A 90,214-nucleotide genomic window follows, 5' to 3' on the forward strand; every position below is an offset into this window, starting at 1 on the left:
TGGGCTTTTTGAGAGCAGGATCACCGACAGATAGGCTGTATGTTGTCCCTGCTTCTAAGTAAGCACAAGCATATCGTTTTATAGCGAACCCCTTAATCTCTGTTATCTGTAAGGGTGGATTATCCGCATTGCTTATTACAATAGCAGCGTTGTAATTAGGAAAGCTATTTAGTATTAGTGTTTTCTCTTGGTTCGATGTTAACGTAAAGTGCTTACTTACATTTTTAATACTATCTATTAGTGTAGCATTTCTGTGATACTCCATTTTCGTATCGATAGAAAAGATAAGTTTACTCAATATCAAAGGCGTACGTTGCTGAGGAAAAGTAATGACTGTGTTGCGGTTCTTCTGATCCGTTGTCGCTTTAAATTTTCCTAAGCTCACTTCTTCGAACTGCCCATATACCTGAGTGCTGATAACAGTATTTACTTTAAGTATATCAAGTGTTTCTTTGTTATCATTATATAGTTCTATTTCATAGTATTTATAGTTGCCTAAAGCGAATTGTATAAACAGTGTAGCCTGAGTTCTGTCTTTTGCATCATAGTAGTTCACCGGCGATTTAGGCTTGATGTTAAACCAAGTTTTATTATCGTGACTAGCACGTACTATAGCAGAGATATTAAGTTCTGTACGATTAACAGTAACATACAGATCTTTAATATTCTGTAAGGTGTTGTTTTCTATTTTAAAGCGATTTAATCCTTTTTCTTTAGTAATGCTTTGTATCGGGTAGTCTATTAGCTTAGTTTCCTCTGTAGTAGGCGTAATTGCTCTAATAAAGAAAGGTGTCTCTGTCTTCGTCCCCGAGGTATTATAAATACGCATATCAGCATAGTCATTCTGTGTTCCGCTAATAAGAGGTTGGGCTAAAGCTATGTTATAATACCCACTCTCAGTTACAGGAGCTAGCTCAGCAGACCAAATGGTGTGTTGTGCCTTAGCAAGCCAAGTATTAGCTACTAATAAACTTAGAGTGAGTATATAATATCTTAAAATGGTGTTCATATATGTATTCTATTGGTAATCTAAAGTGTTATTGATTATCTGTTGACTCTTTATCCTTTACAAGTCTTTTTATGCGTTCAAGCAAGAAAGATACGATTAGTAAAATTAGTCCTAGCAATACAAATGACGCTATACGTCCTCCTTGTGACATATCCCAAACATCGTAAGCATAGAACTTAAGTATAATGACACTAAAACTGATTAGTGAAAGTTTGCGATAATAAGCTTTATTCTGTACAATACCTAAAATCATAATACCCATAGATAGTAGCCCCCATAGTATCGGATACCCTATCGTGTGTACGTTAGATAGTATGTGACTGTAAGTGCTAGACGTACCGAATGCCCAGACAACTGCGTTGTCTAATTGTACTGAACACAGTAGAACAATTGTATAGAAGAGTACTGTATGTACTGTATTCTTCGTAGAGTCATCACCTATATTCGCTTTACTACACCATAATGAGTAATAAAGGTAGGCTAGCCCTATCATTGGCAATATATGGATACCAAAAGTACTAGTGATATAATTCTCATTTACGTAGATAGAGTTTCTAAGTGTGTAGACCTGTATTAAATACAGTAGCGTTAGAACTCCTGTTATAATTAGCTTAGGATAGTATTGTTTATCTATTTGCTTATTGCGGTGAATGTATGCTATACTTGCTACATAAATAATCATATAGGTCAGCAAGATGAAGTTTCTCACATCCATCACTGGGTATTGTACAGTTCTTTGTAATTCTACACGGACAGTGAACTGATAGAATAGTTCTATAAAAGGAACTAAGAATGCTAGTATATAAATACCATAAAAAAACACTCTTTCTACTGTTCTGGTGTCTATAAATGAGATGAATTTAATACCGTGTGTATCGTATTCATCAATGTTAGTTTTTCGTAATATTTGGTATGCAGCTATAGTAGCAGCTAGTAAACTCAATCCTGTTATAGTAAATGAGTTTAATATTATTTTTAGAGGTTTAAATGACAGATTAGAATCAGGAGCTAGATAAGTCATATAGCCACCTAGCTGTGTTAGGTCTATTATATACGATATAACAGCTAATATAGCGATAATCATATAGCCTAATCTGAATATATTTACTTTCGTTTTTGTCCAGATCCATAGTAGTACCACTATCTCTACAGCCCATACTACGGTGATGTATATACCATCTAGTTGAAGAGGTATTGCTAGTGATACAAGTCCTACTGTTATAGCAAGTAAAGTATAGTTGATAGACTTATCGACTTGTTTTGTTTTTAATCTTACCAATATAGCTAATGCAATACCGTTTAGTAAGGCTAAGAATATAGTAGCCACTCCTAGATAGTTTGCTCCATCGTGGTTAGCGAATATTCTAAAGTAGTAATATAGCGTAACAGTGTTAATCGTGAAGAGGTAGAATAACTGCATAGAGTCTATCTCATCTTCTTTTGTACGGATATAACGTACAAGGATTAACAGCATAAATTGGATGAATAGTAAAGTGGCGAAGATTGACTCTCCTACGATATATTCAGGTTTATGTGAAGTGGTTAACCAAGTCAACATATAGAGAGTCGTTAGTACAAAACTAAACTTGTCTACCACATACCAATTGTTTCTAATAGCAACGACTAGAATTCCTGTATTTAATAGTAATACATAGGTGAATAGAACGATGTAATTACCTTGACCTGTACTGACCATTAATGGGGCTAACATCCCTCCGATGAAAGCAAAGATAGCAAGCTCTTGTCTATTGTAATTAATGGATAACAATATAGCAAAGAGGGTAATAACAATCAAGATAATAAAGGCAGTAAGTTGACTAAATATCTCATACTCTCTAAAGGCTAGCGTTATGGTAATATAGAATATCGCAAAACCTCCACCTACTAGTACAGAAGAGAAAGCGTGGTATTTCTCTTTCATTTTATGTGCCACACCAATGATACCGGCGCCTATAACCATTCCTAGAGACACACGACCGATCTCGTTAATCCACTCTTGATCGATAGCGTACTTCACGAAGAACCCTATCCCTAGCACTAAGGTGATAATACCAATGGCATTTAGCCAATTGACATTCTTTAGTTTCTCTATAAAATCATCAGGATTAGGTGTGCTCGCTATTACCTCTACACGCGGTTTATTTTGTGGTATAGGAGGTGGTGTAGTTAATATAGGTTCTTCAGCAGGTTTATTGATAGCATCTATAGGAAGTTCCTCTTTAGGCGTATCAATTGTCTCTACAGCTTCAGTTAAGCTTTCTTCATTAGATACATTAATTGCGTCTACAGCCTCAACTATAGTTTCTTCTTTCGGAGCATCAATAATATCTACAACTTCAATAGCAAGCTCATCATTAGATACATTAACAGTTTCTACAACATTAGTTATAGTTTCCTCTTTCGGTGCGTCAATGGCATCAACAGTTTCAGAAACAAGCTCTTCATTAGGAACATTTATAGCCTCTACAACATCAGTTATAGTTTCTTCTTTCGGCGCGTCAATGGCATCTACAGTTTCAGTTACAAGCTCTTCATTAGGAGCATTAATAGCCTCTACAGCTTCAGTTATATCTTCCTCTTTCGCTGTGTCAATAGTATCTACAGTTTCAGTTACAAGCTCTTCATTAGGAGCATTAATAGCCTCTACAGCTTCAGTTTCTTCTTCTTTAGGTGTATTAATAGTTGGAGTTTTAAAAGAAATCGGAGTCAATAGCCTTGGCGCAAGAGAAGAAGTGTTGTCTTGTATCTTTATTGATTCGTCTTTTTGCTCAGGTATATCTATTATAGGAGAAGAGTCAACCTCATATTCAGACTTAACCATAGGAGTTGGCAGAGGATGGGCATCTTCTGTTACTTCGACTATAGGAGCTTGAGTAGGAATATACTCAACAGCTCTTTTATTAGCTATCTTCTCGATATTTGTGTTTACAGAATCAAGTGTTCGACTTATTTTACTGAACTGTTCAACCATTTTCATAGTTGCCTGCGTCAAGTCATTTAAAGTGTTATTCTGTGCTTTTTTTTTCTCTAAGAACTCAGTGACTTTGTTGTTTATAATGATCACTAGTATCACTAAGCCTAATAAAAGCATAAAAGATAAAACCTCCATATAATATAGTTTAACTCATCACAGTAATAACGAAACAGGCTTTTATAAATCAGTCTGTATTAAATCGTTGTTATTACTTTAGTAATGATGAAATGTTAAGTAAATTTAACTATAATAGTATTAAGTTGTTAATATAGGAAGTTATTTATTTGCTTTTCATAGTGTTTAATGCCAAGGAATGTTGAATGAGATTAGGCTTTTTAATAGTATATGAAAGATCTCTAACCAAGTAAATAACGATTGTATGCTACTAATTATTCTAATAACATTAAGATATTGTAAGGAGAACAAGTGGCGTAAATTTGGCGTATAAAAAAAGGTGCGTGATAAACTATCACGCACCTTTATATATGTTTTAGGTATTTACTTAATTTAGAAAAGTAAACGCTTTATCAGCCCAAGCACCAATAAGTGGTAGTGGCTTTTGTTTTGCACTTGCAGCATTAATAACACCAATTAACCAAAATACAAAAAGCACTAAATAAAGGAAACTTAATATCCCTGCTAAAGTTGGAACTATTCTAGAAACTATGTTTATAATAATTCCTAAACTGAATGTAAGGACTAGTAATCCGAATGATTGTTTTAAGTGGTATTTTAATAAATCATCTGCTTTTTCTTTTCCAACAAAGAATGAAACTAACCATCCGATTAGTGTGAAGTAAGATACAATAGATAAAGTTTTGTTATCCATAATCAATTTTTTAAATTAAACTTTCTTTTTATAATACAAAGGTTAATAAAATTATAATAAGAACTACTATGTTTTTCAATAAAATATTAATAATGTGAACTATATTGTTTGTTATTTGGTTTGAAATAGCTGTTTTCGGGGAGTTTTAGGTGTTATTTGTTAATACTGCGAAATCATTATTTTGTTAGTTTTTTGATAAAACACATTCTAATCTAGTCTTTGATTCTAGTAAGATGTCTGTTTTCTAACAATAAAACTAATAGTATGAATGACAGTATTTTAATTTAAAAACATGAGACTTGTCAGTTAATTATTAAATCGAAGTATTATCTTTGCACCGAAATTCTTCCATTTAGGGTTTCAAATACATAATAATCTACACTTAAAAGTTTATAGCATGCAACTGTATAACACATTAAGCGCAGAAGAGAGAGCAGATCTTATCGAGCAAGCGGGAGAGAACCGTTTGACTTTGTCTTTCTATGCGTACGCCAAAATAGAAAACCCACAACAATTTAGAGACGAGTTATTCCTAGCATGGGATGCATTAGACGCTTTAGGACGTACTTATGTAGCGCATGAAGGTATTAATGCTCAGATGTCTGTACCTGCATCACAGTTTGACGCATTTAGAGATACGCTAGAGCAATATGACTTTATGAAGGGTATCCGTCTGAATGTTGCCGTTGAGCAAGATGATTTGTCTTTCTTAAAACTAACAGTTAAAGTTAGAAATAAGATTGTAGCAGATGGTCTGAATGACAATACATTCGATGTTACAAATAAGGGAATTCACTTAAAGGCAAAAGAATTTAATTCATTATTAGAAGATCCAAACACTGTAGTAGTTGATTTCCGTAATCACTATGAGAGTGAAGTAGGACATTTCGTTGGAGCTATCACACCTGATGTGGATACTTTCAGAGAATCACTACCTATCATTAAAGACCAACTAGAAGACATTAAGGAAGAAAAGAACTTACTGATGTACTGTACAGGTGGTATCCGCTGCGAGAAGGCATCTGCTTACTTTAGACATCATGGGTTTAAGAATGTGTACCAACTAGAAGGAGGTATCATTGAATACACACGTCAAGTAAAAGCAGAGGGACTAGAAAGTAAATTCATCGGAAAGAACTTCGTGTTTGACCACCGTTTAGGAGAGCGCATCACAGATGATATTATCTCTAACTGTCACCAATGTGGTAAGCCATGTGATACACATGTGAACTGTGCGAATGAAGCTTGTCACCTATTGTTTATTCAATGTGATGAGTGTGCTGAGAAAATGCACGGATGCTGCTCAGACCCATGTTTAGATATTATCCAATTGCCAGAAGATGAACAAAAGCGCTTGCGTCAAGGTGTTCAGAAGGGTAATCTTATCTTTAAGAAAGGTCGTTCAGAGAATCTTGAGTTCCAAAAGGAGCGTAATGTATTCGAAGAGATTAAAGCGGTTAAGGTTAGCGCAGTAACACAGATTCGCAAGAAACAAGTGGAACGCAAAGTACTTATCGGTTCAGCACAACACTACTTTACTAAAGCTAGTGTGGTACAGTTTATTGTAGACAAGGAGTTGAATATAGGAGATAAAATCGCTATCGTAGGGCCTACGACAGGAGATGAACGTCTAACTATAGAGAAGATGATGGTGAATGGTGTGGAAGTTAGCACAGCTAATAATGGAGATAAAATGACTATGGAAGTAGGATTCCGTATTCGTAAGAACGACCAATTGTTTAAATTAACAGAATAGATAAAGAATATGACAGTTTCAGGAAGAGTAGAGCTTATGGCTCCTGCAGGTAACTTCGAGTCTTTACAGGCAGCATTAGATAACGGTGCAGACTCAGTATATTTCGGAGTAGACCAATTAAATATGCGTGCACGTTCAACAGTGAACTTCTCTATAGATGATTTAGAGGAGATCGCTAGACGATGTAAAGAGAAGAATGTACGTACCTATTTGACGTTAAACACTATCGTTTATGACCACGATTTATCAGTGGTAAAGACTTTGTTAAACAAAGCAAAAGAGGCAGGGCTTACAGCAGTTATTGCATCTGATCAGGCAGTTATTGCTTCAGCAAGAGCTATTGGATTAGAAGTGCATATCTCTACTCAACTTAATGTGACAAACATTGAAACTGTTAAGTTTTATAGCTTATTCGCTGATACGATCGTGCTTTCTCGTGAGCTAAGCTTACGCCAAGTGAAAATGATCACTGAAGGTATCGAACGCGAACAAGTAAAAGGACCATCAGGTAACCTTGTCGAAATAGAAATATTCGGTCATGGTGCATTGTGTATGGCTGTATCAGGTAAATGTTATCTAAGTCTACATTCTCATAACTCTTCTGCTAATAGAGGAGCATGTAAGCAAAACTGCCGTAAGAAATATACAGTTATCGATCAAGAAACAGGTTTTGAGATAGAGATAGATAACGAGTATATGATGTCTCCTAAAGATTTATGTACATTAGACTTCTTAGATCAAGTGATCGAGGCAGGTACTAAAGTATTAAAGATCGAGGGTAGAGGTAGAGCTCCTGAGTATGTAGCTACTGTGATTCGTACTTACCGTGAGGCTATAGATGCTGTAGCTGATGGAACATACTCTCAAGAGAAAGTAACTGAGTGGATGAAAGCACTAGAGACGGTATATAATCGCGGTTTTTGGAGTGGATATTACTTAGGACAGAAGCTTGGTGAGTGGAGTGATAATCCAGGAAGTAATGCTACCCAAAAGAAAGTATATGTAGGTAAAGCTGCCCATTATTTCCAAAAAGCGTCTATCGGAGAGTTTAAGATTGAAGCATATGATATTAAGGAAGGGGATAGAATTCTTATCACCGGACCTAGTACAGGTGCACAAGAACTTGTGATAGATGAGTTATTTGTAAATGAGCAAAAAGTAGAGAAGGCGACTAAGGGAGATGATTGTACAATCAAATTGCCTTTTAGAATACGCCTATCTGACAAACTATATAAAATAGTGGAAGCATAATGGTTATAGTTACTTTACAGCGAGATAAGTGTATCGGGTGTAATTATTGTGTTGAGGTAGCCCCTCAGCAGTTCCAAATGTCTAAGAAGGATGGAAAGACAGTTTTATTAAAATCTGTCAATAACAAGGGGTTTCATACGCTGAAATCATCTGATTATACTATCTTAGACAGCTGTGAACAGGCAGAGAAAGTGTGTCCTGTACACATCATCACTGTAAAAGATGTATAATATGAGAAAGATATATTATTTAAGTACTTGTAGCACATGTAAGCGTATTCTTGGTGAAATGCCAGAACTCGATACATTTGAATTACAAGAGATCAAGAAGAATCCAGTAACCAATGCTCAGTTGGAAGAGATGTACGCGGTAGTAGGTAGTTATGAAAAACTGTTTAATAAACGTGCTCAACTCTATAAAAGCGAAGGGCTAAAGGATAAGAATCTTCAAGAAGAGGACTACAGAAAGCTTATTTTAGAGCAGTACACTTTTCTTAATCGCCCTGTGATGATTATTGATGATAACATCTATGTAGGGAATAGCAAGAAAGTAGTAGAAGCTGCGATGGAACAAGTAAAGAATAAATAAATAGAGAAGAGTCAGCATACCGCTGACTCTTTTTTTGTTTCAGTTTGACATTAGTTATTGTCATTAATAGCTGATACTGACGTTTCAGAAGGCTTTTTTACCGTTTAGAGTAAGTTTATGTGAGTAGTGGGATTAAAATAACGACTTTTGGTATTCTAAAGCGACGTTTTATGAGAGAGGTAGTTTTATATATTTCGTGTAGTTTAGATGGATACATTGCTAAGCCGGGAGATGATTTGAGTTTCTTAGATGCAGTGCAGATAGAAGGAGAGGATTATGGGTATACCGCATTTACTGATAGTATAGATACTGTATTAATAGGTAAGCGTACGTATGATTGGGTAGTTAGTCAAGGACAGGGATTTCACCATGCGGATAAGGAAACGTATGTGATGACAAGGCAAAACTTACCAAGTGAGGGAAATGTAACATTCTATAATGGTGATTTAAAAGAATTAGTAGTTAATCTTAAAGCCAAGGAAGGGAAAGATATATTCTGTGATGGGGGCGCGCAGTTAGCGAATAGATTACTAAAGGATAAATTGATAGATAAGATTATTTTGTCTGTGATACCAGTGGTGTTAGGAGCAGGAACACGATTATTTAATGAGGGTATTCCTGAACAAAGATTAGTGTTATTAGATTCTAATGCTTTCAAATCAGGATTAGTACAACTTACGTATAAAGTAGAAAAGTAATAAAACAGGCTAATATAGATACTTGTTTTTAGCATATAATTGAACCAATACTTCGCCGGTTCTATAAAAGTAAACTAGTGACTTTAGGTAGCCTTAAAGTTTTAAGTTTTGTGTAAGTAAACTTCGTTGACTTTTACGAGTCAATTAATTAGGTTTTTATTTAATGTTTTGAGCTAAGACACCTAGTGTCTTAGCTTTTATTTTTACAGGTAATTATTTGTTAATTAGTTATTTATGTATTTTTTGTAATTATTTTCAAAACAAAGTGTGACCAAATGTGAACTTTGTTGTCTTAATATTGAAAACGAAAGGGAAGAATTGCTATCATACCTTTGTAAAAAGAAAAGAAAGAAAAGTTTTAAGTACTTGGGGGTTAAATTAAAACATAAGATTTAAGGTTAGGTTGTTTTAGTAAGGAATTTAATTCACATAGTTTCGGCGCAATATGCTAAACTATTGCTGACTTTGTAGATTGTGGTGGTCTAAATAAGGACTTAGAAGGCGTAGTTCATAGTTATGGTTGTTTTGGTTATCTCCTATTTAGGCGACGAAACGAATTATAGTAGGAGTATAAAGATACAAAAGAGAGCTTACGGGCTCTCTTTGTTTTTTAGGACTATTAGACTTTTTGTATCTTAATTTACAGCAAAATTTAAGGGTGTAGTAAAAAGGATGGAATTTAATATGTATCTTTGTAAAGTATTGAATGTTAGTGTTCAGTAATTTTTTTAGGCCAATCTTCGAGGCTAATAGTTAAAAATAATCAGATCAAACGTTAATAGGGAGAAATAGGCATTTTTATGCAGTTTTGGTTCGAGTGAGTCCATAGTGAGTCCATAATGAGTCCATAGTGACTCCATTAAAACGAGCTTTTTAATGGAGTCATTATGCACACACGATGGTATCAATGTACTTTCATATAAAGCCAGATAGTAACTTCATAGATAGGGAAGGGTAATAAAATAAGGTGGTTTATTTTTCTTGAGATAAGTAATACAATCTATAGTCCTTATAAGAGTTAAGGGCTTTGATTTATAATGAGATAGGAATGATAATCGAACTGCAAAAGGTACGGTTTTATTGTGTGGCTTCTTATCTTTCTGAAATAATAGCATTAGATATGTGCTTTAATAGTTGGATGTAGAGTATTTTGGATACAATATCCATTCAGTTTGTCACCCTGAGGAACGAAGGGTCTCACTAGTAATTCTAACAAACACTATATTTAATATAATGTGACCCTTCCTGCCGTCAGGGTGACAATAGCATCGGATAAATATGGCGATTTTATTACAAGAGAATAGTTTCTAAATATGGATTTATAGTTTTTATTAAGGCTATCTTTTTATCTTTTTTCCACCCTTTTAGTTCCTTTTCACGTGTGATAGCGTTATTTATATAGATTGACTGTTCATAATATACTAATTCTATAACATTGTATTTTGCAGTAAAACACGAAGTGTTTGTTTTGTTTATATGCTCGTATACTCTTCTTTGTAAGTCATTTGTTACCCCTATATAGAACGTTGTTCTATATTTATTTGTTAAAATATAGGTATAATAAAAACCCCTGTTATCAGTGTATAAATTCATATTGAATTAGTGTTTGTGTTGTTTGATTCCATATCTAGGTTTTTTACTAAGATAATATTTTTCCCCTATGGATGTTAACCTGTATTAGGTATTCTTTGATTACTTAAGTTTTTTGCCAAGTATTCTTTGATTCCTTACATTCTCTTTTGATGTAGGGCTAACTCTAGCTTTAATAAATTTGTGAAAGATTATAAATATACCCTATTGTAGTCAGTATTTTGTGCTATTTATAAGCTAGTTAGTAATGATTTTCATACCTTTGTAGCTATTATTTTTTTAATATATGATACAATCGATGACAGGATTTGGTAAAGCAAGTTTGCAATTACCAACAAAGAAAATCACAGTAGAAGTAAAATCGCTTAATAGTAAAAGCTTAGATCTAAATGTCAGACTACCATCGACGTATAGAGAGAAAGAGTTACCACTTCGTAACCTTATAGCATCTGAATTAGAGCGTGGTAAAGTTGACTTCTCATTATACAGTGAGATTACAGCTGAGGAGACTTCTAATAAGATCAACGGGCCTATCGTGATGGCATATATTAATCAGATGAAAGATATCATCGCTGATGCTGATACGACAGAACTTATGAAGATGGCTGTGCGTATGCCAGATGCTTTAAAAGTAGAACGTGCTGAACTAGACGAGAACGAATGGAAAGAGATCGAAAAAGTTATCACTGAGGCGATCGCTAATATGAAAGAATTCCGTGCAAGTGAAGGAGCTTCGCTAGAGAAAGACTTTAGACTGCGTATAGGTAATATCCGCAAGTATATGGATGAGGTATCTGAGTTAGATAAAGAACGTATCGTAACTGTAAAAGAGAGATTACGCGCTAATCTAGTGGAACTTCAACTTAATATCGATGAGAATAGATATGAGCAAGAGGTTATCTACTACCTAGAGAAGATGGATATCACAGAGGAAAAAGTACGTCTAAGTAAACACCTTGATTACTTTATTGAAACAATAGAGGGAACTGAAGCGAATGGTCGTAAACTTGGGTTTATCGGTCAGGAGATGGGTCGTGAGATCAATACTATGGGATCTAAATCTAACCACGCTGAGATGCAGAAGATAGTGGTGAAGATGAAAGATGAATTAGAGAAAATTAAAGAGCAGGTACTTAACGTGCTTTAGTAGATATATACAACACGACAGAATATTATTATGCAAAGAGGTAAATTAATCGTCTTTTCTGCGCCATCAGGTTCAGGTAAGACTACGATAGTAAGACATTTATTAGAACAAGAAGATTTGAACTTAGCGTTTTCTATCTCTTGTACATCTCGTGAGCCTAGAGGTGAAGAGGTTAATGGTCAAGACTACTATTTTATTTCTCTTGACGAGTTTAAACAAAACATTAAAGGAGAGAAGTTCTTAGAGTGGGAAGAGGTATATAGAGATAACTTCTATGGTACACTTAGCAGCGAAGTAGAACGTCTATGGGCAGAAGGTAAGAATGTTATATTCGATATCGATGTAGCAGGAGGTCTTCGTATTAAGCGCAAGTTCCCTGAGGAGACTTTAGCTGTATTCGTAAAACCACCTAGTATAGATGAGCTGAAGATTCGTCTAAAGAAACGCTCAACTGAGAGTGAAGATAAGATCAATATGCGTATTGCTAAGGCTTCTGTAGAGTTAGCTACAGCTCCGCAGTTTGATTTGATTATTAAGAATTATGACTTAGATACGGCTAAGAATGAAGCTGTAGAACTAGTGAAGAATTTTATAAAATAAAAGAATAAAGTAATGAAGGTTGGATTGTATTTTGGGACGTTTAATCCGATACACATTGGACATTTAGTGATTGCGAACCATATGGTGCAGTATACTGATCTCGATGAGGTATGGATGGTGGTGACGCCTCATAGTCCACTTAAAAAGAAGAAGGGACTGTTAGAAGATTTCCATAGAATACATATGGTGAACTTAGCAACAGCTGATTATGATTATATCAAACCTTCTGATATAGAGTTTAACTTGCCACAACCGAATTATACTGTCAATACGATGGCGCTCTTGCACGAGCGTTATCCTAAGTATGAGTTTTCGTTATTAATGGGGCAAGATAACTTAGATAGTCTACCTAAATGGAAGAACTTTGATGTCTTATTAGAGCGTTATGCTATCTATGTTTATCCACGAGTATTCGAGGATAGACAGGAAGAGAATCCTCTGCTGAAGCATCCTAATATTCACCTAGTAGAGAATGCTCCTATTATGGAGATTTCAGCTACTTTTATTAGAGATTCGATTAAAGAAGGTAAGAATATTATGCCTTTATTAGATAAAGAGGTTTGGAAGTATATCGACCACAACCTGTTTTATAAGAAATAATTAATACACTAAAAGGAATGCGTTAGCATTCCTTTTTTTAATTTTAGGGTATCATTAAAAGAAAGATGTTATGTTGAATTTCGAATTATATAATCCAACTCGTTTATTATATGGGAAGGGACAAATAGCAGAGATAGCTAATCTTATAGATAAAAAGAGTAAGGTACTTATCGTATACGGAGGTGGTAGTATCAAGATTAATGGAGTGTATGATCAAGTTGTTAAGGCTCTAGAAGGTTTTGAAGTAGTAGAGTTCGCAGGTGTGGAGCCTAATCCTAGATATGAGACTTTAATAAAAGCAGTGGAACTAATCAAGCGTGAGCAGGTTGACTTTATCCTAGGTGTAGGTGGTGGTAGTGTGATTGATGGGGTGAAGTTTATCTCTGCTGCGGTACATTATCAAGGAGATGCAATAGATATTATAAAGAAAAAACTACATGTCAATTGGAAAGCGATGCCGTATGGAGCTATTCTTACTCTGCCTGCTACAGGTAGTGAGATGAACTGTGGAGCTGTGGTGACTATTGATGCTACTAAGGAGAAGTTATCATTCTCAGGAGAAGTACTGTATCCTGTCTTTTCAGTATGTGATCCAACTGTCATAGCCTCTCTTCCTGAGAAGCAAATAGCGAATGGATTAACTGATGCATTTATCCATGTATTAGAACAGTATATTACTTATCCTCAAAATGCTCCGGTACAAGATAGATTTGCTGAGGGGATACTTCAGACACTTATAGAGGTGGCTCCTACAGTCTTAAAAGATCCTACTGATTATGATGCTGCGATGAACTATATGTGGTGCTGTACTATGGCTCTAAATGGGTTAATATCTAAGGGAGTAGTAGAGGATTGGGTGACTCATGCGATAGGACATGAATTAACTGCTCTGTATGGTATAGATCACGGTAGAACATTAGCGATTATTGGGCCTAACTTATATAGAGTGATGTTCGATACGAAGAAAGCGAAGTTAGCGCAGTTCGGTAAGCGTGTATTTAATCTTAGTGGGAGTGAGGATGAGGTAGCGAAGCAGGCAATAGAAGAAATGGTGAAGTTCTTCCACTCACTAGGTATCCATACTAAATTAAGTGATTATACTGATGAGGGAGAGAAAGCAGAAGAATGGATTGTTAACCGTTTTGAAGAAAGAGGATGGATAGCGATGGGAGAACAGAAGAATATCACGCTTGATAGAGTGAGAGAGATAGTGAGAATGAGTTTATAGATAAATAGCACGCTGTCTTTCAGATTAGTGTGTTTTTTTTAAACCCGGAATACGCGATAGACCTATTAACGAGAATGAATTATACAAAACAGCTCTGAATTTATGAAAAAAGCATACTATAGTATGGTTTTAGAAGAAATGAAAGAGATGTAAAGTAGAATTTATTCGTAGTATAGGTCGAATGCGGATTCTGGGTTAAACTTTTTTTTGAAGGAAGTGAATTGGCAGTCTACGTTATATATTGTTAATTTCATCCAAAAGTGTTGATTAAGATTGGAATAAATTGAGTTGTTGTTAATTAGGCTAAAATGTAGATAAGTAAATAAAAGTGTTTTTTAATGACTGCTTTCTGATTGATAGTTAGATATATTTCTCTTTTTATTGAAGATATTACACAATATTTAATCATAAGCTATTATGTATGTAATTGTTTGCAATGTGTTTTTTACTTACTTTTGACCAACTAATAAACTTAGTGTATGAATGAATATCCGAAAATAGCAGTTATAGGTGGTGGGAGTTGGGCTACTGCCATAGTAAAAATGTTGAGTGAGAACCTATCTGAGATAGCATGGTACATGCGCAATGATTCTGCATTAGAAGAGATTAAAGTAAACTTTCACAATCCAAACTATCTTAGTTCTGTGGAGTTCGACGTGGATCAACTAAGACTTACTAATGATATTAATAAGGCTATATCGTATGCAGACTATGTAATCTTCGCTATTCCATCAGCATTTTTATGCCAAGAGATGAGTAGATTACACGTGAGCCTAGAAGGAAAAGTTATCATTTCTGCAATAAAGGGAATTATACCTGAGACAAGTCTTATCGTTGGTGAGCATTTTCATCAGACTTATAATGTACCTTATGAGAATATTGCAGTTTTAACGGGGCCTTGTCACGCTGAGGAAGTTGCATTAGAACGCCTTTCTTATTTGACGATAGCTTGCCAAACAGAAGAATATGCAAAGACAATAGCAAACTGTGTTACAAGTCATTATATCAGAGCGAAAACTACTGATGATATTATTGGAACTGAGTATGCTGCTGTGTTAAAGAATATCTATGCTGTAGCCTGTGGTATTGCACATGGATTAGGGTACGGAGATAACTTCCAAGCATTGCTTATGAGTAATGCTATACGTGAGATGAAGAAGTTCATCAAAAAAGTGCATCGTATGAAGCGTAATATTAATAACTCTGCTTATTTAGGAGATTTATTAGTGACAGGGTATTCTTTGTTCTCTCGTAACCGTATGTTCGGTAATATGATCGGTAAGGGGTATACTGTAAAGTCTGCACAGATGGAGATGAATATGATCGCAGAGGGGTATTATGCTAGTAAAAGTGCCTACGAGCTAAATAAACAATATGGTGCTAAAACACCTATAATCAACGCTGTATATGATATTTTATACAGTGGTAAAGACCCTAAGAAGGTGTTTAGAAAACTAACGGAAAAATTAGATTAAAAAAATAATTAATTCCCCGTGTTTTGTTTTTAAATAAAATATATCGAATAACCTGTTGTATATCAATAGGTTATTTTTTTATTAAGACTTTTGGCAACATAAAAGATAGTTTGTAATTTGTTGATTTAATGTTAGTTATGAGGGTTTCTCTTGGGGGAGAATATTACTTATAGTTTTGTCGAGTTAAAATAAAAAACATGGATCATTTAATTAATCACCCAGTTTTATTAGGGGTATTTGGAGTAGTAGTTATTATTATGCTACTTTTAGACTTAGGAGTATTTAATAGACACAGTCATACTGTGTCAACCAAAGAGGCTATTGTTTGGACAGTAGTATGGATCGGATTAGCAATGTGTTTTAGTGGAGTGATCTATTATTACATGGACTTCGAGAACTTTGCGCGCTTTCAGTCTGCGTATTGGATAGAAAAGGCGCTATCCGTAGATAATTTATTTGTCTTTATACTTGTCTTTACCTTTTTTAAGGTACCAAAAGAATTGCATCACCGTGTATTATTTTGGGGAATTATAGGAGCTTTAGTTTTTAGAGCGATCTTTATTTTTGCCGGAGTTGAGATCATTAATATGACTTATCTACCAGCAATGGATATCTTCGGAATGACTGTTGAAATCAATGCAGTATTAACTATTTTTGGTTTCTTTCTTTTATATTCAGGTGTTAAGTCTTGGTTTGCTAAAGAAGAACATGATGAGAACGAAGACTTGTCTAAAAACTTCGCTGTGCGTTTAGTACACAAGTTCTTTAAAGTAAGTGATGACTATGATGGAGAGAAGTTCTTCACAGTGAAGAATGGTGTACGTATGGTCACTCCTTTATTCGTTGCTCTTATGGTAATTGAGTTTACAGATGTGATCTTTGCGGTAGATAGTATACCTGCTATCTTTGCTATTGCGCCAGACGACCCATTTATCTTGTATACATCTAATATCTTCGCTATATTAGGATTGAGATCATTATACTTCTTGTTAGCTAACTTTATGGATAAGTTCTCTAAGCTTAAGTATGGTCTAGCTATTATCTTATCGTTTATTGGTACGAAGATGATTATATCTCCATTCTATCACGTTGATTCTATGGTATCATTATCTGTTATCGCAGGAGTATTAGTTCTTTCAGTAGTGGCGTCATTTATGTTTCCACCTAAGAAAGCAGAAGTTAGTAAGTAATTAAGGTTATATTTATATTAAAAGCCCCTCTACATGTCGTAGAGGGGCTTTTTGTATATACTGAGTTCCTGTTTTCTATTCTCTGATATAAAGATTGAGAAAGTATCATAGGTTAATATGTTGTCTGTCTATTCCTCCTCGTGAAAACTGTATATTCTAAACTTGGTGATGTCTATTCTTCCGTTCTCTACTATGATATTTAATGTATTATAGGGTTCAGTAGGAAAGATGAGATTCGTCATTGCTGTTTTTCCTTTGTTTATAAATAGTTCTGCAGAGCACTTGTCTATGTATAGTTTTAATTTGTATTTCTTCTCTATCTGTAGAGGAGCAGTTATTTTATGTTTACAAAACTTTTTAGAAAATGAGTGTTCTCCTGTTGTTGATCTATCAATGACAAGCTTGCCTTTGTTTAAGTTGAACGTATATTGTAAAGATTCTCCTACTGTATTTTGTAAGGAAACACGTATTTTAGATGTATTAAGATCTACGATATCGAAGTCAAGTATAAGCTCATATACGCCTTGATTATCATCTAGCAGATATTCTATATCGACAGCTTTATCTACAAGTTGTGTTGGGAACTCTTCTATTCGCTCTCTCTTTTTCTTTAATTCTCTGATTGGATAGCTTTTTACTATCATATGTTCTCCATTGTTTCCTATATCCAATGTACGTGGTAAGGTCATTGCATTTTTAAATGTTTTCGTGGGAAGGATATTAGCATATTGCCAATTGCTCATCCATGCAATATAGAGGGGCTTATCTTTAGGATTATTATGCCATGTCGTACCAGCGTAACAATCTTTACCATAATCTAGCCATAGTGGATAAGGCAATGTCTCTGCGGTAAAAGTTGTACCATCGAAGTTGCCAATGAAGTATTGTGTAGCGCTACCTTTATTAGGACCACCAGCATTAACACTTACTAGAAGTACCCATCTATGTGTTTTGCCATAAGGAAGTTTAAACAAGTCTGGGCATTCCCATACTCCTTTATGTGACCCTATGCCTGAGCCAAATTCGCTTATTAGCGTCCATTCTTTTAGATCAGTAGAGCTATAGAATGAAATGGTAGGGGATGTAGCTAATGACATAATCCATTTATTCGTTTCGGTATGCCAAAATACTTTAGGGTCTCTAAAGTCTGTCTTATCTTCGTTAATTAAGATAGGGTTATGCTCATAGTTAGTAAAAGTATAACCGTCATCTGTACTATAAGCTAGACACTGAGTCTGCGTATCTGCAGCAGCAGTGTATAAGGCGATAATCGCATTCTCTCCAAACCCTGCACAGTTCTGACTATCGATCACAATACTACCAGAATATATAGCCCCTAGTTCATTAGGCACTAAAGCTAAAGGCTGGGTAGTCCAATCTATTAGATTCTCTGAAGTAGCATGGCCCCAGCTCATATTACCCCACTTCATTCCATATGGATTGTGTTGATAGTATAGATGGTAGATGCCTTTATTATAAAATAAACCAACAGGATCATTGATCCAGCCTTCGGGAGAACTATAGTGGTATGTTGGCCTGTGTAATTCAATATCTGGGTGCTCATAAGACTCAGCTTGCTTTATGAATTCTGCAAATGGCAAAAGTGGTTTACTTGTACTAATCTCTATCTCAATTGAGGTATCTATTAGAGTATGTACATCTATTTTAATATAGTATTTAGGAGGCTTATCTGTTATACGAGCATTGAAAGTAAGGAATAGACTTCCTTGATTATCAAGTATCGTAATAGTGTTTTTGTCTTTCTTATCGTTAATCGGAAATAGTAGATATTTTTCAGTAACGTCTAGTTGGAAACTCTGTGTGTCTTTGGTTTTCTTCATTTTGGACTGATTAACTTTGGATTGTGTAATTTATAGCATATTTACAGTTAAATGTAAGAAAAATAAGCAATTGCTTGACAAATAAGACATAAAAAAAGAGCGTATTTCTATCAGAAATACGCTCCTCTTTAATTTATTTTTTTAGTGATTTAGTTGCACTGGTATTGCCTCTATGGCACATCGCACATGTTACTACATCTATTGATTCTGGCTTAGGGTGATTCTCCCAATTAAAATTCTCAGCATTTATCTTCTGAGTCATCGTGATCATATGCCTAGCGAACTCTTTTTCTTTTTTAGTATCCGCAGCGAAGTCTAGTTTGTCAGTTCCTTCGATTTGCGTATGACAATATCCACACTTCACTCCTAATGCATCATTGTAGCCTCTCATTAATCCTTTAAGGCTATCATTAGAGATATCTTGTGGTAATACTTTTAGATTCTTCCATACAGGATCTCCGGCTTTAGTGTCTGTGATTATAGACGAAGAGTTAAAGGAAAATAAGGTGATAAGTATGCCTAAACAACTTAAAATAGCTAACAGGTTCTTTATTTTCATAATAATCAAGTTTTAAGATTGGTAAAGCAATTTAAGTAAACTAACCTTTGGATTGATTATAAATAGAGATGTTGTTAACGATTGTATTTGAGATTGTTATATTACTTAGCTATGATCCCTTTCTTCGTTGTGAATGGCAATGTCGTTAAGTGTTTATCTCCTAAAGTGTCCGCTAAGAAGGTATAGTTCTTATCATAAAGTTTTCCTCCTTGGAAGAATGTTACCATAAACGTATTACTTAATTTGAATACTGATGGGTCTACTAACTCTACACGCACATTCCCTTTTGGAGGGATAGATTTAAACGCATGTCTAAACTGGCTCGTTCCTCTTATTTCTCCATCTATTTCTCCTATAGCTTGTGATACTACTAAGATAGCTTCCATTTCTTCTTCAGAATTATTAAATAAGTATGCATACCAAGAGTCTGCTAAAAACTCTTCGCTGTATTCTTTGATAATCACTAATTCTATATTCTTTACTACCGGTATCTCTATGTCTTTTTTCATTGTATCTATTTTGTTGCAAAGGTAATTTATTTTGATATAAATAACGAGGGAGGTTTTTAAGTGCTTTTTTGGCATTGTTTTTGGATGTATATAGTTGAAAGTTAACTTCATAGTTTTTTGGTTTTTTAGGTTTAGTAGAGCTGTTCTTATATTCAAGAATGGCTCTTTTTTTTGGATGATAAGCTTGTATTGCTAAGGGCAACTTTAATTTATATTGTTTAATACCTACTATATGAGAGAGTGTGCTGTATGTTATGAAATACCAAAAATTAAGATAGTTCTATGTGGTTGTTTTTTATTTAATTAAAAAAATTAAAAATAATTGTAATTAAGTTGTAACAAAAAGCAGAAATAGATACTAATATGTTAGTATTACAATTTTAGTTATGCATAAGTTATTTGTTTTTTTAGAGAAAAAGAGACTTGCACGTAATGGTGGTGAACAGATGAATACGCTATTAAAGGTGTTTAAGTGGTTGGCTATTGTTTACTTTGGTTTTATCTTTTTGATGCTAGGGATTAGTGGATTCTTTGCTATAGAGAAAGCTGCTTTAGGTATGGGTTCACCGATACAAGTCATTAGTCGTTATTGGATGTACTATATGGTCGCAGAGATGATTATGAGATTTGCATTGCAGAAGCTTCCGACAGCGAGTATTAAGCCATTACTTGTATTGCCTATTCCTAAACTGAAGATAGTTAAGTTCTATATCGGTAGCTCATTTGTCAGTGCTTTTAACTTCGTCCAATTATTATTTATAATACCCTTCGCGATTGTATGTTTTACGCAGGGATATTCTATATTAGGAGTGTTAGCTTGGTCTATAGCAGTGTATTTATGTATCTGTACGATGCACTTCATCAATATTTTGATAGAGTCTTATAAAGTCGTTTTTATAGGAGTGATAGGTGTATTCGGATCATTAGCAGCTATTCAATATTTCGACCTATTTGACAGTACTGCTTATACGCAGTATCTATTATATAGTGTATATGAGTATCCTGTATTAATACTAGCCTATGGAGGTGTTCTAGCGATGGCTATCTGGATGACTATTCACTACTATGTGAATAATATGTATATGGATGATCTGCTTAAGATTAAAGTAGAAGTAGGGACTACTCAAGAGATGAAGTGGTTAGATAGATTCGGTACATATGCTTCATTTTTAAAGAATGATGTGAGATTGATTATGCGTAATAAACGTGCTCGAACTACTGTGTTAATGAGTGTACTATTTATGTTCTATGGGTTCTTAGTACTTAGGCCTGGAGCTTCAGGAGAGTATTCAACTATAATGATGATAATAGTGGCGTTTATGGTATCGGGAGGATTCTTGATGATGTTTGGGCAGTATGTACCTAGTTGGGATTCTTCATATTACCCCCTAATGATGACTCAAAATATTACATATAAGAATTATTTAAAATCCAAATGGTTAATTATCGCTTTAGGTACAGCTATCTCTATGTTAGGGTCTTTGATCTATATTAGTACAAGTTTGGATCTAGTGTATTTAATCATTGCTACAGGGGTGTTCAATATTGGTGTTAATGGATATATCGTATTATTAGGTGGAGCATATCTTAAGAGTCCTGTGGATCTGACAGCGAATAAGAATGTATTCGGAGATAAAAATGCCTTTAATTTAAGAGTAATGTTAATCTCACTACCTAAGATGTTCTTACCTATTATAGTGTATTATATTGGGTATATGCTATATGGGTTTTGGGGAGGTTTTGGAATGTTGGTACTTACAGGTATAGTAGGTATGTTCTTTCAAGATGCTGCATTTAGATACATCGAGAAAATATATAAAAAGGAAAAATATAGCACAATAAATGCTTTTAAATCAAAGTAATATGGTAGTAGTAAATAATTTAGTGAAGTCATATGGCGAACAGACTGTATTAGACATCCCCTCTTTAGAGATTAAGAAAGGACAGAGTATAGGACTGGTAGGTAATAATGGTGCAGGTAAAACTACTTTTTTTAGCTTATTACTTGATTTGATTCAACCTACTAGCGGAAGTATTGCTATTAAAGGAGTGGTAGTAAATGAGAGCGAAGAATGGAAGAAGTGCACAGGTTCTTTCTTTGATGATTCATTTTTGATTGGGTATTTAACACCCGAAGAATACTTTTACTTTGTTGGTGAATTAAGAGGAATGACACGTGTAGAGATTGATGAGTACTTAAAAGTACATGGAAATTTCTTTAATGAAGAGGTTCTAAATCAGCGTAAATACTTACGTGACTTCTCTAAAGGAAATCAAAAGAAAGTGGGAATCATTGCTGCTTTTATGGGTAATCCTGAATTAGTAGTATTAGATGAGCCTTTTGCAAATCTTGACCCTACAACGCAACTTAGATTAAAAGAATTAGTAAAGCAGAAGATGCAGAGTAGAGAAATAGCAATCATTATCTCTAGTCATGACCTTCAGCATACATACGAGGTATCAGATCGTATTATCGCTTTAGAAAAAGGACAAGTAATGAAGGATGTATTGACAGAAGAAATAACATTTGAGGCATTGGAAGAGTTCTTCCAAGTCTAGAAAATATTGTTCATATCAAGACAAATCAATTTTGTCTTGATTGAATAGTGATTAGAATTGATTAGTTATAATGACTCTAGTAAGGCTTGTCTTTACTAGAGTTTTTTGTTTTGATTACTTTGTAGAGTATTGTTTTTTAGTTTTTTTGTTGATGTGATATTGTGTGCTATCATTATGTGGTTTTACCAGTTTTAATTGGCCATGGTGGTACAAAGAAGTTGTAATAGATGTTTTAGTAATGATTAAGATTGAATAGAATAAGATTTAAGAGATATGAAGGATGTGCAGTGATGATCAAAAAACTTTCGGAGCACTGTGAGGTTATTTTTAAAAAAGTAATGTATTTTTACATACTAAAAGTATAAAATAGTAGTTTTTAAGTAAAGCTCATTGTGTTGAATAATAGTATAAAATATATAATCTTTTTAGGGATACTACTGTTAGTAGGTGCTTGTTCTGTAAAGCAGGATAGGTTGATAAATAGGGGGTATCACGCTATGACGACGAGATATAATATCTTATATAATGGTGAATTAGCGTATGATGATGCACTAGTTTCATTAAAAAAGGACTACTTTGATGACTTCTGGGAGATACTGCCTGTGGAGCGTATAGACATAAAGATAGACTCAACGAAAGAGTTTGATAGAGGTAGACCTTTAGATGCTAAAAAAAGTTCTCTACTTGAGAATGTACAGATAGATGGAAATCAAGCTGCAGGGACTGCTGAGCAAGGAGAGGTAGGGTTTAGACGTGCTGAAGATAAAGCTGCTAAGGCTATCCAAAAGCACTCTATGTATATTAAGGGGCGTGAACGTAACTTCCAAATAGATGATGCATACCTTATGCTAGGACAAGCTAGATATTATGATGGTCGATTCGTGCCTGCGCTTGAGGCTTTTAATTATATTTTATATAAATATCCTGATGGAAGTCTTATTGATGATGCGGTTATATGGCGTGAGAAGACTAATGTGCGTCTTACGTATGATGATATAGCGATTAAGAACCTTAAGGTTTTATTACGTGATAAGAAAGCGAGATTAAGTAAACAACAGTTAGCAGATGCTAATGCTACGCTTACACAAGCTTATATCAATATTGAAGAATATCAAGAAGCAATTAATCCATTAAAAGTAGCAATAGAGAATACGCGTGATACAGAAGAACGCGCTAGGTATACCTTTATTTTAGGTCAGCTTTATGGAAGACTTGGTAATAAGGCTGAGGCAGCATCAGCATTCAGTACAGTTATCGAGATGAATAGAAAGAGTCCTCGCTCTTACGTCATTCAATCACATGCACAGGAATTTGGAATTAATCCTGTAAATGCTAAAGATTCATTGGCATTTCTAAAAAAATATAAAAGACTTATCAAGGACCGTGAGAATAGAGCATACTTAGATGTACTTCATCGTCAGGTAGGACTATTCTATGAAGGGAAAGGCAATACAAAAGAAGCGCTTAAGTCTCTTAAACGAGCTGTAAAGTTGAGTAAAGGAGACAAACAACTTAAGGCTCAAAACTATTTGAGTATAGCTGAAATTTATTTTAATGAAGCTGGGTATGCTCAAGCAGGACAATATTATGACAGTGTATTATCTATTATGCCCGCTAAAGCTAAAGATCGTTTTAGGATTACTAAACGACGTGATGCACTGCGTGATGTAGTAGCATTTGAGAAGGTCGCTCATACTAATGATAGTATACTCCGTTTAGTTGCGATGAGTGATGATCAGCGTATCTCATACTTCCAAAAATATGTAGATAATCTTCGAAAGGAAGATTTTAGGAAACTTCAAGCGAATCTAAAAGGTAAAAAAGCAGGTAATCAAGATTACTTTAATATGGCAAACTTCGGTACTGCTATAGAACAAGCTTTCGACATTAATGCTCCTATGGGAGGAGGAAGTTCTACATTCTATTTTTACTCACAACAGGCTTCTTCACAAGGAAAACAAGATTTTAGAAGACGTTGGGGGAATAGACCTTTAGTGGATAATTGGAGATGGGCAAGTGATGTTCAAGAGGCACAGAATAATGTAGTCTTAGAGGCAGCTGTTACAAATACTCAAGGTGGAGGTAATACGAATACACAAGAAACATTTAATGATGCTAGATATGATATAAATGCCTATATCAGTAAGATACCAACTGATGTTAATGAGATAGCGTCTCTGAAGAAAGATAGAGATTTCGCTTATTTCCAATTGGGATCAATGTATGCAGATCGCTTTAAGAAATATGATTTGGCAAATGGACGATTAGAAGCATTACTGACTTTTGATCCTGTAGAACGCTTGGTGTTACCAAGTATGTATAAGTTATATAAAATCTATTTAGAGATCAATATGGCTAAGGCTATGGCGATGAAAGATCGTATCATCAGCCAGTATCCTAATTCGAGATACGCTAAACTATTACAGAATATATCTATGGATAGGATAGATGATCTGTCTCCTGAACAAATCTATGCTCAGGCATATAAGGTATATGCAGCAGGTGGTGATTATAACAATGCTTTAAAAGCGATAGATAATGCGTTAGAACGCTTTGACGACGATGGATATGTAAGTAAGTTAGAGTTGTTAAAGGCACATGTTATTGGGAAGCTTAAGGGAATTGAAGCTTATAAAGAAGCTCTTAATTTCGTAGCGTTAACTTACAGTTCGTCACGTGAAGGAAAAGAGGCAGAACAGATACTTAAGACAACGATTCCTAAGTTAGAGAGTAGAAACTTTACGAATACGGAAAGTAAAAACTGGAAAGTAGTTTTATTAGTTAATAATAAGGAAGGTGTTGACAGTCAAAGTTTAAGTCGTACTTTTATACAGATTTCGACAAATAATAGCAGTAGAGGTATTAAGTATTCTGAAGATGCGTATGTGGATGGAGGTGAATTCTTAGTGTTACACGGATTTAAGTCGAAGGCTGAGGCGGATAGTGTGGCACAAAACATAGGAGGTGGTGCCGTATCTATAAGTGCGGATAATTATACAGTCGTTCAAATTAAGAAAAATTGGGTGGAGTATATAAAGCCAAAAGAATAGAATACAGAGAATACAGTCGAAAAAAAAGATAAAAAATTATGTTTCAAAAAAGTAAAGAAAACGGGTCAATAGATCAGTTAGGTAAGACAAATAGAATTATTGAGGCGACAATAATTAGAGGAGATATTGAGGCGCTATCTGACATACGTTTAGATGGTGAGTTACATGGGAACTTAAAAGTAAAAGGTAAAGTAGTTGTAGGCCCGCAAGCAAAAATCATAGGAAATGTAGAATGTGAGAATGCTGATGTAGAGGGATTTGTGGAAGGAGTACTAAACGTAAAGGACTTACTTCATGTTAAGGAGACTGCTACTATAAAAGGAGACTTGTTAATTGGACGTTTATCTGTAGTGCCTGGAGCGAAAATACAAGTTAAATGTGATATGGTGATTGGAGGAGATTCAACAAGTAGTTCAGATAAAAAGAGTAAATAGAATCAGGTGAGTAAAAATTCTAGACCCAATCGTTGGTTGAGCTTAATTAATATGCCTATACAGATGGGAGTTATTATTTATTTGTTTCACTTATTAGGGACTTGGTTAGATGATAAATACAATTTAGCGGATGGATTAGCAAATAAAATTTGTACGTTACTAGGAGTAGGATTAGCTTTGTACCAAGTTATTAAACAAGTGAATCAATTAAATAAAGATTAATGGATAAAGGAACATTAGGTCTAGGACTAAAGATATTAGGCGTATTAGCTATAGCATTTGCATTACATTTTGCACTTTTTACATTTACTGACTTTGGACAGTCATTTGTAGAATTAGGGTATTCATTAGTAGGTTTTTATGGTTTTGAGCTTCTGTTTACGATAGGTATATTGTTTGCAATGGAAGGAATCAAAACAAGTATGCCTAATAGTTTAGGTTATGTTTTTTTAGGGTTTATAACAGTTCGTTTATTAGCGAGTTATTTGTTTGTAAGAGCTGGATTAGATAGCGAGAAGGTTGACGAGTTATTTAAGTATAATTTTCTATTAGTCGTGATGATTTATTTAGGAGGAGATGCTTTTGTAGCTTATCATGTTTTAAACAAAAAGGAAAATTAAGAGGTGTTTTTAAAACACTTTTTTAGTGCTACTTAGTCTTTTTTTGTATTATCAATATTAACGTGTATGCTAAATAAAAAAGGTTATATCTGTATAAGATAGTCTTGATTAGTAAATAAATACACTATAATGGTTGTAATAATTCAAATTTAAAGGGAGTGTAAGTAAATATAATAAAAAAAAGTTTGATAAGAAACTATGATTGTCTAAGATTTATTGTAGTTTTGCACAAAATTTTAAGAACCATAAATATTCAAGAAGTTAAGGTATGGTGACTCTGAAGAAATCACTGAATTTATTAGCAGCTGTAATTTTTACAGCATCGTCGGTATTTTCGTACGCACAAAGTAATGCTCAAAATCTTGGAGATTCTATCCAGGAGACTGAGCAATCAATTGATGAAACTGTAAATGCCGCTGAAGAGGCAGTGCATGAAGCTGTAGCAGAACATGTAGAAGGTGAGAAATCACAAGCTGAAAAAGTGCAAGAGCATATCACGCACCACTTAGCAGATGATTATTCATTCATCTTTTTCTCTGATGAGGCTACTGGTAAACACTACGGATTTTCATTGCCAGTTATTTTAATAGACAATGGTCTTAAAGTATTTATGTCATCTGAGTTTAACTACGGAGAAAACGTAGTTGAAAAGGACGGACAAAACTACAAGTTATATCACGGTAAGATATACAAAACTGATGCTGCAGGTACTATTGAGTACGATGCAGAGCATCATCCAACAAATGAGAAACCACTAGATTTCTCTATTACTAAGAATGTAGCATCATTATTCTTTACTACATTTTTATTATTCATCATGTTCTTAGGATTAGCTAAGACATACAAAAAGGGACCAAATAACCTTCCAAAAGGTTTTGCTAGAGCTTTAGAGCCTATGGTTCTTTATGTACGTGATGAGATGGCAGTTCCGAATATCGGAAAAGACAAGTACAAAAAGTTTATGCCATACTTATTATCAGTATTCTTTTTGATTTTCTTATTGAATTTATTGGGATTGACTCCACTTGGATTTAACGTTACTGGAAGTATTTCGGTGACTGCTTGTTTAGCAATCTTCACATTTATAATCACACAGTTTTCTGCAAATAAAGATTATTGGAAGCACATGTTCTGGATGCCAGGTGTGCCAGTACCAATGAAAATTATGTTAGCACCTATCGAAGTGTTAGGAGCTATAATCAAACCATTCTCATTAATGGTTCGTTTATTCGCTAACATCATCGCTGGTCACTCAGTAGTATTTGGACTTATCGCTATCATCTTCGTAATGAAAGAAGCTTTAGGAACAGGTGGTGCAATCGGAGTAGGATTTTTATTATCTACGTTCTTAGTTATCTTGGAAATATTGGTAGCGTTCTTACAGGCGTTTATTTTCACAATGTTGTCTTCTCTGTTTATCGGAATGGCAGTTGCTGAGCACGAACATGATGAAGCACATCACTAGGAAATTAAGTATTAGAAAAAAGTAAAATTTGTTTAATTAATATATACAATCATTATGACAATCCCAACTATTATTGGTGCAGGTCTTATCGTAATCGGAGCTGGTTACGGTTTAGGTAAAATTGGTTCTTCTGCAATGGACGCTATTGCTCGTCAACCAGAAGCTGCTGGAAAAATCCAAACTGCAATGATTATTATTGGAGCTTTATTAGAAGGTTTAGCATTCGGTGCTTTAATCTTAGGTAAATAGTCCAAGACAAGTAAAAAGAGTTTATCTGCAACGGTTGGTTGCAGGTAAACTTCTTAATTAAACAACATAGGTATTAAAAAGTATAATTTTATATAATGGATAAATTAATTAACGATTTCAGTTTTGGATTATTTTTCTGGCAGTTTATCATTTTAGTGGTAATTGTATTTATATTAGGAAAATTCGCATGGAAACCAATTGTAAATGCTTTAGAGGCTCGTGAAGAGGGAATCGCTGATGCATTAGCAGCTGCTGAAAATGCTAAAAGAGAAATGGCTAATTTAAAAGCTGATAACGAGAAATTATTAGCAGAAGCTCGTACTGAGCGTGATGCTTTAATTAAAGAAGCTCGTGAGATTAAAGAGAAAATGTTAGCTGATGCTAAAGCTGAAGGTGAAGCTGTAGGTGAGAAAATGATTGCTCAAGCTAAAGCTGCTATCGCAAGTGAAAAAGCTGCTGCTATCGTTGAGTTAAAAACTCAAGTTTCTTCTATTTCTATCGAAATCGCTGAAAAATTATTAAAAGAACAATTAGCTAACACTGAAGCTCAAGCAAAATTGGTTGAGAAGATGTTAGACGAAGTTAAATTAAACTAATAAAAGGATCATTATGATAAGCACTAGAGCAGCTGCAAGATATGCAAAAGCAATGCTAGAAGTTTCTGTTGAAAAAGGAAATGCTGAAGCTATTAATAGCGATATGATCTTGATCTCTGAATCAGTTTCTCAAAGTGAAGACTTAAAAGTATTCTTAACTAATCCTACTATCACTGGTGAGATTAAATTAAGTGCTTTAGTAGAAGTATTCGCTAATGTTGATCAAAGTACAAAAGAGTTGTTTAAAGTGCTTAAAGCAAATAATAGATTCGAAATATTAGGATCTATAGCTTTAAAGTTCCAAGAACAATATGACACTTTGAAAGGTATAGAGAAAGTTGTAGTTACTACAGCTATCCCAATGGATGCCGCTTTAGAGAGCAAAGTTTTATCTAAAGTTCAAAGTTTAGCTCCTGGAAAACAGATTGTTATTTCAAACATAGTAGATGCTTCTATCTTAGGAGGATTTATCTTGAAAATGGGAGATAAACAGTACAATGCTTCAATAGCGAGTCAATTACAAGTTTTAAAAAGAGAATTAACTAATTAAAAAATCACCGCACGAATGTTCGTGTATAAACATAGATAAAAATGGCGGAAATTAAACCAGCTGAAATATCAGCGATTTTAAAGAAACAATTATCTGGATTTAACTCAGAGGCTTCTTTAGAAGAAGTAGGAACGGTACTTGAAGTAGGAGATGGTGTTGCTCGTGTTTACGGGTTGACAAATGCTGAATACGGAGAGCTAGTTGTATTCGAGAATGGACTAGAAGCAATGGTACAAAACCTTGTAGAGGATAACGTAGGTATTGTATTGTTAGGAGCTCCTACTGGTGTTAAAGAGGGGTCTATCGTAAAAAGAACAGGTCGTATCGCATCACTTAAAGTAGGTGAGAAAATGGTAGGACGTGTTGTTAATACATTAGGTCTTCCTATAGATGGTAAAGGTGCTATCGAAGGTGATTTATATGAGATGCCTTTAGAGCGTAAAGCTCCTGGGGTTATCTACCGTCAACCAGTAACTGAACCATTACAAACAGGTATTAAGTCTGTAGATGCAATGATTCCAGTTGGACGTGGACAACGTGAGTTAGTAATCGGTGACCGTCAGACAGGTAAAACAACTGTTTGTATCGATACTATCTTAAATCAAAAAGAATTTTACGATGCTGGGCAACCAGTATATTGTATATATGTAGCTATTGGACAAAAAGCTTCTACTGTAGCAGGTATTGCTAAAACTTTAGAAGATAAAGGTGCAATGGACTATACTATTATCGTTGCTGCTAATGCTTCTGACCCTGCTCCAATGCAAGTTTACTCTGCAATGGCTGGTGCTGCTATCGGAGAGTACTTCCGTGATACAGGACGTCCTGCATTAATTATCTATGATGATTTATCTAAACAAGCGGTAGCTTACCGTGAGATGTCATTAATCTTACGTCGTCCACCAGGTCGTGAAGCTTACCCTGGAGACGTTTTCTATCTTCACTCTAGATTATTAGAGCGTGCTGCTCGTATTATCGGTGATGATGAAATCGCTAAGAATATGAATGACTTACCAGAGTCTATCAGACCATTCGTTAAAGGTGGTGGTTCATTAACTGCTCTTCCTATTATCGAAACTCAAGCTGGTGACGTTTCTGCGTATATCCCAACTAACGTAATTTCGATTACTGATGGACAGATATTCTTAGAATCTGACTTATTTAACTCTGGTGTACGTCCAGCGATCAACGTTGGTATCTCTGTATCTCGTGTTGGTGGTTCTGCTCAGATTAAATCAATGAAGAAAGTAGCTGGTACATTAAAACTTGACCAAGCTCAATACCGTGAGTTAGAAGCTTTCGCTAAGTTTGGTTCTGATTTAGATGCTGCTACAATGAACGTTATCTCTAAAGGACAACGTAACGTAGAGATCTTAAAACAAGCTGTTAACGATCCTTACACTGTAGAAGATCAAGTTGCTATTATCTATGCTGGTTCTAAAAACCTTTTAAGAAATGTACCTGTTAACAAGGTGAAAGAATTCGAAAAAGATTATTTAGACGCTTTAAACTCTCGTCATAGAGATGTATTAAATGCTTTAAAAGCTGGAAAATTCAGTGATGAGCAGACTTCTGTTCTTGAAAAAGTAGCTAAAGAGATTTCTGCAAAATATTAAGAAATAATGTTTGTCTACAAGTACGGTCGCAAGACTACTACTTGTAGGCGAATTTATATATAAATTACAATGGCAAACCTTAAGGAAATACGTAATAGGATTTCATCAATCGGATCGACTATGCAGATTACATCTGCTATGAAGATGGTATCTGCAGCTAAGTTAAAAAAAGCTACTGATACTATTATGGCAATGCGTCCATATTCAGAAAAGTTGACTGAATTGATTCAAAATGTTAGCGCAACTTTAGAAGGTGATAATTCTGGAGTATATTCTCAAACTAGAGAGGTTAAGAATGTTCTTTTAGTTGTAGTCACTTCAAACAGAGGTTTGTGTGGTGGATTTAATGCTAATATCATTAAGCAAATAAATGCACTTAAAGCAACGCAATATAAAGACGTTAACGTTGATTTATTGACTATTGGTAAGAAAGGTCACGATATATTACGTAAGAGTTTTACTGTAATTGAGAATAGAAGTGATTTGTTTGATCATGTAGATTTTGCAAATTGTGCTGTTATTGCAGAGCAGATGATGAATGCTTTTGTTGAAGAGAAGTATGATTCAATTCAGATTGTATACAATCAATTTAAAAATGCTGCGACGCAAGATGTAGTGACTGAACAGTTTTTACCATTGTTACCTGTAGAGACTGGTGAAGTAGCTAGCTCTGATTATATTTATGAGCCATCTAAAGAAGAAATCATTAGTACTTTGATTCCTTTATCTTTAAAAACTCAATTATTAAAAGCTGTGGCTGATTCTGTTGCTTCTGAACATGGTGCTCGTATGACTGCTATGCACAAGGCTACTGATAACGCTCAGGAACTTAGAAACGACTTGACATTGACTTATAATAAAGCACGTCAAGCTGCGATTACAAATGAAATTTTAGAGATTGTTGGTGGTGCGGAAGCATTAAACAACTAGTCTAACAAGATATTTTATAAAGGCCACTCAATCGAGTGGCTTTTTTTTGTCATATATATATCTATTTGGTGACTTTAACCCATAATACGCAATAGACATATAAACGAAAAGTAATTATACATAATAGGTCTGAATTAGCGATTAAAGCATACTATAGTATGGTTTTAGAGCTAATGAAAGAGCTATAAAGTAGAATTGCTTTGTAGTATTTGACTAATGCGGAATGTGGGTTTAATTTTAGTTATGTTGTATTGATCTTATCTGTGGTGAGTGCAGCTTGTATTAAGCTAACGAGGTCATTCAGTAGCATGGTTTAATAAAGGGGTTGATACAGAATATAGAATGATTTGTGGTGTTTTATTAGACGAAACATATTGGTTGTATATTAAAGTTCGTTATGTGTTCTTTTTTTAATGTTTTTAGTGTGTTTTAAGAAATCTAGATGTTTAGTTGATGTTGTTTGTTGGTGGAAATAAAAAAAGCCGCTTAAATTGCTTTAAGCGGCTTCTCTATGAATTGTAATTATTTCATTTCTCTAATTAAGTAAATGTAAACAGGGAAGTGATCACTATAACCAGGTTCTCCATTGCTATTTCTTAGTGGATATCCTTTATATTGACCTGTTGGTTGTACCATAAAAGGTTTTTTATAGATACGTGCTTTCCAGAATCCCCACGCAGAGTAGTCTCCTCTCATGTATGGTTCAGTCACTACCATTTGATCAAATACATCCCAAGCATCACGGTAAGCTAAAGTACCTAAACCATCTTTAGACATTTTTTCCATTGGATTGAATAGTCCTTGAGGCTTTAGATCTTCTTTTTTACCTGCAGTTTGAAGTACTTTTTTCATACTGTTGTTGTAAGGTCCATCATTCATATCTCCCATTGTAATTACCTTAGCATTTGGGTTGATAGTATATAATGAATCGATAATCTTCTTGTTCAGAGCTGCAGCAGCTTCACGAAGTGGGCTACTTTTCTTTTCTCCACCAACTCTAGAAGGCCAGTGATTAACGATGAAATGTACTTCTTCACCATCTAAATTACCGCTAACTAATAATTGATCACGAGTATAGATACGAACACCTTTCTCACCTGTTGTTCTATCTACTTTATTCATATCATAGATATAAAGTGGATGAGCTGTAGAGTTCGTTACTTTGAAGTGTTTCTTTTGGTATAATAAAGCAACGTCAATACCACGTCTATCAGGAGAGTCAAAGTGCGCTATCCCATAATCTCCAGGAGCTAATAGTGGTTGACGTACTAGGTCTTCTAGTACCCCTCTGTTCTCGATTTCGGCAACACCTATAATGGCAGGCATTTTAGTGTTGTCGTCTGTGCCTATTTGTGACATTACCTTAGCTAAGTTGCTAAGTTTCTTATTGTATTTTTTTGATGTCCAAGCTTGCGCTCCTGTTGGAGTCCACTCTTCATCGTAGATCTTAGGATCTCTAATTGTGTCAAACAAGTTTTCACAGTTGTAAAATGCAATTGTCTGAATTTCATACTTTTTCTCTTGTGCTTGTGCCCCTAAACCAAGGAAAACCAAGAGTAAAAAGAGCTTTTGAAGTTTGATGTACATAACTAGGTTAAATTAAAGTAAAGAATTGTCTTATTTCTATGACAAAAATAGCTAATATTATTATAATAACATACCTTTGTGATAGAAATAACCTTAAGGTTTTTTTTAACATAGCACTTTAATCATTTTTAATTTATGAAGAAACTTTTATTTAGTTTGTTCTTTGTGTTGCAGGTAGTTATATCGTATGCACAAGGAGTTCAGGAAATTAAAGGGAAAGTCATAGATGGAAAGACACAAATGCCGATTAACGCGGTAGCTGTTAGAATTCAATCTACGAACATTTCCTCTTTAACAAACAATGAAGGGAACTTTTCTTTAGAGAATGTTAAGGCTGGTAACCATGACGTAGTTATCTCTTATGTGGGATACATTACTAAAAGATTACCAGTAGAGGTTAGTGGTTCAACCATTGATCTTGGTACAATCTCTATAGAAGAAGATTTCGCTTCTATTGAGCAATTAGGGCTTGTCTCACTTACGGAAAACGACCTTAGTGATGATAACTCTAGTAACGACACTTCATCAGGTTTGTTACAAGCTACAAAAGATCCATTCCAAGCTGCTGCAGCGTATAATTGGGGATCTGCATTCTTTAGAATTCGTGGGCTTGATAACGAATATGGTAAGACACTTGTTAATGGTGTAGTAATGAACAAAGTTCATGACGGACGCCCACAATGGGGGAACTGGGGAGGTCTTAATGACGCTACTCGTAACCAAGTCTTAGCTTCTGGTTCTACTGCTTCTGATTTTTCTTTCGGAGGTATTTTAGGAACACAAAACATTTCTACTAGAGCATCTCAAATCAGAAAAGGTGCTAAAGCAGGTTTCTCAGGTTCAAATACGAACTATACTTGGAGACCATATGCTATCTATTCGTCTGGACTTAATAAAGATGGATGGGCGTATGTAGTATCTGCTTCATATAGAGGTGCGAAACAAGGATATTGGGATGGTACTAACTATGATGCACTATCTTTATTCGCTGCAGTTGAGAAAAAATTCAATGACAATCACAGTTTGAACTTTACTGCTATCTATGCTCAAAATAAAAGAGGGAAAAACTCTCCTATTACTGATGAGCAAGCAAATCTTAAAGATTTTAAATATAATTCATATTGGGGATACCAAAATGGAGATAAAAGAAACTCTCGTTATAAAGATGTTTCTGAACCAATCTTCCAGTTAACTCACTACTGGAATATCAACGAAGCAAATACTTTAACGACTACTGCTTCATACCAATTTGGACATATTGCTAACAGTCGTCTAGGTTATATCGATGGTATTAACCCTGATCCGACTTATTATAAAAATATGCCAAGTTTCTTCGAGAATAAGATCGATCCAAAATATTGGTCGATGACTGCTGAAGAGTTTGATAATTTACCAAATAGTGAATTCAAGACAGATACAACAGCTTTATTGGCTCAAGCAAATAATGTAAGAACGGAGTTCCAAAATAATGGACAAATTGATTGGGATAATATCTATACAATCAATGGTGCAAATGGTGGTGCTAGTAAGATTATGATGTATGAGGATAGACAAGATGATAAAACATTGTCATTTAATACTAACTTCAAATCTGTACTTTCTGACCATGTTACTTTAGATGCGGGAATAAACTACAGAAGAGTACATTCTAATTACTATAAAAAAGCGACTGATTTATTAGGAGGATCTTATTATATGGATCTTGATACTTATCAGGATGCAGGTAAGCAAGATAGTGACTTAAATAATCCAAATCGTAAAATCACTAGTGGAGACAAATTTGGATATAACTATTCTATTGATTCAAATGTAATTGATGTATTTACACAATTTAATTTTGACTATGATAAGTTTGATTTTTATGTAGCTCAGAAAATAGGATATACTTCTTATGAAAGAGATGGTAAATATAAAAATGCAGTTTACGCTAATAACTCTTATGGTAAGAGTGGTTTAGTAGACTTTAATAACTTCGGATTTAAAGGGGGAGCTGTTTATCACCTTACAGGACGTCATGCGTTTAGTGTAAATGCTGCTTATTATAACCAAGCACCTACTATTAGAAATACTTTCGCTAACTCTAGAGTAAATAATTTAGTTACTAAAGATTTGACTAATGAAGATGTGTTTAGTGTTGATGGTAGTTATATCGTTAGAACTCCTAAATTAAAAGCAAGAGTTTCTGGATATTTATCAGAGATCAAAAACAGTACACAAGTAAACTTCTACTATGCTGATGGTATTGGTATCGTAGATGATAATGGTAACTTCTTATCTAGTACTGGTGGAGCATTCGTATCTGAAATCTTAACAGGTGTTAATAAACGTAACATCGGAATTGAAATAGGAGCGGAGTATCAATTAACTCAAACAGTAAAAGCTACTGCAGCTGCTACAATAGGGCAATCTATTTATACAAACAATCCTACTTTACGTCTGAATTCAGATAACGTAGCGAAGACATTTGATTATGGTACTGCTTATATTAAGGACTATAGAACAGCTAATGGACCTCAGACCGCTCTATCTTTAGGATTAGAGTATAGAGACCCTGCATACTGGTGGGTAGGAGCAAATATTAACTATATGGACAAAGCATATACTAATATATCAGCTCTTAGAAGAACTGAAAACTTCGTAACTGACCCAGCAACAGGACAACCTTTTGGAAACCTTACAGAAGACAAGTTGAGATCTGTGTTAAAGCAAGAACAATTGCCAGACTTTACTGTATTTAATATTACAGGAGGAAAGTCTTGGAGAATGCCAAATAGAAATATTCTTGGATTCTTTGCTAGTGTGAACAATGTGTTCAATAAACACTATAAAACAGGTGGATTCGAACAAGCTAGAAATGCGAACTATGATCGTGAAGTACTTAATACACAAAGTGGAACTAATACTTTCGCTAACAAGTATTGGTATGCATATGGACGTAATTTCTTTGTAAATGTTTATTACAACTTCTAAAACCTCTTTCAGATGAAAACAATTTTTAAATCATTATTATATTTTTCATTCGCCGGGCTTATCCTTACTGGATGTGCTAAGAATGACGACTTTTCAGTTCCTCCAATTAACTGTGACGAACCGAATATTACTGCAACTCAAACTATAGATGGGTTATATAGCTCTTTAACTGAAAACAGTAAAGAAGTGGTTCTTTTCCCTAAAGACGAGATTATCTCAGGTATCGTAGTTTCTAGTGACCAAGCAGGTAACTTCTATCAACAGTTATACATTGTTGATGAGAATACACAAACTCCAGTAACGTTAAAAGTAGATATTAAAGGTGGATTCGCTCTTTATCCAGTAGGATCTAAAGTGTTTATAAAACTTAAAGATACATACATTCACTATAGTTATGGAATGATTACTATCGGTGGAGGTATCTATACTTCAGGTGGAGGTAATAAGTATGCTGATGTTATCACAGGTTCTAAATTGAGAACTTCTTTATTCAGATCTTGTAATGTTATCACAGGTGATGCGTTTAATAAATACATCAATGTTGTTACATTAGACCAATTTGCTACAGATAAAAAATTAATCGGTAAATTAGTTCGTATTAAAGATGTTCAATTTGAGAGAGATATTGTTGGTAAGACATATTATGATCCAAAAGAGGTTGATGCAGGTGGTCAAACATTGAGAAAAATGGTTGACAAGAAAGGAAATAGCTTACAAGTAAGAACTGGTAAATATGCAAATGGTATAAAAGACCAAATCATTACTGATAAAAGCGGTATGGTTACTGGTATCATGAGTGATTTCCAAGGTACACTTCAATTCGCTCCAAGAACTATGGAGGATATGGCTCTTGATCAAGCTCCTTTTGAAGGAAGTACTGGAAATGAAGGAGAAGACCCTACTATCAAAGTAGAACCAGGTAAGTTCCTTGCTTTCCCAGGATCTGACTTTAATACTTGGGCTGATTTCTTAAAAGTTATTGTAAAGAATACTCCTGGAGATCCAATGGTGACTGAAGGTAAAGGTTTGGGTTGGAATAGCTCTAATGGATTACAAGTAAAAGGTGTTGCTGCTCTTAGTAGCGGAAAAGCTGCTAATGGTGCATTATTTACTGTAGAAAAAATTAAAGCTCCAAAAGATGCTACTAAAATCTCTTTCTTAATGAAGGGAACTGCTGGGAAAAGTATCTCAATTAATGTTTACAAAGCTAATGGTACAAACTATTATGCTTATAACTTAGACAACGTTGGTGCTGTAAGTAAAGTATTACAACCAAATATGAAGGAAACAGTATTTAACAATGTTCCTTCTGGTAATACAACAAATAGTTATACAGGGAAGATTGATACTAAAGGACAATGGGTTAAAGTTGTCTTAGACTTAAAAGATTTAAAAGGCGATTTTAGTACTGCTGGTACAGGAAATTTAATTGCTTTTAGATATGGACATACTGAAAGTTATGATTTAGTTATTGATGAGATCCGTTTTGAAGATGGTACTCCTGTTAAAGATGACGGAGGAACAACAGAACCTGAGGAAAAAGCTGAAGGAGAGGGTGTTGCTGGAGTGGATTTGGGTACGCCGAATGTGCTTGCTGATTTTAATAACTGGGCTAATTTCGTTAAGTCAACTAATACCTTCGGAGTTTTACCTTTGGCAAAAGAAGGTAAAGGACTAGGACAAAATGGTAGTGCTTTAGTTGTTAAGGGAACTCCTAAAGGGAATGATTTCTTGTTTAATATAGAAAATCAAAGCGTATCTACTACAGCAAAGAAGATTGTTTTCTACATAAAAGGTACAGCTAGCAAGTCTTTATCTATAAATGTTTATGATGGTACTACTACTACCAATGCTAAAGGTGAGGTAATTTATAATTCAAAGCCATATAATGTAGCGACTAAAGCTGCAAATGGTGAGAAGGAAGTTGTGTTTTCAAAAGCAGATGCATCAAATTCATATACTGGTACTATTGATACTAAAGGAGGATGGACTAAAATAGTAATAGAGAATCCTGTTATTAATGTTTCAAAAAGTGGAAATGTGTTTGGTATTAAGGTTGGAAAAGACGTTGGTTATGATTTATTAATTGATAAGATTTCTTTCGAATAACCTGATTATTCAATACTATAAAAACTTAAAAAGCTCGGCATTGCCGAGCTTTTTTTATGCTGTTAAGTTAGATTAAATTATAAAAAAAAAACTTTAGTATCTAGTTATTCGCTTGTTCAACATTGTCACAACACTTCTTCAATACTTTTTCAACAAAGAGATCTTTATATAGAGTGATCTTGTGGAACTGTTGAGTAGATGTTGAAGGATCTAAATCTTGGACTTATGTCCGCTAAAATTGGATTGTAGATATACTGCTAGTGGTCTTATTTACTTAAAACATCTTATCGATAATCTCTTGCCCATAGACTAAAGATACTTCTTCTACGAAAGACTGAAAGCTAAAGCTTGCTTCTTCGTTAGCGTTATCTGAGATTGTACGGATAACGATAAATGGAATATCAAATTCATAACACACCTGAGCTACTGCCGCACCTTCCATTTCTACGCATAGTACTTCTGGTAGCTGTGCTTGCAAGTTGTTTTTTTGTTCTGAAGTAGAGAAGAATTGATCTCCACTCGCTATGGTACCAAAGTGAACATTAGGAGTTGTAATATTAAATTTAGCCAATTCATTAGCACTGATTAATTGGTGTAAATTCTCTAACCCAAACATCAGCTCTATGTGGTTAAGTGTCTCTTTAGACCATTGCTCATCTGTATCAAAGTATGTTTTGCCTAATAATGGTATTTCGAATTTCGGTCTTAAAGGAGATGCATCCATATCATATTGTACTAGATTACTAGCGACTACTACATCACCTACTTTCACGTTAGGATGTATTCCTCCAGCTACCCCTATAAAAGCTATACTATCTACTTTAAACTCTAAAATAAGAGTTGCTACTGTTGCAGCTGCAGCTACTTTTCCAATACGCGAATAGACTACCACTACTTTTTGGTTGTTGATGTAACCTTCATAGTAAGTACGGTTACCTATCTTTTGTTCAGTTTTATCTTTAAGTTGTGAGATTATTCCATTTACCTCTTGTGGAATAGCACCTAATATTCCTATCGTTTTATATGATGTCATAATTGAATTGATATTTGATGTTTCAAAATTACGAAATAAAGATTAACCTGTGTTTATCCAATAATTTGGTTACACTATCTATGTTTACATAATTAGAGCAATAAACTTGAGCATTCCTTGCTAATAACAACTTTTCTAAGCAGTATATCTCATAGATAGGGCAATGAATCTGCATTTGATAAGAAGAGAAATGGTATTTCATTTTAGTTATTACGAAAAATAGTATTTAGTGAGAGGGAGGTGTGTTTAGTTCATTTCTTTTTATATCTTGTGAAATACAGTGTAAAATAGATTGAAAAACTCGGAGTAAATCTTGTCAAATTATGATGTAGTATGTGATGCTGGAATGCTGTGTAGTCTATTTTAAATAAGATATTTAGGAAAAATAGGTTGTGAAAATCTTGTGTAATAAAAAATTATTTAAGAGAGATGTAAAAATAGTATCTTTACAGCGAGTAAATAAATGCGATAATTCCCAAATGGGATTCAATATATAAAAATAAATAGATGGCTTGTACAAATTGTTCAACAGATAAAGATAGTAGTGGGCTTCCGAAGGGATGCCAGAATAAAGGGACGTGCGGTACAGATGGCTGTAATAAATTAGCAGTTTTCGATTGGTTGTCAAATATGGTTTATCCTACAGGCACTGAGATATATGATATAGTAGAGGTTCGTTTTAAGAACGGTAGAAAAGATTTTTATCGATACCCAAAAGAGATTAGTATCTCGATGGGAGATATCGTCGCTACGGAGTCTTCTCCAGGACATGATATCGGTATCGTATCATTAGTAGGGGAACTAGTAAAGGTACAGATGAAAAAGAAAAGAGCTGATCCTAATGGAGAAGTTTTAAAGATATACCGCAAAGCAACTCAAAAAGATATAGATATCTGGCAAGAAGCTCGTAATAGAGAAGAGAAAGTTAAAGTTAAAGCTCGTGAAATGGCTATTGCTTTAAAGCTAGAGATGAAGATTTCGGATGTAGAGTTTCAAGGAGATGCTTCTAAAGCTACATTTTACTACACAGCTAGTGAGCGTGTTGACTTTAGACAATTGATTAAAGATTTTGCTCGTGAGTTCAGTATTCGTATTGAGATGAAGCAGGTAGGTTTCCGTCAGGAGGCTGCTAGACTAGGAGGAATTGGATCATGTGGACGTGAATTATGTTGTTCTACATGGTTAACTGACTTTAGAAGTGTGAATACTTCTGCTGCTCGTTACCAACAGCTTTCATTAAATCCGCAAAAGTTAGCTGGACAATGTGGTAAGTTAAAGTGTTGTCTTAACTTTGAATTAGATACTTATTTAGAGGCATTAAAAGACATGCCTGATTCTGATACGAAGTTAATGACTGTAAAAGGATTAGCTATATGTCAGAAGATAGATATCTTCAAAGGACAGATGTGGTTTGCATATATTAATAATTCTGCAAATTGGTATGTACTATCTACAGAGATGGTGAAAGAGATACTAGCGCTAAATAAGAAAGATCAAAAAGGAGAAGACTTAGAGAGCTATATGTTAGAAGTAGAGTCTGATGATATTGATTTTAACAACGCATCTGAACAAGATAGTGTGACTCGATTTGATCAGCCTAAACGCAAGAAAAAGCCTACTCGTAATAAGAAGAAAGAAGGGGGAACGAAGGAGGGACAAGAGTCTCAAGCTCCGATAGCTAAGAGAGAACGACCTATAGGTAACGAAAATAGAAATAGACAAGGCAAACCTGGAGAACGTGATTCTCAGAACAAACAACAGGTGCGTAATCGAACTAAAAATAAACCTGAGGGAGCTAAAGATAATGAAGGTGATAATGTAGCAAGACAGGCGACTACAGGCGATTCTAAGAATGTTCGTAAAGAACATAATGGAGGAGTTAAAGGTGAGAATAAGACACCAAGAGAACCAAGAGAGAATAGGGGGCCTAGAGAACCTAGAGAGAATAAAGGTCCAAGAGAACCTAAAGGAGCTCAACAAGAAAAAACTAAACCTGTAGATGGTGCTACTGAGGGAGGAGATACACCTAAGGCTAAACACCATAAGAATCGCCCAAACAGGAATAAGAATATAAAGAAAGATAATAACAACAATAGTAATAATTCTAATGCAGAGAATAACTAGTTATTTACTTGTATTAAGTGTTTTGGTATTGTCAAGTACATCATGTCAACAAGATAGTAAGATGTTATTTGATCAGTATCAAGAGACTTCAGGTACATGGGATAAGGATGATGTAAAAACATTTGTATACGACGTACAGGATACCGTACAGCGTCATAATTTATTTATGAACTTAAGGGTGAATAAGAACTATCCTTATAGCAATGTATTCGTGATCTTTAAGATACATCAACCGAATTCGGATATTATGATAGATACACTTCAGTTCCAAATGGCTAAGCCAGATGGCACCTTACTAGGTAGTGGATTCTCTGATGTAAAGGAGAGTAAACTTGAGTTAAAAGAAGGCTACGTATTCCCTAAACCAGGTAGCTATAAGTTCTCAGTAGAGCAAGTAGTACGCGAGTTAGGAGAGGTAGATGGAGTTAACTCATTAAAAGGAGTATCAGAAGTGGGATTCCGAATTGAAAAACAGTAACAGAACAAAAGAATTATAAGTATTATTCATTTTATGAATTCAGACAACAAAAACAAAACAGGTAAGAAACAGCCTAAGACAATGAAGAACTATTTAAAAATGTTTTGGATAGGCTTTTTCGGATTTGTAGCGGCAGTTATTTTCTTTTTCTTATGTGCGTCTTGGGGAGTTTTCGGTCAGATGCCTACGTTTGACGAACTAGAGAATCCAGCTAGTAATGTAGCGACAGAGATTATCTCGTCAGATGGAAAGACCATAGGTAAGTTTTATTTAGAGAATCGCGTGCCTATTAAATACGAAGATTTGCCAGAGTATTTAGTTAACGCACTAATTTCTACAGAAGACGAACGCTTTAAGGAACACTCAGGAATTGATGCACGTGGAACATTGCGTGCGATTACATCAGTTGGTAGTAGCGGAGGAGCGAGTACAATCACGCAACAATTAGCAAAACTATTATTTCACGGAGAGGGATCTAGAAGTTTACCTAAGCGTATCACACAGAAAGCAAAAGAATGGGTTATCGCCATTAAATTAGAAAGACAGTACACGAAAGAGGAGATTCTAACGATGTATTTAAATAAAGCTGATTTCGTTAATAACGCAGTTGGTATTCGTTCTGCTACTCGTATTTATATGGGTAAAGAACCTAAAGACCTAACAATAGATGAAGCGGCAATGTTCGTTGGGATGTTACAAAACCCAGCTTATTTTAACCCTGTACGTCGTCCTGAGTTAGTTGAAAAGAGACGTAATGTAGTATTACACCAGATGGCTCGTAATGGATATATTACACAAGAGGAGAGTGAGAGGTTGCAAAAGAAACCTTTAACATTACACTTTACTCCTGAGAGTCACAGAGAGGGTATTGCAACATATTTCCGTGAATACTTACGTGACTATATGCGTCGTTGGGTGAAAGAGAATCCTAAGAAGGATGGATCTACTTATGACATCTATCGCGATGGATTAAAAATATATGTGTCTATAGACTCTCGTATGCAGAAGTATGGAGAAGAGGCTGTAGAAGCTCATATTGCTAACTTGCAGGAAGAGTTCTTTATCGATCAAAAGAATAATAAAATTGCACCGTTCTATAAGATTAATCAAGGAGAGGTTGATAATATTATGATGCGTGCGATGAAGACTTCTGAGAGATGGAGACAGATGAGTGAGCAAGGAAAGTCTGAGAAGGATATTATCAAGTCATTCGATGTGAAGACAGAGATGCGTATCTTTAGTTGGAAAGGTGATAGAGATACTATTATGACACCTAAGGATTCTATACGTTATTATAAGCACTTCTTACAAGCTGGTATGATGGCTATGGAGCCACAAACTGGACATATCAAAGCTTGGGTAGGAGGAATTAATTATAAACACTTCCAATATGATCACGTAGGACAAGGAGCAAGACAAGTAGGATCTACTTTTAAGCCTTTCGTTTACGCGACAGCTATTGAGCAACTACATTATTCGCCTTGTGATTCTATTATTGATTCACCATTTACTATGCCTAAAGGTAGATATGGGATTTCTAAGGACTGGAGCCCACAGAACTCTAATCGTTCTTACAGAGGTATTATGACACTTAAGCAAGCATTGGCAGGATCTGTTAATACGATTACGGCTAAGTTGATGGATAAGGTAGGACCAAAAGCAGTTGTTGATATGTGTAGAGATTTAGGAATATCAGCAGATGTACCACAGAGTCCAGCTATCGCATTAGGAGCTGTAGATATTACAGTAAGTGATATGGTAGCAGCATATAGTACATTCGCTAACCAAGGGGTCTATGTTAAACCGACGTTTATTACTAGAATTGCGGATAAGAATGGTGTTATCTTATATAATGCTGTTCCTGAGACGAAAGATGTTGTGAGTAAAGATGTCGCTTATGCTATCATTAAGTTATTAGAAGGAGTTACAGAGTCAGGATCTGGTGTTAGATTACGTACTACTTGGCAAGGGGCAGGATATAAGCGTGTGACAGGTCACCCTTATAAGTTCACTAACCCTATCGCAGGTAAGACAGGTACGAGTCAGAATAACAGTGATGGATGGTTTATCGGTATGGTACCTAACTTGGCTACAGGTATATGGGTAGGTAATGACGATAGAGCTGCTCACTTTAGAACAATGACTTATGGACAAGGAGCAACATTAGCGCTTCCTATCTGGGGTATCTTTATGAACAAGTGTTATGCTGATAAAGGATTGAATATTTCTAAAGCAGGATTCCCTGTGCCGGAGAATTTATCTATCAGAGTTGATTGTACAAGGATAGTACAGCCTGAGACAGATGATGTCACGGAAGGAGCACTAGATACAGAAGAATTTGATTTTTAAGAATGATATATTAAACGCCTTTTTTTAAAGGCGTTTTTTTTTGTATTTTTAGAAGCGTATTACTAAACCAATAATTATGATCAATAAAAAAGTAGCTGGTGTTAAAGAAGCATTGGCAGATATAAAAGATGGTATGACCATTATGCTAGGAGGGTTCGGCTTATGCGGTATCCCTGAGAATAGCATCGCTGAGTTAGTAGAGAAGAATGTGACTGGGCTTACGTGTATTTCTAATAACGCAGGAGTGGATAACTTCGGGTTAGGGCTATTATTACAAAAGCGTCAAATTAAAAAGATGATATCATCTTATGTAGGAGAGAATGCTGAGTTCGAACGTCAGATGTTATCAGGAGAGCTTGATGTAGAACTGACACCACAAGGTACATTAGCAGAGAAGTGTAGAGCTGCTCAAATGGGAATCCCTGGTTTTTATACACCAGCAGGATATGGTACTGAAGTAGCAGAAGGAAAAGAAGTAAGAGACTTTAAAGGCAAACCGCATATATTAGAATTGGCATTTGAGGCTGATTTCGCCATCGTTAAAGCTTGGAAAGGGGATGAGGCAGGAAACTTGATATTTAAGGGCACAGCGCGTAATTTTAATGCTTGTATGGCTGGTGCAGCTAAGATAACAGTAGCAGAGGTAGAAGAGTTAGTACCTGCAGGAGAGCTTGATCCTAATGAGATTCATGTACCAGGTATCTTTGTTAAGCGTATTTTTCAAGGGAAAAACTACGAAAAAAGAATTGAGCAACGTACTGTTCGCACTAAGAGTTAATTGTTTTTTATAGTTAGCTTATGTGTGGTAGTGAATTGAATATGTCTTAAGCAGGATGTCCTTTACAGGGGAGCTTGTTTATCAATGCAGACTGCGATAGGTTGTAACATGTTGTGAGATAATATGTTAATTAATGGGTGTTTGATATAGTATAGTACTGTTTCTAAGGATGTGATCGTTAATGTGCTTTTTTTAAATGCATATATTTCGTATTTTTAGAAGTATATTATTAAACCAATTGTTATGATCAATAAAAAAGTAGCTGGTGTCAAGGAAGCATTGATAGATTTAAAAGATAATATGACTATTATGCTTGGAGGGTTCGGCTTATGTGGTATCCCTGAGAATAGTATCGCAGAGTTAGTAGAAAAGAATGTGACTGGTCTTACATGTATTTCTAACGATGCAGGATTAGATGACTTTGGGTTAGGGTTGTTATTTCATAAGCATCAGATTAAAAAGATGGTATCATCTTATATAGGTGATAATAAAGCATTTGAACACCAGATGTTATCTGGAGAGCTTGATGTAGAACTGACACCACAAGGTACATTAGCAGAGAAGTGTAGAGCTGCCCAAATGGGAATCCCTGGTTTTTATACACCAGCAGGATATGGTACAGAAGCAGCAGTAGGAAAAGAAGTAAGAGACTTTAATGGTAAGCCACATCTGTTAGAACTAGCATATGAAGCTGATTTTGCCATTGTTAAAGCTTGGAAAGGTGATGAAGCAGGAAACTTGATATTTAGGGGTACAGCGCGTAACTTCAATGCCTGTATGGCTGGTGCGGCTAAGATAACAGTAGCTGAAGTAGAAGAGTTAGTGCCTGCAGGTGAACTTGATCCTAATGAGGTTCATGTGCCTGGTATCTTTGTTAAGCGTATTTTCCAAGGTAAAAATTATGAAAAAAGAATAGAACACCTCACTGTTCGCACTAAGAATTAATCACCTTTTAAAAGTAATTTATGTTAGATAAAGTAGGAATTGCAAAACGTATAGCAAAAGAAGTTAAAGAAGGCTTCTATGTGAACTTAGGTATAGGTATCCCAACATTGGTAGCGAACTATGTACCAGAGGGAATAAATGTAGAGTTTCAGAGTGAGAATGGTATTTTAGGTATGGGACCTTTTCCTTTCGAAGGTGAGGAGGATCCAGATTTAATTAATGCGGGAAAGCAAACGATAACAAGTTTACCAGGAGCATCATTCTTTGATTCAGCAACAAGTTTCGGTATGATACGTGGTAAACATGTCGATTTAACGATCTTAGGAGCTATGGAGGTATCAGAACAAGGTGATATTGCCAACTGGAAAATACCTGGTAAGATGGTAAAAGGTATGGGAGGGGCTATGGATTTAGTAGCTTCGGCAGAGAATATCATCGTAGCGATGATGCATGTAAATAAAGATGGAGAATCTAAGATACTTAAAGAGTGTAATTTACCATTGACAGGAGTAAAGTGTGTTAAAAAGATAGTAACGGAGTTAGCTGTAATGGAAGTTACAGATAAAGGAATTAAACTATTAGAACGAGCTCCAGGAGTCTCTGTAGAAGATATTATTAAAGCAACAGAAGTAACATTAATAATCGAGGGAGATATCCCCGAGATGAATATATAAACCCAGAATCAGCGTTAGACAATTACTACAAAGCAATTCTACTTCATAGCTTTTTCATTAGCTCTACAACTATACTATAGTATGCTTGAATCACTAATTCAGACCTATTTTGTATAATTACTTTTCGTTTATTTGTCTATCGCATATTTTGGGATAAAAAATGCAAAAAAGACTCTTCGGAGTCTTTTTTTATGGGTATCAGTGATGAAATACGTGTATTAGTTAGAATTTAAAGTAATAGTAAACTCAGTGCCCTTGTTTACTTCTGAGATAACAGTGATTGTTCCCTTGTGAAGGTCGATAACTTTCTTTGTTAAAGATAGTCCTATCCCGTTACCTTCTCTGTATTTGCCATTTTCACCTCTAAAGAAGGGTTTATAGATACTTTCTATATCTTCAGGACTCATGCCAAGACCTTGATCTGCTATCTTGATTATAATAGCTTTATTTAAGTTAGATACACTGACCTTTCCATGGTGGTTGTCAGAATATTTACATGCGTTTTCTAACAGATTAATAATCGCTACTTCTAGTAGGTAAGGATTAGCGTATGTTGTGACTAGTTCTTCACTATCTATCTCTTCGTCTATTATAAAGCTAAAAGTGTAACCAGCGTTACTGCGTTGTATCTTTTGGCAGGCATCTAATATAACTTCATCAACACGTGTAGGTTTAAATACTATCTCTGTAGGATCGTAACTCGCCTTTGCAAAGTCTAATAAACTATTAGATAGTCTGACTAACTTTTTGGCATCTGATAGTGCATTCTCAATAGTTTTGATATAACTAGCATTATCTTGTTCTTTGGCCAGCGAAAGTTCTAACTCTGCAATTACTGCTGCTAGGGGAGTTCTAAGTTCATGAGATATATTAGAAACAAACTGTTTCTGTGAATCAAATGATTGTTCTAGTCTATCTAACATTGTGTTGAAGGTATTGCCAAGGCGACTAAGTTCATCTTGATCTCCCTCTCTCGTTATGCGCAAGTCTAAATTAGTTGCAGTGATATTGTTAATCTCTTCGTTCATTAGCTTTAAAGGACGCAAAACACGTTCTGCAAAAAAGCCACCAACAAAATAGATAACGATTAGCGATATAATACTCAAGAATAGAATAGTCAAGAATAGATTATGTAGTTTAGTATAACCATATTGATCTAGTGCGATAGCTGTGATAATATAGTCTTTGTCTCCACTAGTGTAACGAATACCAATGACCTGCCATTCATCTTGAAACAAGTGAACTTTGCCTTTAGAGGCTATTTTATCTATCATTTCTTGTGTCTCCTTGACACTGTCTACTTCTTCAGCATCGTGATAAAGTAGATTGAAATCTAGGTCATAAACAGCGACTTGTACTTCGTTAATTACTTCATTATTATACTTGTAAATCTTGTGAAGAGTAGAAGACTTTATCTCTGTTTCTAGGTATAGTTTTGCTTTGGTGATGGCTTCCTTTTCTAGTTCTTCATAGAATTCTACTTCTCTATTTTTAGAAGAAGACCAATACACTACTACTGCAAATATCAATAAGATGGAAGCAACTAATAGTGTGAACCAAAGGGTAAGTCTTGTTTTAATTCTCATTGCTCTTTAGGATAAAACCCATACCAGATTTGGTGTGAATTACTTTATTAGCAGGGTCTGTCTCTATCTTTTTGCGCAGATAGTTAATGTACACATCTATAAAGTTGGTACCTGTGTCAAAGTGTGTATCCCAAACTTTCTCAGAGATTTCTGTTCTAGATAATACACGTTCAGGGTTCTCCATCATGTATTGGAGTAGGTTAAATTCTTTAGGAGTTAAGTGGATCTCTGTACCACTGCGTCTAAATACTTTCTCATTTAAGTCTAGTTCTAGATCAGCATACTTTAATACAGTGATGTCAGAAGACTTGATATGTTCAAAACGCTTAAGTAATGCACGTATGCGTACATATAGCTCTCTTAACTCAAAAGGTTTGACTAGATAGTCATCAGCTCCAGCATCGAAGCCTTCTACTTTATCATCTGTAGTCCCTAGAGCGGTAAGCATAATAATAGGGATATGAGGAAGTGTTTTTTTAATCTCTTGGCATAGATCTATTCCATTGATCTTAGGAAGTATAACATCAGTGATGATCAAGTCATACTGTTTCTGCAAGGCAAGTTTCTTCCCTAGATAACCATCATAAGCTAAATCTACTTCAAAATTCTGTTCTTCTAAACTGCGTTGGAGTAGCTCTGCAACTCTGACGTCATCTTCGATAACTAATATCTTATCCACTGTGTTAATGATTAAATTATCCTGAGCCAAGATAAGGCTTTTTTAAAAAAGATAGATAGAAGGATAAGGGTAACTCTAAAACAAATTAAACCTCATTAAAAATAGTGATAAAAAAAGTCGCTCAATAACGACAAAATTATTGAGCGACAACAGAAATAATAAAACTTTACTTACTGCCTAGAAAAACTAATTCTGAAACAGCAATTTCGGTAACATAGCGCTGATTACCATCTTTGTCTTCAAAATTACGGTTAACTAACTTACCTTCTACCGCAACCTCTTTCCCTTTATTAACAAACTTTTCAACAATGTCAGCAAGTTTGCCCCATACAGTGATATTATGCCAGTCACAGGACTCTACCTTCTCTCCCTTGTCATTATAATAAACCTCATTAATCGCTAATGAGAATGTGGCTCTTTTCTTGTTGGAGTCATACGTTTTTACTTCAGGATCTTGTCCTACTCTGCCAATTAATTGTACTTTGTTTTTTAACGAACTCATAATTCTAGTTTTTAATAGTTAATAAATTGTTACAGATTAATCTGTCTAGTAAATACAACATCAAAAACAACTCCAACTTTTAACATTTATTTGAATGTTTAACCAATAATTCGATTTAATTTGTTTTCTTTTATTCGTAAATTGCAAACAAAAGAATTATTATGGAAGCTACTATAAATAAAGTAGAATTAAGAAATTTATTAATAGACGATTATTTAGAGCTAAAGAAATCTATGCTCGAATCTTATCAAGAATTGGAAGACCAATATTGGAATAAGGAAGAAATCGAACAACTATTAGAGGTGTTTCCTGAAGGACAACTTGTGGTATTAGTGGATGATGTCGTAGTGGGATCTGCTTTGTCACTTATTATTGACGAAAAACAAGCGATGGGAGCTCATACATATGAACAAATCACAGGATACTCTACCTTTAGTACACATAATCCTGAAGGAAATGTATTATATGGAATAGATGTGTTTATTCACCCTAAATACAGAGGGCTTAGATTAGGAAGAAGGCTGTATGATGCTCGTAAGGAGATGTGTGAACAGCTTAATCTGAAATCAATAGTATTCGCAGGACGTATCCCTAAATATTCTAAATATGCGGATGAGTTAACTCCTAAGCAATATTTAGATAAGGTGAGAATGAAGGAAATTCACGATCCAGTGATGTCTTTTCAGATGGCAAATGATTTCCACATGGTGCGCCTGATGCGTCACTACTTAGAAGGGGATACTAGTTCTAAAGAATATGCAGTATTACTAGAATGGAATAATATCTACTATGAGAAGGATGTACAGTTAATTAATGCAAAGAAAAGTGTAATCAGATTAGGACTTATCCAGTGGCAGATGAGACCGTTAAATGATTTGCAAGAGTTCTTTGACCAGGCTGAGTTCTTTATCAATGCGGTATCGGATTATGAAAGTGACTTTGCAATGTTTCCAGAGTTGTTTATTGCTCCATTAATGGCGGATTACAATCACTTATCTGAGGCTGATGCAATACGTGAGTTAGCGCGATATACTGATTCTATACGTAAGAAGTTTCAAGAGTTTGCTATCTCATATAACATTAATATCATTACAGGAAGTATGCCACATTTAGTAGATGGTACACTTTATAACGTAGGATTCTTATGTAAACGAGATGGTACATATGAGATGTATTCTAAGATACATATTACTCCTAATGAAGTACACTATTGGGGGATGAAAGGAGGGTCTAAGATACAGACATTCGATACGGACTGTGGTAAGATAGGAATTATGATATGCTACGATGTGGAGTTCCCAGAACTATCTAGATTATTAGCAGATCAAGGAATGGATATATTGTTCGTTCCATTCTTAACAGATACTCAGAATGGATATACACGTGTGCGTAACTGTGCAGCTGCTAGAGCTATTGAGAATGAGTGTTATGTTGCTATAGCGGGATGTGTGGGTAACTTACCTAAGGTGAATAACATGGATATACAGTTCGCACAGGCAGCTGTGTTAACACCATCTGACTTCGCTTTCCCTACTAATGGAGTGAAAGCTGAAGCTACCCCTAATACAGAGATGACATTAATCGTAGATGTAGATGTGGACTTACTGAAAGAGTTACATGAACACGGTAGTGTACGTATCAAGAAAGATAGACGTACTGACTTATATCAAACTAGAGCATTAAATCAATAATGCAAAGTATAAAAGCTTATTACTAGTTGAAAATTACTTGGAAACAAGAAGTTAATGGTTCAATCCAATTATAACTGAAGAGAGCACTCCTATTAAAAGGGGTGCTCTTTTTTATTAAAACCCTAAATCAACTTTAAACTATTAAGTAGGTAAAAATATTGAAACAATATATTTACTTTTAACGAATTATTACAGATTGCAAATAATACCATATTCTAATGTTGTCAACTCATATAGTGTAAAATAACTAGGTAGTAAAATAACAATATAATAGATAGAGGTGTAGTATGGCAAGAATATTGTAATGACAATTAAAAAGACTTATATGAAACAATACATTAAAGCCTTATTATTAGTAACACCAGTATTAATGATCTCATGTATCAAAGATGAGGAGCTAGATACTAATGCTGATATACTTGAAGCTTACATTCCTAGTGAATACCTTAAGACAGACCCTATAGTGACGAATACTTCTGTTGAGTTTAGGGTTAAAGCCAATACAGATTTAGAAAAGCAAACACCTTTCTTTATTATATCTCCTAATGCAACTATGGATCCACCTAATGGAACTACTCGTGACTTTACGACTAGCCAACAAGTCACTGTTACAGCACAGGATAAGAGATGGAAGAAGACATATACAGTTAGTTTTACGAGTGACGAATTAAGTACCTTATATACTTTTAATAATGCAGAGTTAGTAGATCGTAATAGATACTATAGGTTTTATGAGGTAGGTTCTAATGGAGATAAGATATACGATTGGGATAGTGGTAATCAGGGGTATGCTACAGTAGCGGGTAGTACTCCTCCGGATGGATATCCTACTTCTATATCTCCTGGACGCAGAGGAGGATTAGCAGTAAAAATGCAGACTGTATATACGTCTAATTTAGGAGCGAATACTGGTAACCCTATAGCGGCAGGTAATATGTTCTTAGGTGTCTTTAAACTTAATATTTTTAATACTTTAAAGTCTACTAAGTTTGGATTGCCTTATACAGGTGATTTACCTACAAGTTTAAGGGGAATGTATAAATATGAAGCGGGAAAAGTAGTAACGGATAGCGATTTTAATGAAGTACCTGGTGCTAAAGATAGTTTTGATATCTATGCGATTCTATTTGAATCTCAAAAGAAGGATAATTTCCAATATGGTGACCATGCTTTTAAAGATCCTCGTAATGTAGCTATTGCTAGAATAGAAGAAAAAGATAGAAAGGAGACTAAACTGTGGACAGAGTTTAACGTGCCATTTAATCTTCTGCCTGGTAAAACGTATGATAAAACAAAGGATTATGTACTCGCTATCGTGATGACCTCTAGTGTAGATGGCGCTGATTTTAAAGGAGCAATTGGAAGTACACTTATCGTGGATGAAATAGAGTTAGTATATGAACAAGAAAATAAGAACTAAGATGAGCAAGTTACATAGATATATCACTTGTTTCGTTATACTGATAGGCGTAAGTGTAGTTGGTCAAGAGAGAGATTCTACAGGATTTAAAGCATTCTTTAAAGAGAATGTGGAATATCAGTTAAGAGGACAGTTTAGCATCGGTGGTGCTACTCCGTTAGGAATGCCAGCACAGATACGTGAGATTAATAGTTATAACCCAACGCTTCAGCTTGGATTAGAATTAAATGTGACGAAGTGGTTAACGAATGACCAAAAATGGGGGATACGAACAGGTCTTCGTATGGAAGGCAGAGGAATGAAAACAGATGCTAGGGTAAAGAATTACTATACCCAAATAGACGGTGGAGAAGGCAAACAGACAAAGGGATACTTCACTGGTAATGTAAAGACTGTAATGAAGAATTCTTATATCACCTTTCCTATCTTAGCGACATTTAATGCAACTGAGAATTGGAATGCTTATGGAGGGATGTATTTCTCAGGGTTGATAGATAAAGATTTTACAGGATATGTGTATGATGGTGTTCTGAGGGAAGGTAATCCTATCGGCACGCCAGTGGAGTTTGAAGGGGATGCTCGAGGAGATTATGATTTCTCTGAAGAGTTAAATAGATTTCAATACGGAATACAAGTAGGAGGGGAGTATAAGTTAAACACACACTTCCGTTTATTTACAGATTTGAATTGGGGATTAAATGGCGTGTTTAGAAAAGACTTCGATGCCATCACATTTAAGATGTATAATATTTATGCTAATATAGGTTTTGGATATACGTTTTAACTAAAAGGGGCAGTAGCAAAAGCTCTGTTTTACTTGTGTTAAAACCAGATTACAAAGTTAAAATAATACTAAACTCTAAAGGTCAATCGTATAGATTGGCCTTTTTTATTTGAACACCATTTGACAAATGCGTAAAGTGTACACAAATTTTAATACAAAACAGTAAAAGAACTAACTTTATAAAATAGAAATAGTAGATAAGCTTGTGGCAATTTGCCTTACTGTTATAATCTTAACGCTTCAGGAGGGAAACCTCTTTCTAGAGTAGAAGTTGTACCTTTGTAGATTACGAATATTTCTTAGTCATTAAGCTAATATTAAATTATGGTTAAATGACTTAAACAAAACATTAAAACATAATACCATAACCTATGAGAATAAAATACTTATTATTCACCCTTATAACCATTATAGGGATTACGTTTTCGTCTTGTATAAAAGATGAGGCTGAAACAATGGAATCAGATATTGCTTCTGCTACAATTCAAGATGCGGATAAATATCTACTAACAATTCCAACCATAACTAACAATAACGTTTTCTTCAGACTTCAACCAGATATCGACGAAAGAGACTTCGCTCCAATGTTCAAACTTTCAAATGGTGCAACAATTTCGCCTGAAAATGGATCAAAACAAAACTTCTCTAAAGGGCCAGTGCAGTACACTATTACATCACAAGATGGTAGATGGAAAAAAATATATAATGTTAGCTTTCTTACTAATACATTTATAACATATTATGATTTTGAAAATGTAAAAACAGTAGTTACTGAAAGTCCAGAAGGAAAATATCATGAATTTTTCGAAAGACTACCAGATGGTTTCGAAAAATACGATTGGACTAGTGGAAATGAAGGTTATAATATGCTAGCTGAAACTCTATTAGAAGAAGGACAAGAATTATCTCCTGCAGTATACCCAACAGCTTCTACAGAAGAAGGATATAAAGGAAAAGGAGTTAAAATGGTAACTAAGGGAACAGGGCCTTTAGGTAATATGATGGGCTCTCCTATAGCAGCAGGGAACTTATATCTTGGAACTTTTCAATTTACATTTCCAGCTATTAAATCAACAAGATTTGGTATTCCTTATAGTACAGGTATTAATATGCCAAAATCTTTAAAAGGACATTATAAATACAAAGCAGGAAAAGACTTTACTGTCACAAGCAAACAAGGTTCAGCTTTAACCAAGGATGCATGGGATGCATATGCTATTATCTTTGAAAAAGGAGATAACCCTAAAAAAGAATTCTTAGCGGGTGATCACAAATTCTTAGATCCTAGAATGGTTGCCATTGCAAGATTAGACAATAAAGACAGAGTTGAAACTGATAGATGGACAAAATTTGAAATCCCTTTTAAAATGGTAGATGGTAAAATATTTGATCCAAAAGCTCAATATATGATTGCTATTGTATTCTCTGCTAGTGTTGAAGGAGATGTCTTTAATGGGGCAGTCGGTAGTACTCTATACATAGATGAAGTTGAATTAGACTTCGATAAATAATAGTCCCAATAAATAAATCAGATACAATGAAAAAAACAATATATACATTGGCTTTATCTCTAGGGATATTGATTACAGCTTCTGCACAAAATCAGGAGGAACAAAAATCTGTAGAGAAAAATGCTTTTGAAACATTCTTTACAGAAAATATGGATTTCCAAGTTAGAGCTCACTTTAGTATTGGAGGTTCTTCTCCATTAGGATTGCCTAAGGAAATAAGAAAAATAGATAGTTATAATCCAGGACTTCAATTAGGTTTAGAAGCGAACGCTACTAAATGGTTTGCTGATGATAAGCACTGGGGAGTTCGCTTAGGTCTTCGTTTTGAAGGTAAGGGAATGACTACTAAAGCAAATGTAAAGGGGTACTTAACAGAGATTATTCAAGATAACGCTAAAGTAAGAGGTTATTTTACAGGGGATGTAAAGACTAAAGTAAGAAATACTTATTTAACTGTACCTGTCAATGTTATTTATAAAATAAACGAAGATTGGAATATCTATGGAGGTTTATATTTCTCTGCCTTGATTGACAAAACTTTTGATGGACATGTATCTAATGGATACTTAAGACAAAATGATCCAAATGGTTCTAAATTAACTTTTGAAGATGACAGTAGTGCTCCTTATGATTTCTCTAAAGAAGTTAGAAAATTCCAATGGGGAACTCAAGTAGGTGCTGAATGGAAGATGAATAAGAACTTCCTCTTGTTAGGTGAAGTATCTTATGGATTCAACGGAGTTCTTAATAAAGACTTCGATGCTATATCGTTCTCTATGCACAATATTTACTTAAACTTAGGGTTTGGGTACCAATTCTAATATAGGTGACTTAAACGCATATAAAAAAGGCTTGCAGAGTATTCTGCAAGCCTTTTTCAATATATAAATAATCTAGTACTTAGTTATTTCACTAACACCTGTTTCGCTACTTTATCTGTACCGTCTATTTCTTCCGTTACTTCTAGACCTAGTATCTTAGTAATAACAGGGTAAACGTGTACATTCTCGAAAGTCTCTATTGTTTTACCTGATTTGAATTGTGGACCTTTTGCTAAGAAGATAGCATGCATTTCTTTTACTGTATTAGGGTCAAAACCATGACTACCGGCTAACTTTCTATTCGTGAAGTAATATGGTGCTTCAGCTGTGATAACGATATCTCCAACTCTACCGAAACGGTCATTCTCTCCTCCGAAGTTAAACTCTTTAGGCAAGTCAGCGCTCTTATACACTTTCATGTGTTTAGGATTAACCGCCTTTTTAATCTTTTTATAGTAAGTGTCTATTTCTTTTTTGTCATTGATAAACGCACTCATATAAGTTCCATTACTCACTAGTTTCATTTCATCCCCTTTTAATTTTAAAGGAAAGCTTAGTAATGTTTCTTGATCTAACGTTAGCATACCATGATCAGATACGACTACATAGTTAACAGGTAAGTTTAGTTTATCTACTGCAGCTACTAGCTTTTCGATAGATTGGTCAGCGTAGTGAACTGCCTCTTCTGTTTCTTTTGCATCTGGACCAAAACTATGACCAGCGTGATCTACTTCAGGTAGATAGAATGTGATAAAGTGAGGTCTCTTAGCTTCAGGTAGAGATAACCAATCAACTACTTCATTAATACGTCCATCCATATCAAACTTCTCAGAGTATGCATAGTAATATGATGGTAATGTTCCTTTAATAGGAGCTTCAGAACCTGGCCAGTAGTAGCATGCACTTAGCATCCCTTGTTGTTCTGCTAATACCCATAGAGGAGTTCCTCCATACCATGCAGGGTCGTGTACTGCCTTAGCATTGCGAAGAGAATAACGCTCTTCTAACTTTGGATCGTAGATGTTATTACCTACTAGCCCATGGTGTGCAGGATATAATCCTGTCGCTATTGTATAGTGATTAGGGAAAGTTACAGATGGGTAAGAAGGTTGCATGGACTCTGCTCTTACTCCTTCTTTTCCTAATTTTTCTAAGAATTTAGCATTGTATTTCTCAATGTAATCGTATCTGAACCCATCAATAGAAATCAAGATAACGTAAGGCTTGTCTACTTGTTTACTGTCATTTACTCGATTTTCAATAACGAATTGCTTTTGTATTTCTTGGGCAGAAGTAGTATTTGACATTGTCAAACACATTCCAATGGCTAATAGGGGAAATAGTAATTTCTTCATGTTGTTTTGTTTTTCTAGACCAAATATCCGTAGATATATTTATCCTTACAAAGGAAATGCTTATTTTTATAAATAATTTAAACTCAGTGTTAACTCTAGTCCTTTAGTTATAAATAAGTTATGTCTGATGATTGAGTTTTCAGTCTAATAGCCTGTTTAGTATTAGATAAGGAGCTATAGTAACGCTAAGTAAAAATACACCACTAAAATATGAAACATATAAGCATACTCGGCAGTGGATGGTTAGGTACACCATTAGCTGAAAATTTAATCAATAAAGGCCATCAGGTAAAGGGATCAACAACTACTCTTGCTAAGATGAATATTTTAGAAGAACATAATATCAAGCCTTATCACATTAACCTATATGAAGATAACATTCAGTTTTTGGATTCTTTTATTGGTAATGCAGAGCTGCTGATTATCACTATTCCTCCTATACGTGGAGAAGCTACTCCTACGTATGCGGAGAACTTTAAGAAGCTTATTCCATATATTCATAAATACAATATCAAGAATGTAATTATGATGAGTTCTGTCTCAGTATATGCTCCTCAAACAGGAGTTATTACAGAAGAAAATGAACTGTTCTCAGATGAACCAACTGCTGTACAGATTAGAGAAGCAGAGGATGTCTTGCTAAATGAAGAGGGAATTAATACATGTATTTTACGTCTAGGTGGTCTATTCAGTGAAGATAGAAAACCTGTTGATTATATTGTGCGTAAGGAAGTATTAGACAATCCTGAACTTCCTATTAATATGATCCATCTAGAAGATATTATCGCGATGTCTAGCGCAATAATTGAAAAGGGATTTGTAGGGAATTCTATTTATAATATAGTTTCTCCTAAGTACGAGAATAGACTAGATTATTACAAGCAAGAAGCAATAAAACACAAACTTACTTTACCACCACTAGGAGAGAATAATAGTGATTTTTATAAAAAAATCAGTGGAAATAAGATAGCAACTACCACTAATTTATCATACCTATTTTAGGTAAAAAATGACAATAATATAAGTTTATGCCTTTGTTTATCCTACTTAGACAAAGTTAGTGTGAGATAAATTCTATTGACATAAAAATATATTTCCATCATTTTTTTTAGTACCTTGTATGCTAGATGAAAGCACTCCATTATGAAAAAGATACTATTCCCTACGGACTATTCAGAAACTGCGAATAACGCATTTAAGTATGCCTTACAGTTAGCTGACTATAGAGAAGCAGAACTATATGTTCTACACGTTTATGATCCCCCTATTATATCAGGAGGTATTAGCCCACAACTTGTCGAAAATGTACTTAAGAAAACATCTTTTGAGAAGTTAGAACAACTTCACGCTAATAGCCCAGTATTAATAGAAATGAGAAAAGAGGTAGGCCTAGAGCACGTTCCTGTATTCTTTAAGGTAAAAGAGGGACTATTAGTTCCTGAGATTGTGCATGCGATCGAGGAGAATAACATAGACTTCTTAGTAATGGGGACAGATGGTGCTAATTCTAGTTTCCATAAGAAAATCCTTGGTTCTAATACGATTAATACAATAGCAAAAGTTGATATTCCAATATTGAGTATTCCTAAGGAAGCACATTTTACGGGATTAAAGAATATCATCTTTACTTCGCGATTCGAATTAGAAGAAGAGTCAACATTAGATGATATCGTAAATGGGGCCGTTGTTAATGGTGCACATATAAAAGTAGTGCATGTTAAACAAAAAGGTTGCGTATCATGCGAAGAGATCTATAGTAAATGGTCAGAGAAGTATAAAGATGCCCCTCTAAGTTTCCATCTGTTTAATGCTGAGAATATAGAGAAGACGTTGTTAGACTTCATTACGCATGAGCCTGTAGATATGGTAGCAACAGTGAAACGCAATAAAACATTTATAGAGAACATTCTTTCTAAAAGTGTAACTCAACACTTAGCGAAACATTTAAAAGTTCCATTCTTTATTTACAAATCGAAGAAGTAAGAACTATTTCATAAAAACAAAGAGGCTATCTGTATCAGATAGCCTCTTTGTTTTTTATATAGAATAAATATAGTTGTCTAATTCTCTTCTTTAATTTCTTCTTCGACAACGATATTTTTAGGAAGGCTTTCTTCTCCTAATAAATATCCCCATGGTCTAAGGCTTTCTACTCGGTCACATATAATCTTAATAATGGCTAAGGTAGGTATCGCTAACAACATACCAGAGATACCCCAAGCCATCTCTCCAAGTATAAGACCGATGATGACTACTAATGAATTTACTTTTACTTTAGAACCTACTATCTTAGGCATAACGATATTACCATCTATAGCGTGTATTACTACGAAAGCAATTAAAACAAATAATACTTTAGTGCCTGAAGCTGTCGCAAATGTAATAAGCATAGTAGTGATTAACGCGATAAGTATCCCGACATAAGGTAGTACATTAAGTATCCCCGTAATAATCGCTAGCATCAGCGCATATTTGACATCTAAAATAGCGAATGCTATTAAGGCCAATGTGCTGACAATAATCATTTGTAAGATCAGCCCTACTAAATATTTCTTAACCATATGCTGAATAGCGTGTACAGTGTCTAAAACCTTGTCTTTATGTTTATCAGGGAACAACATCAATATAAATCTCACAATATGTCCACGGTAAATTAATAAGAATACAGAGTATAGAAAAGTGAATACAATGAACATTAATAAAGTAGAAATAGAACTCATAGCAGCACCTAATATATCTGTTCCTGCTTTTAAGGAATTAGAAGCAGCCGATTCGATATAGTTCATCTGATGTTCTCTAGCTATACCAAACTTGGTATATACCCATTCTTGAATAACTGTGGTACTATCCATTAATTGACTTTGAAAAGCAGGCCAATCATCTTGTAAATGAGATAACTGCATTCCGATTAGTAATAAGACCCCTATAAGTATTAGGAAAGCGAGTACAACTACTGTTATAGACGCAACTCCTCTATTAAACTTAAATTTCGCCTCTAAGAAATGACTAAAAGGAACTAAAAGAGAAGCAACTAGTAACCCTAAGAATAGGGGGACAAATATATTCTCTAAGAGAATAGCGATATAGCTGAATATAACTAGACTTAACAGAACACATGTTATTTTTAGATATAGTGGATAGTTAATAAACTTATTCATCTTCTTTTTTTAGATAAAAGTAATTCATTAAGAATTAATGTGAAAGGTGTTTTTAAATTAATGAATGTGAACGCTTAGGTTGCCTTCTGTATTATTGTTATTGATGATTATAAACTTATTCTCCTCTATACAGATTCTGTAACTCTTTTACTATGGACAAGATGTAATGTAATGATGCCCTTAAAGGAGAGTTAAAGATGAATAATAAGAGAATACAAGGGCAGAAATTTCTCAGCCCTTGTATTGTCCAAGTATTGTCCTATAAATGTCCTAGGATTCCAACAGAAGGCTTGTATTTACTAGGGTGAAAGGGTGTTTGTGGAAATAGGGTGTTTATGGGTAAATTGTTTAAATAATTAATTATGAGTATTTTATGTAAAAATGGACTTAAAAAAAATCTAGATAAAAATGAGTTAGCTATAGTTTATATGGTCTGTAGGAGGGGTTGAGAAAAAAACAGGGTGCTTTAGCAAACTGAAAAAGTAATTTTTTAGTTGTTTTTGTAGAGAGAAAGCAAAAAAAGATTATGAAATTTTAGAAGAATATTTTGTGTGATTCACGATCAGATCGGAATGTTTGAATAAGGTATGAGTCTTCAAAACAGTATTAAGTATAAAAATTGTTGGCTATTAGTATGTGGATATCATCTTAATCACTCTTATTCTTTAGATACTTCTCTTCTATCTAGAAAACATGTCAAAAAATGTGATGAAAAATCAAATTAGGAACGCTATGTGTGATGTTTCTAATAGGATTCTAATTTTTTTCTAAAAGCTTTCTAATACCCTTTAGGGTGGTATATACCTACTTTTGCCGAGTCAAAAAAATAATAAGAGATGGAGACAGAGTCCAGTTTAGTAAAACGAGAATGTTAAACCTTCTTTCTGAAAGTACATAATAACAATGTAGCTCAGGAAGAGCAAAAAATAGTTATTATGTTAATTTCAGTATTTATAGGAAGATTAGTGCTTGCCTTTATATTAGGTGCATTAATCGGGGCAGAAAGACAAGTAAGACAAAAAAGCGCAGGCTTAAGAACGAATACTTTAGTAAGTATCGGAGCAGCAGGATTTGTCTTAATGGCTTACACTATCGGCGATGAAGCTGTGGGTAGAGTAGCCTCTTATGTAGTGAGTGGAATCGGATTTTTAGGTGCAGGTGTAATTATGAAAGACGGATTTAGTATCCGTGGATTGAACACAGCAGCTACTATTTGGTGTTCTGCATCAGTAGGATCTATGTGTGCAGTAGGCCTATGGATGGAAGCTATTGCGATGACAGTACTAATTCTTCTAGCACATATATCACTTAGACCTATCGGATCGATTATTAATAAGCTTTCTTTTGAGAGCGAGACTGATTCTGCTGAGGCACATTATGAAATTATCGTAGGGTGTAAAGAGGAAGTGGAGAATCACATCAGAGTAATGGTGTTAGAGAATCTACGCAATCAAAAAGAATTGCAACTACGTTCTTTAAAAAGTACAGATAATGGTAATCCTGCCTTCTCTTATCTGAAATTCGAAATCCTGTGTATAGGAAAGAAAGACGATATCTTAGAAAAAATCACAAGTAAAGTTTCTTTAGAGTATGGTGTGTCAGAAGTGACATGGGAACTTACATCTTATTAATCATTTAAATGAACGTGGAGTATGAAAATGCACAATAGAGATAAAAATAATCTACAGAAGATGGCTAATGATTTAAATAGTATGGAGAAGATATCGATGATGATGCCTGTGATAAAAAAGATGCCTATTATTGATATTAGTGAGATACTAAGTGTAGTGGATAATGACGATTTAGTTCTAGTATTTAATGAATTTACTTATGAAGAGCAGGGGGAGATCTTTGCTGAGTTTCCATTAGTAAAGCAGTTGAGTTTCTTTCAGAGGGTGAGTAAGAAGTTATTCACGAGGATATTTGAAGAGATGCCGTCAGATGCGAGAGCGGATTTGTTTCAGCTTATGACGCAGCAGGAGCAAGTTGATTTATTGCCTTATCTAACTAAGCATGTTAAGGAAGATGTACTAGCATTAAGTTCTTATCCTTCTGATACAGCAGGAGGGATTATGATTACGGACTTTGCTACCGTGTCTAAAGATATGACTTGCTTCGAGGCGATCCAGCAAGTGCGTAAAGATTCACCTTCTAAGAAGACGATATACTATATCTATGTAGTGAATGAAGATAGAACATTGGTAGGTTTTATTACACTAAAAGATTTGATTATAGCAGAGCCTGATGTATTAGTAGAAGATGAGTTACATACAGAATTTGTGTTTGGATACCTTAGTGATACAAGTGAATCTGTCGCTAAGAAAATAGACAAATATCAATTAGTAGCCTTGCCTATTATTAATGATAAGAAGCAGCTCGTAGGGATAGTGACTCACGATGAGGCCCTTGATGTGATACAGGCTGAGCATACTGAAGATATGGAGCGCTTTATGGGAATACTGAGTAATAACGAGGAGTTAGATTATAACGACACGAGTATATTCGGTCACTTTAAAAAGAGAGTATTTTGGTTAGTGACTTTAGCCATAGTAGGTATTATTTCAGGATTGATTATTCACAGTTATGAAGGAGCTTTAGCACAGATGATGATACTAGCCTTATATATGCCGATGGTAGCAGATACAGGAGGTAATGCAGGGAGTCAATCTGCGACTGTAGTGATTAGAGCATTAGCCTTAGGACAGATATCTATCAAGAGTTGGGCTAGAGTATTATGGAAAGAAACTCGCATAGCATTAATGCTTTCAATCTGTTTAGGAGTTTTGGCATTTGCTAAAGTAGTGTTCCTAAGTTGGGAGACAGAGATACCAGCGGCATATCCTTTAGTAGCGACAGGTGGTGTGATAGCAGTAGCCTTATCCCTACAAGTAATATCATCTACTATTATCGGAGCGATATTACCAATACTTGTACGCAAATTCGGAGGTGACCCTGCAGTAGCAGCTAGCCCCGCGATTACAACTATCGTTGATATTTCTGGCTTGCTAATCTATTTCACTTTAGCAGCTAAATTCTTTAACCTACAGTAGTGAGGATTATTCTAGCATGGTTATTGTATTGCTAGAAGAGAGGTGTAAAGTAATTGCTTAATATAAATTATATAAATAAAGATGCGAAAACTTCGTTGGAGATGCGATTTATCAGCAGAGGGATAATGGTTGTTATATTAAATCATTATAAAAATGTATAAGATGCATAAAATTAGGTAACTTTAAAGAGATTTAAGTTAAACCTTATAGGTAAACAGTAAGAATTAGTAATAAAAATATATACATAATGGCTAAAACATTAAAACTAGCAGGTATTTTAGGAGTTAGCATATTATTAAGCTATTGTTCTGAGAAGAAAGAACAGTCTATAGATAGTGCACAGTTCACAGTGGAGAATCACGTAGTCTCGTTAACTGAAAACTCTAATCTTAAAGACAGAATAAAGACAAGTAAGGTATCTGAAGAAGACTTTACTTTTGATCTAGTTACTGCAGGGGTAGTGAAGGCTATTCCCAACCATTATGCAGAAATTGCATCTCCTTTCTCAGGAAGAATAGTAAAATCATTTATCAAGTTAGGGCAAAAAGTAAGTGAGAATACCCCATTATTTGAGGTGTCGTCACCAGATTACTTTGAAGCTCAAAAGGGATATTTTGATTCGAAACAAGAGTTTAAACAAGCAGCTCTTAACTTAAAACGTCAAGAAGATTTATTAGCAAATGGCGTAGGTGTTAGACAAGAGTTTGAAGAGTCTCAAACAGAGTATTCTATCGCTAAGGCAGCTTATGACAATGCGATCGCAGCGTTAAAAATATATAGTGTAGATGCTAGATCATTAGTATTAGGTCAAGCACTAACTGTGCGTTCTCCTATAGCAGGTGAGGTATTAGAAAATAACTTGGTTATCGGACAGTTTATCAGTGATGAGGCTGAACCAGTAATTAAGATTGCTTCTTTAGGTAAGATTTGGATAGTAGGAAAAGTGAAAGAAAAAGATATCCAACACTTAGAGAAATTAAATAAAGTACAAGTAGAGTTAGCTGCGTATCCAGATGCACCACTTACAGGGACTATCTATCATATCAATGAAATAGTAGATGAGGAGACTCGTAGTATAGATGTCTTAATAGAGGTAGATAATGAGAAGAGAGTACTTAAACCAGGGATGTATGTGAACGTTCGTTTTATAGATCAACCACAGCAGGTAATCTTAATACCATCACGCGCAGTACTTCAAGGTGAGGATAACTCATTCGTATTCGTTAAAGCGGGTGAGAATAAGTACAAAAAGAAAAGTGTAGTTATCGGTGGAGTCTCTGGAGAGAAGACTGTAATCCTATCAGGATTAGATAGAACTGATGAAGTAGTGAGTGAGGGAGGTATTTACTTACCACAAGCTCTTTAATCATTAACAACAATATAATGAAGAAAGGTATAATAGATACAGCTATCCATAAAAGATGGCTTGTAGCATCGTTGTTCGCTTTGCTATGTATATTTGGTTATTATTCTTGGAAACAATTATCTATAGAAGCTTATCCAGATATAGCAGACGTTACTTCACAGGTAGTAACACAAGTGCCAGGATTGGCAGCAGAAGAAATAGAATTACAGATTACCATACCTATAGAGCGTGCCTTAAATGGAATGCCGGGTATGCACGTAATGCGTAGCAACAGTACATTCGGACTGTCTATGATCACTATCGTGTTCGCTGATGGAGTAGATGACTACTTCGCTCGTCAACGAATCCAAGAGCGATTAAACGATGTTGAGTTACCGTACGATGCAGCACCAGAGTTAGATCCGCTGACTTCGCCTATCGGAGAGGTGTACAGATATATCATAGAGGGGGACGGATACAGTCTACGTGAACTAACAGACTTACAGAACTTCGTGATAATTCCTAAGCTTAATCAAGTGCCAGGGGTAGCTGAGGTGACTAACTTCGGTGGGATTACTACTCAGTTTCAAATCGAGTTAGATCCACATAAATTAGAACAATATGGACTGTCACTTAGTGATGTGACAGAGACTATAGAAGAGAATAACGTTAATGCTGGAGGGAGCGTTCTTACTAGAGGAGACTTAGGTTATGTAGTGAGAGGTATCGGGTTGATTAAAGACCTTGAAGATCTAGGTAAGATCGTTGTGAAAGCAGAGGATGGGATACCAGTATTTTTAAATGATTTAGGTCGATTAAAGTATGGTAACGTAGAGCGCAAAGGTGTTCTAGGGTTTACAGATAGAGAAAGAGATTATTCTGATAGTATAGAAGGAATTGTTTTGTTATTAAAACACGAGAATCCATCTGTAGTATTAGAGAAGATTCACAAGTATGTAGACGAATTAAACAATGGTATATTGCCAGAAGGAGTTAGGATACATACATTCTTAGACCGAACAGATTTAGTAGACACGACTTTACATACTGTATCGTGGACGTTAATAGAAGGGATTAGTTTAGTAATCATTGTATTAATTGTATTCTTAGGTAACTGGAGAGGTGCGTTGTTAGTTGCTATTACTATTCCTATCTCGTTATTGTTTGCATTTATTATGATGCATTTTACAGATATACCAGCTAACTTACTTTCATTAGGAGCAATAGATTTCGGTATTATCGTGGATGGAGCCATTGTGATGATGGAGTCCATACTAAAGAAGAGGGAGGATAATCCAGAGGAAGAATTAAAAGAAAAGTCTATCGCACAAAGAACGAAAGAGGTAGCAAAACCTATCTTCTTTGCGACCTTGATTATCATTACAGCTTACTTACCCTTATTTGCATTTGAACGTGTAGAGAAGAAGTTGTTTACACCGATGGCATTTACAGTAGGATATGCTTTGATAGGTGCATTATTAGTAGCCTTGATATTGATACCAGGTCTTGCGTATGCAGTGTATAGAAAACCTAGAAAGATATATCACAACAAGTGGTTAGAGAAACTAACGAGTCTGTATCACAACAGAATTATCAAAATAGTTAATAAACCAAAGCAAGTATTCATTCCACTTTTAGTGGTCTTAGCGATAACAGTAGGATTGTCAATGAAGGTAGGTAAAGACTTCTTACCCCCATTAGATGAAGGTTCTATCTGGCTTCAAGTGACGCTTCCTCCTGGTATATCACTAGAGAAATCAAAAGAGATGAGTGATACGCTACGTGCTAGAACAATGAAGTATGATGAGGTAACTTATATTATGGTTCAGTCAGGTCGTAATGACGATGGTACTGACCCATTCACTCCATCACATTTCGAATGTTCGGTAGGTATTAAGCCATATAAAGAATGGCCTAGAGGTAAGACTAAAGATGACTTAATCGAAGAGTTGGCTGCAGAATATGAATCTATACCAGGGTTTACAGTAGGATTTGCACAGCCGATGATTGATGGGGTTATGGATAAGATATCTGGTGCACATAGTGAGCTAGTAGTTAAAGTGTATGGTGAAGATTTTCACGAGACTAGACGTATAGCTAATGAAGTATTAGGTACACTGCGTACAGTAGATGGAGCAGTGGATTTAGCGATAGATCAAGAGCCACCATTACCACAGTTACAGATACACGCGAATAGAGATAAGATAGCCCAATATGGACTAAACGTATCTGACGTAGCAGAGCTTATCGAAGTAGCAATCGGAGGTAAGGCTATCTCACAGATATTCATAGGTAATAAAGTATATGATATCAGTGCTAGATATACAGAAGAGAGTAGAAATACCCCTGAGAAGATAGCTAACTTAATGTTGACTTCTAGTACAGGTGCTAAGATTCCATTATCTCAGGTAGCTGATGTGAAGACCAGTACAGGTGAGAGTACTATCACTCGTGAGATGAACAGACGTCACCTAACTGTGAAATTAAATGTGCGTAATAGAGACTTAGCGTCATTATTAAAAGAAGCACAACAAAAGATAGAGAGTAATATCACTTACGATCACGAGAAGTTTCACATCGAATGGGGTGGGCAGTTTGAGAATCAGAATAGAGCGTATAGTCGTCTAGCAGTTATTGTACCATTGACATTGTGTTTAATGTTTGTGTTATTATATGGTGCATTCGGACAGTTTAGACAAGCTGGATTATTGATGATCGTTGTTCCCTTAGCGTTATTCGGAGGTATGTTAGCCTTGAATATTAGAGGAATGTCATTAAACGTTTCTTCTGCAGTAGGGTTTATAGCCTTATTTGGAGTTGCGATACAGAATGGGGTGATTATGATATCCCATATCAATGATCTCCGCCGAAAGGGCACAGCGCTTAAAGATGCCGTGCTTACAGGAGCAGAACAGCGATTTAGACCCGTATTAATGACTGCAACAGTGGCTGTGTTAGGTTTATTCCCTGCGTCATTAGCGACTGGAATAGGTTCTGATGTTCAGAGACCATTAGCAACAGTTATTGTATATGGACTGTTATTTGCGACTGTACTAACACTATTTGTATTGCCTGCTTTATATTATATGGTAGAACGCAAGTGGGGTAGTGACAACGATTTTGTAAAGAGTGAAACGGACGAAGAAAATTAGTATTAGGTATGAATGTTATTAAAAAATATATACTAGTAGGATTATTAACTGTATTCTGTAATGGGGTGGTGTTCGCACAGCTCCATACAGAAGAAGTTGATGGTAAAACGGTGTTGACATATAAAGAATTTCTTCATAAGATGTCAATGAATAACTTAGGTTATGCTGCCGCAAAATACAATATAGATATAGCTGAGGCTGAGGTACAGGCTGCTAAAGTATTCCCTGATCCAGAGCTTAGTTTTGGTTGGTTTGATAATCAACAGAAGCGTATGCAGATGGGGTATGGTTTTGAGGCGGAGTTATCGTGGGATCTAGAATTAGGAGGAAAGCGTAAAGCTAGAAAGAACTTAGCAGCAGATCAAAAAGTGCTAGCTGAGTTAGAGCTTCAAGAGTTCTTCCAAACGCTACGTGCAGAGTCGACTATTTTGTTTTTAGAGTCAATGCAAAATAAGATGTTATATGAGATACACAAAGATTCTTATGAATCTATGAGACAAGTAGCGAAGTCTGATAGCATTCGATACAATCTAGGTCAGATTAGCAAAGTAGATGCTATACAGAGTAACTTAGAAGCGAAGTCTATGTATAATGAGCTTCAGGATGCGGATGATGAATGGGAAAACAGCTTGATAGAGATTAGAAATGTTATCAGTACACAACGCAATGATACTATCTATTTGCCAAAAGGAGAGTTTAATAAGTTTGATAGATTGTTTAATCTAGAAGAGTTAATCACTACAGCACAAAATAATAGAGCTGACTTCTTAGTGGCTAGGCAGAATAAAGTAGTGGCTAGTAAGCAAGTGACTTTAGCTAAGGCAGAGCGCGTTATCGACTTAGGACTTAATTTCGGAGTAGAGAACAATTCATTCGTAAAGAATGCCATCGCTCCAACACCTGGGAATACTGTGGTGAAAGCAGGATTCTCTGTGCCTCTTAAGTTTTCTAATAGAAAAGAAGCAGGACTTAAAACTGCTCTTTATGAAGAGCGCCAAGCTCACTTAGAGTATGACTTAATAGAGTTAGAGTTAGAGAAAGAGATTACCCAAGCATATAGAAACTATCTAACGAAACAGAAGCAAATTAATCGATTTGAGAAAGGGATGTTAGACGAAGCAAAACAAGTGTTTGAGGGAATTAAGTATAGTTACCAAAGAGGAGCTAGTAGTTTATTAGAAGTATTAGATGCTCAACGTACTTATAACGAAACACAACAGGCATATGCAGAGACTTTATTTGGTTATGCATCATCGTTAGTAGAGTTAGAGAATGCAGTGGGTATTTGGGATATTGATTTTTAAGAAATAGAAGTATGAGAAACTTAATATTAAGTGTTTGTTCTGTGATAGCAGTATGTGGTACTGCATTAGCACAAGATATCAATCACGATTTAAAAGGAAATACTACTTTTAGTGTAAAAGGAGGTTGGATACAGTCTACGCTTAAAGGTGATGACCTAGAGTATCTAGCGATAGATGGGAAAGTAAGTAAACGCAATAACTTCTTCGTAGGGGTGAGCGTAGATAATAGTTTAAGTAAACACTTCGGTTTAAAACACGAGTTGTTTTACCAGCAGTATGGAGGTCGTTTTGATAGAGAGTTAGAAGACGGTGTTACACTAGATGCTAAACTACAGATGAATAGTATTCGTCTTAATCCTATCAGTGCAGTGTTTAAGACTGGCGGACTACAAGTATATGTAGGTCCGTATGTGAATATGTTAGTGTATTCTTCACTTACAGCTGTAGATGAAGAGGGCAATAAGTATAAGGATCACGGTATCTTCGGTAGCATTGATGATGACCAAGAAGATGGACAGTACTTACAAAAGATGGACTATGGGATAGTAGCTGGTGCAGAGTATCAGTTTGACTGTGGGTTCTTAGTAGGAGCAAGTTATAGCAGAGGGTTTGCTAGTATTTTTGACAACTCTAATACATTTGGGTTAGAAGAGAATGCAGGCGGGAATGACTTAAAAATATATAACCAAAGCTTTAATGTCTTCGTGGGATATAGATTCTAAGTGAATAGATTATTTTATAAGTGTAAGAGAAAAGAGGCTGTCTGATAAGACAGCCTCTTTTCGTTATAATAGTATATTTCTTATTTCTGAAAGCTTAGTAATAGCAGTGAAGTTAGGATGTACAATCTCGTGATCTATATGCTCGTGCAGCCAAGTCGTGTGAAAAGGTACGTGTACTGCGTGCCCTCCTAATTCTAGTACAGGAAGCACATCAGATCTTAGTGAGTTACCTATCATGATAAACTCTTCAGGTTTGATATCAAGGCGCCCTAGAAGCTTCTGATAGTCTAGTTCTTCTTTATCAGTCATTACTTCGATGTGATGAAAGTAAGATCCTAAGCCAGATTTGTGAAGTTTTCTGTGTTGATCTTTAAGATCACCCTTAGTAGCAACTACAAGTTTATATTTTCCTTTAAGTTCTTTAAGAACATCTTCTACTTCATCTATTAGTTCAACAGGTTTGGTTAATAGATCTTTCCCAATAGAGATAATTCTAGAAATTACCTTGTGACTTACAGTGCCTTTAGATATGACTTCTGCAGCTTCTACCATAGACAAGGTAAAGCCTTTAATCCCATATCCATAAAGAGGTAGGTTATCTATTTGAGTTTTGAATAATATCTGTGAGATACTTTGGTGAGTTAGGTAATCCTCCATTAAGACGCAGAATTGTTTCTCTGCATCATTAAAGTAAGGTTCATTCACCCATAGGGTATCATCTGCATCAAAAGCAACTACTTTAAAAGGTTTCATATTCTTGTTGTGTATTGTTTATAAAGTAAAGATAAGGGATAAAGTTAGAAGGTGATAGAAGTTCTAATGCTAATTACAATCAGTTAAATTTTTTATGTTAATGCATTATTAAGGTTTGTTTAATAAAAGTAATTTTTTGTACAATTTAATTTTGATATTCTTGTTTTTGTTATTATTTAAAGTGTTTTTTTAGGTTAAAATAGTTGATAATTGTGGTGTGTTTGAGGTTTAAAAATGACTATTTGTGACTATTATTTGAATTTTATTATTCAATGTGTTTTTTCGTATTGTTTTTTGTCTATTTTTGGCAATGATAAAATAATCTTAAAAGGATGTTTATGAAATTAAAGCTTTACTTAACGTTTTCTATGCTTGTGTTAACAAGTGTAGTTTTTGCTCAGGCAAAAAAAACAATTACTGGAAGTGTTAAAGACACAGAAGGTTTACCTCTGATAGGAGCAACTATCGTTTTAGAAGGAACAGATTTTGGTACTAGTGCTGATGATAATGGTATTTTTACTATTAGTGCTGGAGAGGGAGATGTTCTTGTTGTTTCTTATGTGTTTTATGAGACACAAAAAATTAGAATTACGTCTAAGACACACTATGATGTAAGATTGAAAGAAGATGGCCAAGTATTAGATGATGTTGTAGTTGTTGCTTATGGTACTTCAAGTAAAGAAGCTATAACAGGAGCTGTAGTACAGGTTGGATCTGACGCAATTGCAAAACGACCATCAACAAATGCTTTAGGAGCTTTAGAAGGTGCAGCAGCAGGTATTAGTGTTAATAATTCTTCAGGACAACCTGGTTCTGAGCCAGATATCCGTATTCGTGGATTTACTTCTTTGAGATCACAAGATGCAAATAGACCTTTAATTGTATTAGATGGTGCGCCGTATAACGGTAATATTTCAGATATTAATCCTAGTGATATTGAAAATATGTCAGTCTTAAAAGATGCATCATCTTCTACACTATATGGAAGTAGAGCTTCGAATGGAGTTATTTTAATTACAACTAAAAAAGGAAAAGGAAAAGGACAATTTAATGTAAGTGTTAAAAATGGTCTTTATAATAGAGCTACTAAGGAGTATGATACAATGGGTATTACTGATTTTATGAATACTTCTTGGACTGGATATAGAAACAGTTTGATGGACTCTAAAACAACTATGGAACAAGCAAGTGCTATAGCTAATGAAAAGTTGATACCTAATTACTTAGGGTTAAATATTTTTAATAGACCTGATAATCAATTGTTTGTTAATGGTAAATTAGACCCTAATGCTGAAATATTACAAGGTTATTTAGGAGATTTAGATTGGTATAAACCTGTTGAGAGAACTGGATACTACAGTGATGTTAATATGAATGGACGTGTGTCTAATGAAAAAGGAGGAGCATATTTTTCTGCTGGATTATTAAATAATGATAGTTATTTTAAAAGTTCAGATTTCAAACGTTTTACAGGAAGAGTTAATGCGGATTATCAAGTTAAAGAATGGTTAAAGGTAGGAGGTAATATTTCTGCAACGCAATCGGAATCGCGTGGTGTAAATGCTGATCCAGATGCTGATGCTTCTTATACAAACCCATTTATGTTTGCTCGAAATATTGCTCCAATTTATCCTGTGCATTTACATGATAGAAAAACGGGTGAATATGTTTACGATGAATTGGGTAATATGATTTATGACAATGGAGATACAACACGTAAACAATATATAGGACGTCATGTAATTTGGGAGAATGAATTAAATAGCCAAAAAACAATAAATACTACAGTTAATGGATCTTTTTTTGCAGACATTAAGTTCTTAGATGATTTTACATTCACATTAAGAGGTGATATGAATTTAAGAAATGAAGAGTCAAGAAAATATGATAATGCAATTGTTGGAGATGGAAAAGGTAACCAAGGTAGATCAAGAAGAGATACTTATAGATGGAAAACTTATACAGCCCAACAATTATTGAATTGGAATAAATCTTTTGGAGACCATGCATTAGAAGTATTATTAGGTCATGAAAATTATAGTACTGAGAGAAATTATTTATATGGAATGAAGACAACTCAGACTTTCGCAGGAATGGATCATCTAATTAACTTTAATAATACAAGTAATTTATATGATTATGAGACAATGTATCGTACAGAGGGATATTTATCTAGAGCAAAGTATAACTATGCTAATAAGTATTTTATAGAAGGGTCATTTAGAAGAGATGGTTCATCTAAATTTCAAAAAGATAATAGATGGGGTAATTTCTGGTCAGTAGGTGGAAGTTGGGTTCTTACTAATGAAGAGTTCTTTAAAATAAAAGAGATAGATTATGCTAAACTTAGAGTTTCTTATGGAGAAGTAGGTAATGATAGAGGAGCGTCAACATATGCTTATCAAGACCTTTATAGTATTAGTAAAAATGGAGGAGAAACTGCTATATATAAATCACAAGCAGGTAATCCTGATTTACAATGGGAAACTTCATCTTCATTTAATATAGGTTTAGATGCAAATGTATTCAAAAGAGCTAATTTTACTATTGAGTATTTTGATAAGAGTTCTCAAAATCTATTGTTTGATTTAAATATGCCTTTGTCATATGGTGCAACTACTACTAGTAAAGCAGAAAGTGTTATTACAAGTAATGTAGGTTCAATCTCAAATAGAGGTATTGAATTGAGTGTGTCAGTAGATGTTATCAAAAATCAAGATTGGAAATGGAATGTTTCTGCTAATGCTACTTGGTTAAAGAACAAGATAACTGAATTGCCAGCAGAAAATAGAGAGAAAGGTATTATTTCAGGTACTATGAAACGTATGGAAGGACGTAGTATTTACGACTTTTATATGTATCAATTTGTGGGTGTAGATCAGATGACAGGGAATGCCCTATATGAGATAGATTATGATAAGTATTATACAAGTGCTAGTAATGCTCAAACGGGAAAAACATTATTACCAACAGATTACTTAGTGAATATTAATGGTCAAGAATATACTACATATACTACATATGGTAGAAAAGATTGGTCTGGATCAGCTATTCCTAAAATGGAAGGAAGTTTCTCTACAAATGTATCATATAAGAACTTTAGTTTAGGAGCTTTGTTCACGTATAGAATAGGAGGTAAAGTATTAGATTACTCTTATGTTGGGTTAATGTCACCTTCAGCTACTTCTCCTAAAACACTACACACAGATTTGTTAAATGCTTGGAATGGTGTACCAGAAGGTATGACAGCTAATTCTCCAAATCGTATTGATCCAAATGGAATTCCAGTTATAGATTTTGCTAGAAGTACATATACAACTTCGACAAGTAATAGATTTTTAAAAGATGGGTCTTATTTAACAGTTAAGAGTATTAATTTGAATTACGATTTCCCTTCTGATTTGACTAGAAAATTAGATGTTAGTTCAATTAGTATGAATTTAGGTATTGAGAATTTATATACTTTTACAAAATTAAGAGGAATGAATCCTCAACAAAGTTTTACTGGTATTATGTATAATGCATATGTGCCGCCTAGAACAATTATTTTTGGTATTAATGTTGGGTTTTAATTAAAAGTTTATAAAAATGAAATATAGATATATAAAATATTTAGCCTTAGCTTCAGTATTAGCTTTAGGTTCTTGTAGTAGTGATTATTTGAATACCAATCCTACAGATTCTACTTCACCAGAAACTTTGTACAAGACAACTGAAAATATTAAAATGGCTGTTAATGGTCTCGCTAAGACTATGACAATGCAACATTTGGGAGAGCAAGGATTTAACGGAGAAGGAACTATTAAAATGTATTATGGTGAGTATTCTGGTCAAAATTTTAGAGTTAATTTGCCAGGATGGGCAAATTTAATTAACGGATCGTTTTATGATAGTGTTGACTCTATTTATGACTATTATCCTTGGTATTATTATTATAAATTAATTGGTAATGCGAATGATATTTTAGCTTATATCGATAATGCTGAAGGACCTTTGTCTGAAAAAAAATATCTAAGAGCTCAAGCTCTTTCATATCGTGCATATGGTTATTTGATGTTAAATCAACTTTATGGTAATCGTTGGGTTGACTCAAATGGAGGTACTACAAAATCAGTTGTTTTGAGGTTAAGTATTAAAGATCCTAAAGATCTTTCAACCTCTACACTAAAAGAAGTTTATGATCAAGTATATAAAGATTTAGACGAGGCAATTACATTATTTAAGGAAGCTAGTTATACGCGTCCTGCAGGTAAGTTTTACTACATGGATGAATCTGTAGCACACGCTATTTATGCTCGTACAGCCGTTACTCGTCAAGATTATTCTGTAGCGGAAAAGGAAGCTGAGTTGGCAAGAAAAAATTATGCATTAATGTCAGTATCTGATTATAAAAATGGTTTTGCTAATCCTAATAATGAGTGGATTTGGGGTAGTTTTGGAGCTTCAGATGAGCAATTACATTATTACTCTTATTACTCTTATTTAGCATATAATTCAAATGCGGGATCGGTTCGTAACTATCCTAAGCGCATGGCAAAAGAATTATACGAAACTATACCTGTATCAGATATTAGACGGGACTTATTCTTAAACCCAAGTGGATACGATGTTAAGACATATAATAATGAAACTGGCGTAGCTGTAGCTAAATCACCTTTAGATGTTGATGCTAGAGTTAAATTCCCAGCTTTACAAAAAGATGCTCTTGTTGCTGCATATATGCAATTTAAGTTTAAAGCGAATGACCTTCCTGGAGTTGGTAATATGAATCACTTTAGAGCTTCTGAGATGTATTTTATAGAAGCAGAAGCAAAACATTTCTTAGGTAAAGATGGAGAAGCTGCTCAATTATTAGAGGAAGTTATTGCTAAATCAGGAAGAGATTCAAAATATACTTGTACTAAAACAGGAAATGCATTGTTTGAAGAAATTGTTAAGTATCGTGGTATTGAATTTTGGGGAGAAGGTCTTGATTGGTTCGATATGAAACGTTGGAATCGCTCTATCGTTCGTAAATTAGCTTCCGAAGGAGGTAATTATCCAAAGGAACTAGCAAAAACACTAAAACCGGATGAAACAGCAGCAAAGTGGACTTGGAAAATTCCTAATAAAGAAAATGATTTTAAATAAACTATTTATTATTAAAACAGAAGATTAGTTAGCAATAAGACCGTTCAATTTGAACGGTCTTTTGCATTTTTAGAAACACTAGTTATTAATAACACTCAGTTAATCTACACATTAACTTGTTATACTATTTTTGACTAGGAATACTTTAACCTAGAACTAGTAATAAACAGATAAACGAAAAGTAATTATACAAGATAGGTCTGAATTAGTGACACAAGCATACTAGAGTATGTTTTTAGAGGTAATGAAAGAACTATGAAGTAGAATTGCTTTGTAGTCTTTGGTTAGCACTAGTTTTGGGTTAGAATGTTAATATTGAAGTTTTTTGACGATTTTATGTTCATAAAGTCTTTGAGTTTAATAGTTTTGTAAACGAAGACCTTATAAGAACATATACTAACCTTAATTAAAGAGATGAGAATCAAAACAACCTTATTTGCAGCAGTAGGCTGTATGTTATCAGTGTCAGCAATGGCAAGTGGAACATTACCGAAACCAAAACTAGTAGTAGGAGTAGTAGTTGACCAGATGAGATGGGATTACTTATATAAATACTATGATCGTTATTCAGATAATGGATTTAAACGTTTATTAAACGAAGGATTTTCTAGTGAGAATACATATATTGACTATGTTCCAACATATACAGCTATAGGGCATAGTACTATCTATACAGGTAGTGTGCCAGCGATACACGGTATTGCAGGGAATGACTTTATTATGCAAGCTACAGGAGAGAGCATGTACTGTACGCAAGATGACAGCGTAGTAGGAGTAGGCGGAGGAGCAGGTAAGATAGGAATGCAATCTCCTAAGAATCTATTGGTATCTACAGTAACTGATCAATTGAGATTAGCGACTAACTTCCAATCGAAAGTTGTAGGTATTGCTATTAAAGACAGAGGAGGGATACTTCCAGCAGGACACTTTGCTAATGCAGCTTATTGGTTAGATGGTACTACTGGAGATTGGATTACAAGTACATATTATATGAAGGATTTGCCTAAATGGGTAAAGTCTTTTAATAAAGAGAAACTTGCTGATAAATACTTTAAGAAAGGATGGAGCACACTATATCCTATCAAATCATATGTATTGAGTATAGCAGATGATAATGTATATGAAGAGCCATTTAAAGGAGAAGATAAGCCTGTGTTTCCACGTGACTTAATGAAGTTAAAGAAAGACAATGGTTATGATTTGATAAAAGCAACACCATTTGGTAACTCATTGACACTTGATTTCGCTAAGGCAGCTATAGACAGTGAAGACTTAGGAGCTAACCCTGCAGGAGTAACAGACTTCTTAGCAGTTAGTTTATCTTCTACTGATTATGTAGGACACCAATTTGCAATTAATTCTATTGAAGTAGAAGATACTTACTTAAGATTAGATGCTGATTTAGGAGAGTTTTTAAGCTATTTAGATAAGAAAGTAGGAAAAGGAAACTATACTTTATTCTTGACAGCTGACCATGGAGCGGCACATAACCCTAAATATTTCCAAGATATTAAAGGTAACGCAGGATACTTTAATACTGCAGAAGCAAAGACAGTGTTGAATGATAAGTTAGAGAAGAAGTTTGGTCAAAAAGAAATCATTAAGAGTCTTACTAATTACCAAGTTCATTTAAATAATACTTTAATTGAAGAGAAAGATTTAGAAGAAGATGATATCAGAGAGTACATCGTAAGAGAGATGAAAAAACTTGAAGGTATTGCGTTCGTTACAGATATGGATAATGCTGCTACAGCTGCTATCCCTGCTAAAATCCGTGAGCGTATTGTCAACGGATATAATATCAAGAGAAGTGGAGTTATTCAGTATATCTTAGAACCACAATGGTATAGTGGTAAGAAAGATAGCAAAGGAACTACTCATGGTACTTGGGGATCATATGACGCACATATTCCAGCAGTATTTATGGGATGGGGTGTTAAACCAGGAAAAACTACACGTGAGACACATATGACAGATATAGCACCAACTATCGCTGAAATATTGAAAATAGAAGTTCCTAATGGAAACATTGGTACTCCTATACACGAGGCAGTAGAAGTAAAATAGTTATTATTCAATAAAATATCAAAAGTCGCTTACATGATGTAGGCGACTTTTTTTGTTTCTTATCAAATAAGTATACTGCTACATAATTTAGATTGAATTTTAATAAAGGAGTATGAAATATATTTTATAGATTTGGAACATAGACACAAAAACACCTATCGATGAAAAAAAGATACCTACTTTTTGGTTTTGTATTTGCTGTAAGTGCTTCAATGCATGCGCAGTATAAAACAGTAACTAAAAAAGATGCTAATGGGTTCTCATACGAGTATGTAGAGAATGACCCAGCTAAAGCTAGAGTGTATACTTTAGGGAATGGCCTAAAAGTGTATTTAGCACAGAATCATGACGAACCACGTATACAAACGTATATACCAGTTCGTACAGGATCTAATAATGACCCTGAAGACAGTACTGGATTAGCTCACTATCTTGAGCACATGGTGTTTAAAGGGACTTCTAAATTAGGTACTATAAACTGGGCTAAAGAGCAAGAACTTATTAAACAAATCTCTGACTTATATGAGCAACATAAAGCAGAGAAAGACGTAGAGAAAAAGAAAGCTATCTATAAGAAGATAGATGAAATCTCTAAGACTGCATCACAGTACGCAGTAGCAAATGAGTATGACAAGTCTGTAGCTTCTATCGGAGCAACGGGTACAAATGCACATACTTGGTTTGACGAGACTGTTTATCAGAATACTATCCCATCTAATGAATTAGAAAAATTCTTATTAATCGAGAGCGAGCGTTTCTCTGAATTGGTACTGCGTTTATTTCACACTGAATTAGAGGCTGTATATGAAGAGTTCAACAGGGGACAAGATAATGATTCATGGGCTTCTCACGAGGCAATGATGAAGTTGTTATTCCCTGCTTCTCACTATGGAACTCAAACTACGATAGGTACTTCAGATCACCTTAAGAACCCTTCAATGGTAGCTATTAACAACTACTTTAACCAGTATTATGTGCCTAATAATATGGCTGTAGTATTAGTAGGAGATCTTGAGTTTGAACCTACTATTAAACTTGTTAATGCTTATTTCGGAGCAATGAAGAAAGCAAATCAACCTGCTGAGTATATTGCTAAAGAAGCACCGTTAACGAAGATACAAGTTAAAGATATTTATAGCCCACAAGCAGAGCGTGTAGAGATAGGTTTCCGTTTAGGTGGTATCCAGACTAAGGATGCTGTTTACTTAAACTTGATCGATATGTTATTAAGTAATGGTCAAGCTGGTATTATAGACTTAGATGTTAATCAAAAACAAAAAGCACTATATGCAGCGAGTTCTCCTATGGTAATGAAGGATTACTCAGTACACCAACTTACAGGTATGCCTAATGAAGGACAAACTGTAGAAGAAGTGAAAGACCTATTACTAGCTCAGATAGAGAAGCTTAAAAAAGGTGAGTTTGATGAGTGGTTATTAGAAGCTGTAGTGAATGAGTTCCGCAAGAGTTCAATGGAAGCTTTAGAAAGCAATGAGGCAATGGCTACAGAGATGTACCAAGCATTTATCCATGGACGTACTTGGGAACAATCAGTTTCTGACCTAGAGCGTATGTCTAAAGTGAGCAAACAAGAGCTAATAGACTTTGTTAACGCTAATTATAAAGATAACTATGTAATTATCTATAAGCGTCAAGGAGAGAATAAAGACCTAGTACGTGTAGAAAACCCAGGTATTACACCTATTGATTTAAATAGAGATAGCGAATCAGAATTCTACAAACGCCTTAAAGGTATTACTGTAAAAGAAATCGCTCCTGTATTTGTAGACTTTAATACAGCTATTCAAAAAGAGAAAATAGGTAAGGGGAATAGCCAATTATATTCTATCAAAAATACAACTAATGATTTAGCTACTGTGACGTATATCACTGAAGTTGGATCTGATAATGATAATAAGTTATCACTTGCGATTAGTTATTTAGATTACCTAGGGACTAGTAAATATTCTGCTGCTGATATCAAGAAAGAGTTCTTTAAATTAGGAGTATCTTATAGTATTAGTACAGGTACAGATAAGACATATATCACTGTAAAAGGATTAAAAGAGAATATCCCTGCAGGTGTGAAGTTATTAGAGCATTTAGTTGCTGATGCTAAGGCTGACACAGAAGCATATGAGAATATGGTTGATCAAATCTTGAAAGGTCGTCTAGATGCTAAATCAAGTAAAGGTGGAATCCAAAGAGCACTTAATAGCTACATCGTTTCTAATGGAGAATTAAGTCGCTTTAAAGATATTCTAAGTGAGAAAGAATTAAAATCTATTAAACCAACTGAGTTAGTAGGTTTAGTTCACAACTTCTTTGATTACAATAATGATGTTTTCTATTATGGTAATGATAAGGAGAAAGCGAAGAAAGCTATTGTAGAGAATCACAATTTAGGAAAAGGTAAGAAAGTACCAACAGCTAAGGTTTATCCAGAACCAGCTACAGATGGTACACTATACTTTGCTCCTTATGATATGGTTCAGGCAGAGATCACTTATAGAGCAAGAGAAGGTAAGTTTGATAAAAACTTATTAGCAACTAGTTCTGTGTTTAATAACTATTTCGGTGGAGGTATGGCTTCTGTTGTATTCCAAGAAATTCGCGAGTCTAAATCATTAGCGTATTCAGCTTATGCTTATTATTTAAATGCTCCTAAGGCAGATAGATATAACTATGTATTGGCATACGTGGGTACTCAGGCAAATAAGTTACCTCAAGCTGTAGAAGCCATGATGGGACTTATGAATGATATGCCACAAGGAGAAAGCCAATTCCAGAATGCTAAGAATACTGTTCTTAAGAATATTGCTACACAACGTTATACTAAAGCACAAATCTTTACATACTGGTTAAGCTTAAAAGAAAAAGGTATTGATTATGATATGAATAAAGATATCTACAGCCAAGTAGAGAAAATGCAGATGACTGACTTAGTGAATTACTTTAATCAATATGTAAAAGGTAAAACTTTCAACGTAGGATTATTAGGTAAGAAAGAAAACTTAGACTGGGAAGCGGTTAAGAAAATGGGTAAAGTGAAAGAACTTAGCCTAGAAGACTTATTCGGGTACTAGAATTAGGTATATAATAAAAGATAAAAAGGCTTTACACATCGTGTAAAGCCTTTTGTCTTTTATGTAATACTAAGAATCAAGTAATTCGATTAACTCTAGTCCTTGTTTTATTGATTTTACATTCTTGAATGTAAGGAGTAGTCGTAAGCCGTTCTTAGTTTGCTTTTCTTTCATCTCACATAGATTAGATCTCTGTTGTATGAATAGAAGTGCTTTTCTAAATTTAGCTGATTGATAGTAGTCTGACTGTTGGTCTCCTAAGAAGTAACAAATCATTTTACCTTGTTTCATCACTACTTTTTCTATTCCCATATTAGCAGCGTGCCATTTGATACGCAAGCTATTTAATAATGCTACAGCCTGACGGGGTAATGCTCCGAATCGGTCTATTAAGCGTTGTTGATATTCTTGTAATACATCTTCATCATCTATTGTACTTAACTCATTATACAGGTTAAGACGCTCTGTAATGTTGTTGATATACTCATCAGGGAATAATATCTCGAAGTCTGTGTCGATCTGTGTATCTTTGACGAACACCTTATTTTCTTCCTTGTTTTCTTCTTCATACAGATCTTTAAACTCGTTCGCTTTTAGTTCTTCAATAGCCTCTTGCATAATCTTCTGATAGGTCTCAAAACCTATTTCATTGATAAAACCACTTTGTTCACCTCCTAAAATATCACCAGCTCCTCTAATCTCAAGATCTTTCATAGCGATATTAAGTCCACTACCTAAGTCACTAAACTGTTCTAATGCTTGTATCCTCTTACGTGCCTCTTCTGTCATCACAGAGTAAGGAGGGCAGATAAAGTAACAGAATGCTTTCTTATTACTTCGTCCCACACGACCTCTCATTTGGTGTAAATCAGATAGCCCGAAGTTGTTCGCATTGTTTATCAAGATAGTATTTGCATTAGGTACATCTAATCCACTTTCGATAATGGTAGTCGCTACTAATACATCGAACTCTCCATTCATAAAAGCAAGCATTAACTCTTCCAACTTTTTACCTTCTAGTTGGCCGTGTCCGATACCTATTTTAGCATCGGGAACTAGGCGTTGTATCATACCTGCTACTTCTCTGATATTCTCTATACGATTATTTATAAAGTAGACTTGCCCACCGCGTTCTATCTCATAAGACACAGCATCTCTAATCACCTCTTCATTAAATCCGACTACATTTGTCTCTATCGGATATCTATTCGGGGGTGGAGTATTTATCACAGATAAGTCTCGTGCTGCCATTAGTGAGAACTGTAACGTACGTGGAATAGGTGTAGCTGTCAGCGTTAATGTATCTACATTTTCTGAGATAGTCTTTAGCTTATCTTTTACTGCTACTCCGAACTTTTGTTCTTCATCTATTATTAATAAACCTAAATCTTTAAAGACAATTCCTTTATTTACTAACTGATGTGTACCAATAAGGATATCTATTTTACCTACCTCTAAGTCTTGTAATATCTCTGTTTTTTGCTTAGCAGTTCTAAATCTATTGATATAAGATACACGCACAGGCATATCCTTAAGACGCTCACTAAAAGTTTGGTAATGTTGGAACGCTAAGATAGTCGTAGGAACTAATATCGCTACCTGTTTGCCATTATCAACCATTTTAAAGGCTGCTCTAATCGCTACCTCTGTCTTCCCAAAACCTACATCACCACAAACTAGACGATCCATCGGTCTCTCAAGTTCCATATCTGCTTTGACCTCTTGAGTCGCTTTTAGCTGATCAGGAGTGTCCTCATAGATAAAAGAACTTTCTAGTTCATGTTGTAAATAACTGTCTGGTGCACATTGAAATCCTTTTTGTAATCTGCGTTTAGCATATAGCTGTATCAGGTTAAAGGCAATGTGTTTTACACGAGCCTTAGTCTTATTCTTTAAGGTCTTCCAAGCTGCAGAACCCAATTTGTGAATCTTAGGTACAGCGCCATCTTTACCTGTGTATTTTGATATTTTATGTAGAGAGTGTATACTCACATAGACGATGTCATTATCAGCATATACTAACTTGATTGCCTCTTGTGTCTTTCCTTCTACTTGTATTTTTTGCAACCCTCCGAACTTTCCTATACCGTGGTCTATATGTGTGACATAATCCCCTACAGATAGTGAGTTAAGCTCTTTTAGTGTTATTGTTTGTTTTTTAGTATAACCATTCTTAATACTAAACTTGTGGTAACGTTCGAATATTTGATGATCTGTATAACAAACTAGTTGCTTCTCCTCATCGATAAACCCCTCGAATATGGGCATTACCACTGTTTTAAACGCTTGAACGACTTTGTGGTTGTCATCTTCTTTTAATGATTCGAAGATGTCTCTAAAGCGCTTAGCTTGATTCTCATTAGAACAGAATAAGTAATTATAGAACCCATTATCTGTGTTTTCATTTAAGTTGCGCGCTAGTAAATCGAACTGCTTGTTAAATGAAGGTTGAGGTTTTATGTGAAACTCTACTGTTTTGTTGATCTCTAGTAGTTTCGTGTCGTTTAATTCTAACAGAGTGAACAACTCTAATTTATGCAAAAAAGACTGCCCATCTAAGAACATATCTTTAGGTTCTTTGTGCTTTAAATCTTTATTGAGTTTCTCAAAAGTCGTAGTAGCTCTCTCAAAATGTCTATCTAGTTGGTCTATGATCAGAGCTGTATTCTGAGTTAGAACTACAGTCTTCTCAGAGATATAGTCTAAGAAACTTTCTCTATTCTCTGCTGAGAATTTATTCTCAACATTGGGGATAATTGTTATCTTCTTTTGTTTTTCTACAGATAGCTGTGTCTCTACATCGAAAGTACGGATACTATCTATCTCATCACCAAAAAACTCTAGGCGATAAGGATGGTCATTAGAGAATGAGAATACATCGATAATACCACCGCGTACAGAGAACTCTCCTGGCTCAGCCACGAAATCTACTCGTTTAAAGTTGTATTCGAATAGTACCTCATTGACATAATCTATTGATAGCTTATCTCCTTGATGTACTTTTAGCGTGTTCTTTTCTAATACTTTCTTAGTGACTACTTTCTCAAATATAGCCTCAGTATAAGATACAATAATAGCAGGCTTCTTACGAGAGCTGATTCTATTTAGTACCTCTGCACGTAGCAAGACATTGGCGTTGTCTGTTTCTTCTATTTGATAAGGTCTTTTATAAGAACCTGGATAGAAGAGTACATCGGTCTTATTTACTAATGTCTCTAAGTCGTTTAAGTAATAGGCTGCTTCTTCCTTATCATTAAAGATTAGTAAGAATGGAGCATCTAATTGACTAAACAGGCTTTCTATTTGAAACGAAATAGCAGAGCCTATTAATCCCTTTAGATATATCTTATTTCCTCGAGACTGTAAGTCTTGAATAAGCTGTTTGGTTTTAGAAGAGTCTTGAAAGCGTTGTTTAATGTCCATTATTCCGTCTGGTTTTCTGTTGTAGGGTTAGCTAATCTCTCAGCACTTATCGCTTCTATTAATTCAGCTTCTCCTTCTTCTTTAGGAACGCTCGCTTTTCTAATAGTCTCTTCCATTTGAGCAGTTAACAATCTAAAAGCTCTGTTGGTGTATTTTATATTGTAATCAAGTTTCTTTATATCGATAGGCTCAACTTCTAAGAACATATTTAGGTTGTTTAAAGAAGTCTGAAGTAGTGCTACTCTGGCTTTAATATCTGGTAGATCTAACTCTTTTGGATATTGTTGATAGCTAAGAGAAGATAATAATTCTGATAATCTAGCTGATCTCTTTTGGAATTCACCTATTGCCGATACCGGTTTTAATCTAACCTCTTGGGCAAGTTCTTGCCAAGGTTTCCACTCTTTAAGGATAGAATCTAGTTCAGGTGTAAGAGAAGGGAAACGCAAGTTCCAGTTCTTAGTCAAGAAGTCATACACACTATCATTGTGTTGAGCTATTTTAAGTTCTTGTTCTTTAGCGAACTTCTCTTCATCTTTACAAGAGAAGCTCATGATAGAGACTAAGAATAATACAGGTATGATTATATATGAGTTGCTTTTCATCTTTCAAAAGTTTTATGCGCCAAATTTACAAAGTTATATGCTATTTTATATCACTTGCATTGTCAGATTGTTATAAAACCTATAAAGTTGTAGTAATGTTGGTCAGTAAAATTGATTTGTTATGGTAGTTAAACTATATTTGTGTACTTTTTAAATACACAAACGATGGGAACCAAAATCCTTATAATTGGAGCTTGCGGACAGATAGGTTCAGAGCTAACGCTTAAATTAAGAGAAGTTTATGGAAGTGATAATGTGATCGCTTCAGATATTAGAGAAGGGAATGAAGCTCTTATGAGTTCAGGTCCTTTTGAAACAGTAAACGCTATGGAATTCGATGCTGTTGCGGCAGTAATCGAGAAACACCAAGTAGAAGAGGTTTATTTAATGGCTGCGTTATTATCCGCAACTGCTGAGAAAAACCCTGCATTCGCTTGGGATCTTAATATGAATTCGTTGTTCCACGTATTGAACCTTGCTAAAGAAGGAAAGATTAAAAAAGTATTCTGGCCATCATCTATTGCAGTTTTTGGACCAACGACACCTAGAAATAATACACCTCAATATACTGTTATGGAACCTAGTACTGTGTACGGTATCTCTAAACAAACAGGAGAACGCTGGTGTGAATATTACCATAACAAATTTGGAGTGGACGTAAGAAGTATTCGTTACCCTGGTCTAATCTCTTGGACTACACCTCCAGGTGGTGGTACTACAGATTATGCAGTAGATATATTCTATAAGGCAATCGAAGATAAGCACTATGACTGTTTCTTATCTGAAGAAACTGGTCTTCCGATGATGTATATGGAAGATGCTTTAAATGCTACTGTAGGTATTATGCAAGCGAAGAAAGAGGATGTTAAGATTCGTTCTTCTTATAATTTAGGTGGTATTTCTTTTACACCAAAAGAGATTGCCGCTGAGATCACTAAACACATTCCTGATTTTACTATTGAATATAACCCTGACTTTAGACAAGCTATCGCTGATAGCTGGCCAGCTAGTATCGATGATACTTCTGCACAGCAAGACTGGGGTTGGAAGCACAAGTATGACTTAACTTCTATGACAGAAGTAATGTTAGAAAACCTAACTAGAGAATTAAAGAAATAATAGTTCTATTATAGAAAGAAGCCAGCGTATAGCTGGCTTTTTTTATATCTTGCAGTCGGTTAAAACAGTGGTTTTTTATCTTATTATTACTTTTATAATTATGGTATTAAGTGGTCTCCTTGCCTTTTGGCAATTTTTTCTTTTGTTCTTGATAGGACTTATGCTTTATAGTCTATATCATTTAGGAAAGTCAAGTTTAGATATCGGACAGAAACTTGTTTGGTGTCTCGTTATTATATTTATTCCTTTTGGCTTTGTTGCTTATCTACTAACAAAGCCTTATAAAAGCCAAAAAGGTCAGCAATAAGCTGACTTTTTTGATAGAAGTGTAAAATGGTGCGCAAAAATAAGGGTACCGTCTTGTTTACCAAATTTGGTGTAAAGATTATGCTTATTTAAAAGAAATAGGGAAATGAAGACTTGAAGACTTGAATTCAAGAGTAAAGCATAGCTTACTTATAAAACTAGCGGTATTATTAAGGTTGTGCGGCCTTTATACAGCCCCTTCAACACTTCTTCAACATTACCACAACATTGTTCCACAATAAGTCCTTTTTACTGAGGAATTCTTGACTCACTCTTGAAGAGCTCTTGTCTCAAATAACTTGCTTAGTTCTCAATTTTTGACACAGATCCACTTTTTTTTATTTGCGAAGTCTTTTAAAGACTAGTTTGTATAAAGGCACTACCACTATGATTAGCGATATGGCTGCTAATGCGATTACTGCACTACTAGGTACAGAATCTACACTGCGTAATATAATGGTGATTATAAATAGGAATGCTCCTAAAAGCAATAACTTTACATTTTTATCCATGCTTGTTGTTTTGCTACAAAAGTAAGGCTTTAGTTTAATTTATTGAACAAATAGATAACTAATGGGCTTACTATCATTACAAAAGAAACTAATATAATAAAATAGGCAAATTGTGCGCCGATTATATTTAGATAGAAGAGTGTAAATGACAAGGCAAATAGAGCGATGCCAAGCAAAAAGAGTAGTTGATTTCTTTTCATGGTCATTTCGTTTTAATGTGATACTAATTTAGTTATTTTACTTGAGTTATCAAATTTTATCAACTAGAACAGTAAGGATAATCAAAACAATTATTAATTTTAGAGAAAAGTAAATATTCAGTATATGAACACAATGGTAAAAGAGACTTTAGACAAAGCAAATGAAGTATATCTAAAATGGAAGAAGGTCAGTGTCGCAGATAGAGTAGCATATCTCGAGAAGGTTAAAGCTAAGTTATTAGCTAATGTAGAGGAATATGGAAAGAGTATGACACTAGATATGCATAAGCCCATTAAGCAGGCTGTAGCTGAGGCTGAGAAGAGTGCTCGCTTGATTGATTATTATATTGAGAATGGAGCTGAATTATTAAAAGGACGTACGATCAAGACAGATTGGACGGAAACATATACTGTGAATGATCCTCTAGGTGTGATTTTAGGGGTGATGCCTTGGAACTTCCCTTTTTGGCAAGTATTTAGATTTGCAATACCGGCATTGTTAGCAGGGAATACTGTAGTGGTGAAGCATGCTAGTAATGTACCATTAAGTGCTAAAGCATTAGAAGAGTGCTTTAATGTAGAGGGATTTGAACAAGTGTATTTTGGTATTACTGTATCAGGTAGTGAAGTGGATGCTATTATTGAATCACCAATTATTAAGGGTGTATCGTTGACAGGAAGTGAGGCTGCGGGTAGTTCTGTTGGAAAAAAAGCAGGAGAATTAATTAAGCCTATTGTATTAGAGCTTGGTGGGAGTAATGCCTTTATCGTGAGAGAAGACGTAGATATAGATAGTATTATTCCTATCGCTATAAATGCAAGGTTTCAAAATACAGGACAGAGTTGTATTGCTGGGAAGAGATTTCTAATACAGAATAGTATTAAGGAAGAGTTTACAGAGAAGTTCGTAGAAGCCGTTAAAGCGATTGAGTTTGGTGATTTAATGGATTATAACACTGGGATAGGTTTAATGGCAAGAGAGGATCTTGCTATAGAGCTTGAGACTACTATGTTGGAATCTGTAAAGATGGGGGCGAAGATATTAACTGGTGGTAAGCGAGATGGCGCTAAATTTGAGCCGACAGTAATTACTAATGTTACAGATGAAATGCCTGCATTTAAGTTAGAAACTTTCGGTCCATTAGCTGTTATTTCAGGTTTTGAGACTTTTGAGGACGCTATAGCGATGAGTAATGATTCAAGATTCGGATTAGGAGTTGCTATATTTAGTAAAGATGTAGAATTCCTTAAATCTAAAGTTCATGAGTTTGATGAAGGAGCTATCTTTATTAACGAGATGGTGATCTCTGATCCGAGAGTACCTTTCGGAGGAAATAAATTCTCTGGTATTGGCAGAGAGATGGCTTTAGAGGGATTACTCTCTTTTGTCAATAAAAAATCAGTTGTTATTAAATAGTGTTGGTCTTTTTTTTCGTTTAGTCCTATGTTAGACAAATTTATAGAGTTTTGGACTGCAATACATTTTGTAGATATTATAGAGTTTTTTGGTACATGTGCCTTCGCTATATCAGGTATTCGTATGGCTTCAGCCAAGAGTTTAGATTGGTTTGGAGCATTAGTAGTTGGATTTGTTACTGCCACAGGAGGAGGTACATTACGTGACCTGTTATTAGGCGTAACCCCCTTTTGGATGCTAAACAGTGTGTATGTATGGTGTACCATTGTTGCTCTGTTTTTTGTAATTCTTTTTAGGAAACAGTTAGTCCATCTAAATAATACCTTTTTGTGGTTTGATAGTATCGGATTAGGACTATTCGTTGTGGTAGGTACAGAGAAGACGATGACATTAGGATATCCTTTTTGGGTAGTAGTTATTATGGCTACGATAACTGGAGTAGTAGGAGGGATTATTAGAGATATTATGATTAATGAGATTCCGGCGATATTTAAGCAAGAATGGTATGCGCTAACATGTATATTCGGGGTAATGATCTACTACATATTCGATTTCTTTAACGTAGGAGTTATTTTTACTCAAATTTTTTGTGCCTTATCTGTTTTTGTAATTCGCTTAATAGCAAACCATTATAAGCTTGGTCTCCCAACACTCAAAAGTGAGGAGTGAAAAAGTTTACTTTTTTTCATTCAAATGTTTGCAGATACTAAAAAACACACTATATTTGCACCGCAATAAAGGTAATTTATTATCTTCCTTCTTAGCTCAGTTGGTTAGAGCATCTGACTGTTAATCAGAGGGTCCTTGGTTCGAGCCCAAGAGAGGGAGCATCAGAGAAGCCAGTCGTAAGACTGGCTTTTTTATTTGGTATAATTAGAACATTGCTATCCCATCTCATCTATTTTTCAGAACAATGTATCTTGCTTTTGTATTCTGAATATATGTAATGTCCGTTACTTAGTTTTCTACCCTTTCAAATAATGTTAGTTCTATTTAGGTAGATTGAAGTAGTTTTGTTTATAACCAAGTGTCCTTATCTAGGAGAAATTTGTTTGAGATAGTCTTATTTAGATGAAGTAAGTCAAAAAAAGCAAAATATTTTTTAGTTACTTCTGTCTGATTATGAGGAAGTTTAAAATCCGATAGTCACTAATTAGCAAAAAGCTCAGTAAAAACAAGGGAAAAGTGTTTGAAATCATTCAAAAAGCCCTATATTTGCAATGCAATAAAGGTAATTTATTATCTTCCTTCTTAGCTCAGTTGGTTAGAGCATCTGACTGTTAATCAGAGGGTCCTTGGTTCGAGCCCAAGAGAGGGAGCGCAAGAGAAGCCAGTCGTAAGACTGGCTTTTTTATTTGGTATAACTTGATCCTATATATTTCATTTCTTAAATATTATTTTGGATGCTTTCTAGAGTTAGGCAATAAGGTAAAAAGAATGGATCAATCTCAAAAGTTGTGTTTATGCATAAAGTTTAGTCAATCTGTATAAGAAGAAGTCAATATCTCTTACTCCTCTAAATTGAGCCCTGAATGCTTTAATTTTGGCATTAAATG

General features: G+C 34.8%; 70 protein-coding genes, 2 tRNA genes and 1 pseudogene (1 of these 73 running past the window's edge). 54 read left to right on the forward strand and 19 right to left on the reverse strand.

Annotation, left to right across the window (positions count from 1 at the left end; translation table 11 throughout):
* From CF599_RS04245 to CF599_RS04255, 3 genes are all read right to left on the reverse strand, one after another.
* Nucleotides 1–1,009: the 5' portion of a hypothetical protein gene (locus CF599_RS04245; RefSeq protein WP_121964801.1), read on the reverse strand. It extends 257 nt beyond the left edge of the window; the window shows 1,009 of its 1,266 coding nt (coding positions 1–1,009); its start codon is at nt 1,007–1,009; its stop codon lies beyond the left edge, outside the window.
* A gap of 28 nt (nt 1,010–1,037) precedes the next feature.
* Nucleotides 1,038–4,118 carry a DUF2339 domain-containing protein gene (locus CF599_RS04250; RefSeq protein WP_121964802.1) on the reverse strand — a complete coding sequence of 1,027 codons (3,081 nt, stop codon included), beginning with the start codon at nt 4,116–4,118 and terminating at the stop codon, nt 1,038–1,040.
* Nucleotides 4,119–4,485: 367 nt separating this feature from the next.
* Entirely contained in the window at nt 4,486–4,812 is a 327-nt protein-coding gene (locus tag CF599_RS04255) for a DUF4870 domain-containing protein (protein ID WP_121964803.1), read from the reverse strand.
* A 397-nt stretch (nt 4,813–5,209) separates the two neighbouring features.
* Between CF599_RS04255 and CF599_RS04260 the strand changes: the two genes are divergently transcribed.
* From CF599_RS04260 to CF599_RS04280, 5 genes are all read left to right on the forward strand, one after another.
* Nucleotides 5,210–6,568, forward strand: a complete 1,359-nt coding sequence (locus tag CF599_RS04260; RefSeq protein WP_121964804.1) for a rhodanese-related sulfurtransferase — start codon at nt 5,210–5,212, stop codon at nt 6,566–6,568.
* A 9-nt stretch (nt 6,569–6,577) separates the two neighbouring features.
* Nucleotides 6,578–7,819, forward strand: a complete 1,242-nt coding sequence (locus CF599_RS04265) for a peptidase U32 family protein (protein WP_121964805.1) — start codon at nt 6,578–6,580, stop codon at nt 7,817–7,819.
* The gene (locus CF599_RS04270; RefSeq protein ID WP_121964806.1) at nt 7,819–8,049 is read left to right on the forward strand and encodes a ferredoxin; all 231 of its coding nucleotides are present in this window, start codon (nt 7,819–7,821) and stop codon (nt 8,047–8,049) included. The genes CF599_RS04265 and CF599_RS04270 overlap by 1 nt, the downstream gene beginning before the upstream one ends.
* A gap of 1 nt (nt 8,050) precedes the next feature.
* On the forward strand, nt 8,051–8,407 hold the full coding sequence (locus tag CF599_RS04275; RefSeq protein WP_121964870.1) for an arsenate reductase family protein: 357 nt from the start codon (nt 8,051–8,053) through the stop codon (nt 8,405–8,407).
* Nucleotides 8,408–8,577: 170 nt separating this feature from the next.
* Complete coding sequence (locus tag CF599_RS04280; protein WP_121964807.1) at nt 8,578–9,105, forward strand: dihydrofolate reductase family protein; 528 nt, start codon at nt 8,578–8,580, stop codon at nt 9,103–9,105.
* A 1,290-nt stretch (nt 9,106–10,395) separates the two neighbouring features.
* On the opposite strand, the gene CF599_RS04285 is transcribed toward CF599_RS04280, so the two are convergent.
* Nucleotides 10,396–10,698, reverse strand: coding sequence for a GIY-YIG nuclease family protein (locus CF599_RS04285; protein ID WP_121964808.1), 303 nt, complete (start codon nt 10,696–10,698; stop codon nt 10,396–10,398).
* Nucleotides 10,699–10,993: 295 nt separating this feature from the next.
* Between CF599_RS04285 and CF599_RS04290 the strand changes: the two genes are divergently transcribed.
* The 6 genes from CF599_RS04290 (at nt 10,994) to CF599_RS04315 (ending at nt 16,935) form a co-directional block, all read left to right on the forward strand.
* A complete protein-coding gene (locus CF599_RS04290) occupies nt 10,994–11,842 on the forward strand; it encodes a YicC/YloC family endoribonuclease (RefSeq protein ID WP_121964809.1) in 849 nt (282 codons plus the stop codon).
* Nucleotides 11,843–11,872: 30 nt separating this feature from the next.
* A complete protein-coding gene (gene gmk, locus CF599_RS04295; RefSeq protein WP_121964810.1) occupies nt 11,873–12,442 on the forward strand; it encodes a guanylate kinase in 570 nt (189 codons plus the stop codon).
* A 12-nt stretch (nt 12,443–12,454) separates the two neighbouring features.
* Nucleotides 12,455–13,042, forward strand: coding sequence for a nicotinate (nicotinamide) nucleotide adenylyltransferase (nadD, locus tag CF599_RS04300; RefSeq protein ID WP_121964811.1), 588 nt, complete (start codon nt 12,455–12,457; stop codon nt 13,040–13,042).
* Between the two features lie 70 nt (nt 13,043–13,112).
* The gene (locus CF599_RS04305; RefSeq protein ID WP_121964812.1) at nt 13,113–14,270 is read left to right on the forward strand and encodes an iron-containing alcohol dehydrogenase; all 1,158 of its coding nucleotides are present in this window, start codon (nt 13,113–13,115) and stop codon (nt 14,268–14,270) included.
* Between the two features lie 479 nt (nt 14,271–14,749).
* A complete protein-coding gene (locus CF599_RS04310) occupies nt 14,750–15,745 on the forward strand; it encodes an NAD(P)H-dependent glycerol-3-phosphate dehydrogenase (RefSeq protein WP_121964813.1) in 996 nt (331 codons plus the stop codon).
* 197 nt (nt 15,746–15,942) lie between these two features.
* Nucleotides 15,943–16,935: a TerC family protein gene (locus CF599_RS04315; protein WP_121964814.1), complete on the forward strand. Its 993-nt coding sequence runs from the start codon at nt 15,943–15,945 to the stop codon at nt 16,933–16,935.
* A 128-nt stretch (nt 16,936–17,063) separates the two neighbouring features.
* On the opposite strand, the gene CF599_RS04320 is transcribed toward CF599_RS04315, so the two are convergent.
* The 3 genes from CF599_RS04320 to CF599_RS04330 all read right to left on the reverse strand — a co-directional run bounded on the left by CF599_RS04320 (nt 17,064) and on the right by CF599_RS04330 (nt 19,844).
* Nucleotides 17,064–18,776 carry a glycoside hydrolase family 32 protein gene (locus tag CF599_RS04320; protein WP_121964815.1) on the reverse strand — a complete coding sequence of 571 codons (1,713 nt, stop codon included), beginning with the start codon at nt 18,774–18,776 and terminating at the stop codon, nt 17,064–17,066.
* Nucleotides 18,777–18,909: 133 nt separating this feature from the next.
* Complete coding sequence (locus CF599_RS04325) at nt 18,910–19,335, reverse strand: c-type cytochrome (RefSeq protein ID WP_121964816.1); 426 nt, start codon at nt 19,333–19,335, stop codon at nt 18,910–18,912.
* A gap of 101 nt (nt 19,336–19,436) precedes the next feature.
* On the reverse strand, nt 19,437–19,844 hold the full coding sequence (locus tag CF599_RS04330) for a hypothetical protein (protein WP_121964817.1): 408 nt from the start codon (nt 19,842–19,844) through the stop codon (nt 19,437–19,439).
* A gap of 386 nt (nt 19,845–20,230) precedes the next feature.
* Between CF599_RS04330 and CF599_RS04335 the strand changes: the two genes are divergently transcribed.
* The 12 genes from CF599_RS04335 to atpG all read left to right on the forward strand — a co-directional run bounded on the left by CF599_RS04335 (nt 20,231) and on the right by atpG (nt 31,913).
* Nucleotides 20,231–21,706: a DUF5687 family protein gene (locus CF599_RS04335; RefSeq protein ID WP_121964818.1), complete on the forward strand. Its 1,476-nt coding sequence runs from the start codon at nt 20,231–20,233 to the stop codon at nt 21,704–21,706.
* Nucleotide 21,707: 1 nt separating this feature from the next.
* The gene (locus tag CF599_RS04340; RefSeq protein ID WP_121964871.1) at nt 21,708–22,403 is read left to right on the forward strand and encodes an ABC transporter ATP-binding protein; all 696 of its coding nucleotides are present in this window, start codon (nt 21,708–21,710) and stop codon (nt 22,401–22,403) included.
* Nucleotides 22,404–22,795: 392 nt separating this feature from the next.
* Nucleotides 22,796–25,453 (forward strand): tetratricopeptide repeat protein, encoded by a 2,658-nt coding sequence (locus CF599_RS04345; protein WP_121964819.1) that lies wholly within the window; start codon nt 22,796–22,798, stop codon nt 25,451–25,453.
* A gap of 38 nt (nt 25,454–25,491) precedes the next feature.
* A complete protein-coding gene (locus CF599_RS04350; RefSeq protein ID WP_121964820.1) occupies nt 25,492–25,887 on the forward strand; it encodes a polymer-forming cytoskeletal protein in 396 nt (131 codons plus the stop codon).
* Between the two features lie 6 nt (nt 25,888–25,893).
* On the forward strand, nt 25,894–26,109 hold the full coding sequence (locus tag CF599_RS04355) for an AtpZ/AtpI family protein (RefSeq protein ID WP_121964821.1): 216 nt from the start codon (nt 25,894–25,896) through the stop codon (nt 26,107–26,109).
* Complete coding sequence (locus CF599_RS04360) at nt 26,109–26,507, forward strand: hypothetical protein (RefSeq protein ID WP_121964822.1); 399 nt, start codon at nt 26,109–26,111, stop codon at nt 26,505–26,507. The genes CF599_RS04355 and CF599_RS04360 overlap by 1 nt, the downstream gene beginning before the upstream one ends.
* A gap of 268 nt (nt 26,508–26,775) precedes the next feature.
* A complete protein-coding gene (gene atpB / locus CF599_RS04365) occupies nt 26,776–27,972 on the forward strand; it encodes a F0F1 ATP synthase subunit A (protein WP_121964823.1) in 1,197 nt (398 codons plus the stop codon).
* 54 nt (nt 27,973–28,026) lie between these two features.
* The gene (locus tag CF599_RS04370; protein ID WP_060874638.1) at nt 28,027–28,221 is read left to right on the forward strand and encodes an ATP synthase F0 subunit C; all 195 of its coding nucleotides are present in this window, start codon (nt 28,027–28,029) and stop codon (nt 28,219–28,221) included.
* 95 nt (nt 28,222–28,316) lie between these two features.
* Entirely contained in the window at nt 28,317–28,817 is a 501-nt protein-coding gene (locus CF599_RS04375; protein ID WP_121964824.1) for a F0F1 ATP synthase subunit B, read from the forward strand.
* 13 nt (nt 28,818–28,830) lie between these two features.
* The gene (atpH, locus tag CF599_RS04380; RefSeq protein ID WP_121964825.1) at nt 28,831–29,367 is read left to right on the forward strand and encodes an ATP synthase F1 subunit delta; all 537 of its coding nucleotides are present in this window, start codon (nt 28,831–28,833) and stop codon (nt 29,365–29,367) included.
* Between the two features lie 41 nt (nt 29,368–29,408).
* Nucleotides 29,409–30,983 carry a F0F1 ATP synthase subunit alpha gene (atpA, locus tag CF599_RS04385; protein ID WP_121964826.1) on the forward strand — a complete coding sequence of 525 codons (1,575 nt, stop codon included), beginning with the start codon at nt 29,409–29,411 and terminating at the stop codon, nt 30,981–30,983.
* Nucleotides 30,984–31,052: 69 nt separating this feature from the next.
* Nucleotides 31,053–31,913, forward strand: coding sequence for an ATP synthase F1 subunit gamma (gene atpG / locus CF599_RS04390; RefSeq protein WP_121964827.1), 861 nt, complete (start codon nt 31,053–31,055; stop codon nt 31,911–31,913).
* 522 nt (nt 31,914–32,435) lie between these two features.
* On the opposite strand, the gene CF599_RS04400 is transcribed toward atpG, so the two are convergent.
* On the reverse strand, nt 32,436–33,500 hold the full coding sequence (locus CF599_RS04400; RefSeq protein WP_121964828.1) for an endonuclease/exonuclease/phosphatase family protein: 1,065 nt from the start codon (nt 33,498–33,500) through the stop codon (nt 32,436–32,438).
* A 135-nt stretch (nt 33,501–33,635) separates the two neighbouring features.
* On the opposite strand from CF599_RS04400, the gene CF599_RS04405 reads away from it, so the two are divergent.
* Together CF599_RS04405 and CF599_RS04410 are read left to right on the forward strand one after the other, a co-directional pair.
* The gene (locus CF599_RS04405) at nt 33,636–36,470 is read left to right on the forward strand and encodes a TonB-dependent receptor (protein ID WP_121964829.1); all 2,835 of its coding nucleotides are present in this window, start codon (nt 33,636–33,638) and stop codon (nt 36,468–36,470) included.
* Between the two features lie 12 nt (nt 36,471–36,482).
* Complete coding sequence (locus tag CF599_RS04410) at nt 36,483–38,579, forward strand: DUF5689 domain-containing protein (RefSeq protein ID WP_121964830.1); 2,097 nt, start codon at nt 36,483–36,485, stop codon at nt 38,577–38,579.
* 274 nt (nt 38,580–38,853) lie between these two features.
* On the opposite strand, the gene CF599_RS04415 is transcribed toward CF599_RS04410, so the two are convergent.
* A complete protein-coding gene (locus tag CF599_RS04415; protein WP_121964831.1) occupies nt 38,854–39,612 on the reverse strand; it encodes a 5'-methylthioadenosine/adenosylhomocysteine nucleosidase in 759 nt (252 codons plus the stop codon).
* A 507-nt stretch (nt 39,613–40,119) separates the two neighbouring features.
* On the opposite strand from CF599_RS04415, the gene ricT reads away from it, so the two are divergent.
* The 6 genes from ricT to CF599_RS04445 all read left to right on the forward strand — a co-directional run bounded on the left by ricT (nt 40,120) and on the right by CF599_RS04445 (nt 46,960).
* On the forward strand, nt 40,120–41,736 hold the full coding sequence (gene ricT, locus CF599_RS04420; protein ID WP_121964832.1) for a regulatory iron-sulfur-containing complex subunit RicT: 1,617 nt from the start codon (nt 40,120–40,122) through the stop codon (nt 41,734–41,736).
* Nucleotides 41,720–42,214 carry a gliding motility lipoprotein GldH gene (locus tag CF599_RS04425; protein WP_121964833.1) on the forward strand — a complete coding sequence of 165 codons (495 nt, stop codon included), beginning with the start codon at nt 41,720–41,722 and terminating at the stop codon, nt 42,212–42,214. The genes ricT and CF599_RS04425 overlap by 17 nt, the downstream gene beginning before the upstream one ends.
* Before the next feature lie 33 nt (nt 42,215–42,247).
* A complete protein-coding gene (locus CF599_RS04430) occupies nt 42,248–44,563 on the forward strand; it encodes a PBP1A family penicillin-binding protein (RefSeq protein WP_121964834.1) in 2,316 nt (771 codons plus the stop codon).
* Nucleotides 44,564–44,639: 76 nt separating this feature from the next.
* A complete protein-coding gene (locus CF599_RS04435; RefSeq protein WP_121964835.1) occupies nt 44,640–45,341 on the forward strand; it encodes a CoA transferase subunit A in 702 nt (233 codons plus the stop codon).
* A 243-nt stretch (nt 45,342–45,584) separates the two neighbouring features.
* Nucleotides 45,585–46,286 carry a CoA transferase subunit A gene (locus tag CF599_RS04440; protein WP_121964836.1) on the forward strand — a complete coding sequence of 234 codons (702 nt, stop codon included), beginning with the start codon at nt 45,585–45,587 and terminating at the stop codon, nt 46,284–46,286.
* Nucleotides 46,287–46,306: 20 nt separating this feature from the next.
* Nucleotides 46,307–46,960 carry a CoA transferase subunit B gene (locus CF599_RS04445; protein ID WP_121964837.1) on the forward strand — a complete coding sequence of 218 codons (654 nt, stop codon included), beginning with the start codon at nt 46,307–46,309 and terminating at the stop codon, nt 46,958–46,960.
* 218 nt (nt 46,961–47,178) lie between these two features.
* Here CF599_RS04445 and CF599_RS04450 read toward each other — a convergent pair whose 3' ends face one another.
* The 3 genes from CF599_RS04450 to CF599_RS04460 all read right to left on the reverse strand — a co-directional run bounded on the left by CF599_RS04450 (nt 47,179) and on the right by CF599_RS04460 (nt 49,727).
* Nucleotides 47,179–48,546 (reverse strand): HAMP domain-containing sensor histidine kinase, encoded by a 1,368-nt coding sequence (locus CF599_RS04450; protein ID WP_121964838.1) that lies wholly within the window; start codon nt 48,544–48,546, stop codon nt 47,179–47,181.
* Nucleotides 48,536–49,255 (reverse strand): response regulator transcription factor, encoded by a 720-nt coding sequence (locus CF599_RS04455; RefSeq protein WP_121964839.1) that lies wholly within the window; start codon nt 49,253–49,255, stop codon nt 48,536–48,538. Before CF599_RS04455 ends, CF599_RS04450 begins: the two co-directional genes overlap by 11 nt.
* Before the next feature lie 136 nt (nt 49,256–49,391).
* Nucleotides 49,392–49,727, reverse strand: a complete 336-nt coding sequence (locus tag CF599_RS04460) for a single-stranded DNA-binding protein (RefSeq protein WP_121964840.1) — start codon at nt 49,725–49,727, stop codon at nt 49,392–49,394.
* A 161-nt stretch (nt 49,728–49,888) separates the two neighbouring features.
* On the opposite strand from CF599_RS04460, the gene CF599_RS04465 reads away from it, so the two are divergent.
* The 5 genes from CF599_RS04465 to CF599_RS04485 all read left to right on the forward strand — a co-directional run bounded on the left by CF599_RS04465 (nt 49,889) and on the right by CF599_RS04485 (nt 55,954).
* Nucleotides 49,889–51,418 (forward strand): bifunctional GNAT family N-acetyltransferase/carbon-nitrogen hydrolase family protein, encoded by a 1,530-nt coding sequence (locus CF599_RS04465; RefSeq protein ID WP_121964841.1) that lies wholly within the window; start codon nt 49,889–49,891, stop codon nt 51,416–51,418.
* Between the two features lie 325 nt (nt 51,419–51,743).
* The gene (locus tag CF599_RS04470) at nt 51,744–52,838 is read left to right on the forward strand and encodes a PCMD domain-containing protein (protein WP_121964842.1); all 1,095 of its coding nucleotides are present in this window, start codon (nt 51,744–51,746) and stop codon (nt 52,836–52,838) included.
* Between the two features lies 1 nt (nt 52,839).
* Entirely contained in the window at nt 52,840–53,622 is a 783-nt protein-coding gene (locus CF599_RS04475) for a porin family protein (RefSeq protein WP_121964872.1), read from the forward strand.
* Nucleotides 53,623–53,993: 371 nt separating this feature from the next.
* Nucleotides 53,994–55,133 carry a PCMD domain-containing protein gene (locus tag CF599_RS04480; protein ID WP_121964843.1) on the forward strand — a complete coding sequence of 380 codons (1,140 nt, stop codon included), beginning with the start codon at nt 53,994–53,996 and terminating at the stop codon, nt 55,131–55,133.
* A 26-nt stretch (nt 55,134–55,159) separates the two neighbouring features.
* Nucleotides 55,160–55,954: a porin family protein gene (locus CF599_RS04485; RefSeq protein WP_121964844.1), complete on the forward strand. Its 795-nt coding sequence runs from the start codon at nt 55,160–55,162 to the stop codon at nt 55,952–55,954.
* An 83-nt stretch (nt 55,955–56,037) separates the two neighbouring features.
* Here the strand turns inward: CF599_RS04485 and CF599_RS04490 are convergent, their stop codons facing one another.
* Complete coding sequence (locus CF599_RS04490; RefSeq protein ID WP_121964845.1) at nt 56,038–57,309, reverse strand: ectonucleotide pyrophosphatase/phosphodiesterase; 1,272 nt, start codon at nt 57,307–57,309, stop codon at nt 56,038–56,040.
* Between the two features lie 210 nt (nt 57,310–57,519).
* On the opposite strand from CF599_RS04490, the gene CF599_RS04495 reads away from it, so the two are divergent.
* Both CF599_RS04495 and CF599_RS04500 read left to right on the forward strand, forming a co-directional pair.
* Entirely contained in the window at nt 57,520–58,311 is a 792-nt protein-coding gene (locus CF599_RS04495) for an NAD(P)H-binding protein (protein WP_121964846.1), read from the forward strand.
* 141 nt (nt 58,312–58,452) lie between these two features.
* Entirely contained in the window at nt 58,453–59,292 is an 840-nt protein-coding gene (locus CF599_RS04500; RefSeq protein WP_121964847.1) for a universal stress protein, read from the forward strand.
* Between the two features lie 77 nt (nt 59,293–59,369).
* Here the strand turns inward: CF599_RS04500 and CF599_RS04505 are convergent, their stop codons facing one another.
* On the reverse strand, nt 59,370–60,467 hold the full coding sequence (locus CF599_RS04505; protein WP_121964848.1) for an AI-2E family transporter: 1,098 nt from the start codon (nt 60,465–60,467) through the stop codon (nt 59,370–59,372).
* A gap of 935 nt (nt 60,468–61,402) precedes the next feature.
* Between CF599_RS04505 and CF599_RS04510 the strand changes: the two genes are divergently transcribed.
* The 6 genes from CF599_RS04510 to CF599_RS04535 all read left to right on the forward strand — a co-directional run bounded on the left by CF599_RS04510 (nt 61,403) and on the right by CF599_RS04535 (nt 70,040).
* The gene (locus CF599_RS04510) at nt 61,403–62,098 is read left to right on the forward strand and encodes an MgtC/SapB family protein (protein WP_121964849.1); all 696 of its coding nucleotides are present in this window, start codon (nt 61,403–61,405) and stop codon (nt 62,096–62,098) included.
* 21 nt (nt 62,099–62,119) lie between these two features.
* Nucleotides 62,120–63,517 (forward strand): magnesium transporter, encoded by a 1,398-nt coding sequence (mgtE, locus tag CF599_RS04515; RefSeq protein WP_121964850.1) that lies wholly within the window; start codon nt 62,120–62,122, stop codon nt 63,515–63,517.
* A gap of 247 nt (nt 63,518–63,764) precedes the next feature.
* A complete protein-coding gene (locus CF599_RS04520) occupies nt 63,765–64,883 on the forward strand; it encodes an efflux RND transporter periplasmic adaptor subunit (RefSeq protein WP_121964851.1) in 1,119 nt (372 codons plus the stop codon).
* 17 nt (nt 64,884–64,900) lie between these two features.
* Entirely contained in the window at nt 64,901–68,014 is a 3,114-nt protein-coding gene (locus CF599_RS04525; protein ID WP_121964852.1) for an efflux RND transporter permease subunit, read from the forward strand.
* An 8-nt stretch (nt 68,015–68,022) separates the two neighbouring features.
* Nucleotides 68,023–69,318 (forward strand): TolC family protein, encoded by a 1,296-nt coding sequence (locus tag CF599_RS04530; protein ID WP_121964853.1) that lies wholly within the window; start codon nt 68,023–68,025, stop codon nt 69,316–69,318.
* A gap of 11 nt (nt 69,319–69,329) precedes the next feature.
* A complete protein-coding gene (locus CF599_RS04535) occupies nt 69,330–70,040 on the forward strand; it encodes a porin family protein (RefSeq protein WP_121964854.1) in 711 nt (236 codons plus the stop codon).
* Nucleotides 70,041–70,103: 63 nt separating this feature from the next.
* On the opposite strand, the gene CF599_RS04540 is transcribed toward CF599_RS04535, so the two are convergent.
* A complete protein-coding gene (locus CF599_RS04540) occupies nt 70,104–70,793 on the reverse strand; it encodes an HAD family hydrolase (protein WP_121964855.1) in 690 nt (229 codons plus the stop codon).
* Between the two features lie 338 nt (nt 70,794–71,131).
* On the opposite strand from CF599_RS04540, the gene CF599_RS04545 reads away from it, so the two are divergent.
* From CF599_RS04545 to CF599_RS04560, 4 genes are all read left to right on the forward strand, one after another.
* Nucleotides 71,132–74,365, forward strand: coding sequence for a SusC/RagA family TonB-linked outer membrane protein (locus CF599_RS04545; protein ID WP_121964873.1), 3,234 nt, complete (start codon nt 71,132–71,134; stop codon nt 74,363–74,365).
* Nucleotides 74,366–74,381: 16 nt separating this feature from the next.
* Entirely contained in the window at nt 74,382–75,923 is a 1,542-nt protein-coding gene (locus CF599_RS04550) for a RagB/SusD family nutrient uptake outer membrane protein (protein ID WP_121964856.1), read from the forward strand.
* A 414-nt stretch (nt 75,924–76,337) separates the two neighbouring features.
* A complete protein-coding gene (gene pafA, locus CF599_RS04555; protein ID WP_121964857.1) occupies nt 76,338–77,990 on the forward strand; it encodes an alkaline phosphatase PafA in 1,653 nt (550 codons plus the stop codon).
* Between the two features lie 161 nt (nt 77,991–78,151).
* Entirely contained in the window at nt 78,152–81,076 is a 2,925-nt protein-coding gene (locus CF599_RS04560; RefSeq protein WP_121964858.1) for a pitrilysin family protein, read from the forward strand.
* A 69-nt stretch (nt 81,077–81,145) separates the two neighbouring features.
* On the opposite strand, the gene mfd is transcribed toward CF599_RS04560, so the two are convergent.
* Both mfd and CF599_RS04570 read right to left on the reverse strand, forming a co-directional pair.
* A complete protein-coding gene (mfd, locus tag CF599_RS04565; RefSeq protein ID WP_121964859.1) occupies nt 81,146–84,499 on the reverse strand; it encodes a transcription-repair coupling factor in 3,354 nt (1,117 codons plus the stop codon).
* Nucleotides 84,499–85,104 (reverse strand): hypothetical protein, encoded by a 606-nt coding sequence (locus tag CF599_RS04570; RefSeq protein ID WP_121964860.1) that lies wholly within the window; start codon nt 85,102–85,104, stop codon nt 84,499–84,501. Before CF599_RS04570 ends, mfd begins: the two co-directional genes overlap by 1 nt.
* 165 nt (nt 85,105–85,269) lie before the next feature.
* Here CF599_RS04570 and CF599_RS04575 point away from each other — a divergent pair, with 165 nt between their 5' ends.
* Nucleotides 85,270–86,223, forward strand: coding sequence for an NAD-dependent epimerase/dehydratase family protein (locus tag CF599_RS04575; protein ID WP_121964861.1), 954 nt, complete (start codon nt 85,270–85,272; stop codon nt 86,221–86,223).
* A gap of 160 nt (nt 86,224–86,383) precedes the next feature.
* Nucleotides 86,384–86,530, forward strand: coding sequence for a PLD nuclease N-terminal domain-containing protein (locus tag CF599_RS04580; protein ID WP_254050238.1), 147 nt, complete (start codon nt 86,384–86,386; stop codon nt 86,528–86,530).
* 337 nt (nt 86,531–86,867) lie between these two features.
* Here CF599_RS04580 and CF599_RS19635 read toward each other — a convergent pair whose 3' ends face one another.
* The gene (locus tag CF599_RS19635) at nt 86,868–87,041 is read right to left on the reverse strand and encodes a hypothetical protein (protein WP_173835513.1); all 174 of its coding nucleotides are present in this window, start codon (nt 87,039–87,041) and stop codon (nt 86,868–86,870) included.
* 333 nt (nt 87,042–87,374) lie between these two features.
* Between CF599_RS19635 and CF599_RS04585 the strand changes: the two genes are divergently transcribed.
* The 4 genes from CF599_RS04585 (at nt 87,375) to CF599_RS04600 (ending at nt 89,977) form a co-directional block, all read left to right on the forward strand.
* Nucleotides 87,375–88,658 carry an aldehyde dehydrogenase family protein gene (locus CF599_RS04585; protein ID WP_371514453.1) on the forward strand — a complete coding sequence of 428 codons (1,284 nt, stop codon included), beginning with the start codon at nt 87,375–87,377 and terminating at the stop codon, nt 88,656–88,658.
* 27 nt (nt 88,659–88,685) lie between these two features.
* Entirely contained in the window at nt 88,686–89,327 is a 642-nt protein-coding gene (locus CF599_RS04590) for a trimeric intracellular cation channel family protein (protein ID WP_121964864.1), read from the forward strand.
* 85 nt (nt 89,328–89,412) lie between these two features.
* Nucleotides 89,413–89,486 (forward strand) — tRNA-Asn (locus tag CF599_RS04595).
* A 417-nt stretch (nt 89,487–89,903) separates the two neighbouring features.
* A tRNA-Asn gene (locus tag CF599_RS04600) sits at nt 89,904–89,977 on the forward strand.
* A 142-nt stretch (nt 89,978–90,119) separates the two neighbouring features.
* Here CF599_RS04600 and CF599_RS19785 read toward each other — a convergent pair.
* A pseudogene (locus CF599_RS19785) lies at nt 90,120–90,214 on the reverse strand (transposase); the annotation flags it as partial.

Source organism: Myroides sp. N17-2, assembly GCF_002286775.1.
Lineage (GTDB): Bacteria > Bacteroidota > Bacteroidia > Flavobacteriales > Flavobacteriaceae > Flavobacterium.

Bases quoted from the DNA above. Each gene is read 5' to 3' on its own strand.
- CF599_RS04250 (WP_121964802.1), bottom strand. From the start codon at position 4,118: ATGGAGGTTTTATCTTTTATGCTTTTATTAGGCTTAGTGATACTAGTG.
- CF599_RS04255 (WP_121964803.1), bottom strand. From the start codon at position 4,812: ATGGATAACAAAACTTTATCTATTGTATCTTACTTCACACTAATCGGA.
- CF599_RS04260 (WP_121964804.1), top strand. From the start codon at position 5,210: ATGCAACTGTATAACACATTAAGCGCAGAAGAGAGAGCAGATCTTATC.
- CF599_RS04265 (WP_121964805.1), top strand. From the start codon at position 6,578: ATGACAGTTTCAGGAAGAGTAGAGCTTATGGCTCCTGCAGGTAACTTC.
- CF599_RS04270 (WP_121964806.1), top strand. From the start codon at position 7,819: ATGGTTATAGTTACTTTACAGCGAGATAAGTGTATCGGGTGTAATTAT.
- CF599_RS04275 (WP_121964870.1), top strand. From the start codon at position 8,051: ATGAGAAAGATATATTATTTAAGTACTTGTAGCACATGTAAGCGTATT.
- CF599_RS04280 (WP_121964807.1), top strand. From the start codon at position 8,578: ATGAGAGAGGTAGTTTTATATATTTCGTGTAGTTTAGATGGATACATT.
- CF599_RS04285 (WP_121964808.1), bottom strand. From the start codon at position 10,698: ATGAATTTATACACTGATAACAGGGGTTTTTATTATACCTATATTTTA.
- CF599_RS04290 (WP_121964809.1), top strand. From the start codon at position 10,994: ATGACAGGATTTGGTAAAGCAAGTTTGCAATTACCAACAAAGAAAATC.
- gmk (WP_121964810.1), top strand. From the start codon at position 11,873: ATGCAAAGAGGTAAATTAATCGTCTTTTCTGCGCCATCAGGTTCAGGT.
- nadD (WP_121964811.1), top strand. From the start codon at position 12,455: ATGAAGGTTGGATTGTATTTTGGGACGTTTAATCCGATACACATTGGA.
- CF599_RS04305 (WP_121964812.1), top strand. From the start codon at position 13,113: ATGTTGAATTTCGAATTATATAATCCAACTCGTTTATTATATGGGAAG.
- CF599_RS04310 (WP_121964813.1), top strand. From the start codon at position 14,750: ATGAATGAATATCCGAAAATAGCAGTTATAGGTGGTGGGAGTTGGGCT.
- CF599_RS04315 (WP_121964814.1), top strand. From the start codon at position 15,943: ATGGATCATTTAATTAATCACCCAGTTTTATTAGGGGTATTTGGAGTA.
- CF599_RS04320 (WP_121964815.1), bottom strand. From the start codon at position 18,776: ATGAAGAAAACCAAAGACACACAGAGTTTCCAACTAGACGTTACTGAA.
- CF599_RS04325 (WP_121964816.1), bottom strand. From the start codon at position 19,335: ATGAAAATAAAGAACCTGTTAGCTATTTTAAGTTGTTTAGGCATACTT.
- CF599_RS04330 (WP_121964817.1), bottom strand. From the start codon at position 19,844: ATGAAAAAAGACATAGAGATACCGGTAGTAAAGAATATAGAATTAGTG.
- CF599_RS04335 (WP_121964818.1), top strand. From the start codon at position 20,231: ATGCATAAGTTATTTGTTTTTTTAGAGAAAAAGAGACTTGCACGTAAT.
- CF599_RS04340 (WP_121964871.1), top strand. From the start codon at position 21,708: ATGGTAGTAGTAAATAATTTAGTGAAGTCATATGGCGAACAGACTGTA.
- CF599_RS04350 (WP_121964820.1), top strand. From the start codon at position 25,492: ATGTTTCAAAAAAGTAAAGAAAACGGGTCAATAGATCAGTTAGGTAAG.
- CF599_RS04360 (WP_121964822.1), top strand. From the start codon at position 26,109: ATGGATAAAGGAACATTAGGTCTAGGACTAAAGATATTAGGCGTATTA.
- atpB (WP_121964823.1), top strand. From the start codon at position 26,776: ATGGTGACTCTGAAGAAATCACTGAATTTATTAGCAGCTGTAATTTTT.
- CF599_RS04370 (WP_060874638.1), top strand. From the start codon at position 28,027: ATGACAATCCCAACTATTATTGGTGCAGGTCTTATCGTAATCGGAGCT.
- CF599_RS04375 (WP_121964824.1), top strand. From the start codon at position 28,317: ATGGATAAATTAATTAACGATTTCAGTTTTGGATTATTTTTCTGGCAG.
- atpH (WP_121964825.1), top strand. From the start codon at position 28,831: ATGATAAGCACTAGAGCAGCTGCAAGATATGCAAAAGCAATGCTAGAA.
- atpA (WP_121964826.1), top strand. From the start codon at position 29,409: ATGGCGGAAATTAAACCAGCTGAAATATCAGCGATTTTAAAGAAACAA.
- atpG (WP_121964827.1), top strand. From the start codon at position 31,053: ATGGCAAACCTTAAGGAAATACGTAATAGGATTTCATCAATCGGATCG.
- CF599_RS04400 (WP_121964828.1), bottom strand. From the start codon at position 33,500: ATGTACATCAAACTTCAAAAGCTCTTTTTACTCTTGGTTTTCCTTGGT.
- CF599_RS04405 (WP_121964829.1), top strand. From the start codon at position 33,636: ATGAAGAAACTTTTATTTAGTTTGTTCTTTGTGTTGCAGGTAGTTATA.
- CF599_RS04410 (WP_121964830.1), top strand. From the start codon at position 36,483: ATGAAAACAATTTTTAAATCATTATTATATTTTTCATTCGCCGGGCTT.
- CF599_RS04415 (WP_121964831.1), bottom strand. From the start codon at position 39,612: ATGACATCATATAAAACGATAGGAATATTAGGTGCTATTCCACAAGAG.
- ricT (WP_121964832.1), top strand. From the start codon at position 40,120: ATGGCTTGTACAAATTGTTCAACAGATAAAGATAGTAGTGGGCTTCCG.
- CF599_RS04425 (WP_121964833.1), top strand. From the start codon at position 41,720: ATGCAGAGAATAACTAGTTATTTACTTGTATTAAGTGTTTTGGTATTG.
- CF599_RS04430 (WP_121964834.1), top strand. From the start codon at position 42,248: ATGAATTCAGACAACAAAAACAAAACAGGTAAGAAACAGCCTAAGACA.
- CF599_RS04435 (WP_121964835.1), top strand. From the start codon at position 44,640: ATGATCAATAAAAAAGTAGCTGGTGTTAAAGAAGCATTGGCAGATATA.
- CF599_RS04440 (WP_121964836.1), top strand. From the start codon at position 45,585: ATGATCAATAAAAAAGTAGCTGGTGTCAAGGAAGCATTGATAGATTTA.
- CF599_RS04445 (WP_121964837.1), top strand. From the start codon at position 46,307: ATGTTAGATAAAGTAGGAATTGCAAAACGTATAGCAAAAGAAGTTAAA.
- CF599_RS04450 (WP_121964838.1), bottom strand. From the start codon at position 48,546: ATGAGAATTAAAACAAGACTTACCCTTTGGTTCACACTATTAGTTGCT.
- CF599_RS04460 (WP_121964840.1), bottom strand. From the start codon at position 49,727: ATGAGTTCGTTAAAAAACAAAGTACAATTAATTGGCAGAGTAGGACAA.
- CF599_RS04465 (WP_121964841.1), top strand. From the start codon at position 49,889: ATGGAAGCTACTATAAATAAAGTAGAATTAAGAAATTTATTAATAGAC.
- CF599_RS04470 (WP_121964842.1), top strand. From the start codon at position 51,744: ATGAAACAATACATTAAAGCCTTATTATTAGTAACACCAGTATTAATG.
- CF599_RS04475 (WP_121964872.1), top strand. From the start codon at position 52,840: ATGAGCAAGTTACATAGATATATCACTTGTTTCGTTATACTGATAGGC.
- CF599_RS04480 (WP_121964843.1), top strand. From the start codon at position 53,994: ATGAGAATAAAATACTTATTATTCACCCTTATAACCATTATAGGGATT.
- CF599_RS04485 (WP_121964844.1), top strand. From the start codon at position 55,160: ATGAAAAAAACAATATATACATTGGCTTTATCTCTAGGGATATTGATT.
- CF599_RS04490 (WP_121964845.1), bottom strand. From the start codon at position 57,309: ATGAAGAAATTACTATTTCCCCTATTAGCCATTGGAATGTGTTTGACA.
- CF599_RS04495 (WP_121964846.1), top strand. From the start codon at position 57,520: ATGAAACATATAAGCATACTCGGCAGTGGATGGTTAGGTACACCATTA.
- CF599_RS04500 (WP_121964847.1), top strand. From the start codon at position 58,453: ATGAAAAAGATACTATTCCCTACGGACTATTCAGAAACTGCGAATAAC.
- CF599_RS04505 (WP_121964848.1), bottom strand. From the start codon at position 60,467: ATGAATAAGTTTATTAACTATCCACTATATCTAAAAATAACATGTGTT.
- CF599_RS04510 (WP_121964849.1), top strand. From the start codon at position 61,403: ATGTTAATTTCAGTATTTATAGGAAGATTAGTGCTTGCCTTTATATTA.
- mgtE (WP_121964850.1), top strand. From the start codon at position 62,120: ATGAAAATGCACAATAGAGATAAAAATAATCTACAGAAGATGGCTAAT.
- CF599_RS04520 (WP_121964851.1), top strand. From the start codon at position 63,765: ATGGCTAAAACATTAAAACTAGCAGGTATTTTAGGAGTTAGCATATTA.
- CF599_RS04525 (WP_121964852.1), top strand. From the start codon at position 64,901: ATGAAGAAAGGTATAATAGATACAGCTATCCATAAAAGATGGCTTGTA.
- CF599_RS04530 (WP_121964853.1), top strand. From the start codon at position 68,023: ATGAATGTTATTAAAAAATATATACTAGTAGGATTATTAACTGTATTC.
- CF599_RS04535 (WP_121964854.1), top strand. From the start codon at position 69,330: ATGAGAAACTTAATATTAAGTGTTTGTTCTGTGATAGCAGTATGTGGT.
- CF599_RS04540 (WP_121964855.1), bottom strand. From the start codon at position 70,793: ATGAAACCTTTTAAAGTAGTTGCTTTTGATGCAGATGATACCCTATGG.
- CF599_RS04545 (WP_121964873.1), top strand. From the start codon at position 71,132: ATGAAATTAAAGCTTTACTTAACGTTTTCTATGCTTGTGTTAACAAGT.
- CF599_RS04550 (WP_121964856.1), top strand. From the start codon at position 74,382: ATGAAATATAGATATATAAAATATTTAGCCTTAGCTTCAGTATTAGCT.
- pafA (WP_121964857.1), top strand. From the start codon at position 76,338: ATGAGAATCAAAACAACCTTATTTGCAGCAGTAGGCTGTATGTTATCA.
- CF599_RS04560 (WP_121964858.1), top strand. From the start codon at position 78,152: ATGAAAAAAAGATACCTACTTTTTGGTTTTGTATTTGCTGTAAGTGCT.
- mfd (WP_121964859.1), bottom strand. From the start codon at position 84,499: ATGGACATTAAACAACGCTTTCAAGACTCTTCTAAAACCAAACAGCTT.
- CF599_RS04570 (WP_121964860.1), bottom strand. From the start codon at position 85,104: ATGAAAAGCAACTCATATATAATCATACCTGTATTATTCTTAGTCTCT.
- CF599_RS04575 (WP_121964861.1), top strand. From the start codon at position 85,270: ATGGGAACCAAAATCCTTATAATTGGAGCTTGCGGACAGATAGGTTCA.
- CF599_RS04580 (WP_254050238.1), top strand. From the start codon at position 86,384: ATGCTTTATAGTCTATATCATTTAGGAAAGTCAAGTTTAGATATCGGA.
- CF599_RS19635 (WP_173835513.1), bottom strand. From the start codon at position 87,041: ATGGATAAAAATGTAAAGTTATTGCTTTTAGGAGCATTCCTATTTATA.
- CF599_RS04585 (WP_371514453.1), top strand. From the start codon at position 87,375: ATGGTAAAAGAGACTTTAGACAAAGCAAATGAAGTATATCTAAAATGG.
- CF599_RS04590 (WP_121964864.1), top strand. From the start codon at position 88,686: ATGTTAGACAAATTTATAGAGTTTTGGACTGCAATACATTTTGTAGAT.